The 115,343-nt window shown below is 59.6% G+C and carries 86 protein-coding genes, 2 tRNA genes and 1 pseudogene (2 of these 89 only partly in view); 41 read left to right on the top strand and 48 right to left on the bottom strand.

All coding sequences use genetic code 11. From position 1 onward, the window contains the following. The 3 genes from ACYHH6_RS20915 to ACYHH6_RS20905 form a co-directional block, all read left to right on the top strand. Positions 1-480, top strand: partial view of a carbohydrate kinase family protein gene (locus tag ACYHH6_RS20915; RefSeq protein WP_352586645.1) — the 3' portion only. The gene continues 465 nt to the left of window position 1, outside the view; only the last 480 of its 945 coding nucleotides appear in the window; its start codon lies beyond the left edge, outside the window; its stop codon occupies positions 478-480. Positions 481-550: 70 nt separating this feature from the next. Then, positions 551-1,468, top strand: coding sequence for a pseudouridine-5'-phosphate glycosidase (locus ACYHH6_RS20910; protein ID WP_352586643.1), 918 nt, complete (start codon positions 551-553; stop codon positions 1,466-1,468). 145 nt (positions 1,469-1,613) lie between these two features. Next, the gene (locus ACYHH6_RS20905) at positions 1,614-2,570 is read left to right on the top strand and encodes an IS5 family transposase (RefSeq protein WP_477353343.1); all 957 of its coding nucleotides are present in this window, start codon (positions 1,614-1,616) and stop codon (positions 2,568-2,570) included. Between the two features lie 279 nt (positions 2,571-2,849). On the opposite strand, the gene ACYHH6_RS20900 is transcribed toward ACYHH6_RS20905, so the two are convergent. Continuing rightward, positions 2,850-3,173 (bottom strand): TfoX/Sxy family protein, encoded by a 324-nt coding sequence (locus ACYHH6_RS20900; protein WP_352591701.1) that lies wholly within the window; start codon positions 3,171-3,173, stop codon positions 2,850-2,852. Between the two features lie 89 nt (positions 3,174-3,262). Between ACYHH6_RS20900 and ACYHH6_RS20895 the strand changes: the two genes are divergently transcribed. Next, on the top strand, positions 3,263-3,760 hold the full coding sequence (locus tag ACYHH6_RS20895) for a GFA family protein (RefSeq protein ID WP_352591703.1): 498 nt from the start codon (positions 3,263-3,265) through the stop codon (positions 3,758-3,760). A 159-nt stretch (positions 3,761-3,919) separates the two neighbouring features. Here the strand turns inward: ACYHH6_RS20895 and sufA are convergent, their stop codons facing one another. The 7 genes from sufA to ACYHH6_RS20860 form a co-directional block, all read right to left on the bottom strand. Further along, a complete protein-coding gene (gene sufA, locus ACYHH6_RS20890; protein ID WP_013532156.1) occupies positions 3,920-4,300 on the bottom strand; it encodes a Fe-S cluster assembly scaffold SufA in 381 nt (126 codons plus the stop codon). A 105-nt stretch (positions 4,301-4,405) separates the two neighbouring features. After that, a complete protein-coding gene (locus ACYHH6_RS20885; protein ID WP_192253517.1) occupies positions 4,406-4,798 on the bottom strand; it encodes an SUF system Fe-S cluster assembly protein in 393 nt (130 codons plus the stop codon). Between the two features lie 5 nt (positions 4,799-4,803). Then, positions 4,804-6,045, bottom strand: a complete 1,242-nt coding sequence (locus tag ACYHH6_RS20880; protein WP_352591706.1) for a cysteine desulfurase — start codon at positions 6,043-6,045, stop codon at positions 4,804-4,806. 103 nt (positions 6,046-6,148) lie between these two features. Continuing rightward, on the bottom strand, positions 6,149-7,417 hold the full coding sequence (sufD, locus tag ACYHH6_RS20875; protein ID WP_352591709.1) for a Fe-S cluster assembly protein SufD: 1,269 nt from the start codon (positions 7,415-7,417) through the stop codon (positions 6,149-6,151). Between the two features lie 19 nt (positions 7,418-7,436). Next, positions 7,437-8,192, bottom strand: a complete 756-nt coding sequence (sufC, locus tag ACYHH6_RS20870; protein ID WP_352591712.1) for a Fe-S cluster assembly ATPase SufC — start codon at positions 8,190-8,192, stop codon at positions 7,437-7,439. 27 nt (positions 8,193-8,219) lie between these two features. Beyond that, positions 8,220-9,737 carry a Fe-S cluster assembly protein SufB gene (sufB, locus tag ACYHH6_RS20865; protein WP_352591715.1) on the bottom strand — a complete coding sequence of 506 codons (1,518 nt, stop codon included), beginning with the start codon at positions 9,735-9,737 and terminating at the stop codon, positions 8,220-8,222. A gap of 188 nt (positions 9,738-9,925) precedes the next feature. After that, positions 9,926-11,089 carry a cysteine desulfurase family protein gene (locus ACYHH6_RS20860; protein ID WP_352591718.1) on the bottom strand — a complete coding sequence of 388 codons (1,164 nt, stop codon included), beginning with the start codon at positions 11,087-11,089 and terminating at the stop codon, positions 9,926-9,928. Positions 11,090-11,329: 240 nt separating this feature from the next. Here ACYHH6_RS20860 and ACYHH6_RS20855 point away from each other — a divergent pair, with 240 nt between their 5' ends. Together ACYHH6_RS20855 and ACYHH6_RS20850 are read left to right on the top strand one after the other, a co-directional pair. Further along, positions 11,330-12,004 (top strand): alpha/beta hydrolase, encoded by a 675-nt coding sequence (locus ACYHH6_RS20855; protein ID WP_192253503.1) that lies wholly within the window; start codon positions 11,330-11,332, stop codon positions 12,002-12,004. 157 nt (positions 12,005-12,161) lie between these two features. Beyond that, entirely contained in the window at positions 12,162-12,812 is a 651-nt protein-coding gene (locus tag ACYHH6_RS20850; RefSeq protein ID WP_352591721.1) for an FMN-binding negative transcriptional regulator, read from the top strand. A 42-nt stretch (positions 12,813-12,854) separates the two neighbouring features. Here the strand turns inward: ACYHH6_RS20850 and ACYHH6_RS20845 are convergent, their stop codons facing one another. The 4 genes from ACYHH6_RS20845 to ACYHH6_RS20830 are packed head-to-tail and all read right to left on the bottom strand — an operon-like array spanning position 12,855 to position 16,483. Then, complete coding sequence (locus tag ACYHH6_RS20845) at positions 12,855-13,661, bottom strand: phosphatase PAP2 family protein (protein ID WP_352591724.1); 807 nt, start codon at positions 13,659-13,661, stop codon at positions 12,855-12,857. 59 nt (positions 13,662-13,720) lie between these two features. After that, entirely contained in the window at positions 13,721-15,364 is a 1,644-nt protein-coding gene (locus ACYHH6_RS20840; RefSeq protein WP_352591727.1) for an ArnT family glycosyltransferase, read from the bottom strand. A 56-nt stretch (positions 15,365-15,420) separates the two neighbouring features. Further along, entirely contained in the window at positions 15,421-15,756 is a 336-nt protein-coding gene (locus ACYHH6_RS20835) for a lipid-A-disaccharide synthase N-terminal domain-containing protein (protein WP_112561406.1), read from the bottom strand. After that, complete coding sequence (locus ACYHH6_RS20830; protein ID WP_352591731.1) at positions 15,749-16,483, bottom strand: glycosyltransferase family 2 protein; 735 nt, start codon at positions 16,481-16,483, stop codon at positions 15,749-15,751. Before ACYHH6_RS20830 ends, ACYHH6_RS20835 begins: the two co-directional genes overlap by 8 nt. A 265-nt stretch (positions 16,484-16,748) precedes the next feature. Between ACYHH6_RS20830 and tyrS the strand changes: the two genes are divergently transcribed. Together tyrS and ACYHH6_RS20820 are read left to right on the top strand one after the other, a co-directional pair. Continuing rightward, entirely contained in the window at positions 16,749-18,002 is a 1,254-nt protein-coding gene (tyrS, locus tag ACYHH6_RS20825) for a tyrosine--tRNA ligase (protein ID WP_352591734.1), read from the top strand. A 217-nt stretch (positions 18,003-18,219) separates the two neighbouring features. Next, entirely contained in the window at positions 18,220-18,477 is a 258-nt protein-coding gene (locus ACYHH6_RS20820; RefSeq protein WP_352591737.1) for a hypothetical protein, read from the top strand. 32 nt (positions 18,478-18,509) lie between these two features. Here the strand turns inward: ACYHH6_RS20820 and ACYHH6_RS20815 are convergent, their stop codons facing one another. Next, a complete protein-coding gene (locus ACYHH6_RS20815) occupies positions 18,510-21,893 on the bottom strand; it encodes a YhdP family protein (RefSeq protein ID WP_352591740.1) in 3,384 nt (1,127 codons plus the stop codon). A 95-nt stretch (positions 21,894-21,988) separates the two neighbouring features. Between ACYHH6_RS20815 and ACYHH6_RS20810 the strand changes: the two genes are divergently transcribed. Together ACYHH6_RS20810 and ACYHH6_RS20805 are read left to right on the top strand one after the other, a co-directional pair. Beyond that, positions 21,989-22,456 (top strand): peroxiredoxin, encoded by a 468-nt coding sequence (locus ACYHH6_RS20810; RefSeq protein ID WP_192253484.1) that lies wholly within the window; start codon positions 21,989-21,991, stop codon positions 22,454-22,456. Between the two features lie 143 nt (positions 22,457-22,599). After that, entirely contained in the window at positions 22,600-23,877 is a 1,278-nt protein-coding gene (locus tag ACYHH6_RS20805; RefSeq protein WP_352591743.1) for a M23 family metallopeptidase, read from the top strand. 51 nt (positions 23,878-23,928) lie between these two features. Here the strand turns inward: ACYHH6_RS20805 and ACYHH6_RS20800 are convergent, their stop codons facing one another. Together ACYHH6_RS20800 and ACYHH6_RS20795 are read right to left on the bottom strand one after the other, a co-directional pair. Then, positions 23,929-24,255, bottom strand: a complete 327-nt coding sequence (locus ACYHH6_RS20800) for a type II toxin-antitoxin system RelE/ParE family toxin (protein ID WP_352591746.1) — start codon at positions 24,253-24,255, stop codon at positions 23,929-23,931. Beyond that, positions 24,242-24,532, bottom strand: a complete 291-nt coding sequence (locus tag ACYHH6_RS20795; RefSeq protein ID WP_352591749.1) for a ribbon-helix-helix domain-containing protein — start codon at positions 24,530-24,532, stop codon at positions 24,242-24,244. Before ACYHH6_RS20795 ends, ACYHH6_RS20800 begins: the two co-directional genes overlap by 14 nt. Positions 24,533-24,721: 189 nt before the next feature. Here ACYHH6_RS20795 and ACYHH6_RS20790 point away from each other — a divergent pair, with 189 nt between their 5' ends. From ACYHH6_RS20790 to ACYHH6_RS20765, 6 genes are all read left to right on the top strand, one after another. Beyond that, complete coding sequence (locus ACYHH6_RS20790) at positions 24,722-26,158, top strand: FAD-binding oxidoreductase (protein ID WP_488500469.1); 1,437 nt, start codon at positions 24,722-24,724, stop codon at positions 26,156-26,158. After that, positions 26,155-26,898 carry a FadR/GntR family transcriptional regulator gene (locus ACYHH6_RS20785; protein WP_203279381.1) on the top strand — a complete coding sequence of 248 codons (744 nt, stop codon included), beginning with the start codon at positions 26,155-26,157 and terminating at the stop codon, positions 26,896-26,898. The genes ACYHH6_RS20790 and ACYHH6_RS20785 overlap by 4 nt, the downstream gene beginning before the upstream one ends. A 2-nt stretch (positions 26,899-26,900) precedes the next feature. Beyond that, on the top strand, positions 26,901-27,338 hold the full coding sequence (locus ACYHH6_RS20780) for a VOC family protein (RefSeq protein WP_112561397.1): 438 nt from the start codon (positions 26,901-26,903) through the stop codon (positions 27,336-27,338). A gap of 87 nt (positions 27,339-27,425) precedes the next feature. Continuing rightward, positions 27,426-28,454 carry an ABC transporter substrate-binding protein gene (locus ACYHH6_RS20775; RefSeq protein ID WP_352591863.1) on the top strand — a complete coding sequence of 343 codons (1,029 nt, stop codon included), beginning with the start codon at positions 27,426-27,428 and terminating at the stop codon, positions 28,452-28,454. Then, a complete protein-coding gene (locus ACYHH6_RS20770) occupies positions 28,454-29,227 on the top strand; it encodes an ABC transporter ATP-binding protein (RefSeq protein ID WP_352591755.1) in 774 nt (257 codons plus the stop codon). The genes ACYHH6_RS20775 and ACYHH6_RS20770 overlap by 1 nt, the downstream gene beginning before the upstream one ends. Continuing rightward, positions 29,224-29,979: an ABC transporter permease gene (locus ACYHH6_RS20765; RefSeq protein ID WP_352591758.1), complete on the top strand. Its 756-nt coding sequence runs from the start codon at positions 29,224-29,226 to the stop codon at positions 29,977-29,979. Before ACYHH6_RS20770 ends, ACYHH6_RS20765 begins: the two co-directional genes overlap by 4 nt. A gap of 46 nt (positions 29,980-30,025) precedes the next feature. On the opposite strand, the gene ACYHH6_RS20760 is transcribed toward ACYHH6_RS20765, so the two are convergent. Next, entirely contained in the window at positions 30,026-31,207 is a 1,182-nt protein-coding gene (locus tag ACYHH6_RS20760) for a M24 family metallopeptidase (protein ID WP_352591761.1), read from the bottom strand. 213 nt (positions 31,208-31,420) lie between these two features. On the opposite strand from ACYHH6_RS20760, the gene ACYHH6_RS20755 reads away from it, so the two are divergent. From ACYHH6_RS20755 to ACYHH6_RS20730, 6 genes are all read left to right on the top strand, one after another. Then, entirely contained in the window at positions 31,421-32,587 is a 1,167-nt protein-coding gene (locus ACYHH6_RS20755) for an ROK family transcriptional regulator (RefSeq protein ID WP_352591764.1), read from the top strand. After that, positions 32,584-33,348 (top strand): ATP-binding cassette domain-containing protein, encoded by a 765-nt coding sequence (locus ACYHH6_RS20750; protein WP_352591767.1) that lies wholly within the window; start codon positions 32,584-32,586, stop codon positions 33,346-33,348. Before ACYHH6_RS20755 ends, ACYHH6_RS20750 begins: the two co-directional genes overlap by 4 nt. 40 nt (positions 33,349-33,388) lie before the next feature. Continuing rightward, on the top strand, positions 33,389-34,429 hold the full coding sequence (locus ACYHH6_RS20745; RefSeq protein ID WP_352591770.1) for a sugar ABC transporter substrate-binding protein: 1,041 nt from the start codon (positions 33,389-33,391) through the stop codon (positions 34,427-34,429). Between the two features lie 168 nt (positions 34,430-34,597). After that, positions 34,598-35,593, top strand: a complete 996-nt coding sequence (locus ACYHH6_RS20740) for an ABC transporter permease (protein ID WP_352591773.1) — start codon at positions 34,598-34,600, stop codon at positions 35,591-35,593. Between the two features lie 13 nt (positions 35,594-35,606). Further along, on the top strand, positions 35,607-36,377 hold the full coding sequence (locus tag ACYHH6_RS20735) for an SDR family oxidoreductase (RefSeq protein ID WP_352591776.1): 771 nt from the start codon (positions 35,607-35,609) through the stop codon (positions 36,375-36,377). 172 nt (positions 36,378-36,549) lie between these two features. Beyond that, positions 36,550-36,750: a hypothetical protein gene (locus ACYHH6_RS20730; protein WP_352591778.1), complete on the top strand. Its 201-nt coding sequence runs from the start codon at positions 36,550-36,552 to the stop codon at positions 36,748-36,750. A gap of 97 nt (positions 36,751-36,847) precedes the next feature. Here ACYHH6_RS20730 and ACYHH6_RS20725 read toward each other — a convergent pair whose 3' ends face one another. Continuing rightward, entirely contained in the window at positions 36,848-37,669 is an 822-nt protein-coding gene (locus ACYHH6_RS20725; RefSeq protein WP_352591781.1) for a M15 family metallopeptidase, read from the bottom strand. Between ACYHH6_RS20725 and ACYHH6_RS20720 the strand changes: the two genes are divergently transcribed. The 3 genes from ACYHH6_RS20720 (at position 37,658) to ACYHH6_RS20710 (ending at position 40,078) form a co-directional block, all read left to right on the top strand. Beyond that, positions 37,658-38,404 carry a hypothetical protein gene (locus ACYHH6_RS20720; RefSeq protein WP_352591784.1) on the top strand — a complete coding sequence of 249 codons (747 nt, stop codon included), beginning with the start codon at positions 37,658-37,660 and terminating at the stop codon, positions 38,402-38,404. The two genes, ACYHH6_RS20725 and ACYHH6_RS20720, sit on opposite strands and share 12 nt — an antisense overlap. Positions 38,405-38,710: 306 nt before the next feature. Further along, positions 38,711-39,205: a GIY-YIG nuclease family protein gene (locus ACYHH6_RS20715; RefSeq protein ID WP_352591787.1), complete on the top strand. Its 495-nt coding sequence runs from the start codon at positions 38,711-38,713 to the stop codon at positions 39,203-39,205. 321 nt (positions 39,206-39,526) lie between these two features. Then, the gene (locus ACYHH6_RS20710; RefSeq protein ID WP_352591790.1) at positions 39,527-40,078 is read left to right on the top strand and encodes a hypothetical protein; all 552 of its coding nucleotides are present in this window, start codon (positions 39,527-39,529) and stop codon (positions 40,076-40,078) included. A gap of 174 nt (positions 40,079-40,252) precedes the next feature. Here ACYHH6_RS20710 and ACYHH6_RS20705 read toward each other — a convergent pair whose 3' ends face one another. From ACYHH6_RS20705 to ACYHH6_RS20695, 3 genes are all read right to left on the bottom strand, one after another. Continuing rightward, positions 40,253-40,426, bottom strand: a complete 174-nt coding sequence (locus ACYHH6_RS20705) for a hypothetical protein (RefSeq protein ID WP_352591793.1) — start codon at positions 40,424-40,426, stop codon at positions 40,253-40,255. 73 nt (positions 40,427-40,499) lie between these two features. Continuing rightward, positions 40,500-40,685 carry a hypothetical protein gene (locus ACYHH6_RS20700; RefSeq protein ID WP_352591796.1) on the bottom strand — a complete coding sequence of 62 codons (186 nt, stop codon included), beginning with the start codon at positions 40,683-40,685 and terminating at the stop codon, positions 40,500-40,502. A gap of 48 nt (positions 40,686-40,733) precedes the next feature. Continuing rightward, the gene (locus ACYHH6_RS20695; RefSeq protein ID WP_352591799.1) at positions 40,734-41,459 is read right to left on the bottom strand and encodes a hypothetical protein; all 726 of its coding nucleotides are present in this window, start codon (positions 41,457-41,459) and stop codon (positions 40,734-40,736) included. 22 nt (positions 41,460-41,481) lie between these two features. Between ACYHH6_RS20695 and ACYHH6_RS20690 the strand changes: the two genes are divergently transcribed. Then, positions 41,482-41,709, top strand: coding sequence for a hypothetical protein (locus ACYHH6_RS20690; RefSeq protein WP_352591803.1), 228 nt, complete (start codon positions 41,482-41,484; stop codon positions 41,707-41,709). Here the strand turns inward: ACYHH6_RS20690 and ACYHH6_RS20685 are convergent. Together ACYHH6_RS20685 and ACYHH6_RS20680 are read right to left on the bottom strand one after the other, a co-directional pair. Next, a pseudogene (locus ACYHH6_RS20685) lies at positions 41,706-41,945 on the bottom strand (IS1 family transposase); the annotation flags it as partial. The gene ACYHH6_RS20690 and the pseudogene ACYHH6_RS20685 sit on opposite strands and share 4 nt — an antisense overlap. Before the next feature lie 155 nt (positions 41,946-42,100). Then, entirely contained in the window at positions 42,101-42,394 is a 294-nt protein-coding gene (locus tag ACYHH6_RS20680) for a hypothetical protein (protein WP_352591809.1), read from the bottom strand. Between the two features lie 555 nt (positions 42,395-42,949). Between ACYHH6_RS20680 and ACYHH6_RS20675 the strand changes: the two genes are divergently transcribed. The 4 genes from ACYHH6_RS20675 to ACYHH6_RS20660 all read left to right on the top strand — a co-directional run bounded on the left by ACYHH6_RS20675 (position 42,950) and on the right by ACYHH6_RS20660 (position 52,929). Then, entirely contained in the window at positions 42,950-45,895 is a 2,946-nt protein-coding gene (locus tag ACYHH6_RS20675) for a DUF499 family protein (RefSeq protein WP_352591812.1), read from the top strand. 98 nt (positions 45,896-45,993) lie between these two features. After that, positions 45,994-46,365 (top strand): hypothetical protein, encoded by a 372-nt coding sequence (locus ACYHH6_RS20670; RefSeq protein WP_287359321.1) that lies wholly within the window; start codon positions 45,994-45,996, stop codon positions 46,363-46,365. Positions 46,366-46,402: 37 nt separating this feature from the next. Continuing rightward, entirely contained in the window at positions 46,403-49,372 is a 2,970-nt protein-coding gene (locus ACYHH6_RS20665) for a DUF1156 domain-containing protein (protein ID WP_352591816.1), read from the top strand. Then, complete coding sequence (locus ACYHH6_RS20660) at positions 49,369-52,929, top strand: helicase-related protein (protein ID WP_352591819.1); 3,561 nt, start codon at positions 49,369-49,371, stop codon at positions 52,927-52,929. The genes ACYHH6_RS20665 and ACYHH6_RS20660 overlap by 4 nt, the downstream gene beginning before the upstream one ends. Positions 52,930-53,090: 161 nt before the next feature. On the opposite strand, the gene ACYHH6_RS20655 is transcribed toward ACYHH6_RS20660, so the two are convergent. From ACYHH6_RS20655 to ACYHH6_RS20630, 6 genes are all read right to left on the bottom strand, one after another. Then, positions 53,091-55,139, bottom strand: coding sequence for a DEAD/DEAH box helicase (locus ACYHH6_RS20655; RefSeq protein WP_352591822.1), 2,049 nt, complete (start codon positions 55,137-55,139; stop codon positions 53,091-53,093). Between the two features lie 7 nt (positions 55,140-55,146). Beyond that, on the bottom strand, positions 55,147-56,502 hold the full coding sequence (locus tag ACYHH6_RS20650; protein WP_352591825.1) for a BREX system ATP-binding domain-containing protein: 1,356 nt from the start codon (positions 56,500-56,502) through the stop codon (positions 55,147-55,149). A 104-nt stretch (positions 56,503-56,606) separates the two neighbouring features. After that, the gene (locus tag ACYHH6_RS20645) at positions 56,607-57,902 is read right to left on the bottom strand and encodes a BREX system ATP-binding domain-containing protein (RefSeq protein ID WP_352591828.1); all 1,296 of its coding nucleotides are present in this window, start codon (positions 57,900-57,902) and stop codon (positions 56,607-56,609) included. 28 nt (positions 57,903-57,930) lie between these two features. Continuing rightward, on the bottom strand, positions 57,931-58,842 hold the full coding sequence (locus ACYHH6_RS20640) for a hypothetical protein (protein ID WP_352591830.1): 912 nt from the start codon (positions 58,840-58,842) through the stop codon (positions 57,931-57,933). Positions 58,843-58,865: 23 nt separating this feature from the next. Further along, on the bottom strand, positions 58,866-61,151 hold the full coding sequence (locus ACYHH6_RS20635; RefSeq protein ID WP_488500468.1) for a helicase domain-containing protein: 2,286 nt from the start codon (positions 61,149-61,151) through the stop codon (positions 58,866-58,868). 390 nt (positions 61,152-61,541) lie between these two features. Further along, on the bottom strand, positions 61,542-62,594 hold the full coding sequence (locus ACYHH6_RS20630) for an ADP-ribosylglycohydrolase family protein (protein ID WP_352591836.1): 1,053 nt from the start codon (positions 62,592-62,594) through the stop codon (positions 61,542-61,544). Between the two features lie 235 nt (positions 62,595-62,829). Here ACYHH6_RS20630 and ACYHH6_RS20625 point away from each other — a divergent pair, with 235 nt between their 5' ends. After that, complete coding sequence (locus ACYHH6_RS20625; protein ID WP_352591839.1) at positions 62,830-63,453, top strand: hypothetical protein; 624 nt, start codon at positions 62,830-62,832, stop codon at positions 63,451-63,453. Between the two features lie 689 nt (positions 63,454-64,142). Here the strand turns inward: ACYHH6_RS20625 and ACYHH6_RS20620 are convergent. The 4 genes from ACYHH6_RS20620 to ACYHH6_RS20605 all read right to left on the bottom strand — a co-directional run bounded on the left by ACYHH6_RS20620 (position 64,143) and on the right by ACYHH6_RS20605 (position 70,429). After that, complete coding sequence (locus tag ACYHH6_RS20620; protein ID WP_352591866.1) at positions 64,143-67,637, bottom strand: AAA family ATPase; 3,495 nt, start codon at positions 67,635-67,637, stop codon at positions 64,143-64,145. Continuing rightward, positions 67,637-68,911, bottom strand: coding sequence for a metallophosphoesterase family protein (locus tag ACYHH6_RS20615; protein ID WP_352591872.1), 1,275 nt, complete (start codon positions 68,909-68,911; stop codon positions 67,637-67,639). The genes ACYHH6_RS20620 and ACYHH6_RS20615 overlap by 1 nt, the downstream gene beginning before the upstream one ends. A gap of 124 nt (positions 68,912-69,035) precedes the next feature. Beyond that, positions 69,036-69,329 (bottom strand): hypothetical protein, encoded by a 294-nt coding sequence (locus ACYHH6_RS20610; protein ID WP_352591842.1) that lies wholly within the window; start codon positions 69,327-69,329, stop codon positions 69,036-69,038. A 104-nt stretch (positions 69,330-69,433) separates the two neighbouring features. Then, positions 69,434-70,429 (bottom strand): helix-turn-helix transcriptional regulator, encoded by a 996-nt coding sequence (locus tag ACYHH6_RS20605; RefSeq protein ID WP_352591845.1) that lies wholly within the window; start codon positions 70,427-70,429, stop codon positions 69,434-69,436. Positions 70,430-70,508: 79 nt separating this feature from the next. Between ACYHH6_RS20605 and ACYHH6_RS20600 the strand changes: the two genes are divergently transcribed. Then, positions 70,509-73,889 (top strand): TM0106 family RecB-like putative nuclease, encoded by a 3,381-nt coding sequence (locus ACYHH6_RS20600; RefSeq protein WP_352591848.1) that lies wholly within the window; start codon positions 70,509-70,511, stop codon positions 73,887-73,889. Positions 73,890-74,402: 513 nt separating this feature from the next. Here ACYHH6_RS20600 and ACYHH6_RS20595 read toward each other — a convergent pair. Further along, positions 74,403-78,560, bottom strand: a complete 4,158-nt coding sequence (locus ACYHH6_RS20595; protein ID WP_352591851.1) for a hypothetical protein — start codon at positions 78,558-78,560, stop codon at positions 74,403-74,405. A gap of 588 nt (positions 78,561-79,148) precedes the next feature. Between ACYHH6_RS20595 and ACYHH6_RS20590 the strand changes: the two genes are divergently transcribed. Further along, on the top strand, positions 79,149-79,958 hold the full coding sequence (locus ACYHH6_RS20590; protein WP_352591854.1) for a hypothetical protein: 810 nt from the start codon (positions 79,149-79,151) through the stop codon (positions 79,956-79,958). A 309-nt stretch (positions 79,959-80,267) separates the two neighbouring features. On the opposite strand, the gene ACYHH6_RS20585 is transcribed toward ACYHH6_RS20590, so the two are convergent. The 9 genes from ACYHH6_RS20585 to ACYHH6_RS20545 all read right to left on the bottom strand — a co-directional run bounded on the left by ACYHH6_RS20585 (position 80,268) and on the right by ACYHH6_RS20545 (position 97,888). After that, a complete protein-coding gene (locus ACYHH6_RS20585; protein ID WP_488500467.1) occupies positions 80,268-81,095 on the bottom strand; it encodes a hypothetical protein in 828 nt (275 codons plus the stop codon). Between the two features lie 425 nt (positions 81,096-81,520). After that, positions 81,521-83,011 (bottom strand): hypothetical protein, encoded by a 1,491-nt coding sequence (locus ACYHH6_RS20580; protein WP_488500466.1) that lies wholly within the window; start codon positions 83,009-83,011, stop codon positions 81,521-81,523. Positions 83,012-83,032: 21 nt separating this feature from the next. Beyond that, positions 83,033-84,022: a hypothetical protein gene (locus ACYHH6_RS20575; RefSeq protein ID WP_352591044.1), complete on the bottom strand. Its 990-nt coding sequence runs from the start codon at positions 84,020-84,022 to the stop codon at positions 83,033-83,035. A 30-nt stretch (positions 84,023-84,052) separates the two neighbouring features. Further along, positions 84,053-87,733, bottom strand: a complete 3,681-nt coding sequence (locus ACYHH6_RS20570) for a hypothetical protein (RefSeq protein WP_352591047.1) — start codon at positions 87,731-87,733, stop codon at positions 84,053-84,055. Positions 87,734-87,789: 56 nt separating this feature from the next. After that, entirely contained in the window at positions 87,790-90,033 is a 2,244-nt protein-coding gene (locus ACYHH6_RS20565) for an AAA family ATPase (RefSeq protein ID WP_352591050.1), read from the bottom strand. A gap of 26 nt (positions 90,034-90,059) precedes the next feature. Further along, on the bottom strand, positions 90,060-91,619 hold the full coding sequence (locus ACYHH6_RS20560; RefSeq protein WP_352591053.1) for a hypothetical protein: 1,560 nt from the start codon (positions 91,617-91,619) through the stop codon (positions 90,060-90,062). Then, complete coding sequence (locus tag ACYHH6_RS20555) at positions 91,616-92,890, bottom strand: hypothetical protein (RefSeq protein ID WP_352591056.1); 1,275 nt, start codon at positions 92,888-92,890, stop codon at positions 91,616-91,618. The genes ACYHH6_RS20560 and ACYHH6_RS20555 overlap by 4 nt, the downstream gene beginning before the upstream one ends. After that, the gene (locus ACYHH6_RS20550; RefSeq protein ID WP_352591059.1) at positions 92,890-96,774 is read right to left on the bottom strand and encodes a hypothetical protein; all 3,885 of its coding nucleotides are present in this window, start codon (positions 96,772-96,774) and stop codon (positions 92,890-92,892) included. The genes ACYHH6_RS20555 and ACYHH6_RS20550 overlap by 1 nt, the downstream gene beginning before the upstream one ends. Positions 96,775-96,796: 22 nt before the next feature. Beyond that, complete coding sequence (locus ACYHH6_RS20545) at positions 96,797-97,888, bottom strand: hypothetical protein (RefSeq protein WP_352591061.1); 1,092 nt, start codon at positions 97,886-97,888, stop codon at positions 96,797-96,799. 190 nt (positions 97,889-98,078) lie between these two features. Between ACYHH6_RS20545 and ACYHH6_RS20540 the strand changes: the two genes are divergently transcribed. From ACYHH6_RS20540 to ACYHH6_RS20525, 4 genes are all read left to right on the top strand, one after another. Then, on the top strand, positions 98,079-101,639 hold the full coding sequence (locus ACYHH6_RS20540) for a hypothetical protein (protein ID WP_352591064.1): 3,561 nt from the start codon (positions 98,079-98,081) through the stop codon (positions 101,637-101,639). 260 nt (positions 101,640-101,899) lie between these two features. Further along, entirely contained in the window at positions 101,900-103,024 is a 1,125-nt protein-coding gene (locus tag ACYHH6_RS20535; protein ID WP_352591067.1) for a hypothetical protein, read from the top strand. A 133-nt stretch (positions 103,025-103,157) separates the two neighbouring features. Further along, positions 103,158-103,355: a hypothetical protein gene (locus ACYHH6_RS20530; protein ID WP_352591069.1), complete on the top strand. Its 198-nt coding sequence runs from the start codon at positions 103,158-103,160 to the stop codon at positions 103,353-103,355. 682 nt (positions 103,356-104,037) lie between these two features. Next, on the top strand, positions 104,038-104,598 hold the full coding sequence (locus tag ACYHH6_RS20525; RefSeq protein WP_352591072.1) for a hypothetical protein: 561 nt from the start codon (positions 104,038-104,040) through the stop codon (positions 104,596-104,598). 2,455 nt (positions 104,599-107,053) lie between these two features. Here the strand turns inward: ACYHH6_RS20525 and ACYHH6_RS20520 are convergent. Continuing rightward, positions 107,054-107,923 carry a DUF7946 domain-containing protein gene (locus ACYHH6_RS20520; protein WP_488500465.1) on the bottom strand — a complete coding sequence of 290 codons (870 nt, stop codon included), beginning with the start codon at positions 107,921-107,923 and terminating at the stop codon, positions 107,054-107,056. A gap of 2,472 nt (positions 107,924-110,395) precedes the next feature. Here ACYHH6_RS20520 and ACYHH6_RS20515 point away from each other — a divergent pair. Together ACYHH6_RS20515 and ACYHH6_RS20510 are read left to right on the top strand one after the other, a co-directional pair. Next, positions 110,396-110,704 (top strand): helix-turn-helix domain-containing protein, encoded by a 309-nt coding sequence (locus tag ACYHH6_RS20515; RefSeq protein ID WP_352591078.1) that lies wholly within the window; start codon positions 110,396-110,398, stop codon positions 110,702-110,704. 137 nt (positions 110,705-110,841) lie between these two features. Then, positions 110,842-111,543 carry a tyrosine-type recombinase/integrase gene (locus tag ACYHH6_RS20510; RefSeq protein ID WP_352591081.1) on the top strand — a complete coding sequence of 234 codons (702 nt, stop codon included), beginning with the start codon at positions 110,842-110,844 and terminating at the stop codon, positions 111,541-111,543. A 74-nt stretch (positions 111,544-111,617) separates the two neighbouring features. Here the strand turns inward: ACYHH6_RS20510 and ACYHH6_RS20505 are convergent. After that, a tRNA-Val gene (locus ACYHH6_RS20505) sits at positions 111,618-111,693 on the bottom strand. Positions 111,694-111,911: 218 nt separating this feature from the next. Here ACYHH6_RS20505 and ACYHH6_RS20500 point away from each other — a divergent pair. Further along, positions 111,912-111,988, top strand: a tRNA-Asp gene (locus ACYHH6_RS20500). Between the two features lie 126 nt (positions 111,989-112,114). Here the strand turns inward: ACYHH6_RS20500 and ACYHH6_RS20495 are convergent. Then, complete coding sequence (locus tag ACYHH6_RS20495; protein ID WP_352591084.1) at positions 112,115-112,363, bottom strand: exopolysaccharide production repressor protein; 249 nt, start codon at positions 112,361-112,363, stop codon at positions 112,115-112,117. 281 nt (positions 112,364-112,644) lie between these two features. Between ACYHH6_RS20495 and ACYHH6_RS20490 the strand changes: the two genes are divergently transcribed. Beyond that, positions 112,645-113,028, top strand: a complete 384-nt coding sequence (locus ACYHH6_RS20490) for a hypothetical protein (RefSeq protein WP_352591087.1) — start codon at positions 112,645-112,647, stop codon at positions 113,026-113,028. Between the two features lie 25 nt (positions 113,029-113,053). Here ACYHH6_RS20490 and rbsK read toward each other — a convergent pair whose 3' ends face one another. The 3 genes in view from rbsK to ACYHH6_RS20475 are tightly spaced (at most 41 nt apart) and all read right to left on the bottom strand, a layout consistent with a single transcriptional unit that may run on beyond the window. Next, positions 113,054-113,983: a ribokinase gene (gene rbsK, locus ACYHH6_RS20485; protein ID WP_352591090.1), complete on the bottom strand. Its 930-nt coding sequence runs from the start codon at positions 113,981-113,983 to the stop codon at positions 113,054-113,056. A 4-nt stretch (positions 113,984-113,987) separates the two neighbouring features. Further along, a complete protein-coding gene (locus tag ACYHH6_RS20480; protein ID WP_192253443.1) occupies positions 113,988-114,440 on the bottom strand; it encodes an RbsD/FucU family protein in 453 nt (150 codons plus the stop codon). A 41-nt stretch (positions 114,441-114,481) separates the two neighbouring features. Next, a protein-coding gene (locus tag ACYHH6_RS20475) for an ABC transporter ATP-binding protein (protein ID WP_488500464.1) crosses the window boundary here: on the bottom strand, positions 114,482-115,343 show its 3' portion. It continues 191 nt past the right edge of the window; 862 of the gene's 1,053 nt are visible here — the last part of the coding sequence; its start codon lies off the right edge, out of view; it ends in the stop codon at positions 114,482-114,484.

Genomic DNA, 115,343 nt, shown 5'->3' with positions numbered 1-115,343 from the left:
CTAGCCGCCGGCAAGCCGGTCTATGCCATCGCCATTTCGCCGGCCAAGGTGGTGCGGCTGATCCCGGTGCTGAAGGAGCTCGCGCAGGTCTTCATGAACCGGCGCGAGGCCATGGTGCTGGCCGGTGTCGGCGCGAATGCCACCGAGCGAGAGACCGTCGACGGTTTGCGCTGCAGCGGCCTCAGGAGTGGCGTGGTGACGGCGGGCGATGGCCCGGTGCTGGGTTTCGACGAAGCCGGCGCCTTTTCGATCCTGCCGCCGGCGCCCAGAAAGGTCGCCGACGTCACCGGCGCCGGCGACGCGCTGGCCGGTGCTTCCATCGCTGCCCTGCTGCGCGGCCTGGCATTGCGCCAGGCCCTGCGCGAAGGCGTGGCCGCGGCAACGCTCGCCATCGAAAGCGCTGACGCCGTTCCGGCCTTCACCGCCGCCACCTTCAACGAGGCGCTGGCCCTTGTGCCCGACGCGCAGGAAATGGCATGAAGGCGGCGAATTGCCATTGCCGGAGCGCGCCGTCCACGGGGACGCGCAGCACTTCGGACCGGAGACCGTCATGACCCCGCAAAGCGCCCGCCCCTTCATCGACATCCACCCGCCGGTGGCCGAGGCGCTCGCCGCCGGGCGCCCCGTGGTGGCGCTGGAAAGCACCATCATCACCCATGGCATGCCCTACCCCGACAATGGCGCCATGGCCGCCAATGTCGAAAAGATCATTTTGGACAATGGTGCGGTGCCGGCGACGATCGCCGTGGTCGCCGGCCGCATCAAGATCGGGCTGTCGGACGGCGAGCGCGAATCGCTGGCCATGACCGGCGACGCCATGAAGCTCTCGCGCGCCGATCTCGGCTTTGCGGTTGCTGAGGGACGCACCGGCGGCACCACCGTCGCCGCCACCATGATCGCGGCCAATATGGTCGGCATCAAAGTGTTCGCCACCGGCGGCATTGGCGGCGTCCACAAGGGCGCGGAAAAGAGCTTCGACATCTCGGCCGACCTCGACGAACTGGCGCGCACGCCGGTCATCGTCGTCTCGGCCGGCGCCAAGGCCATCCTCGACATCGAAAAGACGCTCGAAGTGCTGGAGACGCGCGGCGTGCCGGTGATCGGCCATGGCTGCGAAACCATGCCCGCCTTCTGGTCGCGCCAGTCGCGCTTCCGCGCGCCGCTGACCCTGCACAGGCCGGAAGAGATTGCGCATTTCTACAAGACCCGGGCTGCGCTGGGGCTCGGCGGCGGCATGCTGATCGCCAATCCGGTGCCGCCGGATGACGAAATCCCGGCCGACGAGATGGCCGGCTACATCGAGGCCGCGCAGAAGGCGGCGGAGGCGCAGAACGTGACCGGAAAGGCGGTGACGCCGTTCCTGCTGGGAAAAATCCTTGAGCTGACCGGCGGCCGGAGCTTGAAGACGAATATTGCGCTGGTGGAGAACAACGCACGGCTGGCGGCGAGGATTGCGAAGGCGCTGTAGGATAAGCGTCCGCAATGCATCGCTAAGCGCAACTGTCGCGTTCCGTCACACCCCCCTCTGTCCTGCCGGACATCTCCCCCTCAAGGGGCCTGTTGCGTAATTGGCTGGTTGTGATTCTCTGAAGGCGAAAGCCGGGAGAGTCGCAATGGCGGTTAAGCGGACGGGTCAGTTGAGCCTGGTGGAGGCATTTCTGGGCGACAAGCTTGCGGGCGGTTCTTCGCCGCTCGACCGTCTGTCAGGTCTGGTGAAGTGGTACCGGTTCGAGAAGCTGCTCAACCGGCTGCGGGATGGCGGGCCGGGTCGGGCAGCCTGGCCGCCACTGGTGCTGTTCAAGGCGCTTTTGTTGCAATCGCTCTATGGCTTGTCTGATCGCGAGTTGGAGGAAGCACTCGGCGACCGGCTGTCGTTCCGGCGCTTTGCCGGGCTTGGCCTAGACGACACGGTCCCCGATCACACGGTTCTGTCGCGCTTTCGCAATCTGCTTGTCGGCGAAGGGCTGATGGAGAGGCTGTTTGGCGAACTGGACCGGCAGCTGGAGAAGGCCGGTGTGATCCTGAAGCGTGGGACGATGCTGGACGCCACGCTGATCGATGCGGTCTCGGCACCGCCGACACCCGAGCGGCCGTCGAAGGACGCAGACGCCCGCCCCACCATGCGCAAGGGCAAGGATGGCTTTACCTTTGGCTACAAGGCTCATGTCGGGGTGGATGAGGGTTCGGGCCTGATCCGCACGGTGATCACCACACCGGCCAACGTCAACGACACGGTGATGGCCGATGCCTTGATCTGCGGCGACGAGAAGACGGTGTGGGCGGATGCCGCCTATGACACCCATGCCCGCCGTGCCCGATTGAAGGCACAGGGCAAGAAGGTGCGCATTGCGCGCCGTCCCAACAAGCATCATGCGCTGCCGGCACGGCTCAAGCGCTACAATCGCCTGATCGCCAGACGGCGAGCGGCGGTGGAAACCACCTTCGCCACGCTCAAGAACCGCATGAAGCTGACCACGATCCGCTACATCGGACTGGCCAAGGCTACCGCTCAAGTGACGATGGCGGCCATCGCCTTCAACATGCGCCGATGGGCGGCCATCACGGGATAGGTGCGCCCTGCGTCGGCCTGAGGGCCTCCGCCACCATCAAACTCCACCCCAAAAGGCAAAGCCGAGCGAGACATCACGGTCAAACCGCTCCGCACGCCTTTCTCCCGTAACTGTGCAACAGGGCCTCAAGGGGGGAGATCGGATGTCACATCGGCCTTCGCCAACGGTAGACGTTGAAAGAATCTCGGCGCCGATGAAGCTGCTAATCTCCCCCCTTGAGGGGGAGATGGCCGGCAGGCCAGAGGGGGGGTGCTGTCCCGCCAGCGTCCCGAAGATCGTCTACTTCCCCGCCCTTCGTCCCGCCTCATAAGCCCGCTGCGCCCACACCCGCATCTCGTCGGGATCATCAAACGCGCTGTCCGGAATGCTCCAGTAAGGCATGGCAACCAGTTTGCCGTGGCGCGAGCCGGTGTAGGTCCATTGCTTGCAGCCGGCGGCTTCGAAGTCGGGCGCGCTTTGTTCGTCGGCCTTGAGCAGCAATTCGCCGCGCAACACGATGGCGACGATGACGCCGTCGAAATAGATGCCCTTGCCGCCGAACAGTTTTCGGATCGAGACTGGGCCGAGGCCTTCGAACAGTTCGGCGATGCGTTCATTGTCCATGCCGCGATCATGTCATCGCGATCTTGCCTTGTCATTGCCGCAACCAAAACCATGCTGACAAGTTGAGAGCCATCCGTCGGAGTTTTGCCATGCCGCTTCTGCTCAAAGGGTCCTGCCGCTGCGATGCTGTCCATTTCGAGGTGGAAAGCCACACGCCGGTGCCGTTCATGCTGTGCTACTGCTCGATCTGCCGCAAGCAGCAGGGCGGCGGCGGTTTCGCCATCAATCTCGGCGCGAACTACGAGACGCTGAAGATCAGGGGCAAGCGCAGCCTCGGCGTCTTTCGTGCCGAGATCGAGGACGACGAGCATCCAAAGTGCGAAATTTCGTCGGGCGAGCGAAATTTCTGCAAGAAATGCGGATCGGCGCTGTGGCTCTACGATCCGACATGGCCGGATCTGGTGCATCCCTTTGCCTCGGCGATCGACAGCGAGCTGCCGAAGCCGCCGGAAAAGGTGCATTTGATGCTGAAATACAAGGCGAGCTGGGTCGAGCCGGAGATCGGCAGACAAGACAAGGTCTTCGACGTCTATCCCGAGGAATCGATCGCCGACTGGCACAAGCGGACAGGGATGTGGGTGAAGTAGGATTTCTTCTCCCCGTTCTACGGGGAGAAGATGCCGGCAGGCAGATGAGGGGCGGCGCTAGCTATGGAAGGCGTGATGCGACCTCGGATAAGCTGGCGCTGCCCCTCATCCGTCACTTCGTGACACCTTCTCCCCGTGAACGGGGCGAAGGAAGAGGTTTCAGGCCGATGCGCGTGCTTCGGCCAGCGCCTTCAGATCTGCCGGCTTCAGCTCGACGGATTCGCCGCAGCCGCAGGCCGAACTCTGGTTCGGGTTGTGGAAGGTGAAACCGGTGCGCAGCGTCGTCTGCTCGAAATCCATCTCGGTGCCGAACAGGAAAAGGGCTGCTTCAGGCGCGACATAGACATGGGCGCCATCACGCTCGATGTGGTCGTCCTTGGTGTTCGGCTCGGTCACCAGGTCGACCGTGTATTCCATGCCGGCGCAGCCGCCCTTCTTGATGCCAAGGCGAATGCCATGCGCATTGTCACGCGTGGCGACAATCTCGCGCACCCGGTCGGCTGCCTTTTCGGTCATCGTGATGACGGCAAAGCGTCCCATTCTTTTTCCTCTTCCATTCCATGCAGGTTCAAGGCCCGCCGAATGATTCCTCACCTAAAATGGTGAAGTTTTACCAATGGCGCAAGTACGCCAGCCTCCGCCAGCCTAGTACCAACCGACCGCGACCTGCGCCTCTTCCGACATGCGGTCGGGCGACCAGGGCGGGTCGAAGGTCATGTTGACCTCGACGCCGGAGACGCCTTCGACGGCGCCGACGGCGTTTTCGACCCAGCCCGGCATTTCGCCGGCCACCGGGCAGCCGGGCGCGGTGAGCGTCATGTCGATCTTGACCGAGCGGTCGTCCTCGATGTCGATCCTGTAGATCAGGCCGAGCTCGTAGATGTCGGCCGGGATTTCCGGGTCGTAGACCGTCTTCAGCGCCGAGACGATATCGTCGGTCAGCCGCGCCAGTTCATCGGCCGGAATGGTCGAAGCTGAAACCAGCGGATTGATGGCTGCTTCCGGCGCGGTCTCTGTGGTGTGGCTCGCATCATCCATGGTCGTCATCCAAAGAACTTGCGCGCTTTTTCAAGCGCTTCGGCCAAAGCGTCGACTTCGGCCCTTGTATTATACATGCCGAACGATGCCCTGCATGTGGAGGTTACGCCAAAGCGTTTCAACAGCGGCTGGGCGCAATGGGTGCCGGCACGGACCGCCACGCCTTGCCTGTCTATCACCATCGACACGTCATGGGCATGAATGCCCTGCAATTCGAACGAGATGATGGCGCCCTTGCCGGGAGCATCGCCGAAGATGCGCAGCGAATTGATGGCGCGCAGCCGCTCATGCGCATAGGTCTTGAGATCGGCCTCGTGGGCGGCAATGCGCTCGCGGCCGATTTTTTCCATGTACTCCAGTGCTGCACCGAGGCCAATCGCCTGCACGATCGGCGGCGTGCCGGCCTCGAAGCGATGCGGCGGCTCGTTGTAGGTGACGATGTCTTCCGTCACCTCCTCGATCATCTCGCCGCCGCCCATGAAGGGGCGCATGCCCTGCAGAATGTCCTTCTTGCCGTAGAGCACGCCGATGCCGGAGGGACCGTAGACCTTGTGGCCGGTGAAGACGAAGAAATCGCAGTCGAGATCCTGGACGTCGATCGGCATATGCACGGCGCTCTGGCTGCCGTCGACCAGCACCGGAATGCCGCGGGCATGCGCGATGCGCACGATCTCCTTGATCGGCGTCACCGTGCCCAGCGCATTCGACATCTGGGTGATCGCGACAAGCTTGGTGCGGTCGGTCAGGCGCTTTTCGAATTCCTCGATGTGGAAGACGCCGAGATCGTCGACCGGCACCCAGACCAGCTTGGCGCCCTGGCGTTCGCGGATGAAATGCCACGGCACGATGTTGGAGTGGTGTTCCATGATCGACAGCACGATCTCGTCGCCCTCACCGATGTTGGGCATGCCGTAGCCATAGGCGACGGTGTTGATGGCGGCTGTGGTGTTGGAGGTGAAAACGATGTTGTCGGTGCTCGGCGCGTTGAGGAAGCGGCGCACCGTCTCCCGCGCCTTCTCATAGGCATCGGTCGCGGCGTTGGACAGGAAATGCAGGCCACGGTGGACGTTGGCGTATTCCTGGGAATAGGCGTGCTGGATCGTGTCTAGCACCACCTGCGGCTTCTGCGCCGAGGCGCCATTGTCGAGATAGACCAGCGGTTTGGCATAGACTTCGCGCGACAGGATCGGGAAGTCGCGGCGGATCGCCTCGACGTCGTAAGGGGTGGTTTCGATTTTCTGGTCCATTACAAGCTCACTTGAGGCACCGCCTCACTTCGTCACGCACCCCTCATCCGTCTCGGCGCTGCGCGCCGATCCACCTTCTCCCACAAGGGGAGAAGGTCGTGCGCTATCCATGCGCCAAGAACCACTCGTCCAGCCGTGTTTCCAGGGCTTCGACAATTGTTTCGTCGTCCAATTCCTCGATCACCTCTGCAACAAAGGCTTTCACCAGCAGGCCGCGTGCGCTCTTCTCGTCGATGCCGCGTGCCATCAGATAGAACAGATGGTTGTGGTCGATCTCGGTGACGGTCGCGCCGTGGCCGCAGATGACGTCGTCGGCGAAGATTTCCAGCTCCGGCTTGGTCGAGAACTCGCCGTCATCCGACAGAAGCAGCGTGTTGCAGGCCATCTTGGCGTTGGTCTTCTGCGCATATTGATGGACGTTGATGCGGCCCTGGAAGACGCCGCGCGCCTTGCCGGTCACGACATTGCGGATCACTTCCGTCGAGGTCGTGTGCGGCACGGCATGGTCGAGCACCATGGTCACGTCGGTATGGGTATCCCCGGCGAGCAGGTTGATGCCGCGCAGCTTGAAGTCAGCGCCTTCGCCCGTCGTCCTGACCACGATTTCCTGACGCACCAGCTTGCCGCCGGCATTCATGAAGAACACGGTCAGCTTCGAATTCTTGCCGAGATGCGCCTTGAACTGCGCAAGATGCGTGGCCGTTTCCGGCTGTTCCTGGACGATCAGCCAGGTCACCTCGGCACCCTCGCCCAGCACCAACTGGCTGACCGAGCTGCCCAGTGCCGCGCCCTCGCCGGCCTGACGCTCGACGATAGCCGCTTTGGCGCCGGCGCCGACACGCACGGGAAAGCGCACATGCACCTGGCCGCCGGCCTGCAAATTCTGCAATTCGATCGGCTTTTCCAGCGCTACGCCATCGGCGATGTCGACGAAATAGCCGTCTGCGACAAAGGCGGTGTTCAGCGCACCGATGGCGTCATCGCTGCCATAGGGGTCGAGGCCCGGCGCGATCGAGCCGTCGGTCAGCTTTTCCGACAGGCGCTGGACGGTCACGCCTTCGATCGCGGGGAACTTTGCGTTCGAGACGCCGTTCAGGACGGCCAGGATAGCGGAGCCTTCGACGATGGGCGGCAACGCTTTGGTGGCGGCCGTGGAATCGAATGCTGGCACCGACGTCAGCAGGCGGCGCAGATCCGTATAGTGCCAGGATTCGATGCGCCGGGTCGGCAAGCCGTGCTTGATCGCCTCGATGGCGTCGTCGCGCTTCAGCGTCACCGCGCCGTCGCCGGGCAGCAGCGACAGCCGCTCGCCGAAAGCGTCGATCAGTGCCGTCTCGGCCTGGGTACGCTGGGGTGTCGAGTGCATGTTCATCAGCTTCGCCTCTGGCATCTCACGCGGCTTCGCCGATCACGCCGGCATAGCCATTGGCTTCGAGATCGAGCGCCAGCGACTTGTCGCCGGACTTGATCACCTGACCTTTGTAGAGGACGTGCACGCTATCCGGCACGATGTGCTCGAGCAGGCGCTGGTAGTGGGTGATGACGATGATGGCGCGGTCCGGCGAACGCAGCGCGTTGACGCCGTCCGAGACGATCTTCAGCGCATCAATGTCGAGGCCGGAATCGGTCTCGTCGAGCACGCAGAGTCTCGGCTCCAGGAGCTTCATCTGCAGGATTTCGGCGCGCTTCTTCTCGCCGCCGGAGAAGCCGACATTGAGCGGCCGCTTCAGCATCGCCATGTCCATGTTAAGCGAGGCCGCGGCGTCCTTCACCCGCTTCAAAAATTCCGGGATTTTCAGCGGTTCCTCGCCGCGCGCCTTACGCTGCTCGTTCATCGCGACTTTCAGGAATTCCATAGTCGCCACTCCCGGTATCTCCATCGGATACTGGAAGGCGAGGAAGATGCCTGCGGTAGCGCGCTCGGCCGGATCCATTTCGAGGATCGATTGGCCGTTATAGAGGATGTCGCCTTCGGTGACTTCATAGTCCTCGCGGCCGGCAAGGATATAGGACAGCGTCGATTTGCCCGAGCCGTTCGGGCCCATAATGGCGGCAACCTCGCCGGCTTTCACCGTCAGGCTCAGGCCGCGGATGATCTCGGTACCGTCATCGACGATGCGGGCATGCAGGTTCTTGATCTCAAGCATTCTTTTCTTTCCTGAATATCTCTCCGGTCAGCCGACCGAGCCCTCGAGGCTGATGCCGATCAGCTTCTGCGCTTCGACCGCGAACTCCATCGGCAGCTGCTGAATGACATCCTTGACGAAGCCGTTGACGATCAGCGCGATCGCTTCCTCTTCAGGAATGCCGCGCTGCATGACGTAAAACTTCTGGTCTTCGGATATCTTCGACGTCGTCGCCTCATGCTCGAACTGCGCCGTCGAGTTCTTGGCTTCCATGTAAGGCACGGTGTGCGCGCCGCACTGGTTGCCGATCAGGAGACTATCGCAATTGGTGAAGTTGCGGGCGTTGGTCGCCTTGCGATGCGCCGAAACCTGGCCGCGATAGGTGTTCTGCGAGAAACCGGCGGCGATGCCCTTGGAGATGATGCGGCTCGACGTGTTCTTGCCGAGATGGATCATCTTGGTGCCGCTATCGACCTGCTGGTAGCCGTTCGACACGGCGATCGAATAGAACTCGCCCGAGGAATCGTCGCCGCGCAGGATGCAGCTTGGATATTTCCAGGTGATCGCCGAGCCGGTCTCGACCTGCGTCCACGAGATCTTCGAACGGTCGCCGCGGCAGTCGCCGCGCTTGGTGACGAAATTGTAGATGCCGCCCTTGCCCTCGGCGTCGCCGGGGTACCAGTTCTGCACCGTCGAATATTTGATCTCGGCATCGTCGAGCGCCACCAGTTCGACGACGGCGGCATGCAACTGGTTCTCGTCGCGCTGCGGTGCCGTGCAGCCTTCGAGATAGGAGACGTAAGCCCCCTCCTCGGCGATGATCAGCGTGCGCTCGAACTGGCCGGTGTTCTTCTCGTTCATGCGGAAATAGGTCGACAGCTCCATCGGGCAGCGCACGCCCTTGGGCACGAAGACGAAGGAACCGTCGGTGAACACAGCCGAATTCAGCGTGGCGTAGAAATTGTCGGAGGTCGGCACGACCGAGCCCAGATACTTCTGTACCAGTTCCGGATGCTCGCGGATGGCTTCCGAGATCGAGCAGAAGATGACGCCGGCCTGCGCCAGTTCCTTCTTGAATGTGGTGACGACGGAGACGGAATCGAACACCGCGTCAACGGCGACACGGCCCGATTTGTAGACGTTGTCGCTGGGCTCCTCGAGTTCGGACGCGTCGGTCTTCTGCACGCCGGCCAGGATTTCCTGCTCCCGCAGCGGAATGCCGAGCTTTTCGTAGACCTTCAGCAGTTCGGGATCGACGTCGCTGAGCGACGTCGGGCCGGGCGTGCTCTTGGGCGCCGCGTAGTAATAGAGGTCCTGGAAGTCGATCTTCGGATAGTGGACGCGCGCCCAGGTCGGCTCTTCCAGCGTCAGCCAGCGCCGATAGGCTTCCAGACGCCATTCGAGCATCCAGGACGGTTCATCCTTCTTGGCCGAGATGAAGCGAATAATATCTTCGCTCAGGCCCTTGGGGGCCTTGTCCATCGCGATCTCTGTCTGGAATCCGTATTTATATTGGTCGACGTCGATCTTTCGGACCCGATCGATCGTGTCCTGCACAGCAGGCATAAGCGTTCTCCATCCACGCCGGGGTCAAGGCCCGACAGTTTTCAAACTATGGCATCGCCAACGGCTGCCCCTGGAGGCACCGGAAGCGGCGTAAGTTCCATATAGTGCGTTTCGACCCGGAATTCACCCGGCCACTTCTCAACGCACGGCTCTACCAGGCCGCGAGGCCTGAATTTCTTTTCGCCGCCTCAGGCAGCTTGTTCCCTGCCCGCCCGGCGCTGGGCTATTCCCGCCAGCGCAGCCCGGAACAGTTCGATATCGCCGGCACTCGTTGCGTGGCCGATGGACACGCGCAAAGCACCGAGGCTGTCACCGTAACCCATGGCCTTCAGCACATGGCTCGGCCCGACCTTGCCCGACGAACAGGCCGATCCCGCCGACAGCGCAACGCCGGCCAGATCGAAAGCGATCTGCGCCGTCTCGGCCTTGATGCCGGGAATAGCGAAGAATGTCGTGTTGGCAAGCCTTGGCGCACCGGTTCCGAAGATTTCTGTGTCCGGCACCAGTGTTTTGATGATGGTTTCGATCTCGTCGCGGCGAACCCGCACCCCGTCCATGGTCTGCAATCCGGCCAGAGCCTGCCGTGCAGCGGCGCCAAAGCCGGCGATGGCCGCCAGGTTTTCGGTGCCACCGCGATGGCCCTTTTCCTGGCCGCCGCCATTGATCAGCGCCTTCGGCATCATCAGGTCAGCCGCGGCAACCATGGCGCCAACCCCCTTGGGGCCGCCGATCTTGTGCGAAGACAGAATCAAGTAATCTGCATAACCAGCTGACATATCGATGGAAACACGGCCTGCAGCCTGCACCGCATCGACCACCAGAATTCCGCCCGCTGCCTTGACGATTGCAGCGATGGCCTCGATCGGCTGGATAACGCCGGTCTCATTGTTGGCGGCATGGAGGGCAACCAGCGGCAGGCCGTCGGCCTTGTCATGCGTGGCCAGAGCGGCTGTCAGTTGAGCGAGATTGGCGATGCCGTTGGCATCGACACCGATCCGCGTCACCTGCGTCGCCGGGAAACGGCCGCCATTGAGCAGGCAAGGGTGATCGGCTTCGCAGACATAGAGCCGGCTCATGCGCACAGTGCCGCGGCCCATCTGCCAATCCGGCGTCAAAAGCGTCGAGGCAGCCTCGGTCGCGCCGGACGTGAACACGACATGTTCGGGTTTCGCATTGACCAGCACGGCCACGTCGCGCCTGGCATTCTCGATCAGCCGGCGCGCCGCGCGGCCCTCGGCATGCACCGACGACGGATTGGCGACGAGATCGAGCGCCGCAATCATCGCCTCACGCGCCTCGGTGATGAGCGGCGCGCTGGCATTGTAGTCGAGATAGGCGCGTGCTGCGGCCATTTTCGCTCAATCGATCCCGTCAAAACCCATTCCGCAGGGATAGCGCGTTATTTCCTTGAAATTGCAAGGCAAGACGTCCTATTTACGCGGCTTGCGGCGGGGATGGCCGGGCCGTTACGGCTGGCTATCCAGTTTTGAACAATTCTAAACTAGCTTCTAAGAAGACGCTCGCCCTGCGTCAAGGCCAGAGGAAAGAGTTGTTCCGGGCGCCGCGCATTCTTATGCCACGTGGAGTATTTTATGCCTGAGGTCATTTTCACCGGTCCGGCCGGCCGCCTGGAGGGCCGCTACCAGCCTTCCAAGGAAAAGAGCGCGCCGATCGCCATCGTGCTGCATCCGCACCCGCAGTTCGGCGGCACGATGAACAACAAGATCGTCTATGACCTCTTCTACATGTTCCAGAAGCGCGATTTCACCACGCTTCGCTTCAATTTCCGCGGCATCGGCCGCAGCCAGGGCGAATTCGACCACGGCACCGGCGAATTGTCGGATGCGGCCGCAGCGCTCGACTGGGTGCAATCGCTGCATCCGGATTCCAAGAGCTGCTGGGTCGCCGGCTATTCCTTCGGCTCGTGGATCGGGATGCAGCTTCTGATGCGCCGTCCCGAGATCGAAGGCTTCATCTCGATCGCGCCGCAGCCCAACACTTATGATTTCTCGTTCCTGGCGCCCTGCCCGTCATCGGGCCTGATCATCCATGGCGATGCCGACAAGGTGGCGCCGCCCAAGGATGTGCAGGGCCTGGTCGACAAGCTGCACACGCAAAAGGGCATCACCATCACGCAGAAGACCTTGCCCGGCGCCAACCATTTCTTCGCCAACGATTCCGAGCTGCTGCTCGAGGAGTGCGCCGACTATCTCGACCGGCGCCTGGCCGGCGAATTGTCGGATCCGCGGCCGAAGCGGCTGCGCTAAGGTCCCCGGATCCGGCATCGTTCACATTCGTGTCCGTGACGGGCACGGATGCCGTTTTACGCTGATCCATATGGTCTGGCACGCCTGACATGTAGCACGGCCTGCCTGAACGGTGCAGAATGCCAGGTTGTGGAAACCGAAGAGGGCGTGACCGATCATGTACCAACCTCCTCATTTCGTAGAGACGCGCCAAGACGTCCTGCACGGGCTCATCCGTTCGCACCCGCTTGGCCTGCTGATTTCAAATGGACAGGACGGCCCCATCGCCAACGCCATCCCGTTCCTGCTTGATACCGAGGCCGGGCCGAACGGCAAGCTGCGCGCGCACCTTGCCAAGGCCAACCCGCAATGGCGCCTGCTGGCCGACAATCCGGCATCGCCCGTGCTGGTGGTGTTCCAGGGCGCCGACGCCTATGTGACGCCGTCCTGGTATGAGACCAAGCGCGAGACCGGCAAGGTCGTGCCGACCTGGAACTATGCCATCGTCCAGGTGCGCGGGATGGTCAGAGTGATCGACGATGCGCAGTGGATCGCGCAGCAGATTTCCGATCTGACGCTGTCGCAGGAAGGCGCGCGTGAGACACCCTGGGCGGTGACCGATGCGCCGCCAAGCTACATCCAGTCGCAGATCAAGGGCATTATCGGGATGGAGATCGAGATCGCCGAGATCAGCGGCAAGTGGAAGGTCAGCCAGAACCGCCCTGTCGCCGATCGCGTCGGTGTCGCCGAAGGGCTGGAGAAGGAAGCCGCCGGCGCGCCCGACATGGCCCGGCTGGTGCGGAGCTGGGGCGGCATCGACAGCCAATAGCCGCAGCGGCTATATATCGCTGGATGCAAGGGCGCAGGCAATTCAGGGGTTTGCCCGGGTTGCCCCAATGCCGAGATTCGTTTGCCGCGATGCACCGTTGCGGTCTGGTTTGCGAGCCCGCCGGAACAGCCGGAACGTCGTTTTAGGGACCGGCAATCCGTTTGTCGTGTGGCGGAAGATAAACCCCAGCCGTGTAAAGACCAGCGCGCTAGCGATGGCAACGGCACAACCGAGACCGAAGCCGGCGACGGTGTCGCTCGGATAGTGTGCGCCGACAAAAATCCGGGTCGACGCGATGGCCAGGGTCACGGCCAGCAGCATCCATTTGCGCTGTGGTAACATCAGCAACGCCAGTCCGAAAATAACGCCCATCGTCGTGGCATGGCCCGACGGGAAACTGGCAAAGCTCGCCTCCATGGCCAAAGGATGCAGCGACAGATCGCCGAGCTTGCTGAAATTCATCGGCCTGGCGCGTCCGATGCCATATTTCAGCACATTGACGACCAGAGCGGACGCCGCGATCGAACCCACCACTATGAAAGCAAAAGAGGTCCAGTTGTAGAGGGTCATCCGCGCGCGCCTGGAAAGACTGCGCCAATCCGTCAGATTCGCGGCAAGCAGCACCAGTGCCGACGGGATGAGATACCAGCCGCCCAGGCCGAAGACGGTGAAAAATTCTGTGAAGCGTTTGAAGCCGGGCGACCACTGCCTCACCATCGCCCCTGCTGCGTCGTCAAAACGGATCGAGACCGCGATCGTCAGCAAAAGCCAGGCCACAGCCCAGACCGACCACAGGATTTTCGGGTAGCGGGCCGGGCGCGTCGCCAGGCGCAGCCGCACGATGCGCATCGTGTCGAGGAGATTGTCGCGCGACCGACGAAACACCATAGATGGCGCCACGGGGGTTTTCACTTGGCCACCCGGTAGAGGCCAAGCGACAGCCTGTCGCCCGAGGAATAATTGAGGCCGTCGATCTCGGCCAGGCGGTTGGCCGTCTTGCCTTGCGCGGCCAGCATGTCGCTCAGCTTCTTCTCGTCGGCGACAGGCGCCAGCCCGAGCGCGCAAGCCGGATCGCCGAGCAGGTGTCCGGCGACGCCGTCGACATCGGTCAGGATCGTCTTGGTTCCGACCAGGAAGACAAGGCTCGGTTCGTGATATGGTGCCGAGGCAAGCACGGTCGTGTCGCAGGGACGGTTCGCGTCGACCGCGGCCTTGATCGCCGGGCTCAGCCAGATCGGCTTCAGCGACGGGGCAATCATCCCGAACAGCAAGCCAAGGGTGACGCCGGCGCCGGCCGCGATCGCGCCGATGCGGGGGAGGGGCACCTGCAAACGGCGGGGGAAGGCGAGATAGCCGGTGACGAGCGCGGCAAGCGCGGCCGGAATGCTCCACCACGAGAAGGCCTTGGCGAGATAGATCGGCGCGCCAACCGAGACAACGGCCAGGCCGATGCTGACCAGGCCAAGACCGAAGGCGGTCGACCACCAAAGCCATGACTGCCAGCGCTTGAGCGGCGCATTGGCGTCCTCCGGCTGCAGGGTCAGAAGCCAGCCGACCAGCAGCGCCATGCCGGGATAGGCCGGCATCACATAATGCGGCAGCTTGGTCGGGATCAGCTCGAACACCAGCCAGAACGGGATGTACCAGGCAAGGCAAAAGCGCAGGCGCGGATCGTCGCGCAGGCGGTTGAGCGCCTGCAGCCCGGCGCCGACGGCGATCAGCCCGAACGGCCACATGAACAGCGAATAGGTCAGCACATAGAAGCCGGGCGGAATGCCGTGCGATTCCTCGCCTGAGGCAACCTTGCCCAGCATGTCCTTGCCGACCGCTTGCTGCAGGAAGGCGCCATGGCTCTTCCAGGTGATCAGCGCGAGCCAGGGCAGTGCGATTAACAGCACGGTCAAAAGGCCGCGGCCGACTTTCAGGTTTTTCAACCAGCGCCCATCGCGCTCGAAAGCGAACAGCGCGGCAACTGTCAGCGCCGACAACAGAGGCGCAATCGGTCCCTTGATCAGGATCGCAATGCCTTGCGCCACCCAGAATATCCACCAGAGATGGGCGGCCACCGGTTCGTTGCGGCGCGAGGCGGTGTAGATCCGCGCCAGGGCGCCTTGCGCCGCAACGCAGCAGGCCAGAAGCATGGCGTCCGTCTTGGCGTCGCGGCCTTCGAAGGCGGTGGCGAAGATCGCTGCCATGATCAGTCCGGCCGCGAGGCCGGCGTTGGCGCCGAAAAGACTGGCGCCTGTCCAGGCGATCGCCACGACGGCAATGGCGATGCCCAGCGCCGAGACCAGGCGATAGACCCAGATCGGCGCTGCAGCCCCCTCGCCGCTCAGCGCCACGGACGCCGATTGGAGCCAGTAGATGCCGACCGGCTTCTGATAGCGCGACATGTCCTGGAAGCGGATGTCGACATAATCGCCGGTTTCGACCATCTGCTTGGTGGCCTGGACGAAACGCGATTCATCGCGGTCGATCGGCGGCAGCGAAGCCAGCCCACTGGCCGTCAGCAGCAGGCTGAACAGGAAAAGCAGGACGTAGTTCCTGTTCATTGCAACCACCGGATCCTGCCTTGACCAGACTTTCTTCAGTCGACCCCAGACTTTCTTCAATCGACCTTTGTCATCGCCGCCGCCTTGCGCTCATTGGCGATGAGCCAGAGATTTCTGACATAGATGAACATGCCCATCGCCTGGCCGGCGATGAACACCGGGTCCTGGCGCACAATGGCATAGATCAGCAGCAGGCCGCCGCCGAACAGCGAAAAGAACCAGAAAGCGACCGGCACGACGCTGCGCTTGGCCTTTTCCGAAGCGAGCCACTGCACGACGAAACGCATGGTGAAGAAGAACTGGGCGACGAAGCCGAGCAGGATCCAGGCGTCGAACTGCTTGATGAAAACCTGATGCAGCCAGGTCGCCAGTTCCTGAAACACGTTAGCCATGCGTGATTTCCTCTACCTTTGGCATCCTGCGGCGCCGGCGCCGAAGCCACCAGACGCCGGCGAGATCGAGCACGCCCTGCAGGCCGCGGTCGAAGATGCCGTAATTCGAGTTGCCGTGGCGCCGCGAGCGGTCGACGACGTCGCAGTGCACGACGCGGTAGCCTTCCTGGATGACCAGCGCCGGAACAAAACGATGCGTGCCGTCGAAGAATGGCAGTTTGCGCAGGATATCGGTGTGGATCGCCTTCAGGCCGCAGCCGGTGTCGCGGGTGTCGTCATGCAGGATCGCGCCACGCAGCCAGTTGGCGAAACGCGACGCCAATTGCTTGATCTTGCTGTCGCGGCGCTTCAGCCGCTGCCCTTGCGCGGCGCCGAAATCCGGCCCGGCTTGGCGCAGCGCGTCGACCAGCACGGGGATATATTGGGGGTTGTTCTGGCCGTCGCCATCGATGGTGGCGACGATGGCGCCGCGCGCCGCCCAGGCGCCGGAGCGCACCGAAAGCGACTGGCCGGCGGATTTTTCGTGGCGCAGTTGACGAAGCGGAAACGGGCGTTTGGCCGCCTCGGCGGCAAGCACGGAAGCCGTATCGTCGGTCGAACCGTCATTGACGACGATGATTTCGAAGTCGCGCCCGGTCATCGCGGCCTCGATCTCATCGATCAGAAGCGGCAGGTTCGCCGCCTCGTTGCGGCAGGGAATGACGATGGATATCAATGCGTCCGGCATATGTCGCGTCGGGCTCTGTCACAGGATATGGCATTTTGGCGGATGCCGTGCGGTGCCGTTCCAGCGGATCGAAGGTTGCATGAACCCGTTGGCGCGGCGCCTCATTACGCCAGCCGGCACGATGAAGCAAGCGCGCGGCAGCGCAGCATATGCCGTCTCTGCGGACGCAAACCGGAAACCACTTTTGCTTCGGCCGCTTGGATGCTAAACGCCCGCGTTCGTATCACGCCGGGCAGTTGGGGTCCGGCGCTTTCAGGAAGAAACAATGTCTGCCTTCAAATCCGATTTCCTGCGCGTCATGAGCGAGCGCGGTTTCATCCATCAGATCTCGGATGAGACCGGGCTGGATCAACTTTTCGCGAAGGAAACGGTGACCGCCTATATCGGCTTCGACGCAACCGCCAAAAGCCTGCATGCCGGGTCGCTGATCCAGATCATGATGTTGCACTGGCTGCAGCAGACCGGCCACCGGCCGATCGCGCTGATGGGCGGCGGCACTTCGATGATCGGCGATCCGTCCTTCAAGGACGAGGCGCGCAAGCTGCTGACGCCAGCGGATATCGAGGACAATCTGGCCGGCATCCGCCGCAACTTTGCGCCTTACCTCACATTCGGCAGCGGACCCAACGACGCCATCATGGTCAACAACGCCGACTGGCTGATGGAGATCAACTACGTCAACTTCCTGCGCAATGTCGGCCGGCATTTTTCCGTCAACCGCATGCTCGCCTTCGATTCGGTCAAGCTCAGGCTCGACCGCGAGCAGTCGCTGTCGTTCCTCGAATTCAACTACATGATCCTGCAGGCCTACGACTTCGTCGAGCTCTACAAGCGTCAGGGCTGCCGGCTGCAGATGGGCGGCTCCGACCAGTGGGGCAACATCGTCAACGGCATCGATCTTGGCCATCGCATGGAAAATGCGCAGCTTTACGCGCTGACCACGCCGCTGCTCACCACCTCGTCCGGCGCCAAGATGGGCAAATCGGCGTCAGGCGCGGTCTGGCTCGATGCCGAGATGCTGAGCCCCTACGAATTCTGGCAATACTGGCGCAACACCGAGGACGCCGATGTCGGCCGCTTCCTCAAGCTGTACACGACGCTGGCCCTAGATGAGGTCGCGCGCCTGGCAGCGCTGGGTGGTTCCGAGATCAACGAGGCGAAGAAAGTGCTCGCCACCGAGATCACCGCCATGCTGCACGGCCGTGAGGCGGCGGAAAAGGTCAGCGAGACGGCCCGCAAGACTTTTGAGGAAGGCGTGACTGCCGAAACGCTGCCGACCGTCGAGGTCGACGGCGCAGCGCTCGAAGCCGGCATCGGCATCCTGTCGCTGTTGGTCACCGCGGGCCTCGCCGGGTCCAACGGCGAGGCCCGGCGTCACATTCACGGCGGCGCCGTGCGCCTCAACGACCAGCCAATATCGGATGACCGCAGGATGGTGACACCTCGGGATCTCAGTCCGGAAAACGTCGCAAAGCTTTCATTGGGCAAGAAAAAACACGTTCTGGTGCGGCCGGTGTGACCGGACGGCATCAGGAGGAAACACAAGCGCGGCCGTAACGACATTCGGCTGAAACACACCTCTTGCTACTTCCTGCCGCCGAGCGCGACCGGAGCGCGGTACAGGAGGCGAATCCCATGGATCAATTGGCTGTTGTCGTTCGTCGCGCGACGGAGCGGGACCACCAGGCAATTCGCGCATTGGTGCGTTCTGAGCGTCTGAACCCAACGGGCATCAATTGGCCACGGCCGTGCCGAACGCCAACGCCTATTCACGATGGGGCTTCGAGCAAATCCAGGTACGGGCGGCCCCAGCGAAAGTACGGCGCAACCATCTGATGGGAAGCATGGCGCGCATCATCTCCTTCTTCAAGCGGCGACCGATGCAGCAACTGGTGATCCTGGAACGTCGCCCGATAGACGGACGGATGACTGCGCGAAAATCCGCACCAGGCCTTGGGCGTGAACGTGGTCAGGGCGAACGTGCACCCGCCTAGAATCGAATTCGGCCTTTCGGCGACTGTTCGTGCTAGCGGTATTCGAAGATCGACCGGAAAATGCCTGGCGCGATCACCGATAGCGGGTTTATGTCCAGCACCGGTTTGTTGGCGTTGCCCTTGAGCCGGTAGGTGACGCCGATCAGGCCGCGGTCGCGACCGTTGCCGAGCAGCGCGCCGACCAGCGGCAATTCACCGAAGATGCGGTTAAGGCCATAGGCCGGCATGAATGTGCCGGTCATGTCCATATTGTTGTTCTGGTCGTAGAGCGTGCCCTGGAAGGTGGTGCCGATGCGCGGGCCGCGCAGCACGCCATTGGCCAGCTTCAGATAGCCTGAACCCTTGTCGATCTCGGAATAGCCGCGCTCGAACTTTACCCGCGAAGTGTCGATCTTGCCTTTGACCGCTTCGTTCAGGCTGCGGCTGTCGCCCGCCGGCGTGGTCGATACGATCGAAGCGAGCTTCGGTTCATTGACGATGAAGAAATTGCTTGAGTCGACCTGGCCTCGCATCGGCCCGTCGGCCGCGCCGCTGAGCGCCAGCGTGATCGAGCCGCCTTCCATGTGCTCGTAGATGTTGAGGAAGCGCAATATGGCGCCGGCGTCGGCCGACTTCATGTTGAGCGCGCGCGCGCCATTGCCTGCGGTGTTGCTGATGGTGATGGCGGCGCCTGAACTTGCCGTGGCGCTGACCTTAAGCCCGTTCACCTTGGAGCCGGCGGCGCTGTAGTCGAGCTTCAGATTGGACAGGACCTCGTCGTGGAACCCGGTCAGCGAAGTGACATCGGCGCTGACCGAAACCGCATCCGTGCCGGTGGTCTTGGTGGCGGTATCGACGTCGGAGGTGAACTGCTTGATCAGCGAGCGGGCGTCGAGCGCATTGCCGCTGACGTCAACGGCAAAGCCCTTGCCCGACCGCTTCACCGTCACCGCGACGTCGTCACCCCTGTTCAAAGCGACTTTGCTGAAGCGGGCCGAAGACAGCGCGCCCTTGACCAGGACGACATCGCCGTTCACCGAAAAGCTCTTTCCATCAAGGTCGAAATCGGACAGCGTTGTCGTGTCGCTCGACTTCGCCATGGTGAAAGTGGCATTGGCGGGAATGCCCGGCCCCTTGCTCCAGCCTGCCCAGGGAATATCCAGCCTGGCGCTGGTCAGGTCGACCGCGACGTTCTGGCTGCCGTCGCCGCTCTTGTCGATCGCCACCTTGATGGTTCCCGAAATCAGCGGCGACAGGCCAGGCATGGTGGTGGCGCGTGTCTTGTCGTCGAGCACAAGCGCCACCTTGCGGCTGCGCGGCGGTCCGTCATCCCCGAGCGGCTCGATCAGATCGAGTTCAGCCGGAATGCCGTTCAGCTTCGCGTCGGCCGAGATCACCGCCTTGTCGGGCCCGACCTCGATCGAACCATCGGCCTCGGTTATCGTCTGGTCTTCGAACGGCTTGGCGAGCGACAGGTCCTTGTAGTCGAGCGTCACCAGCCAATCGAGCTTCGAGGTGTCGACACCGGACTGCAGCGGAATGTCGGCCTTGACGTGACCGGTCACCGTGCCGGACAGGTCGTCCGGCGCAATACCGACATGTCGCATTGCGTTGATCGGTTCGTAGGAAGCGAGTTCGGCGATGGCCGGCGCCTCTCCGGCGACGTCGATGTCGAGCGCGCCGATCACCGGCGGGTGGTTCGCCGCCTTCACCGACAGCGTGCCATTGCTTGCCGCCACGGCGCGGCCACTCGGCATATAGACGCTGCCCGAAGACAGGGCTATGTCGACATCGTTGCCGTGGAAGGAAACTACGCCAATGGCATCGCGGATCGGCGGGATGCGGCCGGCGGTGTCGAAGCGCGAGCCCTCGACCTGGAACCGGCCGAACACCTCGTCAGCCGAAAGCGGCACGCCGTTGCCGAGCCGCCCCGGCACGACCTGGAACTGCAGGCTGGCGTCGACGACACGGCCGCCAAACAGATTCTGCAGCACCCACAGCCGGGCATTCTTGGCGGAAAACCAGGGCCACAATTGCTTGACGTGCGAGACCGGCATGTCGTGGACGTTGAGCGACAGCGAAATGCCTGGCGGCCCGTTGTCGATGAAGGCAAGTGCGGCTGTGCCCAGCACCTCGCTGCCCGATCCCGACCTGATGCCGATCTGCTCGGCGACGAGCTTGCGGCTTTTGATCTGATAGACGCCGGCAATGCGGGCAAAGAAATTCAGCGCCGGCTCGGGCGATTCCGCCGGCGCCAGCGTCGAGCCATCGCTGGTCAGGTCGTAGCGATAGGAAGGCTCCTCACCGGCCGCGCCGGTCGCCGGCTTGGGCCCGATCGAACCGGCGAAATTGAAAGTCGAACGGCCGGTCTTCAAAACCAGCCTGCCGACATCGATCTTGTTGGATCCGGAGACAAGCGTGGCGTCGACATCGACATCGGCCGGCAACAGCCCGCGTGTGCCGAGGTCGAGCACCGAGCCGGTTAGCGACAGCGAGGCCGTCAGCCGGGAATCGCTTTCGCCCGAGCCTTCGGTCCCCGTCAGCTTCAAAGCGATCGCGCCGGTTTTCCCACCTGCCTCTGGCGTTGTCTGTGGAATGGCCGCCATGTCGATGGCAGCATTCAACGCAGTGACCCGCAGGGAGGTCGTATCGCGGGTGGCGGCAGCGGTGACCGTGAGCGCCCGGCCATCGATATCCGCCTCGGAAGAGAACTCCATGCTGCCCGGGCCCGACTGCAGCACGGTGGCATTGGCGATGTTGACCAGCTTGACCGAGCCGGCCTCGGGCAGTTCGAACTCGACATTCTTGAGATCGATCCGGCGCATCGAATCCTCGCGCACGGCATCGAGCGCATGGTTGACGTGACCGAAGACAGCGGCGGCCAGCTTTTCCGGATCGATGAGGCCGTCTTGATTGCGCAGCTCGGCTGTCCAGTCGCCGCCCGACGGCATTGCCGCGGTGACAATGTGGGCGTCGGAAATCCTGGCGCTGGTCAGCCGCACCTCGCCCGAGAGCAGCGGTATCAGCCGGATGCCGAAACGCACACGCCCGGCGTCGGCCATCGGCTTGCCGTCTGCGGTCTTGACGCTGACGTCCTTGACCTGCAGCGCAATGAAGCTCGATCCGTCCAGTGTCAGCCGGGCCGGGCCGACGGCTACATTGACGTCGAAACCGGCGAGTTTCTCGATCGCCGCTTCGGCTTCCGCCCGCAGCCGCTCGCTGCCGATTCCGGTGGCGCCGATGACATAGACGACGGCGGCGGCCAGCAGCACCAAGGCTGCGACGCCGGCAAACAGGCGGGCAAGGATGCGAAACCCACGGCCGATCCGCGCCTTGCCGAGCGGCGGCACGCTGCAGGCAGACGGGAAAGTCCCCAGGTCGGTGATCTCGTCACGCCTGAACCGGATTTTCTCGGGCTGCGGTTCTTCCTGATCCACGCAATTTTCCGTTGTACGAATTCGATCGTGGACGAATCCCCGCTCGACACTATAACGATGCAGCCTGGCGCGTAACCTCAAACAAGGGCATCGATATGGCTGATCTCGACATTGGCGACGCTGCTCCGCAATTCGACCTGCCGCGCGATGGCGGCGGCTCGCTCAGCCTTGCCGCGTTGCGGGGAAAACCCGTCGTACTTTACTTCTATCCGCAGGACGACACCACAAGTTGCACCAATGAGGCGATCAGCTTTTCCCAGCTGAAGCCGGAGTTCGAAAAGGCCGGCGCCGTCGTGATCGGCCTATCGCCTGACAGCGTAAAGAAGCACGACAAATTCAAAACCAAATACGATCTCACCGTCGACCTGGTTGCCGACGAGGAGCGCAAAGTGATCGAGGCCTACAATCTGTGGGTCGAAAAGACGATGTATGGCCGCAACTATATGGGCGTCGAACGAGCGACGTTCCTGATCGGCAAGGACGGCCGGATCGCCGGCATCTGGCGCAAGGTCCGAGTAAAAGGTCATGCCGAAGCGGTGCTGGAGGCGGTGCGCGCGCTCTGACACGCCGCCGATGTCACCACCCTGCCCGCAACCCGCCACTCGTTTTGCGCGCAATCCTTGCCGGCCGGCACCACAGCAAAGCTTTGTTAACCCTAATAATGTGTAATCAGGCTTCGTTGGTGTCGTAACGAAAGCTTGGTCCCGTGAACCCAACCGGTCAGTCAGCGGTCTTCGGCAGGCGCAAGGAGCCCCATACGGTCATCATTGCGCGGGGCAATGAAATCCGACATTTCACCATTCGGCCGTGGCTCGTCGCCTTTCTTGGCTCGGCACTGGCGGCAATCGCCATCGGCTATCTGCTGGCAACCTCCTATCTGGTGCTGCGCGACGATCTGATCGGCGCCACCACGGCGCGGCAGGCGCGCATGCAGCAGGCTTATGAGGATCGCATCTCGGCATTGCGCGCCCAGGTCGACCGCATCACCAGCCGCCAGCTTCTCGACCAGAAACTGATGGAAACCAAGGTCAGCGAACTGCTCGATCGGCAGAGCCAGCTCAGCCAACGCCATGGTCGCCTCGGGCCGATTCTCGAACGGGCGGAAAATGAAGTCGGAACGCCGCCCGTCGCGGATGCGGCCGCCAAGCCCGACGAGCATGCCGAACTGACCGGCGGCGAGCCCCTGGCCTATTCGGTCGCCAGCCTCGGCTCGGGCGATACCAGGCCGTTCTCTTTGTGGTCGACCCGCTCCGATCCGCTGCCCAGCGAAACGGCGGCGGACCGTGCCGACAAACTGTTCGTCTCGATCAACGAATCGCTCAAGGCCATCGAGAGCCAGCAGCTCACCCGTATCGCCACGCTTGCCGACAATGCCTACAAGAACGCGGATGCCATCACCCAGGCGCTCGAGGCGGCCGGCCTGCCGGTCGACAGCGATTTCGGCAAAAACGAAAGCGATGTCGGCGGACCGTTGATCCCGCTGGACTCCTCGATGATGTTCGACAGCAAGGTCAAGGAACTCGACGAGGCGCTGGATACGCTCGACCAGTTGAAGAAAGAGGCGCGGCGGCTGCCGCTCGCCAACCCCGCGCCCGGCCATTCCGTCACCAGCCCGTTCGGCGTGCGCACCGACCCCATCCTCGGCACCGCGGCCCTGCATTCGGGCATGGATTTCCGCGCACCGATCGGCATGGCGGCCAAGGTCACGGCGGCCGGCGTCGTCACCAAAGCAGGCTGGAACGGCGGCTATGGCCGCATGGTCGAGGTCGACCATGGCAATGGCTTTGCCACCCGCTATGGGCATTTGAGCGAAATCGATGTGGCCGTCGGTCAGAAGCTCGCCGCCGGCGACATTGTCGGCAAGACCGGCAGCAGCGGCCGCTCCACCGGCCCGCATCTGCACTACGAGGTCCGCCACAATGGCGAGGCCATCGACCCGCTCCGCTTCCTGACCGTGGGCAAGAAGGTCGAGCAATATCTTTAAGGGTCAATTCATTCGCGTCAGCGCGACTTGGCACTATACTTATGCGCCAGGCTAATCCTCGGTGCTTTCGTCATGGCGCCGGTATGCTGCCTCATAGTCACGGCCGCCGTAGAACACATTGACGATTTCCACGGTTTTTCCGACTCGATAGACGATTACGGCGCTGCGCTCAAAGGGCACCGTACGCAACCCCGGCTGAAGGTCGTCACGCGGCCGGCCGCCGTGCGGTACATCGCCAATCCTGCGGCACCGGCCGAGAATTCTGCCGATAAAGCCGGAGGCAACAGCATGGCTTTGGCTGGCAAGCGCTATGGAGCGATAGATTGCCTTTAGGTCGGCGAGTGCTTCGGGCCGCAACGTGACCTTAGCGCGTCGCATTAGGGGAGCCAGCGGCCTCGCTTTCCATGAAGCGGGCCATCTCGGCCTCGGCCTCCTCCAAAGTCAGGCTGGGGCGTGGATCATCGATAGAGCGACGGATTCGGGCGCGCATAGCCTCCAGGCGCTCGGCGTCCTCTATGCGTTGCCGCTGCCACACCCGCACGGCATCACGCATAGCCTCGCTGGTGGTGGCAAATTCGCCAGCCTCCACACTCTCTCGGATAGCCTGCATCTGCTCACGAGCCATAGTAACGCTGACTTTTTCGGCGTTGTTCATGATTAGGGGCTCCCTAAATTTCCACTCCACAAGGTAGGATAAATTCCGACCAGACGCCAGAAATTTGTGGCCTAGCGTATGCGCGCTATGGCCACCGCTACACGTTTATACGCCAGGGTGAGAACAAGGAGCGCATTGACTCAAAGTTGTAGGATGATATGTATCACCCCATATCCAGACAGGCACTTCATGACAATGCATGCCCTTTCGCCAGACCTTCTCGGTGCCCTGCGGGACGCTGTCGGGCCGAACGGCATGACCGTCGATGCCGCGGGCATGGCGAAATATCTCGGCGACTGGTCGGGCGATCATCATGGCGAAGCACTTGCCGTGCTGCGGCCGGCTTCGGTGGCCGAGGTCCAGGCGGTGGTGCGGCTCTGCGCCTCGCTCGGGCTCGGCATCATCCCACAAGGCGGCAATACCGGCCTGGTGGCGGGCGCGATCGATATCGAGACCGCCGGCTCGGTGGTCGTCAGCCTGGAGCGGCTGAACGCCATCCGCTGTGTCGATGCCGACAATTTCGTGCTGCAGGCCGATGCCGGCTGCATCCTGCAGACCGTGAAGGACGCTGCCGACGAACAGGACTGCCTGTTTCCGCTGGCGCTTGGCGCCCAGGGCAGTTGCCAGATCGGCGGCAATGCGGCCAGCAACGCTGGCGGCATCAACGTGCTGCGCTACGGCATGGCGCGCGATCTCATCCTCGGCCTTGAAGTGGTGCTGCCGGACGGCGAGTTGTGGAACGGCTCTTCCGGCCTGCGCAAGAACAACACCGGCTATGATCTGAAGCAGCTGTTCATCGGCTCGGAAGGGACGCTCGGCATCATCACCGGCGTCGAACTGAAACTGTTTCCAAAACCGGTCCGGACCGAGACCGCCTATCTCGGCCTTGCCTCGTTCGAAGCGGCAATCGCGCTGTTTCGGCAGGCCCGCCGCGCCTCGGCCGATCTGATGTCGGCGTTCGAGATCATCGGTTCGGAATGCATCGCGCTGGCGCGCCTGATCGACGTCAACATGGTGTCGCCGGTCGAAGCGCCCGTGCATGTGCTGATCGAACTGTCGGCCAGTGCGGCGATCGACCTGCGCACGCTGCTGGTCGATTTCCTGACTGAAGCCATGGATAGTGGCCAGGTCATCGATGCCGTGCTTGCTGAAAGCAGCGCCCAGGCAAAATCCTTCTGGGCAATCCGCGAAGGGCTGGTCGAGGGGCAGGCCAAGCGTGGCTATCATGTGCGCACCGATCTTTCGGTGCGGATCTCGGACATCCCTGCCCTCATCGACCAGGCCCGCCGCTTCGTTGCTGAGGACCATCGCGGCTGGGTACCGCTGGCCTATGGCCATGCCGGCGACGGCAACATCCATTTCAACGTGTTGCCGCCGGAAGGCCTCGACGAGCGCGAGGCCCGCGCCCGAGGCACTGACATCACCGCCGGGCTCTACCGGATCGCCAATTCGCTCGGCGGCTCGATCAGCGCCGAGCATGGCATCGGCCGCACCCGCCACCGCACCTTCATGGCAGGCCTTGCGCCTGCCCATCGCCGGCTCATCGGCACGTTGAAGAACGCCCTCGACCCCCAGGGCCTGATGAATCCCGGCTGCCTTCTGCCGGCAACGGAGACCGCTCCATGAAGCAAAGACTGGCTGCCATCGGCACCGTCGAGACGCTGCCGCATCGCGTCGCGACATTCCTCGGCCGCGAGATCGAATCGGGTGACCTCAGTCCGGGCACACGGCTGCCGACGGAACAGGAGCTTTCGGAGAAATTCGGCGTCAGCCGCAATGTCGTGCGCGAAGCGATCGCGCAGCTCAGGGCCGACGGCATGATCGAGGCGCGGCAAGGCATCGGCGCCTTCGTGTTGGCGCCGGAGCAGCGGGCGTCGATCCGCATCGACGGCGAGGCGCTCAAAGAAGGCCAGAACATGGAGCGGCTGTTCGAGCTGCGTTGCATCCTCGAAGCCGAATCCGCAGCGCTTGCCGCCGAACGGCGTGGCCAGGAGCATCTCGACGCCATCAAGGCGGCGCTCGACCGCATGAGCGGCGAGGAACGCTGGGAAGAAGGCAGCATCGACGCCGATCTTCTATTCCACCGTGAGATCGCGCGCGCCACCGGAAACAACTACATCCACACCTTCATTTCCTTCGTCTGCGAACAGATCCGCCGCTCGATCTACTACGCGCGGCAGACCAACCCGCTGCACGATCTGGTCGAGATCAATGTCGGCGAGCATGTGCGCATCTACGAGGCGCTGGTTGCCGGCGATCCCGCAGCGGCGGAAGCGGCCATGCGCGCCCACATCATCGGCGCGGCTGAGCGCGTCGGCGTCAAGTTGCCGGCCGCACGGCGCCTGCCCGCCAGCAAAGGAATTTAGCCATGCCGCTCGGAGGCGCTTACGCGATTTCGGATGTCTGCCTGCTGGTCGAGGACATCGGCCGGACCGTGGATTTCTATGTCGACAAACTCGGCTTCCGGCTGCGCCGCCGCGCCGAAGGCTTTGCCGATTTTCATGGCGAGGGCGTCACGCTCGCGGCGTGGGAGATCGACCACATCAGCCAGCATACCGGCGTGTCGAAGCTCAGATCGCCACGTCATGCGCACAAGGTTTGCGTGGCGGTCAAGCTCGATACGCCTGCCGATATCGACCGTTTGCACGGCGAGCTCAACGCTAGGGGCGTGCCGTTCCACGGCCCGCCGGAAAACTATGTCTGGAACGCGCGCTGCGCCTATTTCACCGACCCGGACGACACACTCTGGGAACTATACGCCTGGCTCGACGGCGGCCCCGGCGACTACCACGACGAACAGCCGTAGACGACAGCGCGCCGTGGGAGCGGTGCGCAATGAACAGAGCAACGCTTGCAACAGGAGCGAAAAATGAGTGGGAACAAGCGATACAACATGAACCGCCGCAGCTTCGTGACATCCGGCATCGCCGCCGTGGCAGCCGCATCGGCCGGGATGCAGCTGGTGCTGACGCCGGGCGCCAAGGCGGCCGGCAAGGTCGTCATCCAGTATGACTGGCTGGTGTCGAACGGACAGATCGGCGACATCGCCGCCGTCGCCAACGGCTATTTCAAAGACGCCGGCCTGGATGTTGAGTTCAGCCCCGGCGGACCGAACTCCGCGACCGTGCCGCCGGTCGTCTCGGGTTCGGCCCAGCTCGGCCAGTTCTCCGAAACGCCGCAACTCTTTGCCGCGCGCGCCAGCGGTGTGCCGGTCAAGATCATCGCCTGCGGCTTCCGCACCGGCCCCTATGCCTTCACTTCGAAGCCGGCCAAGCCGATCCGTGGCGTCGCCGACCTCAAGGGCAAGAAAATCGGCATCCAGCCGACGGCGCGTTTCGTCATCGACGAGATCCTGGCCAAGAACGGCATCAACCCCGCTGACGTCACGGTCGTCAATGTCGGCTTCGACAAGGCGCCGCTGGTGCGCGGCGATGTCGACGCCATCGGCGGCTGGATCACCAACACGCAGGCGCTGAGCGTCGTCGGCGACGACCGCATCGACCTTCTGGTTCGCGATCTTGGCTTGAGTTCCTACGCCGACGTCTATTTCGCCACCGACGCGGCGATCGAAAAGGATCCCGAGACGCTGGCCAAGTTCATCGGCGCCGTCGGCAAGGGCTGGGGCTGGGTGCATGCCAATCCGCAGGAAGCGGTGAAGAAAATGGTCGCCGCCTATCCGGAAATGGATCTCGGCTGGGAAGAAAAGACCGTCAATCTGGTGCTGAAGCTTTCTTTCGATGGCGCGACGGCCAAGGATGGCTGGGGAACTTTCGACCCGGCCTCGATCGAGGAGCAGCTGGCGCTGCTGGACAAGGTCGGCCAGTACCCCAACGGACGCCCGGCCGCAGCCGATGTCTACACCACAAAAATCCTCGAAATGTCGGTCGCAGAGCGGCCCAAGCTCGACGCGCCCGCCGCCTGATGGCAAACGCGATCGAGGCAGAGAAGCTGGATGTCGGCTATGGCGGCCGGCATTCGGCCGTCAAAGTGCTCTCCGGCCTCGACCTCACGGTTGCGGCCGGCTCATTCCTGTCGATCCTCGGACCATCGGGCTGCGGCAAGTCGACCTTGCTCAGGGTCGTTGCCGATTTGCTCGACCCACTTGGCGGCACGATCAGCGTGCTTGGCGACACGCCGCATGCGGTCCGCTCGCGCCGGGATGTCGGCTTCGTCTTCCAGGATTCGACACTGCTGCCCTGGCGCAGCGTGCGCGACAATGTGCGTTTGCCGCTGGGCGTCGGGCAAGGCAGCCTGACCCGCCAGATCGAAGATCGCTCAGAGGAGTTGCTGGAGCTGATGGGGCTTGGCGGTTTTGGCGAGCGCCTGCCGCACCAGCTTTCCGGCGGCCAGCGGCAGCGTGTCGCGATCGCCCGCGCCCTGCTCGGACAGCCGAAACTGCTGTTGATGGATGAGCCGTTCGGCGCGCTCGACGAAATCACCCGCGACCGCCTCAATGACGAGCTGCTGGCGCTGTGGCGGCGCAGCGGCACGACCATCCTGTTCGTCACCCATTCGATTGCCGAGGCCGCCTATCTCGGCGAGCGGGTGATCGTGCTGGCCGCCAATCCCGGACGTCTGGTCAAGGATCTCGACATGCGGCCGTTCAAGCAAGACGGCAACCGCTGCTCGCGCGAGGATCCGGCAATCGTCGCCGCCATGGCGGACCTGCGCAAAGCCCTGGAACTGGCCTCATGAGACAGGAGCCTTTGCCACCCGCGCTGGCGATTGCGCTGCCCGTCCTGGGCGCCGCCTCCATTCTGTTCACATGGCAGTTCCTGCTGCCCTGGCTCGGCGTTCCGGCCTATATCGTACCGACGCCGACAGCCATACTCGGCGTCTTCCAGAAGAGCTTTTCCCTGCTGCTCGGCAATCTCTGGCCGACGCTGATCGAGGCGCTGGCCGGATTTGCCATCGGCAATCTCGCCGGCGTGCTGCTGGCGGTGCTGTTCGTACACAACCGCGTGCTGCAGGCCGCCTATTTTCCGATCGTGCTGTTCTTCAACACCATTCCGATCCTGGCGCTGTCGCCGATCATCATGCTGATCTTCGGGCTGGGCATGACGCCGAAGATCGTCATTGCGGCGGTGATCTGCTTCTTCCCGACGCTGGTCAACATGATCCGCGGCCTAGATTCAGCAAGCAGCAGCGAGCACGAGCTGTTCCGCGTGCTGTCGGCGACACGCTGGGAAGTCTTCTGGAGCCTGCGCCTGCCGCGCGCGCTGCCGATGCTGTTCTCATCGCTCAGGATAGCCTCGGCCACCGCCGTGATCGGCGCCATTGTCGGCGAATGGATCGGCTCCGACAAAGGGCTCGGCGCACTGATCATCCAGGCATCCTTCAATTACCAGTCGGACCGCCTCTATGCGGCGATCGTGCTGTCCTCGGGCCTGTCGATCGTGCTGTTCTGCCTCGTGGTGCTGATCGAGCGCCGGGCGATCAAATACTGATCGCCCGTCAGGCGGGATCGCGGTGCCGCCCATCACAGCCGGCTGGTCAGGATTTGACATGGATGTCCCGCGGGAATTTCGTCAGCGTTTCGTTGCCGGTCTCGGTCACCAGAATGGTCTCGCTGACCTCGATGCCCCAGCCATCCATCCACATGCCGAGAATGGAATGCACGACATTGCCTGATAGCAGCACCGTCTTGTCGCCGGGCCGAAGGCTGATCGTGTGCTCGCCCCAATCCGGCGGATAGGCGACGCCGATAGAGTAGCCGATGCGCGATTCCTTCTTCAGCCCGTAGCGCTGGATGACCTTGCGCCATGCGGATTCGACCGCTTCGGCCGATGTGCCTGGCTTCACAGCATCGAGCACCGCATCCATACCTTCGATCACCGCCTTTGCGGTGTCGGCGACACGCGTCGGCGTCTTGCCGAGCTGCATCGTCCTGGCGAGCCCGGCGGCGTAACGGCGGCAGACGCCGGCGAGTTCCAGCGCGATCGTCTCGTTCTTCCCGAACCGCCTGTCGCTCCACATGATGTGCGGCGCCGAAGCATTTTCGCCGCCGAGGATCGTCGGCGGCAGTGCCGTGATGTCGCCGGCAAAGTCAGGACTGCCGGCAATCTGCGCTGCCTGGATGGCGGCGATCGCATCGCATTCGCGCACGCCTGGCACGATCACTTCGAAGGCTCGTGCGACCGCTGCTTCGGCCAGCGTCGACGCCTTGCGCAGATAAGCGATCTCGGGCGCCGATTTGACCGCACGGATCCAGTTCACCAGGAGATCGGCGTCCTGCCATTTCGCGTTTGGCAATCCGGCGACGAGCCGGGCATGGGCCTTCGGCGAGAAATAGTAAGCTTCGAGCTCGATGCCGATGTGTCTGCCACCCCAGCCCTTGGCGACAATCCAGGCAGCGATCCAGTCCATCGGATGACGATCGGCTCGCTGGACATGGTCTTCGGGAAAGCCAACCACATTCTCAGGCTTCATCCAGACCGTCAGCAGGCCGCCGGCCGCATCCATGGCGCGGCCGATCCAGACCGGCTCGGCCTCCTCATCGATCGGAACCAGAACCACTTGCGGCGTGTAGAACGACCAGCCGTCATAGGCGGTGATGTAATGCTGGTTGGCGACGTCGTTGACGATAAGCAGTTCGATCCTGCGCTTGGCCATCTCGGCGCGGATTTTTTTGAGCCGCTGCTGGTACTCGTCGCGCGCAAAAGGCAATTCAATCATCGGTTTTCCCTGCTGGGTCATCGGCCGGGCGAAGCCCTGCGCCCGCCTGACGTCATTCACCATTGCGGTGGTTTTAACCCGGCTGCAATCGGCCAGCGCAGCGCCTGGGACAGGTCCTGCACCGCGTCCGGAACCGTCACAAATTATTTTTGAATTCCATTTGACTGAATAAATTACCTGTGCAAGTCTTGACCTTCTTGAGGAGCGCGGGACATGGCACTGCGGGGGACCAACCAGGAGTTCGGACGGCCCTACAACCGGCGCATCGTGCTGGAGTCCATCCGTCTGCACGGCCCCATTGCCCGCGGCGACATTGCCAGCCGCGTCGGCCTCACCGTCCAGACCGTATCGACCATCGTTCGCGAGCTCGAAGAGCACGGCTATGTGCTGTCGCTGCGCGAAGAGCCGCGCGGGCGCGGACTGCCGCCGGCTACGCTCCGTATCAACCCCGAGGGCGGCTATGCCGTCGGCATCCACCTCACCCCGCTCGGCATCGACGCTGCGCTGATCAATCTCAGCGGCGATGTCATCGAAAGCACGCATCGCGAGGCGCCGCATGCAACGCCCGACCATGCCTTCGACCTGATCGGCGCCATGGTGCCCGAACTGACCGCATTGCGGCCCGGCGGCCGCGTGCTTGGCATCGGCATGGCGCTGCCCGGGCCTTTCGGCGTGGAATCGATGAGCTTCGTCGGCCCCACGACCATGGCCGGCTGGAAGGATGTCGCGCTGCCGGAGCGGCTGGCGGCATCGACCGGGCTGCCGGCCTTCTTCGAGACCGACATGGCGGCAGCTGCCATGGGCGAGCGCCTCTACGGCCTCGGCGCCGGCTATTCCGAATATTACTACCTCTATTTCGGCGTCGGCCTTGGCGGCGTCATCGTCCATGACGGCGCGGTGATGCGCGGCGCCTGGGGCAATGCGGGCGAAATCGGACACATCCCCGCCGTTCCCGGCGGCGAACTCTGCCCCTGCGGCAACCATGGCTGCCTCGAACGTTACCTCTCGCTCGAAGCGCTGCGCCGCCGCAACATCGGCGAAGCCGCCTGGGTGGCCGAAGTCGCGCCCATCTTCCGCAACGCCATCGCCACCATCGAAAACCTGTTCGACCCCGAGACAGTCATCCTCGGCGGGCTCGCCCACACCGACCTCTTGGAAAAACTGGTCGGTGCGGCAGCGCAGCTTCCCAACTCGGTCTCGGCGCGGCGCGACCGCAAGACGCCGCGCGTCATGGTCGCCACCGGCGGCCAGCATTCGGTGCTGCGGGGCGCTGCCGCATTGGCGGTCTCCGGTGTGTTGTCGCCGCGGTTTGGCCAGATGTTCATCGCCGAGCGCGAGCGCCGGTCAGACCTGTTGCACAGCAAGGGAGTTGCGGCATGACCGAACCGCTGCTGGTACTCGAAAACGTCACCAAGAATTACGGCGCCATCCAGGCGCTGAGAGGCATCAGCTTCTCGATCGGCAAGGGCGAGGTCGTGGCACTGCTCGGCGACAATGGTGCCGGCAAGTCGACGCTGGTCAAGATCATCGCCGGCGGCCTCGAGCCGAGCTCCGGCCGCATGCTGTTCGAGGGCAAGGAATTTCTGGCGAAAACGCCGGCCGAGGCCAAGGCTGCCGGCATCGAGACCGTCTACCAGGACCTTTCGCTCTGCACCAATGTCGATGTCGTCGCCAATTTCTTCATGGGCCGCGAGATCACGCGCAAGGTGCTCGGCATTCCGATCCTCGACGAGCGCGCCATGGAAGCCGTCGTCGGCAAGGCACTTGCCAGTGCGGGCACCCGCATTCCGTCGCTACGCACCAATGTCGAGCACCTCTCGGGCGGCCAGCGCCAGGCGATCGAGCTCAACCGCTTCGTGCATTGGGGCGGCAAGCTCGTGCTGCTAGACGAGCCGTTCGCGGCCCTCGGCGTAGAACAGACCAGGCGCGGCCTCGAGATGATCCGCCAGGTGGCCAAGCAGGGCATCGGCGTCGTCATCATCACCCATATCATGCAGCAGGCCTTCCAGGTCGCCGACCGGATCGTGGTGATCCGGCAAGGCGTCGTGGCCGGCGATGTCGCACGCAACAAAACAAGTCCCGATGCGGTGATCAACATGATCACCGGTGAGACGCTTGCCGGTGCCGGACCGGCAAGTTGAGGGACAAAGAGGGGTCCGGTATAAAAGAGGAGCGAACGACATGAAGCGAATATTGGTTCTTGTCTTCGGTATCCTGGTACTGGCTCTTGCCTCGCTCACGCCGGCAATGTCCCAGACCAAGGGCACCGTCTACTATATGGTTCCGACCCTGCTCGATGAATTCCAGACCGGCTCGGTGAGCGCCCTGGAGCTGTTCCTCAAGCAGGTCGGCTATGAGGTGAAAACACTCAACGCCGACAACAAGACCGACGCGCAGCAATCCCAGATGAACGACGTCATTGCGCTGAAGCCTGCGGCGATCATCCTGGCCGCCGTCGATTTCAATGCGCTGAAGCCGTCCATCGAAGCAGCCCGTGCCGCCGGCATCCCGGTGGTCGAGTTCGACCGCCAGATCACCTCGACCCCGTCCGACTTCACCTCGGTGGCTGGCACCGTGGAGATCGGCTACGTCGCAGCCGAGCAGGCTGAAAAGCTTCTGAAAGCCAAGAACGGTTCGGTGAAGGGCAAGGTGTTGCAGGTGCTCGGCGATCCCGGTGACCCCTACACGCTCGACATCCAGAAAGGCTTTGAGGAGAAGATGAAGGCGTTCCCGGACGTCAAGATCATCTCGCTGCCCGCTATGCAGTGGGAAGCCAGCAACGCCGGCACCATCGTTGCCGACCAGATGCTGGCCAACCCCGACATCGACCTGATCTTCAGCCATGCCGCGCATCTCTCGGTGGCTGCCGTCGCCTCGCTCGAGGCCGCCGGCAAGAAGCCGGGCGATGTCATGCTGATGAGCTCCAACGGCGCTCCGGTCGGCCTCGACCTGATCCGCAAGGGCTGGCTCAATGTCGAAGTCGAGCAACCGCTCTACGCGCAGGCTGCTGCCGTCGCCATGTTCATGGACAAGATCGCCGGCAAGCAGGAAATCAAGCCCGGCGAGTATGACGTGCTCGGCTTGAAGTCGACCGTGACCAAGGAAGCCTGGGGCCCGAACATCAAGATCCCGGGCGCCGCCATCACCAAGGAAAACGTCGACAATCCGGCCTTCTGGGGCAACCAGAAGCCGCCTACGGAAACCATCAAGCCGGTCGAATAGTCGCTTGCCAAGCGCTCCGGGCCGCTCAGGCCGCCCGGAGCCTGCCCTTTCACAACGCCGCGTCTGACAAGGACGCTGTGGCGAATTTGAAGCCGCGCCCTAGCCCGACAAAATCAATTTGATTTCCCAACTTGATTTTCTTGGGGGAGGCGCCAACCGGATCAGCCCATGAACCCGCGCAGCCGCAAAGCCCTGGAGTTCGTCCTCGACAACCTCGTCTGGTTCATGCTGGTCTTTGTGTTGATCGTCTTTTCCATCTTCGTCCCGAACTATTTCCAGCTCGGCATCTTCGCCAACATCATCGAGGCTTCGAGCGTGCTCGGCGTGATGTCGATCGGCCTGTCGCTTGTCATCATTGCGGGCCACATGGACCTGTCGGTGGAATCGGTGGCGGCGCTCAGCGCCATGACTGTCGGCATCCTGTTCTGCTCGTCGGGCATCGGCATGGGCATACAGCTCAGTCCGCAATGGCTGATGGTTCCGGTTTCGCTGCTCATTGCACTGGTCGTCGGCGGCATCATCGGCGCCTTCAACGGCTATCTCGTGGTCAAGGTGAAGATGAGCGCCTTCATCATCACGCTGGCATCCTACATTTGGGTGCGCGGCCTTGTGCTGGTCATCTCCGGCGGCCGCTCGGCACAGGATCTGGCGCCGGCCATACGCTGGTTCGCCATCCAGCGCCTCGCTGGCCTGCCGCTGACGGCCTGGATCGCCGTCGCCTGTTTCGTTCTCTTCTCACTGATCATGGCCAAGACGCCGTTCGGCCGCCACCTGATCATGATTGGCGGCAATGAGACCGCAACCTTCCGTGCCGGAATCCGCGTCAACCGCAATTTGGTCATCGCCTTCGTGCTTGCCGGCGCCATTGCCGGCCTCGCCGGCTGGCTGCTCGCCATCCGCACTTCCGGCGCCACCGCCAATCTCGGCACCGGGCTGTTGTTCAACGCCTTTGCCGCCGTCGTCATTGGCGGCGTCAGCCTGAAAGGCGGCGTCGGCACTCTGCCCGGTGTCTATGCCGGCGTGCTTTTGCTGTCCTCGATCAACACAGCGATCAACCTGATGGGCCTGCCGGCCAATTTTACCCAGGTGATCCACGGCTTGCTGGTGCTCGCCGCCGTGCTGCTCGACGCCTTCAAGCAAACCATTCGCCAAAGACTCGCATGAAAGGACGGCTCGCATGAGCGGACGGTTGCAAGACAAGGTCGCGCTGATCATCGGCAGCGCGCGCGGCATCGGCAAAGGCATTGCGCAGCGCTTTGCAGAGGAAGGCGCAAGGCTGATCCTGGCCGACAGCGAGGCCGAGGCAGGCCAGGCGACCGCCGACGAGCTCGGCGCTGCCTTCATTCGCACCGACATCTCGCTGATGGCCGATGCCGAAGCCGCGGTAGCGCTGGCGCTGAGCCATCACGATCGCCTCGACATCGTCGTGCAGAATGCCGGCATCTATCCCTGGCAGCTCATCGAAAACACCAGCCCGGACGATTGGGACCGGGTGATGGCGGTCAATCTGCGCGGCACCTTCAACGCCACGCTGGCGGCGCTGGCGCCGATGAAAGCGCAAGGCTTTGGACGCATGCTCTACACCTCGTCGATCACCGGCCCGCATGTCACCAGCCCCGGCCACGGCCATTACGCCGCCAGCAAGGCCGGCATCAACGGCTTCATCCGCTCGGCGGCGCTGGAATTTTCCGGCTACGGCATCACGGTCAACGGCGTCGAGCCCGGTAACATCCTGACCGAGGCGATCGAGCTGCATCGGGGTGCTGCCTACATCAAGAACATGGAAGACTCGATCCCGCTCGGCCGCCTCGGCAGCCCGCGCGACGTGGCCAACGCCTTCCTGTTCCTCGCCTCCGACGATGCCAGCTACATCACCGGAACGACCATCGTCGTCGACGGCGGCCAGTTGCTGCCCGAGGGCAAGGATTTCCGGCTGCTGCCGCCTTGATCTTTGCATTGACGCACAACGGACCGGGCAGCGCTCCTGACGACAAGAGGTCATTTCAACGAAAGATACGCGTTCCCTGCGTCGGCGATCCAACTTCCCTTCTAAGTTGCATGGAACCCGAATACTTCTCGAAAGTTGTTCATCAAGTGCCGATCAAAGGAGGTACTTGTGAATGGCAGACAAGACCAGAACCAGCCATATCTACCAGCGGGCGCATGCTTTGGCTGAGGATGGTTTCCACCAGTCGCCGGCCGAGATTGTTGCCACGTTGCTGGCCGAGGGCTTTCCGGATGCCGCCGAGTTGCTGAACTCCGAAAACATCCGTGCCGATCTTCGCCGGGTTTGCAGTGCCGCGACCGCCAACGGCCGGTAAGTCGCCACGAACCTGGGACTTCGTTATTGACGCGCATAAAGGCGACATCGGCGGGTTTCGGCCCGGCGCATGCTCTTACGGCTGACTGCCAGCGCGATCAGCCGGGTTTCTTGTACAGCAGCAATTCGGGCCGGTACTCGAAATGCATGGTGTCATAGTGATACCAGCGCCCACCCCAGATGAAGCCGTTTTTCTCAAACAGTTCCACGATTTGCAGCGGAATCCGGTTCTTGAACGGAATGTGCGCCTTCGGGTCGGCTTTGCTTCTGTTGTTGTACCAGTAGTCGGAGAAACCGACATTGATGTCGAAGGCTGCACCGAAGGAGTGGACGCTCAACCGGTCGGTGCCGGCGATGGGCCGCCAGACAAAGCCGCCGCCGGGCTTGAGCCCGTAACGTCTCAGTTCAGCGGGCGTCGCCTCCAGGGCATCGGAGACCTTGCCCAGCCGGTCGTTGATGCCGAAAATCCTGGTGACCTGCACGGTTTTCTTGCCGAGTTTCGGCAGCCATTTGACGTTGGCGATGTGCTTGCCAACCTCCGCGGCACTTGCCCCGTAAAGCTTCTCGAAGAAGGCTTCGTTGCGGATACGACCGGGATCGAAATCCTCCGCCGGGACCAGCGCGCCCTCAGCTGCCGTCGGATAGACGTAGCGAAACATGTCTTCGATGTCAGGGCTCTCCAGCAGCGCTTCGGCGTCGCGCGCCTTGCCGTCGTCCCACACCATCGCGGTGCCGTCGGTCCAGGTCAGGACATTGCCCGAGATGGTGAAAAGTCCGGGATAGGCCTTGAGCAAGGCCGCTTTGGCCGCGGGCTGGTCCACACCGTCGCCGGCCTCTGTCGCATATGCGAGGCGCCCGGTGCCACAAATTGCCAACACGATCATCAGCTGAAGCAGCAGGCGCCCGGGATGGTCGATCATTGTCCTGCCTCTCCGAACAGCCAATCGATTGCTGACCAGGACCCTTATCAAATCCGGAATGATGGCGGCAGCTCCCTGCCCAGAAAACGGGAAATCAGCTCATGCTGGCTGTTGGCAATGGCTTTCGTTCATCTTGCGTTTGGCAAGGCTGCTGTAAGATGGCGCGTGAATCAAAAAGGGAGACAAATCGTGTCAAAAACCTCCAGCGCCCTGATCCGGATGGCGTTCACATTCATTTGCCTGGTTGGCCTTGTCTCGGCCGCCTCTATTCTTTTCCCGGCCACCGCATCGGCCCAGCGCATGCAGCGATGCGCTGACGAGGGTGGCATCTGCCGCCTACCCTATCCAGCCGAAGTGGTCTATGGCGCGCGCGGCCAGACCACCTCCCGCTTTTTCGACCGCCCTGCCGTGCCCTGTTCAAACCGCGTCTTTGGCGATCCCGCGCCCGGCCGCGACAAGGCCTGCTACATCGTGAGGCGCGGCGGCGGTAACGATTATGGCGACAATGACGACGACAATTACGGCGGCGACGACTACGGCCAGGGCCGCGGCAGATGGGTGGCCTGCGCCAGGGAGAATCAGTACTGCGATTTCCGTGGCCGCAAACTGGTCCGCTACGGCGCGCGCGGTCAGTTCACGCAAGGCGTTTTCAGGAACGGCGTGCGCTGCAGCAATGACGCCTTTGACGAGGATCCCGCTCCCCGGGCGAAGAAGACCTGCTACATCAGGCAGTAGACTGGTGCGGACATGAAAGGCGGGTGCGGCCGGTCATGGCCGCCCCCTCGTTACCGATCATACGCGGCTGACTTGCGAGCATGAAGGCAATGGACGTCGAGGCATGGACCGGCGTGCGGGATATGGTGGGCGATGACGGGCTCGAACCGCCGACATCTTCGGTGTAAACAGCCGGCTCCCCACTGAAGCCCTTGGAAATCCGGGAAAAGAGCACTTCGCAATATGCCGTTTTAGGCACGTTGTTCTGCCTGTGTTCGACTTTTCAGGTTCATTGAACCGAAGAGCACTTCGTAAATGGGGTTAGATATGAGCCGATATTTTAAACAGCGAATGACTGAAATTAGGTCAACGCCCAAGGTAATCAAATCGACCAAATCAGCAGTTTTCGATCCGAAGGCTAAGGAGTGGCGGCCAGCCTCGCCGGAGCCGGTTGCTGGCACTCGGCGCGGGTATATCTACTTTGCAATGTGCGGCAAACTCGTGAAGGTCGGCTTCGCCACAAATGTCTATGACCGGATCGCCGCGCTCAACAGCGGGAACGTCAACAAGCTGTCCGTTCAAGAGGTGTTCCGCTCCTATTTCGAAGCCAAAAAAATGGTCCACGACCGCTTTGCCAAGGACCGGGTTCGGGGCGAATGGTTCAGGCTGACGTGGGAGCTTGAGGAACTTTGGCATGACATTTGGGATTTCCAGGGCGGCCGGTCACGGGGCAGCACGGGCAGAGAGCATCTCGACAACATGCAAGATGTATTCTTCGAGCTTGACGATGTAGCTCATCTGCTATCGAACATCAGCTCGTGACCCGTCTCCCGCATTTTGTCGATTTCCGCCCTTCGCAAGCAAGTCACCCAGATCATTCAGACTGCGAGACAGCGGACATGGCGTCCGATTCGGCCGCATCATTGGGTAATCGAGGCTCGGGAATTCGGATCAACAAAGACGGAAGATATTCCCTGAATGTTGCGGCGACGACGTCTCGACGAAATCGTGCGGGCCCGGCACGCGAAAGAAGCTACACGGTAAATCCGCCGTACGAACTTTTGCCCTCAGAAGGACCGTATCGGGATTAAGATCGAAACGCGTGACCTCATTCGCAAGGTGAACGAGCCGGTGCCCCGCAGGATGAAGCACCCACCTGAAGAGGAACATACGCATCTCGCCATCAAAGTGGAGCACTGCGAGGCGAGCGTCGAAACTCGTATCGAACCTGGTATATATCAGCCTCAATATGCTTGGGATTTGGATGATGACGCCCCTTTTTATCGGATTACAACCCAACTGACATTCGCCGGCGTGGCGACGTATCCGGAAGGACGGGCGGGCGAAGTCTATGAGTTGACGATCTATGGATCGCATTCGGATTCGCGGCGCATCAAGGCAACCGTCAAGGATGTGCAGGCGCGCGACGAACGTGGCTCGCTAAAGTTTCGTTCATTCCGCCGCAGGCAGATCCCTATCTACAATCCCCCTTCGGGCATGGGACTCATAGAGAAGATACGGGGCGAGCTACGCTGGACAGCGTGGCTTCGGGTGTCACCGCTTTTTGCAAGCGACGCGCTCGCCTTGGTGAGCAGCGGACGATCGCTGTTCTTGGCGATACATGAACGCCGGAGTAAACGCGCACGCTGGATCCAGGGAGTAAGCTTACAAACGACCGACCCCGCCGAAGAATAGCGCTAGGGGAAATGGGACGCTTTTTCCACCACTAGTCATTGATCCTATTGGAAAATTGCTTTTTCTGGATATCTACGCACAAAAAAGCACACATCAGTCTCAGAGCCGATTTCGGACTACCTAAGTGCCTCTGACATTGTAACGTCTGTGCTCCCTGCCCCAACCTCGCACGGGCTAGAAGCTTTCTGTCTTCTCTTCCAGGGCGAAATGAAAATGCCTTGGCCGTCGCGCTTCTTCGCGCGGAAGCATGTCTGAAAATTGCGGTCTGGTCACTTCAAGAGAGAGGCTGATCGAAGGCAAGTAGCTGTCATGGAAAAGTGCGCCCGCATTTGGGAATTCTGTTTTCATTGGCGCCGGCGCCGTGATCATAGCGACGCCCGGCCATATGAATGCGGCGTTCGGGTAGTGTCTCAGTATGAAATTAGAAAATGAAGCCGGCGACGGCGGTCGCTATTGCCGCATAAAGCACGCCAACCAAAAGCGAGCCCACAAACGCGCCGCCCAAGTCCTTGTGATAATCCGCTCGCTCGCCGTATCGCGCGATGTTTCTATCGTTCATTGCACCGCGATGGAACTGGCTCATCAGCGTGAAAACGACTACCGCCAAAGCGAATAGCCACCAATGCCACGTCCAATTCATTGACAGACCCCCGCTCTAAAAAACTGCCTTTGGTGGTGGAGGCAAATTATCCCATCGCTCTGCAATGCCGGCGCATTCGGCTTCCATATTCTTGAACTTTGAAACGCTGTCTGTCGGCGCAGGAAAGCAAGTGCCAGAATATGCGTCGATTGTAATACAGAGCTTGTGCTCAGGATCTGCCGCTTCTTCGTTATCGGTGAGGGCCAGATATCCAAATAAGAAAGCAGATTGCCATGCGCCAGTGTCGGGCTTTAGGGGCTTGCCCTTGGCGTAGCGCAAGGTTGCCGCGCCGATCTTCACCTTGTTCGTTTTTGTCAGACGGCGGAATCGCAGTTGGATATCGGGCTTCACCTTCACGTTGCCCAGCATGATTGCCAGGCTCTTTCCGGGTATCAACTTTTCCGCGTCGGGCAGGTCAATTTCTTCGGTGACTTTAGCAAAGCGGTCTATGTAGTCGGCATTGTGGTCATAAAGATCGCGGTCAAACTCATCGTCGGCCATGCGCGCGCGGAGCTTGGCAGCCGCATCTTTAAGTACAAGAATTTGGGGATTCTCGGAGCGGAGAAATTTCGATACATTCTGCTTTGCCTCGTCGTGCTGTACAACGCGGGCAAGTGATTGGTATTTGCATCCGATCAGGATGGACCGTCGCTTGAGCGCCGACCCTGACATGTAGTCCGCGAGAAAGCGGGCTGAGATTTGTGGCTTCGGCACAAGGCGATGAGTCTTCTGTTCCGGCATGAGTGTCCCCCGGGGGTCTATGATGGATGAATTATACTTTAGCGTTGACCTCGATGGCGAAAGAACGCTGTGCTTGGCACCCCTAACGGACCGCCGCTTATCCATGTCAGGACAAGAAATAAATGACCCAAGCGGCTATTTCTTATATGAACAACGGGGTTCTGGCGAGTTCGCTACTGTAGAAATAATTGCGCAGATAATTTCGGATGACGCGGTGCTTCGCATCCGCGATGCCTTCAACATGCGTTAGGCGTACCGTTTCTTGTAGGACCCACGCTTGCCCGGCTTAGGCGCAACAGCGTCCATCTTCTCGCAAAGATCGTCGATCGACCAAAGCGTCTGCGAAACGCCACCGGCCATTGCCAGCGTCATTTTCAGCGTCTTGTGCATTTTGATGAAATTGTACCAAACCGTGTAGATCGCGACCGTGTGGACGTGGTTTTCGAACTTCTTTGACAACGCATTGGTCAGCCGCGTTTCGGCGCGCTTCTTTCCGCCCTTCGCACCCAGAGCCTTCGCGGCAGGGTCTTTGCCGTCGTCAATAACGTCTCTGCTGCTTCTCCGGTAGCAATGCGCATGACGCGGACGGCATTGCCGATCACGTCAGCGGGGCGCTTCTGGCCTTTAGGTCGGGTCGGCATCTATTCGTTCCAATGTATTGTGATGGTTACACCATTATGGGCGTCGACATCCTCGATAAGACGCTTGTCCCACTGCTGATCAAGACCGCCGGCCGCAATGTTTATCATGAAACCGAGATTAACGAGGACTGTGCCCCTTTTTTTACCCCATTCGGTCTCGGCTAGGTGGCCGTCTCCGTAGGCCCATGTCTGCTTGCCGACCGGCATGCGATCATAATTGTGATACTTGTATTTCACGATCCGCTTAGCCCATTGCAAGAACTCTGCGCTCGTATTGAATGTCAGTGTTTCCACGCGAATGCCCCCATGCTTTCCGCTAACCATAGGCGGTTTCGCCTAGGGCTTCAAACGCGACCGACGATTTTCTGAATTTCAAATTGAGACACTACCCCCCAACTTCAGAACTCGAAGCGGACAGATTCGCAGGAGCCACCATCCGAGCAGCCGGTTACCCTTTGAGCGATGTTTTGCTGTGGTTCCAATTTCTAGATAAGCGTCCAAGTTTCTCGCATCCTGCGCGCGCTGCCAGAATAAAAGCACTGACAGGTGGATGGGACGATCCGCAAAGCGCGAAGAAATGCCATAAGCGATAACACTGAGGAGGTTAACCACTGTGAGGTAGCGGGCTTTGGGTGCCGGTGTAATGTTCAGTGACGCCTGGCCAGGGAATTCGACGAAACTGTCAGCAAACTTGGCAACCGACTTTGATGCCTAAGTGCAGCCCCGCACCCCGGCCAGGACCCAAGACCCGTAACTTCGTTTCGAAGGCTCACGAGTTCGCAATCGGATTGCGCGAACGCCGTGAAGGCTCTAAGCAGTCGCGACAAGCGAAGGTGGGATTTACGAGATATGGGCGTAAAGTCGGGCAGTAGGCCTCGTTCTGATGTTCTGCATGGGGAACTTGATGACGCGATTTTTGCCGCCAGCTTCGGGAAACTGATCCGCGACGAAGGTCCTGACATTTATCGGAAGCCCGATCGATTCTTCCAGAATACCCATCCAACTGCAGCGCTGTCGCGGCTTTGCCGTGACGTTTTCGATCGCCACGCGTCTCCGACCGAGGCAGGCGCCGTTCTGCGACTCTCCACTGGTTTCGGCGGCGGCAAAACTCACGCCCTGATGACCTTATGGCACCTTGCCCAGAACATCGGCGACCCCACGATGGGCATCGATCTCTTGGCTCCCGCAGGTCGGCCGAAGAGCGTGCGCGTCGTTGGCATAGATGCCGAAGGCGCCGGCTACCCTATCTTCGCCCGCCACGGGGATCAGGAAGCACGCAGCCTCGCGGCCGAACTGGCCTTTCAGTTTGGCGGTGCCAGTGCTCTGAACGCATTTGGCCCGGCAAATTCAGCAGCAGCGTCGCCTGATGCAGCAACCGTCGAGGCAATGCTACCGAATGAGCCGATTCTGATCCTGCTGGATGAGCTCGTCCTCTATATGGCCAAACTCACGACGCAGGAGGTCGGCAATCTTGTCGGATTTTTGCGCACGCTAATGACTGCGATCGCAACGCGGAAGCAGGCCGTTCTCGTTATTACCGATCCCAAGGATCAGCCCGCTGACTCAGAGAATGCGGCAAAGCTCGAACATCTGGCTCGGGTCATCGAGCAGCAGACGGGCCGGCAGGCGACTGTTATCGAACCGATTGGAGACGAAACGGCGCAAGTGATCATTCGCCGCCTGTTCGACTCCGTGGACCCGGCTGCAGCTGCTAAGACCTCGGCGGACTATCACGCGCTATACCAGCGAGTGGCCGAGGAACACTCTGACCTAATACCCGAGGAGGCGCTTACTCCGAAATATGCGGCGCGCATTCGCACATGTTATCCTCTTCATCCACGTTTGCTGAAGACTGCGGAGGAGCGGCTTCGCGTTCTGCCAGACTACAATCTTTCTCGCGGAACACTGCGTCTTTTCGCCCGAGTGATCCGAAGTATCTGGGACGACCCCGGACGCGATCCCGAAATCATCACAGCGGGCGAGATTGATTGGTCCAGCCAGCCTATCCAGGCAGACCTTCTCGAACGGCTAGATCGCGAAAAGTTCCGCGCGGCCGTCGCGGCGGATGTCTTGGGCCATGCCGGGGAACTCGACAATGCCGAGTGGGGTTCCCATCGCCGCGTAGCCTCAGCACTCCTGTTGGAAAGCCTGCCGCTGGAAGGCAACAGCGGGCTGGGTCCCGCTGACCTGACACTGGCCGTGCTCCGCACCGATGAAGCTGGCATCGAGCCGGCCGAAGCGCTCGATCGGCTCTCAGGCTCGTGCTGGCATCTCTACCCAATGAGTGGCTCGGCCAATGCCTGGCAGTTCCGCTATGAGCCGAACATACTCAAGCAAATCGAAGAGCGCATGGGCCAAGTTGCCCGTGCAGATGCACTTGATCGCCTCAAAACTGATGTTCAGAAGTCATTTCAGGGAGCGTTTGCTCGCCTGCTGCCTTGGCCGCCGAACGCAAAGGCGGTGCCCGAGCGCGCGGAGTTGCAACTGGCCCTCTGCGAGAGCGAAGAGACAGCGAAATCAGTTGTATCCTACAGCGACGATACGCCGGGGGCGCAGAACGTTCGGACCTACCGCAATGCGATCGTCGCTATTGCGCCGGACGTGGCGGGGCTTGAGAAGGCGATCCAGCGCATCCAGCGCCTGAAGGCAGCCGAAGACATCGAGGCCGAGACGCCGGCGACTGAGGCCGGCAAACTGGCGCGCGAGCTACTCAAGAAGCAGAAGCCCGAACTGATCAAAGCTGCGCGGCTTGAAGCGGCACGAGCTTTCAACCGTCTTGCTATTGCAGACGGCAGCATTTTGACGATCGATGAGCGGTTCATCGCGCCGCCGGACACCTCGCCCCTACAGCTGCCATCTGGGCAGGATGCCGTGCGGGCCTTCCTCGATGACCGTAAGCTGATTTACGGCGCCCAGGATAGCCTGCATCAGGACTATTTCATTGAGCGTGTGTTCAGCGGTGCCGTGCCAGTCGGCAACTCTCCAGATGCCAGAACCACCGCGAGTTTGCAGAAGCGCTTTCTCGGCGCGCAGGGTCTTAAGCTGGTAGGCGACCCAAGTGTAATTCGAGCTTCGATCCTACGAGCAGTGACTGAAGGTAAGCTCGTAGTTCACCAGGAGGATGGATCGGCCTTTGACAACGAAGGTGCCGTCTACACTAGCAACAATGTCCGTCAGCGCGATAAGGGGCGGAAGCTGACCACCCTGCCCATGGACGAGGCTACTCTGGTGGCTGAAGCGGGAAGCGCAATTGCGGCGGGCTGGCTGAAGACATCAGAAAGCGGCTTTGGCGAGCCAAAGTCCGACTACCAACTGCCTATGCCCCCGCCACCCCCAAAGGGCTCAGGTCCAGCAACAACGACCGACATTGTGGTTGCGGGACAGTTCGCCGACAAGCGAAGGCTGCTTTCCCTGAGGATTAGTTGCCTGTCAGCTGCCGACGCCCAAAAGGCGCTGGGCGCTGCCGCGCCACTTGGCGCCTCCACCACAATTATCGAAGCCGAGCTGGCGGGAGAATTGAAAGACGGTGGCAAGCTATCATTCAGCGTGGCGGACGCGAAAGTCTCGGCCGCCATCAAACCACTGACCATGGCGCAAACACTGGGCAACGCACTCGCACCGGGCAGCAGCATCCGTGTAACGGTCGTTCTGGGCTTCGGTCCGGAAGGCAAATCGGACCTCGGTGCACTGCTCCGCACCTTGGCGATGCAGTTTCCTGAGGGTGCAACAATGGAGGCTCGCTTCGCTCCGCTCTCCGATGTCGCTGCTGGTAGCTCCGCACTAGCGGGGGGCTGAGGCACACGATGTCGAGTATAAAAGCAATGTCGAGTGCCAAGAAGCAGGCGACTCGGGCTGCACCATTTGCCTTACGAGTCGTGCAGCGGGGTGATGGGGTGGCGGCGATCATCTATCGCCGCCGCGTCAACGACCGCATGGAGGAGCGCTTCGACAGGGTTGCGGCACTTTCCCCGCTTGCACTGACCGCGGCGAGCGGTTTGCTGCGCGCGGCGGTGCGCGCTGGTGGTGGACCGGCCAAGCTTGAGCCCGGCCCCTTTCTGCCGTTGGACTCGGATTGGGGTGCACGGGTTGCAGGTTTCGCCCTGGTGGCACGTGGCCTCCGGAACCCCCGGCGCCTGTCGAGATCGGCCGAGCATTTCCGCGCCGCCGATGCCGTAGAGGCTGCGTCATGGTTCGGTCGGATGCAGGACGGGCGCGGGCTGCGTTGGGTGCGCGCACTCAGGATTATTACAGAAGCGGTGGGGTAAGAAAATGCCAGAAATGACGGGGGCGAGAAGGCCGCGTTTGCTGATCGAAGACTGGCTGCCGGCGGCTGCAATTGGCGTAGAGTGCATTCGGGAACGGAGTACCGGTCAACAGCCGCCTGATAAGCGTTTTCACGTATGGTGGGCACGGCGTCCATTGGTTGCGAGCCGAGCGGCAGTGTTGGCGAGCCTGCTGCCGGCAGATTTCCCACGCGAGACCTTCGAGCGGTTGTTGGGTTTCGGCCGTTCCAGCCAGGAACTCGTCGCAATCCGCGAACTTATGAACACGGGAGTGCGGGTCGATGGCGGTTTCGGAGCGCTGCGTGCGTTCAAGGCTCCCCTTCGCGAAAAGGATATTGGAGCGGCGCATACCGCGGCGTCGCGCTTGTGGGGGCACCTGCCAACTGTGATGGACCCGATGTCGGGCGGGGGCTCAATCCCGCTCGAAAGCGCGCGGCTTGGCTTCCCCACACTCGCGAATGAGTACAACCCCGTCGCCTGCAGTGTCTTGGAAGCGACACTCGACTACCCATTCCGCTTTGGCCCTCGTCTAGCCGACAGGGCGAGACATTGGGGGCGGGCTTGGGAGAAGCGGGTGGCGGAGCGGCTCAGCCGCTTTTTTCCAAAAGAGATGGGGGCGAACGTTCATGCTTACATCTTCGCTCGTACTGTCCCTTGCCCAACGACCGAGCACCCGACACCGCTCGTCCCCGATTGGCATCTCTCAAAGCCCAAAGGGGGCGTGGCAGTCGTGGCGGTACCAGTGGTGGATAAGGTTGCAGGTACCTGGACGACCGAAATTCGCAAAATCGGAGACGACGCGGGCGACGTGTCGGCCGCGCCGCCCCGCACCTACAGCAGGGGCAAGGGCATCAGCCTTTACACCCGGGAGAGCATTCCCGGTGACTGGATTAAGGCACAAGCGCAGCTGGGAAACATGGGCAGCGCACTCTATGCTGTTGCAATCAAAACGCCCCAAGGACTGAAGTTTCGCCCGCCACTCCCGGGGGACTTCGAGGCGCTGGAAGCGGCGAAAGCGCAATTGGCACAATGGCGCGGGGACTGGGAGGCTCGGAACCTAATCCCGACTGAAAATCGGGTCAAAGGGGCATGCGACCGTAGTTTCGTTTACGGATTGACCACTTGGGCCGACATGTTCAGCTCGCGGCAATTACTCGGCTTCGGCGTTCTCATGGAGGAACTCCACGCGCTGCGCCCCACCATCATCGCCGAGGAGGGTGAAGAGACCGGGGACGCGATTGCACATCTGTTAGCCTTTGTGATCGACAAGTTCGCCAACTGGAACTGCATCCTTTCGTCCTGGAACGTTGGTGCTCAGACAGTTCGATCTTTGTTCGATCGCCACGATTTTTCATTCAAGTTTACCTTCTCAGAGATGGCGCCAGTCGCCGCTAGTGGCGGTCTTGCCTGGGCGTTGGACAGCGCCTGTTCTGCCTTCGAGGAGGTAGCGAAGCTCCCAAGGGCTGAGATGCCACCGTCTGTTCAGCTGTCTCAGGGCTCGGCTGCATCGCTGATCCAACTGGCCGACCATTCCCTAGACGCAATCGTGGTCGATCCGCCGTATTCCGACAATGTGCAATACAGTGAGCTAGCGGATTTCTTCTATGTCTGGCTGAAGCGCAGCCAGGGCCACCGCCGACCCGAATGGTTCTCTTCCCTGCTCTGCGAGAATGCAGAGGAGGCGGTGAAGAACGATACCCGCTTCCGCGCAGGTCTCAAGACTGCGAAGGCAGCGGCCACGGCTGCCCAAGCCCACTACCAGCACCTGATGACGCAGGTCTTCGCGGAAGCACACCGTGTGTTACGGTCCGAAGGCGTGTTGACCGTGATGTTCACCCATAAGAAGCAGGAGGCATGGGAAGCGCTGTTTGCATCGCTGATCGATGCCGGCTTCACAATCACCGCCACATGGCCTGTCATGACGGAGGGTGCTCACAGCCTCCATCAGGCGAAGAAGAACGCAGCCCAATCCACCGTCATCCTTGTCGCGCGAGTGAGGACCGCGAAGGCAGGTATCGGATACTTCGACGCTGCAATGAAGGCGCGCATCCGCGCGGTTGCTGAGGCAACTGCAGAGCGACTCTCGGCCGAGGGCTTGAACCCCGTGGACCAACTCGTTGGCAGCTTCGGCCCTGCCATGGAGGTGTTCAGTGCCTACGATAAGGTACGGACCGACACAGGTGACCCCGTCAGCGTCGGTGCCGCAATCGACATCGCCGCAGATGCGGTCGCAAGTTGGCGCATCAGGCAGTTAGCCAAGGGCGGGCTGCAAGGTGTAGAGGCCGAGGCACAGTTCGCGCTGCTCTGTTGGGCCACCCTCCGCGCAGCCCAGTTTCGCTTCAACGAGGCGAAGCTCCTGGGCCACGCCGTCGGGATGGACGTTTCGTCTCTGCAGCAGGCAGGATTGATCGCCGTTAAGGCGGACAACGTCAATATCCTCTCCGCTTCGGAACGTCGGCGGGATGCGCCGCTGAGTGAAGATGAAGCGCAGCAGCTGTTGTTTGGCTGGACCCACGGTGATGGCAAACGCCTGAAGAAGACCGACGCACTGAAAATCCATCCTCGCGATCCGGCGTTCCGCACCATCCTCGACAAGGCGCAGGCGCTCGCGCTCGCCTATTCGGATGCGGGCGGCGGGGCTGCTGGCATCGGCGCTGCGAAGTCCTTCGCCCTCAAGCATGGCATCAAGGCGGGCGATCCCACCGTTCGATTGATCGAAGCTTTGCTTGGGGCCGTGCCTCCGGCCGTCAGGCGCGAGAAGACAGCGGTGGCGACCCAGTTCGCGGAGTTCCGCGCCTGGCACACGATGCTGCTGCCTTTGTTCGGCATCACGCCACCCGATTGGTCTGAGAAGGGACCAGACCAATTCATGCTGGACCTCCTCTCACGTCCGGCCGTATCGGCCGACGATGAGAAAGAGACGGAGGTCGAGGAGGTCGAGGAGGTCGACGAAGATGACGTTGCGGAGGACGAAGAGGAGGAGAGATGAGCGCCTCACTTCGTCAGGTTGAATGGCCCCGTTGGCTCCGTGCTCCTGACGGGCAGTTGGTTGCCAGCCTGTACGAGCCTGGCCTTCGTCGGGCTATCCGATACGACAGGTGTTGCGCTTACTTCTCTTCCTCGGTCCTGTCCGCGGCGGCCTCGGGCTTCGGCGCATTCATCCAGCGAGTGCTGGATGGCGAGGTCACCATCAAGCCAGCCATCCGGCTTCTTGTGAACGAAGAACTGTCCGAACACGATGTGAAGGCGCTGCTGGATGGGGGAGAGGAAGAACCCTTGATCAAGGTGCTCCTGGCTCAACTCGGCAGTCCAGAAACAGCATTGCAGAAGCGACGGTTGGCGATGCTGGCGTGGCTGGCGCGTGAGCACTGGCTCGAGATGAAAGTCGGCGTTATGCGCCAGTCCGATGGCATCCTTCACGCGAAGTTCGGGCTGTTTGTAGACGCACAAGAAGACGCCGTCGTTTTCGCCGGCAGCGGTAATGAGAGCGCCAACGGCATTCGGGGAAATTACGAGAAGCTCGAAATTAGCTGGAGTTGGGGCGATGTCGAGCGACACGTCCATTTCCGCGAAGAGTTCGAGGCATTGTGGTCCGGTACGGATCCGGCAGTCGCCACTGTTTCGTTGCCGAATGCGGTCCGCGATGCGCTGATCAAATTTGCACCCGAAGAGGCTCCGGACACGGAGGATAATCTGGACAACCTGCGGCGCCAGCGCGCCGCGATGCTTTGGGGCTATGCCCTTTCCGCGCCTTACATGCTGGAAGGCGGGCCGGCCACTTGCGACGCGATGGCGCCGGTCACGTTGTGGCCACACCAACGCTGGGTGGTTGCCGAGACGGCTTCTGCGTGGCCGGCGGGGCGGCTCCTCTGCGATGAGGTAGGCATGGGCAAGACCGTGGAGGCGATCCTGGCCCTCCGCCGCCTGTTGGCCGGGCGCGGGGCAAAGCGAGCCCTTCTTTTGCCGCCCGCCAACCTCCTACCGCAGTGGCAAGGTGAATTGCGCGAGAAGGGCGGCCTCCGCGTGCCGCGATTGGAAGGCCCACGCACCTTGGTCTGGCCCGACGGCACAAAGCAGACCGTCTCGGGGCTTACTGAGGCGCTGGAGCAGGACCTGCTGCTGGTCAGCCGTGAGACGGCACGCACCGAAGGGAACCTCCCGATCCTACTGGCTGCGCGGCCCTGGGACCTCGTATTGCTTGACGAAGGCCATGCCGCAAGGCGCGCCAGCCAGATTGAGGGCGAGTTCAATACGCCCACCTTGCTTCTAGGACTCCTTCGGCAATTGCAGGCGACCGGCCAGGCTCGCAGCCTCATGATTCTGTCGGCTACGCCGATGCAGACACACCCTTGGGAACCCTGGGACTTGCTTCAGGTTCTGGGCGAAGGCGGGCTGTGGCTGTCCGGTTTTTACATCGTCTCACACTTCTACGAGGCATTAGCAAATCTGGAACGCGGGCAGTTACTCCAGCGAGACGCGGTCGCTTTAGCCCGGACACTCACTGCCACTCCAAGCCTTCCGCCGCTGCCTGATGATCTACAGGTTCCGCCTTTGGATGACCCGGAGGCTTTCGCCAAGTCGCTCAGGTTCCTTCCCGGAGACGCACGCGAACGCGCGGTGCGATGGCTACGAAAGTGTTCGCCGCTAACGCAGCGGATGCACCGCAACACGCGGCAGACGCTCCAGAAATATTATGAGATGGGCATGCTGGAGCGTGCACCCCCGAAGCGTGAGGTGCGCGAGGAGTCGTTTGATTTCGAGACGGAAGAAGAGCGCGAAGTCTACGAGGCCGTCACACGCTACATCGACCGCCGTTTCGAAGAACTTGAAGGCCAAAAGCCCGGCAAGGGCTTCGTGATGACCATTTACCGGCGCCGGGCAGCGAGTTCCCCGGTGGCATTGCGAAAGAGTCTGGAGCGCCGCGCCATGGGCCTGAAAGCGGTCATTGCCCAGCGCGCTTACGACGATACGGTCTTGGACCTAGAGGACGCGCAGGAACTTGAAGACTTGCTCAGTGTGAAGCTGACGTCCGCTCTGCCAGAGACACCACAGGAAGCATATCTGGAGTTAGGCGAGGTAGAGGAGCTTCTGTCACGCATTGACGCTTTGGGCGCGCTCGACACCAAGCGCGACCGATTGGTTGCCCGGGCGAAGAAGCTGACCGAGGACGGCCGCGGCATACTCGTCTTCACGGGATACTCCGATACAATGGGTTATCTTCGCGATGCTCTGATCAGTGCCTTTGGAGCCACAGTTGCATCCTACTCTGGTGAAGGGGGAGCGCTGCGTTCGGGCCAAGGTTGGATGAAAGCTTCGAAGGAAGCCGTGACGGCCGCTCTACGCGCAGGCACGATAAAGGTTCTGGTTTGCACTGATGCCGCAAGTGAGGGTCTCAACCTGCAGGCAGCCGGCGCACTCGTGAACTTTGACTTGCCGTGGAACCCGTCGAAAGTAGAGCAGCGAATCGGGCGCGTGGATCGCATTGGTCAAGACCTATCCGTAATTCCCATCGTGAATCTCTACCTTCAAGACAGCGTGGACGAGCGCGTATATCGGGCGCTAGCTCTGCGTTGTGGCTTGTTCGAGACGTTCGTTGGTCCTATGCAGCCTGTGCTTTCGCGCGCACTTCGCATGCTAATAGGAAGAGAAACTGTAGATGAGGATGCGCTCGCCAGGGTAGCTGATGAAATCAACGCGAATCCTGCTCTCACGCAGGCATTTGCAGAAGAAGAACCGATAGTCCTCGAAACAGACGCCCTGCTGATTGGTCCGGATCAGGTGGAGACGCTGCTTGCGGCACTGGACGGCACGGGCATAGAGGTAAAAGCAGAGTCGGATGCCCTCCGCCTGATCGGCTCCGGACCTTTGCGCATCGCGACACGTCTGTCAGCAATTGTTGAGCATCCCGAAGCCAGCTGTGTGGATGGATTGGACGTCCGGCAGTGGCAAATGCTTCGGAAATTGCAGGAACCGGGGGAGCGCCTGCCTCTTATCCTCGCATCAGCGGAGGATGGCGCATTCCGTGTGGTCGTTTGTGGTTGGGCCTCAGCCGACGGCGTTCGCGAAATCCATTCCTTTGCGGACCTACGGATTCTCGTGGAAGAGTGGGACGGTCGAGAAACGCCGAATGGCGCTTGGCAGACGGCGCGCATACAATTGACGGGCGCTGCTCGGCAGAAGGTGACTGAACTCGCTAAGCGGTGCGCCGCCGTTGTGGATACAAGCAGGGCGGCACAGGTCGAGGCGGCTCGGCTCCGCTTGGTCGAAGAACTCGGACGAACATTGGTTTGTTTCGAGCCGAATATCGAAGACCTTAATGGCAAATTCCATCGCCTGGCAAGCGAGCCCACAGCAACGGCTGAGCGGCTTCAGAGCGTGTTTCGCCGACTCGGTGGCTATCCTGAATGGCACGACACCCATGTTGCAGAACTGCGGGATTTCCGGGCCACACTTACTGCGAACCAGATCAAAACCAGACTGACCGGACGCGAGCTAGACGCAGCTATGTCCGATCCCCGCTGGGCTATGGCACCATTATCTTCTTGAGTTTGCTCTACCCCGTGCGGGGGGCTGCAAAATGCCTACGAATCTGAACGCAGGAGTTTCATCTTGTCGGAGCACGCCACTGTTCCCGGAAGGATTGTGATATGTTTCGCGCTTGCGCATCAGAGGCCGTCAATCGCGCGGCGGCCGCAAAATAGCGCGATCTAAAATCGGCACGCGGTCAGCCAGCGGACAAAAGCGGGCAGCGGTATCGACGCTTTCGCCTCGACAGACTGCAACCCAGGCGAAAGCCGGCTGCGATAGCGTGAGGGTTGAACAGACTTTTTCGCCACCACTGTCAGCGCGTTCTTATCTGCCGCAGCAGCGTGAGTCGCTTCCAGCATCTCGGCCAAGGTGAGCGGCGGCGGGCGCAAAGCACCCGGATCTGGACCGTCGACCCCGAAATCGTCCGCCCGCCAAATGTCGGGAGCGAATCGGTGCGCCAATACAGCGGCCAACAACGAATTAAAGGCGCCGCCGCCATAGGTGCTCCAGCGCCCGCCGCGCCATGTCCAAGACTGGGGATCCAAGCCGCGCTGACGGGCCAGCGCCCAGACCACCGGTCGACTGAGGCCCCGCGCACCACGCGTTTTGGGCAGAAGCGCTAGCCGCGCATTTCTATCTGCGGAGTGGCTCTCCAGGTGCATCGGCCCTTCTCGGGCGTCGTTCAATTTGCGAAAACCACCGCCGACGAACATTCGTCCTCCGGCCTGTCCACGATCGGATACCTGTGTCATTGCTTCTCCGGTGCGCGCGTCCAGAACGGGCAAACCACTGCCACCCATGATCACGCTATGGATGCGACGCTCGTCTCCTTCCTCTATCAATGCGTCGTTCGGGAAGACGATTCCACGTCGGCGATTCAACGCGCCCGTTGAAACCATGTCTGCAACGATATCTGCATGATCATGCCCACCAGTGCGGCGAACAAGCTCTTTCGGTTCCAACCCGTCCTCGTTGCGGGTGGCGTGCCATGCATGGCTCAGCACTTGCTGGAAGCGCACTGAGGGACGATCATACTCGTGGACGTCGTCGAGATCCCCACGTTGCGCGCAATCCAGCAATGCATTTTGCATGGCAGCGCCTTCCGCACCAGCGTGCAGCGCCAACACGTGACAAGTCCCGCTCCGCCGATTGCCGCGCCCGATTCGCTGTAAATAGCTCCCCACATCTCGAGGCGGTGTCGCCAGCACGATCGCGTCCACGTCACCAATGTCGATGCCAATCTCCAGCGTCGACGTCGCCACACAGACCCCCTTGCGCTCGGTCTTCATTGCGGTCTCGACGCGCTCGCGCTCGGTAGCTGAAAGAACGCCCATGTGCAGATGTAGAGGCGGCGGTTCAGCAGCGCCGAACGCCGCACGGAGTTCCCCATCCAAAGCTGCCGCGAGCGCATGGGCACCATTGCGGGTATTGTCGAAAACAAGGACTTTGGGCGTTCCGCTGCGCTTGAGCCATCTCGCGAGCGCACGGGCGCTTTTTGCCGCGATATCGTCGCCAGGCTCGGCAACAAGGTCTATATCCAGCAGCTCAAGGGCGATTTCGCGCGCGGCGCCATGCCGAACCAGTGTCCCCTCCGACCCCAACCATATGTCGCGTACTTCCTCCAAGCGATCGATAGTCGCTGTCATCCCAACGATATGAAAAGTGTCGTCAGGGTGGCGGGGCCGAATAGCCGCAGCGCGAACGCGATCAAGGACAAAACGCAGTTGCTGTCCCCGGGGTGCGCCGTGCAGCAGGTGAATCTCATCGATCACGACAGCCCGCACACTGGCCAATTCCGCCGGCCGCGTCAGCTGCAGCGAATCGAGCGCCTCCGGCGTGACGATGAGGCAGAACAGCCCCTCTGCGTTTTGGAACTCGTGACGGTCGCCGGTGTAGCGCGTAACGCATCCCGGCGAGCGGACGCCCAGGTAGTTGTCCAGCCGTTCGAAAATGTCATTGGCCAAAGCCTTGGTGGGCGCGATGTACAAGGTCGAAAGATGAGGACGTCGAAATGATATATGCCGCTGATAGAGTGGGGCGATGGCGGCCTCGGTCTTTCCTGACGCCGTCGGCGCCGCCAACAGTGTCGATCGGCCTTTCACCACTGGCGGCATCACCAAACGCTGCGCTGGCCAAGGCATACGCCCGGCGAAGAACAACGGATACGCATCCGGCATCATGCCACGGAGTACCTCGTCTGAAGGAAGCTCCTGCTCGGGCTGGATCATCGCGTCCTCAACTATCCCAAGGAAAGTGAAGTCCGGTCGCAGCGTCGCAAGCTGCCTTCAGCTCGGCCACTAGAACATCGACGGCGACCACCCGGCCACACATCAAAATCGCAGGTGCAAGCGTGGCCAATTTGATCCAGATTCGTAACACTCTTTCGGCCGGCGCCAGTTCAGAAAATGCATCGCCCAACACCGCGACGATCCGCGCGCGCTCATCGGGCTCACCCAGTACTGGCAAAGGTCCCAAATGACGCGCGCACTGCTGGAAAAACTCGTCGCACCAACCTCGATAGGCGGCTGGCTGTGGCGGCTTCAACATTATGCGATCATTGTCGTCGTGGAGAAACACACAGGCGTCCCGCAACGGCAGGTCTGGGTCAACGAATGTGTCGCCCTCTGTCAAACCGACAAATAGGGCGAAATGCGGCCCCGTTTTCCAGAACTCAGGTATTCTGAGCTCATGATCATTACGTGCCGGTGGGGCGTCGCGTGGAACCGGAGCGTGGGCAGCTCGAGCAAGCAGATCGAAAAGATTATTGGCCCGCTCCTTCCGCCGAACGTTGTAGCCGCGCACATGCTCCGCCTCATCCAGGATTAGCGCCAGACCTTTGTAGCCCAAGGATCGGCATACCTCATTCAAGACGACCAGGTGAAAAACATAAATCTCCGCCGTCTCCTTGGAGATTGGCATTTTCGGCAAGACTTTTGGACTGATGCCGGAGCTTCTCGCAAACCGTTTGAGTGCCGAAGCGTCCCTGCTGAATGCAGGCAACCAACCCATGGCCTGGCGGTATTCATCATCCTCGCTATGAGCGAAGTTCTGCAGGATGCGGAAAGTTTCCGAGAACCACGGCGAGCTCTTGAGGAGCTTTCCCGAACGGACTTCAGCCCAGTGATCGCGTACCTCCTTAACCAGCCCGAAGAAATCACGAACCTGAGAACCGTCCACGCGTGTGGGAAACTCCAGACCGAGCATCAATTCGCGATAGACCAGCTGAGGCTTGGCGGGGTCCGCTGCTTTCGGATCGAACTCCACGAAGGCGGTGACCCACCCGTCGCGAAGGGCCGTCGCCTTCACCAGCTGCAGATGATGGCTCTTTCCCGTGCCGTAGCCGCCGAAAAACACCTTGCAAAGGCCTTCGGTGGGCGCGCGCTCCAGCCAGCGCACGATTCTCCGCTCTTCCTTGGCTCCATCGATTGTCAGCCCGATCAACTGCTCAGGCGCTGACGGAGTCACGCCGAGATTAACAGCCTCAAACGCCTTGCGAAACGCTAGTGCGCTGTCGCTCATTGCCTCCGCCTTGACAACCGCCTTGGGCTTGGATGTGGCGATCGGAGTCAGTTCGGCCGTCTTGACCGCCATGACTTCCCCGAAAAAGTCGACTTCGGCCTCCGCACCGAGCACGGAAACGACCGCTCCCCTCCCAAAATCGGCGTGTTCGACCTGAGCCCCCCGCGCCAGCATTGTCAGACGGTCCCATCCAACGTGATATCGCGATCCGGATCGTTGTCGTTGACGAACGCCTCGGCCTCGGCCACACCTATCAGCCGCTGATCGGCAGCCTGCCGGGGCAGAAACCTGACGATCAGAGCCACAAAGGTACGCGGCGACAGTCGGAGGTCCAGGGTATAGGCAGCTTTCAGCGTATCGAAATTCTGGCGCTGAACGTCTCGGTCCAACGAAATGCCTTTGGCCGTATCAAAGATATCCATCAGCCGCTCGCCAAGCTGCTGGAGTACTTCGGGGGTGTTTGCCGCATCTAGGTCGATAAATGGCACCATCGGACTGCCTGCCGACATCGAGACACTGCCAATTCGATTCTCCAGCGCCTCGTATTTGGAGATTAGGTCAGCACGGAACTCATCATTAGCGGCATAGAGAAACATTACGCCCCCAAACTGCTGGTCGCCCGTCTTGTTGATGAAATCTAGCAGGTTTTCTACAAGTTGCTTTTGTTTGATCGATCCGCGCCGGAACGACATCGCTCTTGAGCCTTCATCAAAGGCAATCAAGAACCCACGATAGCCCAAGCGCGTACGCAAGAACTTGAGAGCAGTGTTCAGGCGGTTGAAGGCGTTCTCGTCCTTGGCTGGCTCAGATAGTCCGAGGCTCTTCAAGTTTGTCGAGGTCACTTTGTCACCGCGAACCCAACTAATCAGGTTGTCATCCTCGGTCGTTGGCGTGGCACCGCAGGCGTGCTCCAGCAAACGTTGTCCGAGCTTTCGGAGAGCCGCACCCATCTGGTGGTCTGCCGCGCCGTTCATCAAAGGCGTGAAGGTGCGGCTCAGTTCCGCGCGAACCGCGTCTGGTACCTCGTCACCCCTGTCCACCCCGTACTCTTTGAGCCTCCGTTCGATCCATTTCTCGATCAGAACCACAATTCCGCGGTCATCATCGTCAATGACGAGTGCATCTCCCAGCGGCAGGAATGAGCCCAGTACGGATTTGAAAATCGCTAACTTGGAGTTAAACGGACAATCCGTGCCGACGTCCACCCGACATGTGACAACTTGGTTGCGTTGAGCCCGCTCCGCCAAACTCAGAATGAACTGCGTCTTGCCGCCGCCATAGCCGGCCTGCAGATATTTGAAGGTGCCCAGCCCTCTGTTCAGCTGATCACGAAAATATCGCTGTTCAAGAATGTCGAGCAGCGGGTCGGTTCCGACATTGATAAAATGCGCATATCCGCCCGGCGCCGTCGGCGCATTGCTAAGTTTCTCCAAGATCACGATAGCTTCAGGCGCGGAAAACTCGGTGCTCATTGGCGGACGATTCCTTATGAATTTGGCTTCAGGCTCTTGGGGCGCGGGTTGTCTCCCGACGTAGGTAGATAACGGGCCTAGTCATGGTGCCCTCTGGATTCATAGGCAAGTAGAACGCCTTGGCGTTCGCTCCCATGGACTGGTTCAGGGTTGCGGCCACGAAGTTGAAGCCACTATCAGGCCGGCTGCGGCGCCAAGCGCTAATGTTGGCGACAAGCGCGCCGTCAGGCATATCCTCGAAGTGCTTCTTGGCAGGGTTGTTCAGGAATTTTTCGCTTTGGCCGGCGATCTTGTACATCCGTGCCACGTCCTGGATAAGCACGTCCTCGCCGGCGCTGAACACTCTCGCCATTGCATGACTGAGCGCCAGCCGTTGCTCAAACACGTCCGGCGCCAGCACTAACGCCAGTGCAGCTGCCTCGGCTGCGGCATGGGCCCGAACGAGATAGTCAGCATCAGGCGGTATCCTAGAGATTATCGGATAGTGCTTGGTTAGGCGCCATGACCAGTTAGCGCCAGCCTTGTCAGAGACCAGTACGAAACGTCCGGCAAAGTATTGCCCGTCCTTCTGCCCTGCTGCATCGGTGCCAAGCGTCACTTGCAGTTGCCTGATGACGCTGACTGCGAGCCGTTTGCTCGCGTCGGGCCTCTTCATCTCCTCCAGTTCGCGATCGACGTCACGTTTGGCCGCGCGGATTTCGGCCTCCACTTCGGGCGGCAAGCTATATACAGCCGGAAGGTCTAGCCCAGCCAAGGTTTGGCGTCGCTCGATCGGCGCGGGCGGAAGATCGAGGCCCTCGGCTCGCGTGCGCCCCTGCCCGAGAATGCGCGGCAGCTTTGCAGACAATGCCCCAGATACCTTACCGCGGAGGTTGTGTTCCGCGTATGCCTCGAACGCGGGAAACATTGGAGCCGTCGCCGGCAAGGTTTCGTCTGTCATTGGACCGCCCGTATCTTGGCGCATTATAGCGCCGCTACGTCGTACAGCCCGCCGTCCATTCTCTGCAAGAGCGAGGGTGTGTGTTCGCAAACCATGGCAAGTCTTCGCGCGGGTCGCGACAGAGCGACATAGGCGCGATTCAGAGTGAAGTTTAAAGTGGCACGCTCGGCTTCCTCCAAGCCAAGCACGATGCAAGCATCGAACTCCAGCCCCTTGATACGTTCGACGCTAGTGGTGATAACGCCTTTTTGCCCCACTGCTTCGAATGGTGGCGCAAGCGCGATTCCGAACTCCTCTAGCGCTGCGCGTAGGCGCATTAGCACCTCCTCCTGTTCGTTGATCTGGAGGATGGCGATGGATTTCATGTCCGCCGAGCGGCCCAGCACATTTAATAGCTGCGCGATGCGGCGAGGTTGCTCGACCGGAGGAGCAAGGATCAAGCGAGGCTTGGCGCCATTCAAGTTGGGGTTCACATCGAATGAAGGCAATTCGCCGAATGCGGCTTCGTGGAACTCTTGGAGGAACCTGCCGATCTGTTTGCTTTGGCGCATGTTGCGGCCAAAGCGGAAAGTCGTCTTGGCTTGTTTGTCGCGCAACGGCGAACCAACGCTCAGCGCTCCAGCGTCCTCCATTCCTTTTGTAGGTGTAACTGCCTGCCGAAAATCAGCCGAGACCGTAACTGCTCCTTCTGGATGCACGAAAGAAGTCAGCAACGATGCTTCAACCACACTCAAATCCTGAGCTTCGTCCAGGGCGATATGCGTCCAGCGTTCCTGCTGACCACCGACGGCATCCAATGCGCCAGGCATGAGCCGGAAACGGCCATGCCCTTGCGGATCTTCGACCTCCGATAGTGCAAATCGCAGCAGCCATGCCAGCCAGGGTTCCTCTTCCGGCCCGTATCGGCGTTCGACCCAATCGGCGGCCAGGGCATCTAGCACCTCTGGCTCACGAGCCTGGTGCCCAGTTCCGCGAGCGATGCGCCCGCCGCCTTCCATTCGCCCAGTAGCGAAAGCCGCGGCAAGAGCATCGAGAGGGTCATAGATGTGGAAAAGTGCCCGCTGGAACGCCTCGTCGAACACGTCACGGGCTGCTGGCGTGAGTTCCTGTCGGAAAGTCTCATACGGACGGGCGACCTGGCTGAAGACCCCGTCAAGTCGGACGGCGGAAGAAAGCGGAGCACTGTTGTCGCCCGCGCGACGTGCGCAGGCGGCAAGCGAGCGAGCCAAGGTTGCGCTCAAGGGGCGTGAGGCAGCATCCATCTTGACATCAGCCCAAAGGGCTTCTGAGACCTGCGCCAATCGCTCGCCGATCTGACGTTCATATGTGAGCCAAAGCTTACCCAACATGTCCGCGCGACACAGCCCGAAATAGGCCCGCCTTGCACGCTCCTCAAGTGCTGTAAGATGGCGCTGACGCGGCCGCGCCCCATGGGTGAAAGCCCAGTAGCCATCGAGGAGATCGCTAATGAACGGATCAACCAGTTCGACTACCTGCGAAGGTATTTCGAGCTGTTCGACCAGCATCTTGCGTGAGTAGGCAACCAGGTTCGGGTTTGCCAAAAAGATACGGGTGCGATCGACGGTGAATGGAACAGTTCGCGCTGAATTCAACCGTTCGGATTGCTGGTCGAAGAGAAAACGAATCCGCTGGAAGGCGACAGTGGTCTTGCCGCTCCCCGGAGCGCCCGTGACCACCATCAACCCTGTCATTCTGCTGACGAATGCAGCCACCTGATCCGCCGTCATAGCCAACTTGACAGCCTTTAGGCCAACCTTGGGGACCGTCTTCGTAGCAGCCCGCACCGGCCCTCCCGGCTCGTATAAACCCGATATTTCGGGTAAGACGGCATCAAATCGAGCCCGTGCGGTGGTCTCCAGGCCCGATAGACGGTAGCCATTGGCCTTGATGTCATAATACTCGTTAAGCTCGCCGCTAAGGGCCAACTGTAATCCGGGATGACTCCACGAAAGAACGCTTATACGGGACTCGCCTGCGCCAAATACTTCGTTAGTTGCGCTGCTTTCGCTTGCGTACCAGAGCTGTGATTTCTCTTCGTACTCACCATTCCTTCCGCGAACTTCAGTCACCACTTCAACCATCGCGTGAAACGCGTGGACCGCAATGGTCTCGACGCTTCCCCGATGGTCTTTGTCCCAAGCTTGACGTTTAAGTTGCGCATCGGTCGGTCTATCCCTGGTATCGAATGGCTCTATCGAGCCTCTGCGTTCGTCAAGCGCCTGATCTGCCGAAACCGAAACGGTTCTCGCCGCCGCTTCATCGCGGCGGACACGTTCATCCAAGTTCATCACCCTCTAATCCCCGTTTCTGAGGCGCCCTGTACACAAACTAACCACAGACGCCATGTTTTACTATTACGTGCCTGCCGCTCGCGAATCCGTTCCAACCAGCGATTCTGGGAAACTGTATTGCTGGATTAGGGTTCACGTGGCGCGCAGTAACTCTCCCTAACGATTGGTGTGACACAGATTGGTGACAGAACCTGTCATAGCTGACGATTGTGCAGTCGTGTATCGAGTTCGTACCTGTACCTCATAGTCTCGTAGAGCGGTATAATCTAAGCCACAGCAGCAATGATAGCGCGGCGATCCGCACTGCCGAGCGCCGTTTGCGCGACGCCGGATATCAGCCAAAGTAACGGCGGCGGGACCGCATCAATATCGCTTCCTATGCTGGGGCTACCAGCCTGGATATCGCTCCCAGAGCATGTCTGAATCAAACTCCCCTTCCAAAACGGTCGCAAGATCTCGCCCCAAGATTTCTATTACATCGCGCAGTTCCACCTGATCGACCCACTCATTCGGCAGTGCCGCCGGCCCATACCAGGCACCCACGAGATTGCCCGTGATGGAGCCCGTAGAGTCGGAGTCGCCGCTGTGGTTGACGGCCGAGATGATCGCTTCGCGAGAATTGTCGGTTGCCAACGCGCAAAGTACGGATATAGCGAGTGCTTCTTCCGCCACCCAGCCCCCACCGAGATCATGCAGACGTTCGCGCCAATCAGCTGCCTCACTCAATCGGAGTGCAAGCCGCAGCGCATTCTCAACTTCGTGGGCGCCCGGGCTGGTCTTGAGCAACGACAAAGTTTGCTCAACGGCTTCCAGCAGTGCCCTGCCTTGCGCCAGGAACGCGATAATAGTGGCCAATGCGCCCGACGATAATGAAGCCGAGGGATGCCCGTGGGTAGTTCTTGCTGTCTCGGCCGCGAGGGTGAAGACGCGCCAGGGATTATGAAGGTCGACGAAACCGAAGGGGGCGTCCCGCATCACTGTTCCGCAGCCCTTGCTGTTATTTGCGGCTGTCTCGCGAAACGGGCCGCCCGCGCGAAGCGCGGACAAGCAGGTATTGCCCGGGGCCCTGCGGGCCCACAGGCGTTTCTCATGGATCAGCCAGCCGTCAAGATCGCCGTGCGATTTGAGATACTCGAAAGGCTGGTCCTGGGTCATCAGCCAACGCCGGTAGGCATGATGAACGACTCCAGGAGGATGACAGATGCCTCTCTCGGCAAAACGCACCGCCGCCCTGATCAGCCCTTCCACCGTGAAGAGCGTCATCTGCGTGTCGTCCGTGATTGCGCCGAGTGTTCCATAAGCGGCGTCAAAGCCGGTGATGCCTTCAGGGCCATAGCGGGAGGTGATTTCCTCGAGCTTGAGGAATTCTACTGGAGCACCAAGGGCATCGCCACACGCGCCGCCCAAGAGACAGCCATAAATCCGGTCGTAAAGCGTCATCGGGGGCTCATTTGGTTCGAGGCGGGCGACTGAGTTAGCTCGTCGTTCGGATGCATGAACATGAAAGAGAGCTTGATAGACTTGGCTTGGCTGCCTTACAATTCAAGCGACGGGATCGGGATAGTCTGTGTCATTCGAAAAGTCTGAGACGGAAGCAAGTGATCGTTGCTTTCTATTTTTTTTGCGAATGGCGTGTCGGTCGGACACAGAGGACAATTCTAGCTGGGAGGGCTGATTGAAGAACCTGAAAGATTTTGAACAAGGATTGGAAGACTGTGTCGGACGATCGACCGACATGCGACCGTTCGTGTGCGATGGTTCCCCGCTTAAATGTCACGTCTTCATCGTTGGGTTCAATCCCGCCACCACGATGACGGCAAGCTTCTGGGATTTCTGGCAGTCAGGATGTGGTTTTGACAAAAAAGCGTGGTTTGAAGAATACAAAAAAGACAGGGCGGCGCGCCCGCTCAAGCCTGGCAAAACACGGCGCAATTCAGTGAGCAACACGCGCCGTGTGCTCGATTGGATTACGGAAGCTGCATCACCATACGACTGCCTCGAAACGAATATTTACTCCCTGCCCTCTGACGATAAGAACGGGCTGCGTCAGGAGGCACGTGATACTACGTCGTTTACCTTTCTTCTGGAATGCATCAAGCCTTCGGTCATTGTCGCGCACGGTGAAGACGCTATCCGTGAAATATTGAGCCTTGCACCCCCCGCACATGTTATTCCCGTCAAACATCTCTCCCGAGGATGGTCACAGAAGGCCGCGCGTGCATTGGGCGAGGAGATTAAGAGCCGCATGCGCGAAGCCGGGCAACAGCCCCTCTCATCCGGTTTCCAGCTAATCGTCTAGTACGGGACTTCGATCTCTCCAGGAGGGGTCGGCACAGTTCGGTTCAGACCCAATCACCTAGAGGAGGACTGCAATGGATTGGGATGCAGCAGCAGCGGATGCTCGAACGCGTATCGGGGAGCGAAAACGGACCTTCCCAGAGCAGATGATGCTAGAAATTATCGATTATCTTTGCCTCGAGAGGCGGGCATCGCAACAGGATCTGTTAGGGATCGCGCCCTCGCCAGATGCGCTTGGTACAATATTGGGCCATGTGACAGTTGCGGTTCACGGCAAAGGACATGTGCCAGTAGACGGTTGGTATTCTCGGTCTGGAGGCGAATACATCGTTCACCCTGGCTTCGCTAATGCATGGATAAAGCGCCGGAGACTTCAAACTCAATGACAAGAAAGTTACCCAATACAGTTTTAACATTTGTCAGGATCGCGGCAATAACGAAAGCAATTGCATATGTCAGCCGCCTAGACTACCATCGACCACGGTCCCTCAAAATTCTCGCCCTTTAAGAGGGTCCATGCTTAATCTGGTGCGCAGATCAGCTCGCGCCTCGTCACTATGTCGATTGGCCCATTGAACGGTATCCAGACCTTTCCCTGACCGACTGCAACAAGGAGGGAACGGATGAAATAATGCACCTGCCCGCAATAGGCTCGATACTGTGCGAATTCCCTCCTCGCGCTTCTAACACTTACGCCGCAACGCTTTCGAGCGCGATCGGCGCCGCCAACTCGTGTATCCGAGCATTCGGACAAACCCGCCGGGCGATTTCGCAAAGGTGCTTATGGTGCGTCAGGTAGATTACCTGACCCACCTTTGCCATGTCGGCGAATAGCCGGAACGCTTCCTCGGCACGAAAGTCGTCGAACGTTTCCATGATGTCGTCGGCTATAAATGGAACGGGCGTGTGAGATTGAGCGAACTCGTGATAACCGGCCACTCTAAGTGCAAGATAGAGTTGGAAGCGCGTTCCCTTTGACATTTCCTGCGCAACCTTCGAACTTCCATCAGCTCCAATGCCGATAAGAACTTCGGCATCCTTGTCGGGCTGAGTCGCGAGGCCACGATAAGCGCCTCGGCTGATTACCTGAAAAGCTTTCGAGGCGCGAACCATCATCGAGCTGCGATGCTTGTCGCGATAGAGACGCAGGGCCTGTTCGGCGGCGACGATGCCCGCCCTCAATCGGAAATAGTTAAACGCCTTGTCTTCTATTTCCAGCAGAACCGTGCGTCGTTGCTCTTCGAGATCAGCTACCGCGCTATCGCCGTCGACAGCTTCTACCTGGTCGGACGCCTTGCTGTATACGGTATGCAACTCTCGCACGCGCCGATCCTGATCATCAAATCGGGCCTTGAGTTCAATGTGCTCTGCGTCAAGAGCTTGTCGATCCATGGCGTCGAGGGTGAGTTCGGCGTCAGCAATTTCTCGAACGGACAGCGCCTCTTTAACTTCGCGTTCGATGGTATCTGCCCGGCGTCGCAGATCCTTTCGCTGCTCCAACAACTGTAGCTGTTGGCCGACCTCCTGCAAGGAAGAGACATTGAATAGCTGTGTCATTTCAGATTTGCGTCGCTCACAAATGGCGATTTCGGCCGCCAGGTCTCGGTTCTTCAGGATTTGATCCTCAAGAGCCTGGTTCTTAGATTGCCTTTCTGCCTTGCTGGACCTGGCCTCTTCCACTCTGGCAGACAACAGCGCCCACAGGTCCAACGCACTCTCTGATGATTGATTCACTCCGAGTTCCGTGGCCATGACCGTGAGCTCGCAAGAGAAGGCAGTTTGATCTTCCTCCATCTTTGCGATCCGATCAGCCAGGCCAGCTCGCCGCTGGCCGGCCGGGCCAAGTTCGGCAAGTCTGTCCATGACCTCCTTGACGGTGGTGAGGCTGGGGATAGTTCCCCCTATGCCAAGCCAACAGCTCTTGCAGATTTCAGCCCATGATGCGTTCCATCGATCGTCGTCGCCAGATGCCGTTTCGAGGGCTGCCCTTCGGGAACGCTCCTCGCTTCCGCAGCGTTCAAGTTGCTCCCTCAGGTTCCTGTGTTCGACTTCTAGATCAATGGCGGATTGGGCGGCTGCCGCAAGGCCTTCAAAAGAGTCAGAACAATCTTGGGGTACGAGTGCCGCCGACAACGCCGCGGAGAGACGGTTGCGCGCAGCCGAGGCGTCCGATTCGGCCTGGCGTAAGTCTCCCTCTGCCTTTCTGAGCGACTCTACCGTCGCAACGACTGTTTCGCGACACTGCAGCCATGTCTCAAGCCCGGTTAACGTGAGGTCGTCAGAGACAGTCAAACCCATTTTGCGTACGAAACGCAGAATATCGGCTTTGACGGCTTCCCGCTTCGTTTTCGCAGCGCTCAACAGCTCCGCTGCGCGTTCCAAATCCGCTTCCACGATGGCGAGCGCCTGATATGCATGATTAAGCTTCGCAAGGTCGCTCATGTGCCCAAGCCTTGCGCCGGTGATCAGGTCATCCTTTCGCAGTTCGATCTCAAACGCCACAGCGGTCGATTCATCGAGTGCGTCGCGATGTACGGCCCAAGCCGCTTCACGCGCCGAGCGGGACGACGCTGCGTCGTGATCTCCCGCAAGACCGGTGAGGTCCTTCAGTGCGCCTAGTTCGGCCCGTAAACGCCGCTGCTCGCTGGTTAGGCGCTCGCTTTCGCTGCTGTGACGGTCGATGTCGGCCTCCGCCCTAGACAGCGCTGATTTCCACACTTGAAGTTCCGAAGGAGCCGGCACTCGCATTTGCACTAGCTCGTCAACGCTTTCAGCCCATGGGCGGAACTCCGACATCTGCCGTGCCAGTGTTTCTTCGTAATCGGTGCGGGAGCGCTCCGCGAGACGGCGGCGGGCTGCATGGTCGTTCTCTCGAAGAGCCGATAGCTCTCTCGCCAGCGCCGCAATGGCTGCACTGTTTTTCGAGGCGGCGGTCTCGCTCGATAATTTGCCTTGCAACTCGATGAGGCGGCGTGTCGCCTCTTCGGATTCACGCTTCGCGCTTGTAAGCGTTGCATCAATGCCTGATCGGCGTTCCATAAGATCTCTGATGGCCCCGGAAACTCGGCTTCCAAGCAATAGGCTGCTCAGGTCGTCGTCTTCAGGGCGTTCGAGAAGCCGCAGAATAGTTGCGATCTCCCGGCCAACCTCTTTCAATTGCAAACGACGGTCTGGCAAATCCCTCGCGGCCGTCACATAGCGAGCATGCAACTCGCCGAGCGCGTCCATTCTCTGCCCCAGCGCAAGAGCGGATTCATCTACAGCCATTACCTCCAGCTGGTTCTCAAGCTCCGCTGTCACCCTCTTCGAAGTCTCGCTCTTCACGGCAAGCTGGATATGCTCTTGATGAAGTAATGGGAGTTCGTCGGCCCACGAGGGCGGCGCCTCGGGAAGATCCTGCAACCCAGCGAGATTGGACCGAACCTCGCGCAATTCCGTCAATCGTGGCAGAGCGGCTAGCAGGTTCTTGATCTCATCCAGCCGTACTTGAGTACCTGTTCGTTCAGCCATGGCCCGGTCGTAAAGCTCAAGGGAGCGATCCCTCGTATCTACCAGCTGGCCGTATTGGGTAGCGAGCGTGTCAATCTGCTCTTTACGCCCCTTCAAGTCGGAAAGACGAGTTTTCAGATCACTGATCTCACTGCCGCGGGAACGCAGTTTGAAAAGGCCGTCAGCCTGTGAGCGCAAATCAACAAGTGTCCGACTTAGTGCGGCCAATCCTGTGCTCGCCGAAAACAGCAGCTGACCCAGATCACCTTTGCTGGCCAGGATGCTCTCGCCGCCTTCCTCAAGGGTATCATCGTCGAGCGAAAACATTGCGCAATAGACGTCCCGGCTAACTCCACCGAGCTCACCATGTATCAAATGTTCGCCGATCGGCTGATCACCCGGTCCGAGCAAACTGTTCTGTGGCTTTTTGATCCGGACAAGCTCCCGGGCAACGCCGCCGATGTCCAACGCCGCCCCGATGCGCATCGTTGAATATGGGTGGAGGAAATCATAGCGGCTGCGAGATTCGATGCCAAAGAGCAGGTCGAGGAACGCACATAAGGCGGTCGATTTTCCCGCTTCGTTCGGACCGTAAATGATATGCAAATCTGGTCGACCCGGCTCCGTTAAGCCGAAGTCAATTAGCTTGTCAGTGAATTTTCCGTAGCGGGTAAGATCGAGCCGGTTGATGCGCATCACGCTACCTCATCCTGTTTTCGGCGATGGAGCCACGCAAGCACGTCTTCCACGCCCTCGCGCGCGAGCAGGCGCAACGTGGCCCGAAACTCTTCCTGGTCAGCCCCTAAAATACTTCTGCTTTCAGGTGGCAGGTGACCCCGAAGCTCCTCGCCAATTTCGATGAGCGCAGTGTCATAAAATTCGGAATCTATTATCTCGCTGCCGACGAGCGCCCGAAGTTCGACCAGGGGATCACCAGCGACGCTATCCCCGGAAACGAGGTTGGTGCACTGCATCTCGATCTTTTCTATCCAGGTGCGACCAATAACGGATGCCCTGTCTTCGGCCTGGGTCTTGACGAGATCAGCGTCGTGCCGGAGTTGCCAAGCAAGTGCTGTTGGGCCGGTGAAGGAAAGCCGGATGACAAGATGTTCGGAACTGGCAGCTTCCCGCGCAGCCTCCAATTTCCGTGTCGCTGCGGTCGCCATGTCCCGCCAATTCTCGATGCCACTGAGGTCAACTACGACACGCTCGAACTGAGCGATGCCGGTGAACTTCTCCTCCACATGAACTGTACGATCGTCAGCTATCGTGACCAGACTCACGGATTTCGGACCGGATTCGTTGATGTCGCGGCCCTGGGGCATGCCGGGCATTACAATGGTGCAGCGTCCTGTACTGACGAAACGTTTGTGAATGTGCCCAAGCGCCCAGTAGTCGAATTCTGCCGCCTCCAAGTCCGACACGTTGCAGGGCGCATAAGAATCGTGCCCAGGCGTCCCCGCCAGACTGGTGTGGAGCAGCGCTATATTTACAGCGCCATCGACCCGTGTCTTGAACTTTCCGACCAGGCTTTCGGGGCACTGTGCCTGTGCAAAGCTCAGTCCGTGAATGACCACGGGGGTCGCCCGATCTCCCAAATCAATTGAGATCGCCTCGGCGCGCCCACCGTAGACCTTCACAGTTTCAGGGTATGTCAGTTCTCTGGTGATCTTCGATAACGCATCGTGGTTGCCCCGAATGATGAATACCCGAATTCCGGCTTGGTCTAGTCGACGGATTTGCTCGGCGAGAAACCGAGCAGTTTTCATTGATGTTTGGTCGCCGTCGTAGAGATCGCCTGCGAGAAGCAGGGCATCAACTTGCTCGGACAAGCAGAGATCGACAACATTGACGAACGCACGCCTAGTGGCGTTACCAATTAGTTCGCCTAGTTCTGGGTTGCGCAGCGCCAGGGATCGGAGAGGTGAATCTAGATGGATGTCAGCCGTATGAACGAATCGAAAAGCCATGCCCTCACCCTTCGCCTTCAGACAGAAGGCTTTTGTTCCCAGATAAACAGCGGCCTGTCCTGCGGCTGCTGCCTGGATAGATATCCACAGGCCGATGTCAGAAGCTGTCACCCACAAACCCCAATCAATCGCGGGCATGCTCTTGGTTGCCCCAGCCCCGCACAGAAGCAGCGCTAATAAGGCTGGGTACGATAACTCCCGCAGAAGGATTTGACATTCGTAGTGCAAAGCCTTTGTGCAGCCACGCAGGTAAATCGCCCAGCCGCGGGACCCGGATGTAGTCTTTTTGAAAACGAGTCGCGCTCACGACAAAGGAACCGTCGGCGTGCTTGTGGGGGAAGAGCTTCACGCCTGAATTCGCTCCCCGAGCTACTATGGCGAAAAGACCATGACCGTCATTTTCCTGCAGCCTGTTCATCCATCGACTCCTGTTTGCAACGAATATCCAATAGGGCGGTGACAGAAGCTGTCATCCCCTCACCGATCGGCCGGTGCATGATTCGGGAGTTTAGGAACAACTGGCTACGGAAGCGAAGGAAAGTCCGCGCGTTGGTGCCTCTTGACCATTTGGCGAAGCACATCGGGCGCAACTACCTCGACCTTGTCTCCCCACATATAGAGATGCCAGCACATCTCCATGTGTCCCGACGCCCAAAAACGTACGATCAGAGACCCATCAGGTTCGTCCTCAAGGCTCTGACCCGGATGGAACAGGAAACTTCGCGCGTGCGGTGCTGCGTCAGGTTTGAACCTCCAGACAACTTCCCCAAATTCACTGTCGTTCTGGAAAGCCCCGAACGCCTTCTTTGCATGCGCGTGGATGTCGAAGCCGGGGTCGCGTTCAAAGACCTCCCCTGTCAGTTCCGCACTTTCGATCTTCTCAGCCACATAATGCCGGAGCGTTCCCGCGGGATCGGTCGTTGGCTTCGCCACTAGGTACCGCCGAATTCCGATCAGGACTCCGTAAGGCTCAACCACTCGCTTGCTTGACGCGGCCGACCCGCGGGATTGGTAGACGATCTTTAGCCGCTGCGATCCTTTTAGCGCCGTAGCTATGGTGGACCCTACTCCCGGCGCCAGTCTTGTCGTAGGTCCCGGGCGCGCTGCGAGACCTTGGGCCTCAAGCAACGCTTCATAGTCAGTTTCCAAGCGGGCGATCCGGTTGTCCGGCACCAGCGCCAATATTTTCTCTCGCAGAGAACGAAGGTGGTCTGCCTCCAGCCCTTGAGCATTCCGTTCCAGGGTCTCGATCGATAGGTCCATCGCCGCCAGTTCATCGGGAGTTAGCGTAAGCAGGTCGCGCAACGCCCCTGTCTGCAATCGCCAGCGTTTACGCCCATTTTCATCTACGCTGGGTCGAGTGTCAGGAAACTGAAATTCCAGGGTGTGCAGCATCCGCTGCGCGGTCCGCTTGGAGACGCGGAACCGCTCGCCGACATCATCAAGTGTCACGCCCATTCTGCGAGCCGCAACAAACGTTGCGAGCTCAATCAACTGCTGTGCCTTTTCAAATGACATCGATCTTCACCGATCCAGGTGACAGCTATTGTCACGATCAGTGCTTACGGTTTTATTAGGATTGGGCGGGAGGTAGAAAATGAAACCGGAAGGCTCGGAGGTTTTGCTTTCCGCATCGGACCTGATGCGGTTCATGGGTTGTAACCATGCGACGGCGATGGACCTGCGCTACTTGCGGGGCGAGCCGTTCGCGCCGGCAGAGGACACCGAAGACGCAAAGATACTCCAGCGCTACGGTGATGCACACGAAGCGGATTATCTTTCGAAGCTCCGTGGCGAAGGCCTACGCATTATCGAATTCAGTCGCGACATGGACTTATCATTTGCGGCGAAGGCGACGCAGGCGGCCCTCTACGAGGGTGCTGATGTCCTGTTCCAAGGCGCATTCTTCTCTCCCCCGTGGGGTGGTTGGTCTGACTTCCTTATAAAAATCGACAAGCCGTCGCTGCTCGGTCCGTTCTCGTATGAAGTCGTGGACACCAAGCTGAAGCGGAAGCCCGACTCGAAGCACATCCTCCAGCTTGTTCTGTATTCGGACCTTCTGTCAGAAGCCCAAGGCATCGAGCCTGAATTCGCGCATATCCAGTTGGGCAATGGTGATCGCTTCTCCTTCAGGCTCAAGGACTACGCCGCCTATGCCCGCCATGCGCGGGACCGGCTGGAACGATTTGTCGCCGACCCGCACGAAACATCTCCCGATCCAGTGAAGATGTGTGGCCTGTGCCGCTGGCGCGAGGTTTGCCAATCGTACTGGGAGGAGGCTGACAGCCTTGCTCTTGTAGCCGGTATTTCCAGGAGTCAGCGGAGCAAGCTGATTGATGCGGGTGTTCTCACTATGGCGGCGCTTGGGCAGCGTGAAGAACGGGTGCCGAAGCTGGCGGAAACCACACTAAGCAGGCTGACAACCCAGGCGAGACTGCAGACGGCGCGGCGGGCTGGAGGTCCACCCTCCTTTGAGCTCAAGCAGTTGGACCCGAGTCGGGGTCTAGCTCTGCTTCCAAAGCCGGATCCTGGCGATCTGTTCTATGACATCGAAGGCGACCCCTTCTACGAGGGCGGATTGGAATATCTCCACGGCATCTGGCTCGACAACGAAGGCATAGCGGAGTTCAGAGATTTTTGGGCGCACGATCGAACCGAAGAGAAAGTGGCCCTGCGGCAGTTGATGGCGTTCTTCGAGCACCGTCTAAAGCATTTTCCAAACGCCCACATCTATCACTACGCCGCGTACGAGGTTTCTGCCCTGCGTCAGCTCACGAGCAGTCACGGCGTAGGGGAAGCGCTGCTGGATCAGATGCTTAGGGAGAGCAGGTTCGTTGATCTCTACAGCGTGGTGTCTGGCGGATTGATTGCGTCGGAACCGCGCTACTCGCTCAAGAACCTGGAAGTGTTCTACATGGAAGCACGCACCGGCGAGGTGAAGACCGCCGGCGGCAGCGTGGTTGCCTATGAAGCATGGCGGGAAACCAACGACCCGAAGATCCTTGAAGAAATCCGAGACTACAACCGGATCGACTGTATCTCCACGCAGATGTTGCGCGACTGGCTGGTCTCGACCGTGCGACCATCAGACATGCCCTGGCGACCGCTCGGGACCGCAGATGCAAGCTCCGGTTTCAATCTCGAGGGTGTCGCTGCAGAACAAACCCAAGCTGATGAACTCCACCGAAGGTTGGATGCGGGGCGCGACCGATGCGGTGACAGGCTCGCCGACCTGCTCTTCGATTTGAGCTACTTCCACCCGCGAGAGAAAAAACCTGCCTGGTGGTCGATCTTTGACAAGATGGGCAAGGACCCCGAGGAACTTATTGAGGACCTCGAATGCATCGGGGCGCTCACAGCAGTTTCGGCCACAATCGACGATGGAAACCATTGGCAGCGCACCTATTCGTTCCCAGAACAAGAGACGAAGCTGGACCTGGGTGGCTGTCACGTCGAAGTGGAGGGATATCCGGTATCCGTTTCGCTGGTTGATCTGGATCGGGCTGCGAGAACGGCACAGGTAAAATTCTCGAAGACCAAGTTTGACGTTGCTCCCGCGACAACTTCGCTGTTGCCGTCCGGGCCACTGGACACGCGCGTGATCGAGGGGGCTATCCGCCGTGTCGTCGACTCCGTTATTTCCAATAATAGGCGCTATCCCGCGATTTCAGATTTTCTCAACCGCTCGAAGCCCCATTTCCTGGGTAACGGCAGGCAGGCCAGCATAATTGATCCCACCCTTGAGGTGGTATCCGAAGTCGTGTCCGCGATACGTGACTTGGATCGTACTAGTTTGGCCATTCAAGGCCCGCCGGGTACCGGCAAGACCTATGTCAGCTCATGCGCAATCCTCGATCTTGTGATCCGTGGGAAGCGTGTTGCTGTGGCCTCCAATAGCCATAAAGCGGTTGACAATCTTCTTTGCGCCGTTCTGGACCGAGCGAAGGAAGCCGGCAGGTCAGTAAGCGTGGCCAAGAAGGGCGGGGAGGGCTTCAGCGCAGAGTATCAATCTGCAATTCACCACACATCCAAGAACGATGACGCCGAGCTATTTTCGGCGTCGGTCGTCGGCGGTACCGCTTGGCTGTTTGCCCGCACCGACTTCGAGCAGAGTTTCGAGTACCTCTTCGTTGACGAAGCGGGCCAGGTTTCAATTGCGAACGTTGTAGCGATGGGAACCTGCGCGAAGAACATAGTCCTGGTCGGCGATCCCATGCAATTGCCGCAGCCGATACAAGGCGCACATCCTGGTGAAAGTGGTCTGTCGGCGCTCGAATATCTTCTCGCAGGCTACAACACCGTTCCACCTGACAGGGGCATCTTTCTTCCGGTGTCGCGCAGAATGCACCCCGAGGTTTGCCGGTTCATCTCGGACTATGTCTATGAAAGCCGCCTGACGTCAGATGAAGGCGCAGCTCGGCAGCGACTCCTTCTAGCTGACTCGGCACGTGCGTCAGGTGTGCATCTGGTCAAAGTTACTCACGCGGGAAACCGCCAATCCTCGCGCGAGGAAATCATTGCCATTCACAACGAGATGACGCGCCTGCTAGGTGAGAAGTTCGCCGATCGGGACGGTAACGAACGATCTCTGACCCTTCAGGACATCCTGATCGTGGCGCCTTACAACGCCCAGGTGAACGCGCTCAAGGCTGCGCTTCCAAACGGAGCGCGAATTGGGACGGTAGACAAGTTTCAGGGCCAGGAAGCGCCGGTATGCATGGTGTCGATGACAACCTCTTCTGCCGACGACATTCCGCGCGGAGTCGACTTTCTGTTCAGCCTGAACCGGATCAACGTCGCTGTCTCGCGAGCTCAAATTCTTGCGCTGGTCTTCGCCAGCCCCAAGCTTCTGGAAGTGCCATGCACAAGTGTGAGCGACATGCGTTTAGTTAACACCCTCTGCGCGCTTGATGCATTTGGACCGTCGGCTGGAGGCACACTCAACGCATTGCTCGCGCCTGGTGAGGCTGCTGCATGACAGGTTCTGTCGCCTCCCCCTCTTATCCTTCAGATATCGCTGAATGAGGAGGACCAAATGTACACCCGTCATGCCGAAGCTCGATGCCAACAGAGAGGTATAAGACCTGAAGTAGTGGACGCGATCCTGGCTTACGGCCGGCGCTGTCGTCGGCATGGGGCAGATGTTTATTTTATGGACAGCCGGTCTCGCGCTCGCGCTCAGGATGATCTTGGAAGACAATACGCGCAGCTTGCTGATCGGTTGAACACCTATCTTGTAATGAGCGACGACGGCCAGATGGTCACAGTGGCCAAGAGGTTGGGTAGGCTGAAGTTTTAGGCAGATATAATGCGCAATGCTCAATCTGCGCATCTCGCAAAAACGCGACAGTCGAAAGGCACCGAAAGGCTGTCGCCCTTGACCGTTCCGATCAACTGTAAGAACGAGCGCGTTGCGCCAGAACCGGACGTTCTGCAGATCCATTTGAGGGACAGAGTGCAGCCAGCGCATTGGTCTAACGCTCACCAAGCTTCAAGCATTTTCGAGCCAGTATTTGCGGTGCCAATCAGTGAAATATAGGGACAAAGATGAGTTTGTCGCCGCCAGATTCATGCTGATAACCACGCCATTTACGGTCGCAACATCCTTGCCAGATCCGAATTTGATTTGCCTAGGTTCTCCTCCCGCCTTCAAGGCATCCGTGATTTTCTGACGACTGAGATGGCGCCCGTATCGATGGTGAGTCATATGGGACAGAACAATGATGTTTCCCGCGTGCCTAACCCCGCCGGCTTCGACCAGATCTGGATGGTGCGCATCGATCAAGCGTTTCCGGTTTTCCTGATACTCCACGTAGCTTCCGGCGGGTGCGAGAGCAGCCGGCGTCTTAGTTGCCAGCGCCGCCTGGCAGTGCCACGCATACTGTTCCTTAAGCTGCTGGATCTGCTCCGCCTCATTAGGAACCGGCGCCCTCTTGGACCTCCGCCCCAAAGAGGGATTCGTGCTGGCTTGTGGTTTTCCGGGATTTTTGGAAATTGGTCCTGGTTTGGGAATATTCTTGGATGGGTCAGGTCTCCAGTCGTAGTGAGCCGAGGGGGCCTCGCCCACCTCTTCGTCATCTTGCTCTACGGGGTCGCCATCGTCTTCTCCTGCTGACGAAGGCCTTTGCAGACGTTCGGCTTGCCGTATTCTTGCGCGAAGAGCACGCTCCAATGTGGTAGCGCAGTAACCTGGTGCGTTCGGGACGAATATTCGCTCCGCAAGGGCATCGAAGAAAGCGTCCTCCATTTCGATCTCGTCGCGCTCAGCGAGCCAAAGCGTACCTGAATCCGGGTCGAATGCATGTCGGACTGGGGCAAAGGCGTTGATCCTGCCAAACTTGTATGTGGCGATGACTTCCGTGGCGCCGAGTACCTGCTTCACTGATCCTATATGGCCGTACCAGCGAGTGTTGATGAGACTAGAGGATACGCCCAGCCCGACCAACGCCTTCTGTAGATCTTCGGCTACACGACGCGACTGGTACTCCCTCAAGATGTCCATTGCCCAATCAGGAGCAGCTCTCGACTCGGAACCCCTGACCGATTTCGGCTGACCTACTGCGGCTCTCAGAGATTTTACACCCGCTTGGAGGAGGTGCTCGGCAATCGACATGCGAACTCCCTCGCTCTGTGTCACGACCAAGTCGACCGCAGTCTTTCCTAGCTGAAGCGCCTCCCCCAGCTCAGGGAAGTCGTCGACGAAACACAGCGAGTTCTTTTTTGTGGCCTCCCCGTAGCCGACCAGCCGATACCCGCTAGGACCGGAAACCGGCAGGCACGGTACTCCATCATTGATCTCCCACCATGCTCGAGGCCCACTCTCGCTGCCAAAATGTCTGATGATTTGAGGCAGGTGCGGAGCCGCCCGGGACGGATCCATTGCCAACCAACGAAAAAACGCCAAGGAGGTATCTGGAGTCGGCTCCGATGAAATCACTCCAGCGCGTCTATAGAGACGCTGGTCGACATCGGACAGACCGGTGCCGCCAATCTGATCTCGCCAATCGCCCCAGAAGTTTCCCTTGTTGCCCTTGAACGCCAACTCATTCGGTCGCCGGAATTCACCATGGACTGGGATACACTGCAGATGGCTGACACAGAGGTCAGGCTGCCCGCCTTCACCCAGAATCCGAAGCCGTGGGATGAGCGCGGTGGAATTATGTGGGTCGTTATCGAGTGCGAGCCTAACCATCTCCGAATTGGGCCCGTCCAAAGGCGGGAGGTACTTGTCCAAGCCGACCTGCTTGCGATCTATAAGGTGGCAAGCCTGCAGCTTCAGAGATGTGACGCTGCCATGATCGCGGACAAGTTCAGAGCATCGAGCCAGATTCCCGTCCATGTTCAAAGCGGGAACCAGATCGGCCACTCGACGGAAGCTGTCAGCGATGTTGGCGCTGCTCAGAAGGTGGACCAGGTCGTCCTCAAAGTTGCGGAACTTGGTTCGCTCGGCTGGATTGAGAGGACGATCCCTGGGCAGATCTTGAATCTTTTCGTCAATCCAAACCCCGACCTCCTCAGGTGTAGGGTGCTGTCGGAACGAGAAACCGAGTTTCCGTTTCTTTACGGCCGAGGCGAAACTTAGAAGGCTCTTGGAAGGCCTCCGGATTGCACCGCCTAGGACGCTGTCCACAGCCCTGTCGACAGGTAGACAGAGATCTTCGAGCCTGAGAGGTGTTTCATTAGCGTCGGGCCAGATTGCTAGCTTTCGAATGGCCGGCCATGTGCTTGACTGTAATTTCTTCAGGTTCTGACAAACCCACACAAACATCGCTAAACGTGTGGCAGCGGGACGGTCCGCACCCGAGAACCTAAGCAGGAATTCATCAAACGTGAACGTTGGCTGGTTCCAACCGTTTCGTCCAAGTAAAGGGTGTGCAGCCAGGGCCGGATCGACGAGTCGAGGTACCAAGTTTCCCGGGAGGCGAGTGGGAACATCGGAGCCAATGAACATCGAATTGGCCGGGTAGATATTTCCGTCCGCACCCGGCAACGCTAGCGTGTCGGGAAGCTTCGGTACCTGCACCTTGGTCTTCGTGGCTTTTCGTTTCGCCGCCACAGGCTTCCATATGACGTCCAAGTGTATCTTAGCAACGGTCGGGTTCCCAATTGCCTTCTCATACGCGGCTTTGTCCGCCCAGGGGAATCGCGGATTCGCATCCAATTGGGTTCGCAGGCGCAGCAAGGCGTCCATCTCATCAAAAACGATGTGTGTCTCGCCATATCCGCTCATGGTGCGCGAAGTGAGAAGGCCTACAATGTCCGGATGTACCCCTGGTGAGAGCTGTTCGAATTCCCGAGGAACGATGCTCGCCAAATCCTTGTCGATGACAAGGACGTCGCTGGTGACAATCGGCACCACGAGCTGAAGAGGCGTCGGCTTCCGATGTCGCGGGCCGGCCCTTCCCAAGGTCGGGAACGCTTTTTCCTCGAGCGCCAGGGCGACCAGGATAGAAGTCCGCTCCAATGAGAGATGAGCGGGGTCGATCAACAGGTCAAGGGATCGAGGTCCTGCCTTCGGAAGAGTTTCACGGATCGCGCGGATTAACAGCCGGTCACAGGCATCGACGAGATCGCCATTTCGCTTGGCCGCGCCTTCAGCGAGGCCGTGCCGCTCCGTGTCGGAAACAAAGGGCGCCGAATAGTGCGCACCGATCCCAGTAAACGCAGAAGCGCCAGTATCGGCATAGGCTATCGGATATCGGAAATGCCCTTGCGCGGGAACCGGCCTCCCTGCGGAACCTTCTTGCCAAGCAACCTCTATTCGAATTCGTTTTCCTTCCCGATAAAAGTCCGGAAAGTCGCCGCCGGACTTTGGAACCGGCAACTCAGTCGAGACTACCCTTTCGTGGAATGATCTGCTCGCCACCATCGGCGCGTCAGATTTTATATTGCATGTACGTTTATAGATCTTCAGCCCACGCCTAGCGGTCGGCCGTCCGGCCTGGAAAGTGAACTGCACTCTCCCAAACGCGTGGTGAACGAGGTCGAGCGTATATTTGGGACGTAACCCAGGGACGGTCGTTCCCATGAAACGAGCTGGGATATCTGAGGCCGCCGCCACGAAAATATTCGCTAACAATTCAGGACTGCAGATATCCAGTATGATTGGCTCACCCTGCTGAACTTCTATCTTACGCAGTCGATAGCGGACTTCGATCACGGCACCACGGCCCGCAGGTGCTGTCGGATCCGCCATATAGTTTTGGCTAGCAGCCGGTATCGCTGGTTTATCGTGCCCGTTTTTGTAGAGCGTTTGATGAGCATAGCGACCATTCGATCGGATAAAAATGTCATCCCCGATCTTGAAACAGGCCTTCAAGCCATGGTTCTTGACGCCAATCATGCTGCGCTTACGAGGCACGAGATCGCCAGCACCGCGGAGATATTTCAGCCGCTCCCACCCATCTTCGTCAACGGGATTCCCGTTTCCGCTACAGAGGAAGCGATCCTCCTCGAATGTGAGGACCGTGTGAGTGGATCCCGCATCGATTTCATTCTGGATCAGTTCCGCGACAAGATCATCAGACCGAAGCCCGTTAATGAACTGCCACAGCTCAGGAACAACGTCCGTGCGAGTTTCAAACTCGGGCTGCGTCGTGAGGTGCGCTCCCGCAGAAATGGCATTCGAAGGGGATGAAGGGATATTCATGTGTCTTTACCAAATGGCCCAGAGCCTCTTCGCTGTCACGCAATTCGACAGCGACCGCGTGAGTGAAATGTTTCACAGTTCAGAGTGGATAGGCAACTCCGTTACGCGGCCAACGAAACCAATAGCGACTAATGCCGCCCGAGCACAAAGCACGCCTTTCGCAGTTCAAGTTGCCTAATCGCGGCGGCAAGAACCGTAGGCCGCGCTCCCTACTGCCTCTAGTTGATCGCAGCCGGATTCTTGTGGCTTGCAACCGAGCCCCAGCGACACGGTAAGACCCACGAGAATCTGCCGGGTGTCATCGACTATTTGACGGACCCGGAGGTTTCAAGGCCTAAGGTTAAGTAGCCGCTGGTTCAGCCGAAATGTGTAACCTGCCCGATCAGTGTGGGCAGTCTGGCACCGGGTTGTTTGACCTGTAGGCGGAACACAACAAGGGTTTCGGCTCCAAGAACGTGTCTTGAAGTCAGCAAGCGCACACCGACGCAGTCTGGTGAAGCTAGCTCGGACACCAATACCTTGTGCATGAAGGTGAAAACGGCTCACACTGTGTTTTCTTGGCTAGCCAGTTATTCAAAAGGCAACAGAATGTCTGACAACGATTTTTTTTCCGATCTAGTCGAACTGGCACGTCGTGACGAACTACCGGCTGTCGTCGGGAGAATTGAGGAATCCCTGCACCTCTACATATCGTTGCAGGGGTCAGAGGATTTTCTAAGGAATCCGCTCGTCGTCGGCCCAGACAGGTCTGGAAAGATGTCTGTGGTCTATCAGATGATAAAGAATTTTTTCGAGCCCGAGCGATTTGGACGAGCGATACTCATAAACACCGACAAAATCCAATCGATGGATAATTTTGAATCAGTAGTAGATGGCTTTGACGCGACCACGATGTTCATTCTTCCCCATTTGTGTTCATTGATCGACAGGACACAGGGGCAGTTGGCGTACTACCTCAGAAGTTCGGCCAAGAGAACGCATCACTCCTTTCTCGGCACATGTAACGAAGGATGCCACGCCTCCTTGGAAAAAAATCATAGGACCCTTATTGATCAAGTGTTTTTTCGCAGAATTTTTTTAAAAGAAATGGATACTGAGTCTGTAGTAAATTTACTGTTCCAACAGTCGGTTAACAATGAACACGACGTCTACGTAAACGCTGATCTCATTGTGGAAATAGGACACCTATCCAGTTCGATAGAGATTGGCATCTGGAACCCCGAGAAGGCGTTCAAGATTGTTGCCGGAGCCACGCAGCTCTGCGTTCTTGAAGGCAAAACGGAAATGGAGCGATCTCACGTGTACCAATTCGCTTCGAACATTTCAGGCATCTCAAGCGAAGAACTGCAACTAAGAGTGGTTTCGGCACGTCATGGACATCCGCTATGGGATCGCTAAGGGCATCGGCGCGGTCTTGCACAGTCAACCTGCCGAGCTGAAATGGCTTTGACATCCCCCATAGAGAGATTGATCGTGTCCGCATTATTGCCACGGGGAGAATGAGGGCAGCACTCGTCGCCCGACATGATCGTCATAACCCGCGACGGATCGCGCGCTAGGGTTCCACAGTGATGCAGCCGAACCTTGGAGGTCTTCCCGACCACAACGGCCTTAACCTCCACACAGCACTCGGTTATCGTTCACCCTGCAAGTTCATCGCGGTCATAATCTGTCAACCTTAGGGGAAGAGCTCATCCCTGCCGGCGATTATCCGAAGCCATCGCTCTGTCCGAACGCCTTCTTGATTCGATTGAATTTATCAAGAGGAGTCAGCGGCGGATCTCTCCATCTTTCGAAAGCGGGCTTCGGATTCTCAGCATCGGCCCTCCTGCGCTCGGCGAGGGCACGCTGACCATCAAATGTTAAGTGAGGAGCGTGAGAAAATTCCTTCACCCATCGTCCTACCTTTTCGTCGCTCGTTAGAGGCGCACAAAGCGAGTCCATGAGAGCCATGAGGTCATCGAAAGTGCTCATATTCTGATTTATTAATTGAAGATTATAATGCAAACGAGACCCATCAACTTCTTGGCGGAGTCCCTCAATGCGACCCCTTCTTTCGGCGATCTGCTGCGCATGATTTTCCAGTGTAAGGCTTGCTTGACGAACAAGATTTACTAAACCGTCCATGCCCAAGGGGGGATCAAGATCTCGGTTCAGCCTACGCCGCTTCTGGACCAAATTCTCGACCTCTAAATTCGCGCGGCTTACGGCCGTCGCAAGCGCACGGCTCAAATGCTCGCCGCGCTCTCGAACATCCTTTAAGTGATCCAAAAAGACCTGAGCTGGGTCAGATAACGTCTGGGTTAATTCATGGATTTGCCTTTCAAACTCATGAAGGGCTGCCGAACTCGAATGAAGCTCTTGCCTCAACCCCTCTGCTTCCTTCCGCCGGGACCTCGCTTCTTCGCGTAACTCTTCTTCTCGCTGGCCACTCTCCGCCTTTATCTTTTTTTGTCGCTTCAAATCGAAGTACGCAGAAAAAATACCAACTACCCCGGTTGCCAGAAGAAATGAGAGGATAATTGAGGTATCCATGGATCAATAGCTCTTGCTAATAATGGAATGCCGTCATTCAGTCCGGTTCGCTTTGTCCGCGCGGGCATAGTGCGCCAGCTCGGCCATGCCGCCTCCCCGAGGATGTTGTCGCGCCTTCTTGCATCCTAGACGATCTGCCGGTCTAGAATAAAGCCACGCGACATGAGTTCCAACCTAACCTTTGGCCCGGCAAATGTCGATGTTGCCTTGCGGGCGGTAACGCAGGAGTCTCTGTGTAATGAACGGAAGGAGTACTTCCCTGTGGTCGACCAAGACCGAGCCACGGAGCATCCCATGCCACAAAGCGCTGCGAGGATTTGAGAGATTAACGATGGCGTCTCACAGGTGCGAGCGCCTCATGCGCGAACGCTCGACCCTGAGAGGAACAATGGAGCCAAATGCCTCTGATCCAATCAAGCGACAAACTATTTGCTGACGTCCAGCGTACCTTTGATTGTTGTGGTCGCTTGTGCGTCGATCGAGCCGCTGGTGACTGACAATGTTCGATCGAAGATCTTCAAGGTTTCACCTGAGATGATCGCGTCGGGCCCAGCGAGATGTATGCGGGGGCTTTGCTCGGGCGAGACGCCGGAGCCTCCTGTCATGATGGCAACGGAGTTCGCACCCAGCCCGAGGTCGATTTTGGCCGCCTCCATCTGCTCGATGCGGACCTGACGACCTCCGAGGCTGCGCGGCGCCTTTCTGTCCGCGACAACGGCGATGAGTTGATCGCCGGCGAGGTGGCGCACATAGAGCCCGGCATGCCCCCGCTCCTGCGAGAAGCCGCTGATGGAATGAGCGGCGCACCAAAACGGTGGTGGATCGCCGTCACCATCAAGTCTGACCATTTTCCAGTCGGCGCCTTCGGCGGGCTCCAATGCGAGCCACTGATGATTTTCTGACCAACCGCTGACTTCGCCTTCGAAAAGGCAGACGGCCGATTGCGGTGCAGGTGGTTGGCGCCGCTCTGTCAGAGTCACCGTTGCGGTGACATGGTCACCTTGCGGCCCTCCAGAAACCCGCTGGAAGTTCGCCGGCATGTCAGCCAAACTGAAGTCGAAACATATTCGTGGGCAAATCCACTCGCGCTCGCCAAATTTGAAGACGCCGGGCGCCAGCGGGACCTGCTCAGGCTCACTAACGCCGCGAAGCTGCCCGGAGAGACTCTGATTTCCCAGGGTCAGCAGGTCCTCAAGAAAATCCGCCGGCGCGGTCACGCCGAAGTCCCGCTGCAGGACGATTGGGCGAACCGACATGATGTCGGGATCGTAACCGCCGATACTTTCCGACCAACCGCGGCCCGGCCATCCTCCATCGAGCGGTAGAGCCGGTGCAGCCCCGGCAAACACGAAGCGCAGAGCCTTTTGCTCCTCTGCGGTGGCCCACCAGCCGAGCAATGCCGAGGTATCGCCACGGACCTCCTGGCATACGCGGTCGAGATGTGCGCGATTGTCGATCGCCGCGCTGCGTACGATACAGCCTAGGGCCTCCGGCGCGCGGTCGAGCAGCACAAAATCGCCCACGTCGGTGTTGAGCCGGTTATCGAAGACCGCCTCGAAAAACTTGGCCGCCGACTGTTGCTCGCCGCGCTGGTAGACAAGCTTCGTGGTCGATGGGTCCCGCGAGATCTCGGACAGCCGGCCCAACCAGTCCCGCATTGGACCGGTCAGGCATCGTCCTATCGCAAAGACTGCCCCATCAGCACTCCTGGTGAAACCCAGCAGCTCGAAGGGTCGGCTAAAGCCGTTCCATTTGAACTCTGCGGCCAGGAGAGTGCGAAGTGCCGCCGGGCGATCAAACTTGCGTGGCAGTTTGATCGCCGCCGCCAGAACAGGGCCATCACCCAAGCCAAGCCAAGCGGTGAGGCCGACTACAGTGTAGGTTGTTCCTCCGATCGTGAGTGCGGGTCGCGGCATCGCCACTACTCCGTTCGCCCGTTAGCCCAGTTGGATCTCGTTGGCGATCCGGCCGTTTCCCGCCGCTTCGATGTACAGGACCTCGCGCACGTTCTCGATGTGCCTGAGATATTGGCTATCGCTGCGCGACGTGTCACCGACATTATGCAGCTTGCGAACGAGGCGATCTGGCCCCGCGGGGTCATCTGGCCCTGGCCCCGCGACATTTCCGGGCGCAAACAGCACTCGCGAAAGCTTGTCCAGCAATACGTCTGGATTATTCGTGTTCCAGTCGCTCAGCAGGATATCGGCATCGATGTGGGCGAACGCACCAACTGCCCCCATAGCGTAGCCAGTGCTCGTGCGGATCTTCGCACCGATCACCTCGGTAAGATTGGCGTTGACGGGGATGATTGAGAAATTCGGGAACGTCGCGCCAGCCAGCGCCGCCGCAGTCACCTGCGCCAGCAGCGGCTTGCCCAGCATATCGACGACGACGGCGAGGCGCTTCAGCCCGGCATTGCTCGTGTCCATGGCCAACTCGTGAACAAAGCGGTTTGCGATGCCGCCGTTTTCGGCGTCGCCTAAGGTGATACGCAGGGGAAGGAACTGACTGTTATCTTCGTTTTCTTGTGGATCGTCGATGTCAGGACCCCAGTTTTCCGTTTCCAGCCAGGACACTGCCCCACCCGGGTCTGCGATCTTGAAGAAGAGCAACTCGCCAACTTCGTTGCTGCGGCGGATAGTGATCTTCCTCACGAGGCTCGCGCGGGTGATACCGAGAGTGGTGGTGGGCTGGTCCCCAATGATATCGAGCCGAACCATAGGTGCGGCATTACCGGGAAACGGCACGTGTCCGTGCCTTTTTTTTAGCTCCGGTTCGGAAAAGTCGTAGGTCAGATAGACCGCAACGTGCGCGGCATCCAGCCTTACCGGGGCGTTTCGGTTCTGGATCGTGAAGTGCAGATGCACCCAAAAACTCGACACTCGTTCTGAAATAGTGTCCTGATTCTCACTGACCAAGCTGTACATCGTTGCCTCCCACCAGAATTGATATCAGGCTCACAGCGCGTTGAAGCTGTTAAGCCAATCCAATCGCGCGGCGCCCAGATTGATGCGTCGGCCAAACTCAGAAATGTCGGCGCAAAGCCAAGTCCCCTGCTTGTTCGCCAGCTGCAGGGTAGCCATTGCCTCGGTGAGCGCCATGTCCGTCGTATTAGCGCTCATCACCAACAGGTTCTTTAGCGTCAGCGATTTGAACAATGGCAGGCTGAAGGCCGCGGCCAGTGCGGGCGAGGTTCCATCTGTCATGTCGCCGAGTACGTCCAGGAAAAGGCCGAAGTCCTTGCGGTTTCCGCCGCCCCGCGCGGTTCGCTCGAGGATTGCGAGATTGATCAGACGCACGGCGACCAGCGTGTCGAGCAGCCGAGATGCGGGGCCATCCGTGCCACCGGTGCCCGGCTTGTCGTTCGGCTTTCGCTGGTTCAGCCAAATGCGTCGCAGAAATGCGACGAGCGGCTCGCCCTTGTCGAACTCCACATCGTAGGTTTTCGCTACCCAGCTGACGAACTCGTCGCCGCTTTTTCCCTTGGCGATGTCTCCGAGCACGCGCTCGTCGTCCGCCGTCGCACCGATGAGCAACGCCATCATGGGCGACACCGAGCCTCGGCCTTTGTACGTAGTCCAGATCAGGGATGGAGCGTTCTTCCATTCGCTTGCTTCCGTGCCGGCAGTGTGGCGTGCCTCGAACATCTCCGGATTGCCGGGCGACGAGGTCTCCGGATCGCCTGGCCACAAGGCCGGCAGCTGCAATCCGTCGCCGGCAAGCTTTGTCGCGCTGATGATGATCGGGATGAGTGCTCCGGTCTCCGGTCTGCGGGTCCCATCGACTGCGCTTCCGCTATAGCGCTGGGAAAGCTTTTGAACTTCCGCCTGGTTGGCTTGTGCTGCGGTTGGCAGATAGATGAAGCCCGGAGACTCTTCCTCGAAGTGCTGAAGGCTGTCGTTGGCGAGAGCGACGTTGAACTCGGCAAGCGTCATGTTGATTACCGACAGGCGGGCCCCGTTCGGCAGCGCCGCGACCAGCCTGCGGAGATCAAGCACGTCACGAAGATAGTCTGCGATGGCGATGACGCCCTGCGCAAGGTTCAAATGGAACCTAATTACATTTGCGATCTGTTGTGGACCTGCCTTTGCGTCGTTGGGCACTGGATAGTATTGATCGAAGGGGATGCGGTTGAGGCCGGCCGCCGATCCGTCGTCAGGATTGTTGGCAATCAGCGTCCCCGGCAGGCTCGTGGTGCCGATCTCACGCACGGCATCCATCGCAAACGCGCTGCCCTGACTGAGATCAGCCTTGCCGAGCGGAGACTGGTCCTCCGGCGCAGCCGCCAGGTACTCGCCGAGCACGAACGAGCGGACTTCGTTTCTCAGCCGCTCGTGCAACTCACCGCTCATCGTCCCCTTGTTGGCATAGGCGTCGGCGACCTGATCCATGAAGGCAGACAACTCTCCGTACTTTTCGAGGTCTTCTTTGTTCGGCTTCGATGCCTCCCGCCTCACCGCGTCCTGCATCGCACTGCTCAGCAGTTTGTCAGCGTCGATATCGCTGGGATTGAGAGGTAGTGTGTCGGTGCCGGGCAATCGCGAGATTTCGCCCTGCATCTCTTCAACGGGTGTCGCCAGAATGCCCGGGTCTGCGACCGACATCTGGAAAATCTTCTTCTCCCGGTCGATCGTGAACTCGCTCACCTCCTTGTTCTTCACCTTGACCTTGCCGGTCAGCACGTTCGGAACGGGATCGGTTGAATTGCTGCTCCAGGCCTGGATCTTGGAGGCAACATCAGCGGGTAATGGCGCCGTAATCGGTCGTCCGCTCGCCATTTCCGCGTACGCCTCATTGACGGCTTTCTTCTGGGCCGCAGCAGCCTCCTCGCCCAAGTGGGAGAGGCCGATGTCGTCGACCAGCTGCTTGAGTTCGTGATCGGTCACCATGCGGATGACCAACGCCGTCTTGGTCTGGGATGGCGTCACGTCCATCATCCGGCGCAGCGCGAGCAGGCCACGCATGGTGTGCGCCTGCATGCCCAGCTGCTCCTCGACCGCTTTCAGCCGGCCGCGAAGGAAGGATTGCGCGGCCGTCGCGTAGCTCTTGACGGTGACATCGAGTGCCTTGCGTACCGCGCGCTCGGCATCGCCGAGCTTGGCCTTTTTGAGGCCTGCAAGCACGTCGGCGCGAAGCTTGGCGACATCCACGTGATCACTTGGCCTGGCGGCCATCGCGGCAATCACATTCTCGAATTTAGCCTTTTCAGTTTCGCCCTCGCCGGCGGCCCGCAATACCTCATGATAAACTTCGGCTATTCGGTTGGCATACTCCTGAGCGGAAGCGAGAGCTTCAGATGCCGGGCCGCCGATCCGGAACGCAAGCGAAATGAACAGCGCATCGATGTTCTCGTTGAGCTTGTCGCGAGTGAACGCTGTCTTGTTGGAGATCGGCGCGATGAGGACATCGCTGAAACTCTCGAGGATGCCTTTTAGCGCCCCCTTGAGCGACTTGTCCTGGAACGCGTTCAGGTAGTCGGTGAGGCCCTCGTTCCCCGCCTTGCCGATGATTTCGACGTTCCTTTGAAAATCCGCTGGCCCGACGCCGAAGCGCACGCCTGCCTTCCCCTTCATTGTTTTGTTGAAGACCTTGAGGCCGACTTTCTGCAGCGTAGCATCGGCGCTGTTGTAGCTCTCATACTTGCTCATCAGCCAAGCGAAGAAGAATGACTGGTGCGGCAACGACCGCGCGAAAGCATGGACTGCGTCCGATCGCTGGCGGAAGGCCAGGTAGATTTCGATGAAGCGGCCGTTCCCGACGATATCGTCGACGCCCAGATTGAAACGGGGATCGAGGGCGTTGTTGTCAAGCCAGTCGCTCGTAAACGGATCGCGCGTCTTCATCTCCTCCCAGACAGCGTCAGGTGCCTTGCGCTCCAGGACTACCTCGCGGAGATGCTGCATGGCTCCCACGATCGAGTTCACGGCATCCCTCTGAAGGCCGGCGTCGTTGAAGAAGGCAAACTCGGAGTAGGCCGCAGTAAGCTGCTTGAGGGCCCTTAGCGCATCTGCGGGCGCCGCCAGCAGATACTTCAGCACTGCGGCGGCGACGATTGGATTCTGGAAATGCGCCTCGGAAATCCTGCCCGGACTAAAGTCCACGTTCTCCCGCACTTTGAGAAAGATTTGCACCGCTTTTGCAGAGGCGTACCCGTCTGCCATCGTCAACATTGCCTTGGTAAACCGGCCACCCATGAAGCGCGCCAGTACATCGAGGTTTGCAATCAGACGCTTGAAGAGCTTGCCGCCGATCTCCTGCGCGCGCAGCACGTCATTTGAACGGGGTTTGCTTTCCGAGATGGCGTCGAACAACGCATCGTCCGGAAGCAACGGCGTAGGGATGGTCTTGGCACCCCCGGTGTCGGCGTAAGGCGCCACCAATCTGTAGCTCTCGTAGTCGGTGTCGCCGATCCGCAGCGCCATCCCCTCGAGGCGGAGGATTTGTGGATTCACATGCTTAAAGACCTCGTCGACGCTGGGCACCGCGACTGGCTTAAGGTCGGGATAGGTTGGGCTCGCGGTGTCGAAGATGGAGCGCTTTTCCTCATCCTCCTTCGCCAGGCTGTTAAATTTGCCGATCACCATGATGGTTCGGTTGTAGTCCTTGAGCCGATTAATCTGTTGTTTCTTAAGAACCATCGCACCCTCCATTTCGTCGTGATGTCGGCAAGCACGTCAAACTATTGTGGCGGTAACTACGCGTCTAGCCGCCATTTCTTGATCAACCGATCGATCATCCGGATGGACCCGCCAGCGGCGACCTCCGTCACAATCGCGTGCTGCACCGGTGCAGGACAATCTGACCATCCCATCGCCTCGAGCTTCAAGCGGACGACACGGGCCAAATCGGCGGGATCGTCGATCGGAAAGAACGGAACGACGAAATCGATGCGGTCAAGGAAGGCCCGATCAAGACCGGCATGCCGGCGAACGAGCTCGAGCGCCCGCCGTCGATCCTTTAGAGTGAGATAGCGCTCCAGTAGTACCTCGCCACCACCGGGAGTGCCGCGGATCGCGTCAATCTCGAGATCGATCTGCCGCATCATATCAAGTTCGAATTGATCGACCGCACCAGCTAGGATTAGGTTGCGCAACTGCTCGTCATCCAGTTTGCTGGCAATCTCGGGCCGGCTGGATTCTTGGCCGCGCATGTCGCGATAGGCAGCTTCCACTTGCTCCTGCCCAAGATTGGTGGTCAGGATGAAGATCGTCTGCGAGAACTGAACCTCCTCGCCGCTGGCATTGTTGCCACGTCCCTCCAGAACCGACAGCAATATGTCCTGTATCGTTGGGTGGGCTCGGTCGATTTCGTCGAGAAGGATCACGCTGCTGGGGCGGCTGCGGACCACTTCGTAGATGGTATGCGATGTGTTGTAGCCGATGTAGCCTGGGTCGGCGCCGATGAAGCGGGTTCGCGAGCCATCGGTGGAATACTCGCCCATGTTCAGCGCAAAGAACGAGTCCTGGTCATATCCGAGGCCCTGCGCCAGCGAACGCGCGAGGTACGTCTTGCCGACACCGGGCGGGCCGAGGAATAGGAAGCGTCCGCGCGGAACACTGGCCGACCCGACACGCCGCTCCACCGCCAGAACCTTCGTCACCAGTTGCACCGCATGATCCTGGCCGATGACCTTCGCGGCGAGCTTGTTTCCGAGCTCAGCGTAGAACGCCTCTGGATCTTTGCCGAGAATTTCCGGTGCGATCCCGAGTTCCTCACTGACCAGCATCCTGAGGTCGTCGAGAGTAATGCGATCGACTGGGGCCCGCCTGAAATAGGTCACGCGGCCCTCCGCTCGCTCAACGGTGCCTGCGGCGAGATGCAGTGCGACCTCAGGAAAGTACCGTCCCGAATAGTGCTCGCGCGCAGTCGCGACGATCTCGGCGGCAAGCGCCTCGGCGCTCGGATCGAAGGCCAAGGGCGTCGACATCTCGCGACGTAGCGCCTCGAGGTGCCTCGTGGTGAGCAACGCCGTCGAATCCACGTCGAGCGCCGGCAAGGGGTGTGTCTGGAGGTTTCGAAGCATATCATGCTTCCGCGCCGCGACGACACTGCTCACAAGGACAAAGCTCCGTTGCGGCTGCATCAAATAGTAGCCGATTGCGTCCCGGAAGGCCGTCGAACCAGGCAGCGCCGGCTCAAGGCAAGTATTGACATCATCGAACGCAACCACGATCGATGGATCGCGCCTGAGCAGATCAAAGAGCGTCTGCATGCGACGCTCTATACGAGCTCCGTCCGACATCAGATCAACCGCGCGAATGAGGAGAAACCGTCGCTGACTAAGGCGCCCATCGGCCTCGGCAGAAAAACGGCTCAGAGCTCGCTGCAGCAAAGCCATCAGGAATACCGTCTTGCCAACACCATGCTCCCCGGTGATCAGGTAGTGTCGGTCACGCAGCAAGGCCATCCGCAGCAAACTAAGGTGGCGCTCGATATCCAACTCGCGGCCTACCAGCGCTTCGGCTGGAGCACCGCCCTGCTCAATGAAATGGCCGAACCCTAGCTCGGCCGAGACAACCGGCACGCCGTCCGCGCCAACAAAAATCGAAGGTGTGAGGCGGTTCGCGAGGCAAAGTCGACGACAGGCTTTGAACCAGCCGAACCTATCGTCGAAATCGTCGTCAAGCAGCCACCAAAGCAGACAGTCGTGATCGCTGAGCAGCGGTTTGTCGGCGAGGAAAGCGAGACAGCTGGCGACGGCGGTCTCAGGTTCGAACGTCGCCACCGTTTCCTGATTCTGCGGATCTTTCTTGTCGACGAAGCGAAGAAGATGAGTGGTGATCGCGTCGCGCGCCGCATCGAGAGCAGGGGCAGGCTGGCGCGTTCGACGCTGATCGATGCAATGGATGAAGAGTTGCTGCGGTCCAAGAACCTGCCCGGACTTCGTGGCATGGACGCCGAGATCGATGATAGTCTTTTCGAGAGCTTCCCTCTGCATGACTTAAGCCCATCTCTCCGCCAACATCACGCCGGGACCAATGGCGCTCTCGGCTTCCACCGGCCATCCGACTCGCCAAGCGCCTCGTCACTGAGCTTCGCGCGGCCAAGCAGGAAGTTCGTCTTGCCGGGAACTAGCTGCGGCGGTGAAGCAGCGTCACTGAGGAAGAGCTGCCTGAGGTAGTTGTACCACCAGCCGGAACCATAGGGTATTGGTTGTGGGGGCTGGGCTCTGTGAGCGCGGGACAGCATGTCGAGCAACTGCCGATCGTCCTCGAAGGTCCTCACAAGGTCGAGGACGTATGGCAGCTCAAACTTTCTATGTGCGGCAAGTGTCGCCTCATCGACGTTCGCGGGTCCGAACTTGGCGAGGTCCGGCAGTGATGCCCGAACCGGGGATCTCGGCTGAACAAATTCCTGGACGAAGCTTGCCAGCGCGAAGTCGACGTCGAACTGCTGGTTGGCCTCATCGTTGAGAAACCTGTGGCTCGATTTCCCGAAACAGGCGCGGAGGCGGGCCAAGGTCTCTGTCGCGAAGTCTAGATCGCGATGGCGCTCCTGCGATTGGTCCCGGCAGTCCACCAATGCGGCAAATGTGGTCTGGCCCTCATTGACGGAGATCACTAGCCCTCCGCCGGCAAGCGGTGGCTGGGTCGGGATCACCAAATCCCATTGCGCCACCGCATCCGTAAGGATTTCGATCCCCAGTCGGTCAAGCGTTCTTGCGGCGTGGATACCTGCAACGTTGTCTTTGTCGAAATCATCAGGCGGGATCCATTTCCATTTCCGGCTATCGGCCGGAAACACAAAGGTCCCGCGCATTGAATCGAGCGCCGCGAAATCGAAAGCTGCCGGCACTGTGCCGCCATCGGCGGCCTGGCCACAGGTCAACAGGCCGTACGCTGAGCGGGGCGCCGCACCCAGCCGCTGATTAAGGATGGAGAGCGTCGACGCACGGCATGCTTCGGCAGCATCGAGCAGGGGCACCAGGAGCCACGTATCGGCGGAGTCTCGGAGAGCCCGCAGGACAGCGGAATCCCGGCCCCTACCCGGATTCTTGATGAGCGGCCAACTTGCGTCGTCCGCCAGTTCGACGATCAGTGGGTTGAGGTGCGCCGTGTACCGTGTACCCCCCTCCGCCGGAACATTGGCGACCAGGTGCATGTCGGGGAACTTGTCCATCTCTACGACATCGGGCCGAGGTATCTGCTGATAGCCGCTCAGGCCATAGACCGAACCATCCGCCAACGACGCGATTTGCGTCGAGGCCTTGAAGTAGGCTTCGATGCCGTCCGGGCTTCTCAGGCAGAAGCTGGCAAGACCGGGCACTCCCTCGACGATGATCGTGTTGCGACCGGCGCCATCGCTGAACAGACGCGCGACGCTGGCGACAGTCTTGCCGCGGAGGTCGACGGACCATTCGGCGCTGTGAATGGCAGGCTTGCATAGAGTAAGACTGCAAGCACCCCTTGGTGTAGCCCGATTGAGCTCGTCTGTGCTGAAGTAGCGATAGATGACGGCGACCCACGTCTCGAATTCCCTCTCCAGAGACTCGATCCAGCCGAGGAATAGGAACCGCTTGCTCATCGGTCACCCTGTGGCGTTGGCGCCGATTTGGGCTCACACTCAGGAGAGAAAACGAAGTCGCGCGATCCAATGGCGTCCAGCCGTTCCTCGAGGCAATCGATCCGGGTGGTGAGTGTCGAAACATTCGTCTGCAGCGATTCGAGTTTGCCCAGACGCGTCTCGATGCCCGTCAACTGATCGAGCAAGGCCCGAATAGAAACGCCCTGCGGCGCGCCGAGAGTTAGGCCGCTAACACGTGCGCCAAGCGCATCAAGGTCCACGCGGACGTTGCCCATCGTAGCCAAGCTATTGTTTAGGGATTGGAGCTGGCCCGCCACGTCGGACGCGTCTGCTGTAAGCGATGCGAGTGTGATGTCCGGAGCCCCTTTGGTCAACGCATCGAGCCTTTTCGCGAGCGGCCCGCTGATGAGAAAGTATTGACCCGCTGCCAGCAGAAGCATGATCGCAAATGCTCCCCCGAGCAGCCACTCGGCAAGCCCCACGCTCGAGGATGTCTGCAGAACCGTCCGAGACTGAGGCGTTGCTTGAGCCGGGCGGCTCGTCTCAAGGATCGCCACCCGACTTTCGAGGTCTTCAGCCCGCTCAGCGAGTGCCGGATTCTCAGTTGGCGAAGGTGGAGGCACGGCCCTCTCGGCCAACGCATCGAACCTTACTTCAACGTCGCGCCGAAAGGTCGCCAAGTCGGCAGAAAGCGAGCCGATCGCTTCGTGCTGGCGCTGCATCGGACGGACGAGGGCGGCAACCCGAGCACGGTCCAGCACCGCACCGTCCCTGAGCTCGAACCGCGAGAACACGGATAGTGTCGCGACGCCGCGCACCGGTAAAGCCGAGACGTAGTCCCGCATGCGGTCGGACTCGCTGAGCCCGAGAAATAGCCGCTGGGCAAGGTCGAGATACGAGTCGTCCGCCGCAGCGAGGCGCTCGTCAAGGGCACCCGCCCAACGCAGCGCGGGAGCGGGCACCGCCTCATAAGGTAGCTTCGGCCCGCATGGGGCGCCAAGAGCCGCCGAAAATGGAGAAAACTCAAGGCCTCGGTAGCTCGCCAGGTCAATGAGTAGGCAGTGGATCGACCTTGTGCCCGCGGGCTTGGCTATGATGTACCACAGATCGTCGGCAAAACGCTGGTGCCCGACGATCGCCGCTGACTCCGGTACAGCATTGTACGGCAGCCACTCCGCGAACAGCTTCTCTGCGCCACGCCGTGCCGCGTCGGCGGCACCCACCACACGGTAGCCCTTGTCGGCACTATGCTTGTAGACGAACCAACTCATTAGTCATTGGCCGACGGGGGCTGGCGGCCGCCTTCGCTCATCATGTTGCACAGCAAACGCAGGTCCGCAGTAATAAGATCGACCTCTTTGTCACTCACCGTCTGCTTGGCGGGGTCGCCGAAGATCTTTCCCGAGACGCTCTTTTGCAGATCGCCAGCACTGGTACTGGTGGCCTTAAGATTTGCATCAGGCAATCTGGCGCTGGCTGCGCCCTCGATCCAGGCGCTCTCGACGACATATTGGGCCGCGTAGGCAAGCGTCAAGTATCGGCGCCGGCGGCGCAGTTCCTCGATGTCGGCGGCAAACTGCTCGGTACGAACAACGCCACCCAAGCCAGCTCCGAACTCGGACCGGAACCGCGCAAGTTGCTCGGCGAGCTGATCATTCTTGCCGATGCGCTCGAACGCCTCAAATGCGGCTTCCACGAGAAGGTGCGAACTCTGCGTCTCTTCTTGGACGTCGTCGATGGCCTTCACTATGTCGGGCAGCTTGTTTCTCTCGGCTTGAAGTCTGTCCTGGGTCCAAGGAGAATTGGAGAGTTGCTCCCGGGCTGTCGTCAGCACCTCATTGGTCATCGGCGTAGCAGACAGTATCGTCTGAAACTCGTTGAGTGATTTGACCAGTCGGGCATTCGAGCCACCCAATTCAAACAGGTTATCCAACCAGCCGTCCGAACGACGGTTTCCCGATTTGAGAGTCTGGTCGTGGACGCTGTCGAAAGCCGAGATTGCCGTCGCCAGTTTACTGAGCTGCTCACGAATGGTGTTGAGCGGAGACTGCTGGATTGTCTGCTTCGAGTCCTCGCTCTCGGGGCTGGCGAAAGCGGCGATCAATGCGGACAGGTCGCCTGTGCTCGCAGAAAGATAGGTGATGATCGCGCTGACCATCTTTACGTCGACGAAACGGCCGAAATCGAACTTGGAAAGGGTTTCGCGCGTCTCGAGAAGCTGGCCGAGAATCTCCAGGACCTTGTTGCGATAGGCAGTCCGCGCCGATCGCTGGGTGCCAGTGAGGACTTTGAACTGGTAGATGTCCTTGGACCCCTGCCGCAACCATTGCTCTGGATATCGGACATCCGTTCCGAGGCTTACGCCGTAGAGCGCGTTGACCAGATCACGCCGACGGTCGGGCGGTGTTTCAAGGTCGGCGCCATCCTCCGACCGCCACCCGAGGAACTCCTTGATCGTCGACCCTTCGGCAGCCGCGCCTATTGCCGCTTCGGCGAAAGGGCGAACTCGCTTCTCCCAAACGAGTGACTCGGTGCCAGCTTCGACGCCTGTGGTCACTGAATAGCGCCGAACGAAGGGCTGCTGATCCGGAAGGGTCTGCTCGATCGGCGCGGCGGCGGCCACTCCTATAGGCTTTGCGAGGACATGCCTCATGATCCGTTTGAGTTCGGCCTCGATCTCGGGGAACTTGTCGACGCGCAGTTTTGGATGGGGGCCCTCCGCCAGTCGCTTTAGGCCATCCATCACGTCCTTCACGTGCTCGTCGGCCACCGTTTGCTCCACTCTCTCGAATTTCGGCAACGCATTCACGATTTCGCCCATGTGGGCGTTCAGATCGATTCCGGCCTCGCCGACGAGTTCCAGGGTCGCCGTTCTAAGTGGCTTGCGGAAACGCCGAGCGTTACGCACTGCGTGACTGATCCCGTCCCACATCCCGGCCATGTAGTGGGTCTCGTTGATCTGTTTGACCTTGCTCACGACGGAGGCCCACGTGTTTTCGGGCGGGGTGACCTCGGGGTCCTCTCCATTGAGTTCTTTGGTCGTGTCGAGGTCTAGTCTCCTGCTGTCCTGCGACAGCTGCCGAAGCTGGTCGAAAGTGGCGTCCGTTTTTTTAAGATTCTTTTCGATCCTGCCGTCCAGAAGTTCCTTGAGGCCGCTGTTGCGGCTAGCCGCCGTTCCCGCAACGAGACGTCGAGTCAGATCCATCCAAAGTGCCCGGACAGGATGCAGGTGATCGCTTCCCCTGCTCTTTGAGAGCGAGCATGCATAGACCAGCGAGATGTCCTCGTGGTCCGTTGTGAGGAACGCATTGATCACGCCCTCTAGCCGTCGCAAATCCAACGCCAGGCGGTGCCGGAACAAGGGGCGCCTAGCAATTCCGCGATATTGATGCAGACTAGCGACAATGCCGTCGGTTGTCTTGGCAATGGGACCCGCCTGACCACCCGATGCGAAATCGAAACTCCGCATGCTGAAGAAGGGAAGGCTGCCGGTTCCCGTCGCACGTCGAACGTCCTGCAGGTCAGCGGCGTCGCAGTTCAGTGCTTCGTAGAGAAGATCCCGCTGTGCCTCTGGGTAGAGGTCTAGAATAGCGTCGCTCTTGTTGACGATTATGTAGACCGGAGGCCGCGGCCCTGCCCCCTCGTTCTCGACAAAAACGGCCTGAATGATCTTCTCGTATTTCGCACCGAGATCGTCGCTGTCGTTGGCGTCAAAAAAGATGATCGCTCGGGGGTGACGATCCTGGACGTGTCCAACCAATTCCGGCTTGGGCGCCTGGTCCTTCGGCTCCCAGAGCAACTCTCCGGCAACGTCGAAGAACTGGAGCCTGCAAAAGGACGGCGTGTCGATGGTTCCCACGACGTTGTTCGCGGAGTGAGTGGGCTCGATTTTCTTGTTCGCGGTCCACTTCCTCTGATTGTCCATGATGACGTCGCGCAGGGTGTCGACCGCCGCCATCTCGATCTCGAACGGGTTGATCGTCGCGACTAGGCCCGCGGTATCAGGCGAGGGTTCATTGAGTGCAGCTCGAGTTGCGTACATGAACGACGTCTTGCCGACTTGCCGTGGACCCAGCACCGTGACCCAGAGGTCGCAGATGGACGGGGAAGGGAAGTCGGGCTGGGGGCCCTCTTCCTTTTGTGGCTTCCAGAACGCATGACCAAACAGATCGGTCAGTGCGTGCCCGAAAATGGGGTGACACGCGGCCCAGTAGGCCAGCAAGTTGTCGACGCTCTCTCGCGTCCCGGAATCCTCGGCCTGAACGAGCCTGGCGACGAGCCCGTCCATCGTCGAAATGCCGTATTCTCCACTGATCGATGCCGCATGGCCCGAGAGGAAAAGGAGTATCGAATAGGCTTCCGATGAAAGCGCTGGGCCGTCCTGCCCGACCTCGATGCCAGCGAGCACCGCCGAATAGTCCGGCGGCGCAAAGTGTTCACCAAGGCTTGCCTCGAATGCCTTGAGATTTGCCGCGGCGTCGAGGATCGCCTTGGCCCCCTTGCCCTGAGCCTCGGGTCGGAAGCCCTGGCGCTCAAGCCTCAGCAGTGCATAGAGGACGGCTCGGAGATCGAATGCACTTGCTTGGTAGACCCTCTGTCCCGAAGTGAGTTTTGCAATCTCCAGTGCAGCCTTTTCCACCGTCGCGATTGGAAATCCTTGGGTGTCACCCAGGAGGTCGGCGAAAACCGAACCAGCCGTACCAAGGAGGTCACGAATGACCGAGGGACGGATGATCTCCGGCGCGCCCTGGTCCTGGCCTCCGTCCTCGGCCAGGTCCTCTCCGACTGCGCCGGCTACCCAGATGTCCCAAAGATCGAGCACCAAGCCACGCCCAAGTGCCTCATTCATGCCGGTTTGCACCGGTCTAGACAAAAGCTCCGCCCAAAGGTGGTAGTGAGTTTCGATCGGCAGGTCGCCCTGCGCCTGAAGTTGGTTGTTGGAGGAAAGGTTGGGCAAGCGCGCAACCAATTTCCGAAATTCGGTCTTGATCGCGGTCTCAACTTGCGAGCGCGCTCCGTACTCGGTCTTGGCATCGATACTTGCCAGCGAGCTCAGCAAATCGCGAAACGGCTTGATCTCCTGGCCAACCGCGGCCAAGCGCGCAGCGTAGTTCTCACGAGCGCCGGAAGCATCTGATTGTACATCTGCAAGCATTTCGCCCCCCACTAACGCGCCCCTATGTGTCGATTACCGTCGCCCGCACACCCTCCGGACCGAAGATCTGTAGCTCGCGAGCCCTTTTCTTTTCTTTGGGATCGGTGAGATCAATACGATACTTCCACTCCCCGGGGGCCCCCGCCACCCGGTTCCCGCCCGGAAGGACCCGGAGACGCGGTTCCTCGGTCCCTATAACGACGCCATAATGCGCGGCGTCCGGCCGGGCTCCGAAATTGACTAAAACCGAGGTTGCCTCTGTACCGCTCAAATCAACTATCGTCGTTACCTGCCCACGCGGCCCGCGCCGGCTGGCATCCACCCGGGTAGGCAAGGCGCGCTTTGGCGACAGAAGCCTGCCCATGAGCCCTGTCAGCTCGAAAGCGTCCGTCCACAATTTGAGCCAATCGACGGCCTCCGCAACAAATGGACCGGGCGCTCGCATCAGCGGGGCAAGCGCGCCAGCGTCGGCACCGAGCGCCTGATCGGCTACTGTCGCAAGCGTCGCCAGGCGAGTTAGTGCCGCCGCGCACCCGATGACGCAAGCGTCCGGCGCGAAGGCGACATCAATGGACATCACCACGATAGCGGCCGCTTGGCCCTCGGTTCGATCGGAAATGCGCGTGGGATCGAGCAGACGCTTCCTCCAATCATTGGCGGCCGAAGCAGCGGCGTCGAACGCTTCCTGGACGGCGGGTACCGCCGAAAGAGCGGAAAGGCGCGCCTCGAGCTGCCAGGTATTCCCCCGTCGGCGTGCTACCGGAAAACCGTCGTCCATCTCTACGGAGAGGGTCGGCGTCTCACCGTCGAAGCGCACTGCGATCCCCATGGTGCCTCTCTTCGGCTTCAAGCCACCCTCGGCGAGAAAGAAGAAACGGCCGCGTTCGTCGACCCCGCAAAGATTTTGAACGGTCAACTCCCCAGTTGTGGGGCGCAGATCTAATTTATTGAATCCGGCGGCTGCAGGTTGAAACAAGCCCGCAGAACCCGCACGCAGGCCAAAAAACTCAGAATAGGCGCGCGACGCCGCAAAGGCATCATTGAGTTGCTTGGCATACAGAACTTCTCTGTCCTTGAAGACTGGCACAGCCGATAGTTCGGGATAGCGAGTCACAGGAGAGACCTCACACGGCGTAGGACATCAGGGTCTCAGTGCAGCATAACAGGTCGCTTCCGCTTGACTAGTGTGATTCACCTCAAGAAGATGCCTGTCGTTTGCCTCGGTGGCGTCTTGGTGGCTCACCTCCAAGGCCTGGGTCAAGTCCCGATCGCAGATTCCGCTTTTGATTGTGAGCCGCAAGCCTATGCCCAAGATCGCCGTATCGGGCGCCATCGTCGAGGTTAAGCCACTCGGTTCGAACTGGAGTTGGGGTCCCAGCTGGAGCAGCAAACCGGGCCAAATTCCGATCGAGGGTACGGCAAGCGGGCTCAGCGCCGGCGGCGTAGCTGGCGTGACCACGACAGACCTGCTCGACTCCATAAGCAAGGAACTAAACGGCAAGCCCTACGTGGCGCCGGGATTTACTGGCGAGGGCGCCATCGGCAGTCTTGAGGCTCGTATCGACGGTGGGCTGGCTGGTCCGATCTCATTCTCCGGCACGACGCTTACGGCAATCGGCACGAAGGGCACACTCCTCGCAACGGCCGGCTCACCAGCCTACAATACGGAATCGGGCGCCCCTCACTCCGGTCCCCTCATTGCGAGCTGGGAGGTGATCGATGCGGCGCAAGAGGTCACGACCCACACGGAGTCGGCGCTCGGAGGGGGGCGCTTCAAGCCTCAACCGACGGGAACATCCGGTTCCGCCGCCGTCTCGCAAGGCGGCACCCAGACTAGCGGCGAATCCTTCGATGTTCGGCTGCAAGTCACCGTCCCAAGTGACATACTGACCCCTCAGATGCTACTCGAACTGTTCCCAAGGGGCGTAACGATCGGCCTGCGGTTTGCGCAGATGGTCAATGGCCGTCCAGTGCTGACTGAAAGCTTGGCGATCCACACGTTCGGTCCCGTGCCTGTTCCATATGAGCCGCTACCTAACGATACCATTGTCCCCGACATTCCCGATCTCGGTCGTGGCCAGATCGTCAAAGTCCCGATCGGCGAACTAGAGTGGGGAACTCCGACCGAGTTTGTCGCCGGGACCTTCGAGAGCGTCGGACACGAGACCCATATACACTGCGTCCAAGTCGGTCTACCGTTTCTCGCAAGATCACCGAAACCGCAGGAGTTTGAGGAGGCGCCGAAAGGCGCCCCGAGCGAGCTGCGCTGGGCCGGAACTTACGGTCAGATTCTCGAGGTAGGTGGTCGCGGGGGAGCAGACTGGAGGCTTGCCGCCATTCTCAACTGTCAGCCCGATGACGATCGCAAACTCGCAGAATGGAGCTCAGTCTATGTGCCCCAGCCGGTCGAACTCACCCGCGATGCTGAGATCGAGCTGAAGCTGGAGCTGAGCTTTCCGAGGGTGCTTGCTCTTGCCTACCGGACCCAGCGTCTGGAAGAGGTGCTGAAGAGTTTTGACGACGCCATCAACGTCCGCGCCAGTCGTCTCGTGCTGGCTTCTTTGCTGCACGGCCAACGGATCGAACAGCTCATGGATCGCGCTGAGGATCTGAAGCGACGGTCCATCGGTAGACTGATGCAAGCGCCGGCTAGAGCGCCGGATTCGTATGGAGCGACGGATCCGGATGAAGCGCGGGATCCGCATAAATTGCAAGATGCGGAGATCCCCGAAGGCGAGTTGGTCCCGGCGGACGAAGTCTTTTTGCGGGCGCATGAGTTGGACATGATCGATCGGGTCGCCGGGATCATGGTGGAGGCAGACAGGGTTCGAGATATGCTCACCACCGGCTCCCCGGACAGCTTCATAGCAAAGTTCGAGGAGGAACATTGGCGGCTGCTGCAGACACGCAGGTTCGGCGTCCACCGGCCGAGCCTTGCCTGGCTCGGGCAGAAGGCCGGTTCCGCGGAACCCATTCCCGCGCTAGTGCCTGAAACTGTGCTCGCATGGATCGAGGCGCTCCTCCAACGACCCGCCGACACGGCCCCGCTGCGTGCCATCATCGCGGCCATCCGCGCCCACGAGACGCTTGTTGGCCTCGACACTTCGGTAAATCTCGAGGTCGAGGCCTACCTGAACCGATTTCCGAGAGCGAGAAATGATCTCGCCGAGTGGGGGGCGTGGCTCGATGGCATCGAGAAGACCTTTCGCGAAGGCCTCGGCGGAGCCTCCACAAGCGCGCACCTTTTTGCGGAGATCAAGACCCTGGTTCAGGTCCATCCCCTGACATGGACCGAGAAAGTCGAAGGGGCACTGAAATTCAAGTCGCATACCGACAAGATCAGCAAGCTCGTCACGGATACGTGCGACATTTTCGGCCGCAGCCTTTGTCGCACAGGGAATGTGGATTTCGAGTGGCTCGCGCACTTCAAGAAGGATCTGTTCTACCTCAAGCCAAAAACCCCACAGGGCGCGCTGAACCTGCAAAAGATGCCGGCCCTGGAGCAGTTCGTTGAGGACTACAAGACTTACAGAACCAAACGCAGCAAAACTTTCAAAGAGCTTGTCGAAAAGCATGAGCGCCTAGCGGAGTTCAAGGCGCTCAAGTCTATGGATTCTCTACTTTTGCCCCTTAGGTGCTTCGCGATGGCTGAACATTTCGGCAAGGCCGGCTTGACGCCCGACACCATGGCTGAGTTGGATGAGCTGGGGAAAGGCATCTCGGAAAGCCTGTCACTTCTCGCGACCCTTCTCGATAGCCCGGAGCAGCTTTTGGCAGCCCTGAAGAAAATGGGCGTGAAGCACACAAAGTTTGAGAGACTCTTGAAGGGGAACATCACCCGGCTGCGCTCCGCGCAGCGTATCGCTGGCCAGCTGCAGGGGATCGCAGCGGTGTTCGGTGTGCTCACGATGTATCGCCAGATTGAGCAGCGCCGATACGTTGATGCCACCATCACCGGCGGCGAAACCGCGGTGTCCATGCTGGAACTTGTCGCCCTTCTGATTGGGGTCGAGGTCGGCGGCATCGCGCTGCTCCTTGTCTCGGCTTTCCTTCTTGTCGCGGGTGCAGTGTCGTCGATTCTGGTCCTTAACAAGAGTAGGAGCGAGGAAGTGCTCCAAGCGGCAATCGGGGATTCGGAATTCGGTGAAAAGGGGGTCGCGCGGTTGTTTTTGGCGGCAGGTCATCCAATGCAGCACCCATACTTCGCACTGAGTGGGGGGCGATGGCAGACGGAGGCGGGCCTGAAATGGGCGCGGGCCTATCTTGCTCTGAATGAGGGGAGTAGGGCCACCAACTCGGTTAAGGCCTTGGAAGAGGCTACGTTACTCGCCTGCTGGTCGTTCGCACAAGATGACGACGGCAAGGCTGTCGACAACGCAATCATTGTACGACCACGCCTAGCCTTTACCTCCTCATACCACGCTCACTATTTGCCCAGCTGGTCTGGCACGAAATTGGAACTCAAACTCACTGCCCTGCGGAAGCGCGACGGAAAGTCGCCTTTCCCCGAAAAACCGGAGAAGTTGGCGTCCAAAGAGGAATGCACGGGCATGGTGCACCTTTCCGTTCAATCGCCGACCGGCCGCGGCCTACTTTGGGTGAGTGCTGCTCGAATAGGAGAACGGGCGACATTCACCATCAAGCTGACAGAGGGGGATGCTGGTCCTTTAGCAGGGACACTGACGGCATTAGCTGACTCCGATTTTGAGACCGAAGACATCAAGATTGTGTTCACAACCGACGGTTCCATATCTGCATCGGGTAGCCCTAGGCCGCCTGAAGCCCGCGCAAAACTCACGCTCTATGGCGGAGCCTTTCTGGCTTCGGGCGTAAAGATTTCCGTCTCGCCCACGGATAAGCCCTGATCCGGCCGTAACTGGTTGTGCGGGGCACGCGAGCCCCGCCGACGATCTGCATCGACCTTGGCAAGGAGGTCTTTCATAATGGGAGATGGCGAAGCGGGCTGCGTGAAAGCGAAGTAAACCTAGAGTCGGAAAGCGAAAAACTCGCGATTTGCTTGAAGACCTAGATCCGTGTTTTGTTATTGCATCCAGGTTGTTCGGAGACTAGCGCGAAACGGCACAAGCGGACTGTCTATGCGAACGCGCTCTTGAGGGAGAATGATATGGAAGTCTCAGTTCCTTTGCACGACCTAGTTGTTGACTACGGACAGACGGTTCGCACTGATTACCTGGACAAACCTTGGCCGCTCGTTCTGAGCTACCGGGAGAAGCTCGATTCGATCACGACGTTCGGTGCAGATACGTCAGTTGCGTTCGTAGGCGGGCGCGGCTCTGGTCGGCGATGCATACTTGAGCGTTTCGTATTGGAGAACAGAAATGCATCGTTCTACAATGTCGGTTCGAGTGCTTTTCTGAGTTCTCAGACGATCAAGCAAGCTTATCATCTCGCGGTGGAGCGCGTCCGAGCGGCGATTTATGAACAAGATAAGCCAGCATTCCTGATTGTAGACAACGTGGGTGGCTTCGTGTTTGAGTTCGACTATCCTCCAGTCAGGCCTGTCGAAGTGACGCTCAACGCAATCGAATATGGGCTTCCGATCCCTGTGATATTCATCGGTGAGGACAAAGAAATCCAGGAGATGGTTCGGCAAGATGGCTGGACGCAAAATATCGAACTTATCAAAATGGTAGCCCCCACGCACGAATCACTAGTCGCTGGGCTCGCCCAATGGAAATATGGGCTTGAAGTGCATCCAGAAGCTTTTGAGGCGGCTGCTAACGCTGCAGAAAGTGTCAGGCCAGAAAGACCTTGGGATTTCGCCACAATGATCCTGAGGGAGGCCGCCAGATTAGTATTGAATGACAAGCCGTTTGGCTCAGACCCAGCCGCGCGGGCGCGATCAGCTAAATACGTACAGCAACTTAGGATAAATAGCTTGGTACAGGATCTTGCGTACTATCAAGAACACAAAAGCCCAGAGGAAGACGACGTAATAAAAGAAATTGATGATACCAATAAACACCTTGATCGGATCGAAGTTGAATTGCGAGATACTATAGATCCAATTTACGATGCAAAATTTAGACTGCAGGAACTGCGGGCTGAGTTACTGTATATTGAAGAAAGAAAATCATATAGCAGTAGTCGAACTGCCGAGGACATACGACGTGATATTTCGGAAACCGCTGCAAAGATACCAGGCTTTAACGAACCAAAAATACTTCGCGCAGAGCACGTTCGTGATCAGGCCTCTCGCTTCGCGAGGTCGATTTCGGATAATTATTGAGGTTTGGCGCATCGCACGCAAGATCCAACGATGCTCGCATCCGCCTTAGTCACGTCCTACTCGGCGACTATATCTTACAAATCCGTAATTGTGATATTGATCTCTCCTGAACAAGCGAGGAGAAAACCGTGCCATGGCAGACATGGATCGCGTGCAAGAGGCGGCTCAACGAGCGATTTTGAGCCTGTTAAGTTTTAGGAACATCGGTAATGCCCGCGACGAGATCGTGCAGATTAATGCCATCATGGACACCGCTGCGGAACTGGTACGGATTCGCTTTGAGATGACGGCGATCCGTCAGGCTCTGGAAAAGATCGCCACCAAGGCATAGCCCCCCTTCCCCCCCCGCGCTGCTTTGCAGAGCGTGAAAGGCAAGCGCGTCGGCCTCAGAAACCTCAACGGCGCACCGCCGCGCCTTTTCCGCCGAGAAGATACTCGTCCAATGGCGTGCGCTTCGCGTTAGCTTCAGCCTTCAACACTCGCGTCCGCTTCGGCCTACCTCTGTGAATTTCTCCTCCCCTTTTCTTCTACGGACGGGCGAAGCTATAGGCGAGCTGCCACAGGGAACCCCACCCCTGACGGGGACTCGATCCATTATTAAGATAATCAATACCACCGCAACTAGAGAACCATTATGGTAAAACCCTCGCACCATTTTTTAGCCAGATTATATGCAAAATTATTGTATAGATTATCTGCTCATTATCTTGGTACCAATATAGGGTATTATCTCCACCATTAACTCTGGTTCCAGATGTGAATAATTATCAGCCCGATTACGGATATAATATTATATTAATGCTCATGCTTACTCTGATTCCTACGGTCGCCAGCAGTCCCTTCCGCGTTACTGTCGAGCCGGTGGATTGACGTCCCCTCCACCAACGCTGCTGCCGTTACGCAGCGTCGCAGGAAAGCGCTCCCAGGAGCCGTATTTCCCGGTTGCTTGTGGGTCATCACCACGATAGCGGTTCGCCAGTCGTGCCAAGCCGACTCAAGCAAGGAACCCAACCGTGACCGACTCTGCATTTTCGAAAGCCCTCATCACCATCGATTGGGAAGATGCCGACCCCCGTGCCATCCGGTGCCCCGTTACCGGCGCCATCGTCGCCGCCGGATACGATCCTGCCACCGGAGAGTTCACCTACGACGAAGAGCCGAAATGGGGCGAGATTCCAACGGTCCTCTTCCACCACACTGACGAGGGCGGCTTTGAGTTCGTGCGACCCGACCTTCAGGCCAAGATCGACCAAGCTCGGCACGATCTCCTCGCAGCCGGCGAGGATGAGGACGAACTGGACGACTTCAATATCCTGGCGGAGCACCTAGATCCTATCGGGAAGGTGCCGCTCGTATTCGAGATCGTTACCCAAGGCATGGCTTATGGCGGCGGGCCTCTGACCTCGACCGTCTATGTCGGACTCGACCTCGCCGTGGCCTCGTCGGAATTGCCAACCTCGCGACTGATTTTCGACGGCGCCGAAGACGCGTCGGAATTGGCAACAGCGCGATTGATTTTCGACGACGCCGAAGACACGTCCAAATCGCCACCCTCGCGACTGATTTTCGACTAGGCCGGGAGCCCATTCATTTTCAAAGGGCATTTCAGGATAATCACTGGCTCATTATCCTGATAATGCGAGCCCGCCCCTCACCGCATCCTCTGCTCCCTGCGTTACACTCCGGATACTTCCGGCTCACCTGGCCAGCATGGACTCTGAGGTTGCGGAGTTCGTTCCATTGGTTCCAGATGGGAGGGCCTTCTTAGACAGGTTTGGACGTCAGAGCACCAGTACACTACCTCGCCTCGCCGTGTAGACTGCAGCGAGCTCGTCACTCTCCCCCTGACGATGATGATGTACAAGGACGGCAACCCGACCGAGCTTGAGATCGGTGCGGTGACCCTCTGGCCGGCGACAGGCATCTCGGCTGGGTACGAGATCGACGTGGCGGAAGGATCCTGGGTTTGTCCTCTGCTGCATTAAAAAATGATAGACATCACTCGAAAAAGCGAGGGAGGGGCTTTACAGACGCCCCTTCCCTTTGTTAAAGAGCCTTTGCTCTTTACGGCACGCCACAAGCCTACCTCTGCATTTCTCCACCGCTTTTCTTTCTAAGAAAGAAAAAGAAAGAGAGAGATACGGACGGGCGAAGCTATATGTGGGTGACCCCACAGTGGACCTGAGGACTCTGGTTCATTAAAGAGATAATCATACCACGATATCTTGAAAACCCTATATCAAAATCCTCGTGCTATTTTATAGCAAGACTTAATAGATAATCATTAATTGCTTTATCTGGTTCATTATCTTGGTTCCATTATCCTTAATAATGCTCACCAGGACTCGCCTCACAGCATTACCCTCGTCGCTGCGCTCCTCGGGATGCTTCCGGCTCACCTGGCTCGCTTGAGCCCTTTCCCCTGGTTCGGGCGGGGAAGGCTTTCGCCGCATTATTAAGATAACGATAGACACGATTATGTCGTGCATTATCTAGATAATCATTATGTGGAAAATATTATCTGATTATTTTGCAATAACCGATTTAACTACTCGGAAAATCATAATGGGAAGATCCCCACAATATTTTTTACTGCGATTATTTTCAAAATCGTTACGCTGATTATTGGGCTATTTTCCTTGGTTCCATTTTAAGGTGTTATCCCGGCATTTCAAAGAATATATTATGTGCATTTTCTCTGGCTTAATATCTTCAATATGCTCGCCAGGATGAGCCTTACGCATCTTCCTGCGGTGCTCGCTGCGCTGCGCTCCTCGGGATGCTCCCAGCTCATCTGGCTCGCTTGGGACTCTTCCCACTGACTCCGGAGGAAGAGGCTTCGCTGGACGAAGCTGGATCGAAGGCTCGACATGAAAGCACTCAATCGCAGCGAACAACGTCGCTTTGACAGCCAATTCGACGAAAGCGACCACCACCTGCCCACGAGTGTCCAAGTTGCCTGCTTCTCGGCTCGAGCCGCAGTTCACAGTGCGCTCCTTGAAAACGCTTAGCCAACCGAGCTCCGCTCGGTTGGCCAAGCGAGCGCGGCACCCAGGATTCTTCTTTCCATGGCTCCGAGAGGGGGAGGCTTCCCCCCACATAAATCGCAATACGAGATTATTGATAGCTAGGTTCGCCCCCATATCACACCAGGGTTCCATCCCCTGGTTCAAAACTACCCCCCCGGGTGTGCCTCGTCACACCATCACACCTCCCCCCGTCTTCTTTCTGGTTCCAGGGTATCGGGTTCTTCTCCAGGGTTCAGGCGCTCCGCGCCTTTCGGGATCTTGGATCAAGCTGACATAAACCGATGGAGGCACGATCATGGCTGCAACCAATCTGCTGTTAGCGGTCGCTTCGAGTCAGCCTCGGCGAGACCAGGAACCATCGAGACAAGCCAACACGGACAATGCCAGCACAACGGCGGCGATCCCTGCCGCCGCTTTGGTGACGCACGGAATGGGTCGATAGTCCCTCCCTCGCCTTCAAATGCCTAGATAGTCTGTCGACAGAGCGCTCGACCACGCATGAAGGCGCCAGGATTGCAGGGGTCGTCCGGCCCTGCCGCAGTAAACCTCTTGTAGACCTGTACACTTGGTGGTCGGCTGAGAAGACGACAAGACCCCTACCAATGCCGCACACCCTCAAGAGATCCATCTTCCTGGCCCAAGACGAAGGTACTCGCCCAACCTCGCTCTCACGCCCGGGCGTCAATGGCCAAGCAAGTCGGTTGACGCCTTCAAGCACCTTGGGGTGGGGATGGAAATCATCCTTCGAGCGGGTATATCCCTAGCGACCCCGGCTCGCTCTATCTGGCTCGGCAACGCGCTGAACCTGCAATCAGAACCACCGGGGAATACGCCGGATTCTGACAGCTCGTTCAAATAGCCGAAGCACGGTCAACGACTCGCGATTAAATCAAAGCCGTAACGCCGCTTGTCAGGCCTCGCAGGCACCGCAGAGGCAATCCAAGCCTCAGCCGCCGAGAAGGGAGCTATAGCTCCGCATACGGCACCGATTTCATTTGGTTCAATCGTTGCGAGCATCGCTGACGAACAGTTTATGGATCTCGCCATCCTCTTTGATGGTGGGTTTAGCCGTTATCGTTATCGGCAACTTGGTGTCTAACGCGTGCGAGTAGACGTTCTGCGGGACCATTAGCGAAGGGTCGGTGATCCTTCCGCGATACTCTCGTCCAGTTTTCTGCTCTTCAAACTTGAGCGTGCCGGTTCGGGTGTCCAACGCCACCACAACGCCCCTAAATTGCTGCAAATCCCCCACGGTGACCTCTTCTGGCGAACGAAGCGATTCCGCTGTCGGCGCATCAATCAAGATCGGATCCGATTTCGGGGGAATTTGGCGAATCTCATTTACGGTCTTTCCGACTGGTGCTGCCATATCCGACATCGGGCCACGGTTCTGCGAGACCAAATGTTGAATAACTTCGACGAGCTGCTCCTGGGTTCTCATACCGTTATCCTGGCCCACGCGAACCATCTCGTGGTAGCGCTCATTCTGCCGATCGATAACGTCTAAAGCCTTGCCCAGCATTTCAGGTTGCCCGGTCTTTTTGGCGATCATGGCTTTGATAAATTCTGGCACCGCAAGTTCAGCCAGTTCGAAAAGCAATTCCGGGTACACAGCAAGCTTGCCGTAAATCAGCAGCATGTAGATGAGGTAGAAAATGCTGCCCGGCTTTGGAGGCCCTACCTGCACTCTTATGTCGGTATGCTCGGATGTGCGAAACTGGCCGTGGAAATAGAAATGTCCGACCGAATTGTAGATGCGAGCTATCCCGGAAAGTGACTGTCCGAGAAGCAGCGCATCCATTCGATGTTCGTCTGCATCTCGACCATCGAAATAGAGCTTGACGGGCTCGATCAACATTCTTTCTGCCACAGTGCCCTCTCCGCGTTTCCCGAGGGCATAGAAGCATCGCGCATTTAAAATGTTGAGTTTGAATCATAATCATACTGCTAGAGTTTTAAGGGTCCCCACTACTTTATGCGCCACGCGCCCCACTGAGAGAGTTCAGTGCCTGGTCCGTTCAAGCCATTGCTGGATATCTTCAACTTTCCAGCCGAACCGTAACCCAGCCGGAATATCCACCCACCTAAACCCCTTCTAAAGGCTCTGGGATCCGCCCTGGCGTCTCTTGTATGTGAGCCAGGTCGACTTTTTCTTAGACGCTCCATCCGAAGAACGGCCGTTGCCTGTTGCAATCCTGGTCGAAGGCTTCTTCCACGCGATCGAGAACCGACACGATGCTCCCGCTGGAAGGCTGCGGCCTGGTGAGCTGTTGAAAATCCCATTGCTTTCTTTGGCTTGGGATTCACTCAGGCGCAGAGCAAAATCAGCAACAATAAACCATCGGAGTCTACGCTGTGAGAATCGTCGCACGTTCCCAATTCATCGAACCTGGTTCCAGGGTCAGTTGGCCGCGGATCACGTTGTGGTACTTGCTTCTCAGCAGGCAACCGGCCGAACGCTTGGCGGTCGACAACGAGGGCGTCGAGAGTTCCCAAAACCCATCGGTCTGGCCACCCTTTGACCCGATAAATCGCCCAAAGAGTGGGCGGTCGGCTCTCCGACCTAGCAACGGTGAAGCAAGCGCTCGAAGGGTCGGATGCCGCATGAGGATCTCGATCCGAGACTTCAGCCGCTCTCGGAAGCGGACCAAAACTCTGCGGCGCAAGCTTGCGCCACGTCACCCAACAGCAGGGTCTCAACGGATACGCTTAGGCTTCGTAACAATGCTCACCGGAAGGCACCGCGTTGCCTCTTCTGTATCCGAAGAAGTGACCGCATCGGATTCCTAGCCATTCCGAAGGCTAAGATCCAGAAGAGGTACAACCTCCTGCTCACCCTTTTCTGCTAGCACGATGGAATACGCCGAGCAGCCGCCAAAAGTTGAACTCAATTCAACCTCGGTTCCAACTTTCTAAATTGTGTTGCGAACTTTTCCGACGGAGCCGGCGTGAGGGAGCCTAAAAAGTAACGAGCTGCGTCCACGTGGCGGCACGGGTACTTAGCCCCGATGATCGAAGGCATCTGACCGACCCTTGCGGTCATGCCATCGTCGGTTGGCAACGTATCCGCGCAACAGCCTCTCCTTGTGAACTAGGCAGTCTCTTGCCGAGCTTTTGGTTCGCGGAAGTGAGTACCCCAATTAGAGCAGCCATCTTGCAACCGGCTTACCGTCGACATCCGTCTGAAGGGTCGTGCGGACCAGAGTACCTCTGGCAACGACCTCCACGGCAGCCTTCGTTCGAACCTCACCTGCCCGATCTTGAAGGCTTCCATCATCGCCCCTCGAGACCAGGGACGGTCCCAATCGCATGGCAACAAGCAGAACCTTGGTGCCGCTGAACTATCCAATCCAAAATGTGAGAGCCTCCATGCTGATTAATCTTGAGCATCTGACCGTCCGTAAGAATTCCGACGGGACCCTTCGCTACTATTTCCGGCGCCGCGGCCAACCCTTGAAGCGTATCTATGGCGAGCCGCTGTCCGACCACTTCATGGATCAGTACCGCGCTTGCTTGGAGTGGGTGGCGCCAGACGCAAACTCAGAAGATAGTTGCAATTAGGTCTGCCTGGATGGAGCCGTCGGCACCAACTCCACGACCATAGCTCGCGGACGGCACTAGCGGCGCCAATTGCGTCGTTACCGAGCTGGCAGCTCTACCGGCAACCGCGTCCCTCTTCCATTAAAGTCCGATGGAGCCGGCATATATCTTCCACAGCGCTACGCCGAAGCGTGAGCTGGAGGTGAAGGCGGGCGAGGACCCTTACCTCGCCCGCCTTCGAATCGAGCATAGGAACTGGCCTTCGCAACCCGTCCGTTACGGTCGATTGGACGTTGGAAAAGTTGAGCCCCACCGCGACATCGGGCTTGAACCCTCTAAATGCTATTTTCGACTTCCCACCTCAAAAGACGATAGAGCGTCTAAAGGGTAACGGCCAACTTTCGCCACCGGCAGGCGGCAGACGGCCGCGCCCAGCCAATGTTGGCGTTTAGCGCAGAGAGGCCTTCCCAATTAATCGATAATATATTTTGCGATTTTCCAATGATTATCTCTTAATAATACCAAAGTTAATAGCGCTAAGATCCCACAATATATTGTGTTAGACGGAAATCAAAAGCATCTTGCCTGCCAAATGTTACAGGACTAGATTTTACATAAGAAAACCCGACGGAGCTGCAGGACAGAATAGATCGGAGGCAAGGGCGACTTGGTTCTAGCGTCTATCAAAAGCTTACTGCAGCTCGAAGGATTGACCGGTCCTCGAAAGCACTATCTGCGAGCGATCAAGGGCTCGCTGATGCCGTCATTGACCGGATAGAGATGAATGAAAGCGGGGGAACCCATGAACTTTCCCAAGGTCTATACGCCAGCGATGCTCGCCGATCGGTGGGCATGTTCGGAGCGCCATGTTCGCAATATGATTGCGTCGGGCGAACTGCCCGCCTTTAGATTGGCCGGCAAGCTATTGCGCATCAGAGGGGAGGACGTGGAGAACTTCGAATGTCAAACGAACCCGAATGGACAATCACAAAGCTCAGAGGAGAGCTTTGCATCTCTTGGTACGAAGGCGACATCCGCCGACGTTATCGACTTGGAACCAACGATCCGAAGGAGGCGGCCCGCCGCGCCCCGGCTCGATATGCGGAACTGACACGTCCGAAAGGCTCCACGGTCAAGGATCTCTGGGCAGCCTACTGCCTAGACAAGGCAGGCCGATCAGTCGTCACGACCATGCGCTACACTTGGAAGGCCCTGGCTCCGTTCTTTGCCGAGAAGGAAGGCGAAGCGGTGACGCTCGCCGACTGCCGCGCCTATACCGCGGCACGTCGTAAGGACAACAAGAAAGACGGCTCGATCCATACGGAGCTGGGCCACCTTCGCTCGGTCCTGGTCTGGGCGCGCAAGCAGCGGCTTATCATGTTTGCGCCCGATATCGAGCGTCCGGCCAAGCCCGATCCAAAGGAGGGCTATCTCACCCGGCCCGAGGTCGCTCAGCTCCTGGCCGCTGCAAACGCTGTGCACGTCAAGCTTGCCATCCAGCTGATGATCGCCACCGGAGCCAGAGTGGGTGCTGCCCTACAGCTGACCTGGGATCGCGTCGACTTCGACCGACGCATGATCCAGCTGCGCAATCCATTCGACAAGGCACACCGCAAGGGGCGCGCCACCGTGCCGATCAATGATGGCTTGCTCGCTGCCTTGAAAGAGGCACAGGAAGGCGCCTTGACCCCATACGTTCTGGAGTGGGCCGGCGACAAGATCCTTTCGATCAAGAAGGGCATCAAGACGGCCGGAACCAAGATCGGAAGGCCCGATGCTTCGCCCCACATGCTGAGGCATTCGGCTGCCGTCTGGCTCGTCGAAGATGGCCATTCAATGGAGGCTGTTGCCCAGTTCCTGGGCCACTCCAACACCGCAATGACGTACCGGGTTTATGCCCGCTACAGCCCAGAATACCTGCGAAAATTGACTGCTTCGCTGGAGCTCTAGGTTCAGTGAACCAACAGAGCACTTCGTAAAACAAGGTATACCGATCAAAAAGTATAATAAAATTAACAGGTTAGTGGTGGGCGATGACGGGCTCGAACCGCCGACATCTTCGGTGTAAACGAAGCGCTCTACCAACTGAGCTAATCGCCCGCTCCGGGCCGGACCTTTAAGCGGTCAGACCCGGCTTCGCAAGGCCAAATGAGCAGGCGTGAGCTTAGCTGCATAGCGGTTTTCCCGGGCAAAGTGCCGCCTGTAAAAAAACCTTCTCCTGTTTTCTGTTATGCTGTCCAGGTGCGCTTGACACCCGGTGGCGAACCCCTTATCCACCGCCCCAACGACGAACACGGCTGACACGTGCTCGTCCATGCGCGGGTGTAGCTCAGTTGGTTAGAGTGCCGGCCTGTCACGCCGGAGGTCGCGGGTTCGAGCCCCGTCACTCGCGCCATTTCTCTTCAAGGGTCACGATCCTTGGTGCCGGAGAAATGTCGACGTTGATGTCAAAAATGTCTCCTTGGATGCATTAATTCAGATCGATCGCCTTGCAGCGATCAATGGCAGCGCCCGGTGCAACTCAGAGTGCCGGCCTGTCACGCTGGAGGTCGCGGGCACGGGCCCCGCTCGCACCATTTCCCTCGACGACTTCCGATTCCCGCCTGTAGATCCGGCGGACGACGAGACCGATGTATCCAAGCTGAAGAATAACCATTGCAAGAACAGCCCAGCCGAGCGCCTTCCAGACGGAGCCAGTTGCCATGTCGGCCCAGATCGCAACGACGAACGACGTTGCGAACATGCCCACCAGAAATTGCGGAAAATACATAATGGCCCAGCACCCAATGTTTCGGCGATCCAGGGTTTCGGCGATTTAGGCGGCTTTTTAAATCGGCACCTAAGAGCCCGCCGCTTCATTTTGAGAAGCAGCGGGCCCCAATCGCCCCCCGGCTTGCCAGGAGCGATGGATGCCCCCGGCGTTGCTGACAGTGCAATTGCGGTGCCAGACACGGTGACCCATTACCGGACATCTATGCCAATGGCGCAAGACCGGATTGCCGATTAACATTATCTGTGGCTAATATGCCACCCTGACCCGAAGGGACCAAGGTGGCGCGGTTTCTGGCAGGCTTGTTGGCAGCGACGCTGGTGGCGTCGGCAGGCCGATGCTGGTCCAACGACACCTCCAGGCAAATCTCCGAAGACGCATTGAGAACGATCAGCGCCCAGATGTATTCCGGCATCCTGAGCCAGGAATGCATGCAGGGACGGCGCTACCCGCAAAGCCGCATCAACAATGGTTTCAAAAGGCACTTCGAGGAAATGAGGCTGCGGTTGATCGCGGATGGGTACACAATCGTGCCCGATGTGACAGAGAGCAATTCACAGTGGACTCGTTCGGAGATGGCTTTTGACGCCAAACGGCGTCTTGGCATGCCGCGCCAATTCGGCTGTCTTGATGCCTATTGGCTCGACGACGATCCAGACTGGTAAGGCCCTATATGGGACGTGGTCGAGATCAAACCTTCCCCAGCAGCGCCTCGACCTCCTGCAACGTCGGCATGGATGGCGCCGTGCCTGGCCGCGTCACCGAAATGCCGGCGACGGCGCAGGCAAAGCGGACCGCTTGCAGCGGTTCCACGCCTTTGGCAAGCGCCGCGGCCAGTCCGCCATTGAAGGCATCGCCCGCACCCGTGGTTTCGACCACAGGGCCGGCGCTGACCACGGGGACGTGGTCGGAACGGTTCGCTGTGTGCAGCAGCGCGCCTTTTTCGCCGAGCGTGATTATGACCGAGCCGACGCCCTTTTGGAGCAGGCTGTCGGCGGCGCGGCGCGCGTCGTCGATGGAGGCGACCCTGATGCCGGTCAGTTCCTCGGCCTCGGTCTCGTTGGGGGTGACGTAGTCGCACAGCGTGTAGATGCGATCCGGCAGTTTTGCCGCCGGCGCCGGGTTCAGGATGGTGGTCACCCCTGCCCCGCGCGCGATTTCGAGGGCGCGCAGTGCAGCGTCGATCGGTTGCTCGAGCTGGGTGACGAAGACACCGGCCCCGCCAATTAGGCCGGCATTGGCCTCGATGTCTTCAGGCGAGATCAGCATCGCCGCACCGGGACTGACGATGATGGCGTTGTTGCCGGTGGTTTCCTCGATGAAGATATAGGCGGCACCGGTATAGTTTTGCGGCGTGTCGATGACGGCGGATTTCACGCCGGCATCTTTCCAGGTCGCCTTGGCCATGTCGGCGAAAGCATCAACGCCGAGCCGGGTCAGGAAGGTGATGTCGGCGCCGAGCTTGCCGGCTGCCACCGCCTGGTTCGAGCCCTTGCCGCCAGGCCCCAGCTTGAAGGAATTGCCAAGAATGGTCTCGCCCATGCGCGGCTGGCGATCGGCGCGGTAGGCGGTATCGGCGACGAAGACGCCCAGTATGACGACAGGCTTGCCGGACGCCATTGTGCTACTCCGCATCCGGCGGCACGACGCCCTTGCGGAAGGCAAAGCAGCCATAGAAGCGGCGCTCGCCGGTCTGGATGACGCAATAAGCCTTCTTGGCGCGTTCATAGAAGGCGTAGCGCTCGACCGAAATCATCGGCCAGGCTTTGCCCTCGGCCTTGTCGATCTCTTTTTGCACCTCTTTTTGCACCGGAGGGATCTCGTTGGGGTTGCCGACGATCTCCATGCGGGCGGCCGCGTCGTCGACGAAAGTGTCCAGCGGATAGAGCGACAGCACCGCCTTGACCACATCGGCCGCCGCCGCATCGATGTGCAGCAGCTTGCCGAGCACGGTCTGGCGCGCCACCGAATCGGCGGGGAAATTGGTGTCGGCGATGATCAGATCGTCGCCGTGCCCCATTGCCCGCAGCGCCTGAAGCACATCGGCATTGAGCAATGGGTTGATCCCTTTGAGCATGGCAGTCCTCGTCAACAGGTTGGTCAAAAGTTGATTGGAAATCAGAGCCGGTTGCCGGTCTCTGCGTCGAAGAGATGGACCTGGTCGAGGCGTGGCTTGAGATTGAGCATGTCGCCGGGCTTGAAGTCGTGGCGTTCGCGAAACAGCGCCACCATCTCGCCGTCGCCGAAGCGCAGGAAGACCAGCGTTTCGGAGCCGGTCGGCTCGACCACCGAGATCTTCGCCGGCACGCCGTCGGCATGGATTTCGAGATGTTCGGGCCGCACGCCATAGACCACGGACTGGCCCTCCTTGGCGGCGCTGCCGGCTGCGATCGGGAACAGCGTGCCCGCTATCTCGACCTTGTCGCCCTTCCTCACCACACCCTTGAGCAGGTTCATCGACGGCGAGCCGATGAAGCCGGCGACAAACAGATTGGCCGGCCGGTCGAACAATTCCAATGGCGCCCCAACCTGCTCGATGCGGCCATCGCGCATCACCACGATCTTGTCGGCCATGGTCATGGCCTCGATCTGGTCGTGGGTGACGTAGATGGTGGTGGTCTTCAGCCGCTGGTGCAGTTCCTTGATCTCGGTGCGCATCTGCACGCGCAATTTGGCGTCGAGATTGGAGAGCGGCTCATCGAAAAGGAACACTTGCGGGTTGCGCACGATGGCGCGGCCCATGGCGACGCGCTGGCGCTGGCCGCCGGAGAGCTGGCGCGGATAGCGCTTCAGGTAGGGATTGAGGTCGAGGATGTCGGCGGCGCGCTTGACCCGCTCGGCGACCACGGCCGGGTCGGTGCCGCGCAGCTTCAGCGCAAACGCCATGTTCTGCTCCACCGTCTTGTGCGGATAGAGCGCGTAGTTCTGGAACACCATGGCGATGTCGCGCTTGGCCGGCGGCAGATTGTTGACGATGCGC

The organism is Mesorhizobium sp. P171375 (genome assembly GCF_057786075.1).
This window is presented reverse-complemented; position numbering and strand designations above follow the sequence as displayed.

What these genes read in the sequence shown, in the direction of transcription:
- ACYHH6_RS20910 (WP_352586643.1), top strand. Translation starts at nt 551, where the DNA reads ATGACCCCGCAAAGCGCCCGCCCCTTCATCGACATCCACCCGCCGGTG.
- ACYHH6_RS20905 (WP_477353343.1), top strand. Translation starts at nt 1,614, where the DNA reads ATGGCGGTTAAGCGGACGGGTCAGTTGAGCCTGGTGGAGGCATTTCTG.
- ACYHH6_RS20900 (WP_352591701.1), bottom strand. Translation starts at nt 3,173, where the DNA reads ATGGACAATGAACGCATCGCCGAACTGTTCGAAGGCCTCGGCCCAGTC.
- ACYHH6_RS20895 (WP_352591703.1), top strand. Translation starts at nt 3,263, where the DNA reads ATGCCGCTTCTGCTCAAAGGGTCCTGCCGCTGCGATGCTGTCCATTTC.
- sufA (WP_013532156.1), bottom strand. Translation starts at nt 4,300, where the DNA reads ATGGGACGCTTTGCCGTCATCACGATGACCGAAAAGGCAGCCGACCGG.
- ACYHH6_RS20885 (WP_192253517.1), bottom strand. Translation starts at nt 4,798, where the DNA reads ATGGATGATGCGAGCCACACCACAGAGACCGCGCCGGAAGCAGCCATC.
- ACYHH6_RS20880 (WP_352591706.1), bottom strand. Translation starts at nt 6,045, where the DNA reads ATGGACCAGAAAATCGAAACCACCCCTTACGACGTCGAGGCGATCCGC.
- sufD (WP_352591709.1), bottom strand. Translation starts at nt 7,417, where the DNA reads ATGAACATGCACTCGACACCCCAGCGTACCCAGGCCGAGACGGCACTG.
- sufC (WP_352591712.1), bottom strand. Translation starts at nt 8,192, where the DNA reads ATGCTTGAGATCAAGAACCTGCATGCCCGCATCGTCGATGACGGTACC.
- sufB (WP_352591715.1), bottom strand. Translation starts at nt 9,737, where the DNA reads ATGCCTGCTGTGCAGGACACGATCGATCGGGTCCGAAAGATCGACGTC.
- ACYHH6_RS20860 (WP_352591718.1), bottom strand. Translation starts at nt 11,089, where the DNA reads ATGGCCGCAGCACGCGCCTATCTCGACTACAATGCCAGCGCGCCGCTC.
- ACYHH6_RS20855 (WP_192253503.1), top strand. Translation starts at nt 11,330, where the DNA reads ATGCCTGAGGTCATTTTCACCGGTCCGGCCGGCCGCCTGGAGGGCCGC.
- ACYHH6_RS20850 (WP_352591721.1), top strand. Translation starts at nt 12,162, where the DNA reads ATGTACCAACCTCCTCATTTCGTAGAGACGCGCCAAGACGTCCTGCAC.
- ACYHH6_RS20845 (WP_352591724.1), bottom strand. Translation starts at nt 13,661, where the DNA reads ATGCGCATCGTGCGGCTGCGCCTGGCGACGCGCCCGGCCCGCTACCCG.
- ACYHH6_RS20840 (WP_352591727.1), bottom strand. Translation starts at nt 15,364, where the DNA reads ATGAACAGGAACTACGTCCTGCTTTTCCTGTTCAGCCTGCTGCTGACG.
- ACYHH6_RS20835 (WP_112561406.1), bottom strand. Translation starts at nt 15,756, where the DNA reads ATGGCTAACGTGTTTCAGGAACTGGCGACCTGGCTGCATCAGGTTTTC.
- ACYHH6_RS20830 (WP_352591731.1), bottom strand. Translation starts at nt 16,483, where the DNA reads ATGCCGGACGCATTGATATCCATCGTCATTCCCTGCCGCAACGAGGCG.
- tyrS (WP_352591734.1), top strand. Translation starts at nt 16,749, where the DNA reads ATGTCTGCCTTCAAATCCGATTTCCTGCGCGTCATGAGCGAGCGCGGT.
- ACYHH6_RS20810 (WP_192253484.1), top strand. Translation starts at nt 21,989, where the DNA reads ATGGCTGATCTCGACATTGGCGACGCTGCTCCGCAATTCGACCTGCCG.
- ACYHH6_RS20800 (WP_352591746.1), bottom strand. Translation starts at nt 24,255, where the DNA reads ATGCGACGCGCTAAGGTCACGTTGCGGCCCGAAGCACTCGCCGACCTA.
- ACYHH6_RS20795 (WP_352591749.1), bottom strand. Translation starts at nt 24,532, where the DNA reads ATGAACAACGCCGAAAAAGTCAGCGTTACTATGGCTCGTGAGCAGATG.
- ACYHH6_RS20790 (WP_488500469.1), top strand. Translation starts at nt 24,722, where the DNA reads ATGACAATGCATGCCCTTTCGCCAGACCTTCTCGGTGCCCTGCGGGAC.
- ACYHH6_RS20785 (WP_203279381.1), top strand. Translation starts at nt 26,155, where the DNA reads ATGAAGCAAAGACTGGCTGCCATCGGCACCGTCGAGACGCTGCCGCAT.
- ACYHH6_RS20780 (WP_112561397.1), top strand. Translation starts at nt 26,901, where the DNA reads ATGCCGCTCGGAGGCGCTTACGCGATTTCGGATGTCTGCCTGCTGGTC.
- ACYHH6_RS20775 (WP_352591863.1), top strand. Translation starts at nt 27,426, where the DNA reads ATGAACCGCCGCAGCTTCGTGACATCCGGCATCGCCGCCGTGGCAGCC.
- ACYHH6_RS20770 (WP_352591755.1), top strand. Translation starts at nt 28,454, where the DNA reads ATGGCAAACGCGATCGAGGCAGAGAAGCTGGATGTCGGCTATGGCGGC.
- ACYHH6_RS20765 (WP_352591758.1), top strand. Translation starts at nt 29,224, where the DNA reads ATGAGACAGGAGCCTTTGCCACCCGCGCTGGCGATTGCGCTGCCCGTC.
- ACYHH6_RS20760 (WP_352591761.1), bottom strand. Translation starts at nt 31,207, where the DNA reads ATGATTGAATTGCCTTTTGCGCGCGACGAGTACCAGCAGCGGCTCAAA.
- ACYHH6_RS20755 (WP_352591764.1), top strand. Translation starts at nt 31,421, where the DNA reads ATGGCACTGCGGGGGACCAACCAGGAGTTCGGACGGCCCTACAACCGG.
- ACYHH6_RS20750 (WP_352591767.1), top strand. Translation starts at nt 32,584, where the DNA reads ATGACCGAACCGCTGCTGGTACTCGAAAACGTCACCAAGAATTACGGC.
- ACYHH6_RS20745 (WP_352591770.1), top strand. Translation starts at nt 33,389, where the DNA reads ATGAAGCGAATATTGGTTCTTGTCTTCGGTATCCTGGTACTGGCTCTT.
- ACYHH6_RS20740 (WP_352591773.1), top strand. Translation starts at nt 34,598, where the DNA reads ATGAACCCGCGCAGCCGCAAAGCCCTGGAGTTCGTCCTCGACAACCTC.
- ACYHH6_RS20735 (WP_352591776.1), top strand. Translation starts at nt 35,607, where the DNA reads ATGAGCGGACGGTTGCAAGACAAGGTCGCGCTGATCATCGGCAGCGCG.
- ACYHH6_RS20730 (WP_352591778.1), top strand. Translation starts at nt 36,550, where the DNA reads ATGGCAGACAAGACCAGAACCAGCCATATCTACCAGCGGGCGCATGCT.
- ACYHH6_RS20720 (WP_352591784.1), top strand. Translation starts at nt 37,658, where the DNA reads ATGGTCGATCATTGTCCTGCCTCTCCGAACAGCCAATCGATTGCTGAC.
- ACYHH6_RS20725 (WP_352591781.1), bottom strand. Translation starts at nt 37,669, where the DNA reads ATGATCGACCATCCCGGGCGCCTGCTGCTTCAGCTGATGATCGTGTTG.
- ACYHH6_RS20715 (WP_352591787.1), top strand. Translation starts at nt 38,711, where the DNA reads ATGAGCCGATATTTTAAACAGCGAATGACTGAAATTAGGTCAACGCCC.
- ACYHH6_RS20710 (WP_352591790.1), top strand. Translation starts at nt 39,527, where the DNA reads ATGAAGCACCCACCTGAAGAGGAACATACGCATCTCGCCATCAAAGTG.
- ACYHH6_RS20705 (WP_352591793.1), bottom strand. Translation starts at nt 40,426, where the DNA reads ATGAAAACAGAATTCCCAAATGCGGGCGCACTTTTCCATGACAGCTAC.
- ACYHH6_RS20695 (WP_352591799.1), bottom strand. Translation starts at nt 41,459, where the DNA reads ATGCCGGAACAGAAGACTCATCGCCTTGTGCCGAAGCCACAAATCTCA.
- ACYHH6_RS20690 (WP_352591803.1), top strand. Translation starts at nt 41,482, where the DNA reads ATGGATGAATTATACTTTAGCGTTGACCTCGATGGCGAAAGAACGCTG.
- ACYHH6_RS20675 (WP_352591812.1), top strand. Translation starts at nt 42,950, where the DNA reads ATGGGCGTAAAGTCGGGCAGTAGGCCTCGTTCTGATGTTCTGCATGGG.
- ACYHH6_RS20660 (WP_352591819.1), top strand. Translation starts at nt 49,369, where the DNA reads ATGAGCGCCTCACTTCGTCAGGTTGAATGGCCCCGTTGGCTCCGTGCT.
- ACYHH6_RS20655 (WP_352591822.1), bottom strand. Translation starts at nt 55,139, where the DNA reads ATGATCCAGCCCGAGCAGGAGCTTCCTTCAGACGAGGTACTCCGTGGC.
- ACYHH6_RS20650 (WP_352591825.1), bottom strand. Translation starts at nt 56,502, where the DNA reads ATGGCGGTCAAGACGGCCGAACTGACTCCGATCGCCACATCCAAGCCC.
- ACYHH6_RS20645 (WP_352591828.1), bottom strand. Translation starts at nt 57,902, where the DNA reads ATGAGCACCGAGTTTTCCGCGCCTGAAGCTATCGTGATCTTGGAGAAA.
- ACYHH6_RS20640 (WP_352591830.1), bottom strand. Translation starts at nt 58,842, where the DNA reads ATGACAGACGAAACCTTGCCGGCGACGGCTCCAATGTTTCCCGCGTTC.
- ACYHH6_RS20635 (WP_488500468.1), bottom strand. Translation starts at nt 61,151, where the DNA reads ATGAACTTGGATGAACGTGTCCGCCGCGATGAAGCGGCGGCGAGAACC.
- ACYHH6_RS20630 (WP_352591836.1), bottom strand. Translation starts at nt 62,594, where the DNA reads ATGACGCTTTACGACCGGATTTATGGCTGTCTCTTGGGCGGCGCGTGT.
- ACYHH6_RS20620 (WP_352591866.1), bottom strand. Translation starts at nt 67,637, where the DNA reads ATGCGCATCAACCGGCTCGATCTTACCCGCTACGGAAAATTCACTGAC.
- ACYHH6_RS20615 (WP_352591872.1), bottom strand. Translation starts at nt 68,911, where the DNA reads ATGGCTTTTCGATTCGTTCATACGGCTGACATCCATCTAGATTCACCT.
- ACYHH6_RS20610 (WP_352591842.1), bottom strand. Translation starts at nt 69,329, where the DNA reads ATGAACAGGCTGCAGGAAAATGACGGTCATGGTCTTTTCGCCATAGTA.
- ACYHH6_RS20605 (WP_352591845.1), bottom strand. Translation starts at nt 70,429, where the DNA reads ATGTCATTTGAAAAGGCACAGCAGTTGATTGAGCTCGCAACGTTTGTT.
- ACYHH6_RS20600 (WP_352591848.1), top strand. Translation starts at nt 70,509, where the DNA reads ATGAAACCGGAAGGCTCGGAGGTTTTGCTTTCCGCATCGGACCTGATG.
- ACYHH6_RS20595 (WP_352591851.1), bottom strand. Translation starts at nt 78,560, where the DNA reads ATGAATATCCCTTCATCCCCTTCGAATGCCATTTCTGCGGGAGCGCAC.
- ACYHH6_RS20590 (WP_352591854.1), top strand. Translation starts at nt 79,149, where the DNA reads ATGTCTGACAACGATTTTTTTTCCGATCTAGTCGAACTGGCACGTCGT.
- ACYHH6_RS20585 (WP_488500467.1), bottom strand. Translation starts at nt 81,095, where the DNA reads ATGGATACCTCAATTATCCTCTCATTTCTTCTGGCAACCGGGGTAGTT.
- ACYHH6_RS20580 (WP_488500466.1), bottom strand. Translation starts at nt 83,011, where the DNA reads ATGCCGCGACCCGCACTCACGATCGGAGGAACAACCTACACTGTAGTC.
- ACYHH6_RS20575 (WP_352591044.1), bottom strand. Translation starts at nt 84,022, where the DNA reads ATGTACAGCTTGGTCAGTGAGAATCAGGACACTATTTCAGAACGAGTG.
- ACYHH6_RS20570 (WP_352591047.1), bottom strand. Translation starts at nt 87,733, where the DNA reads ATGGTTCTTAAGAAACAACAGATTAATCGGCTCAAGGACTACAACCGA.
- ACYHH6_RS20565 (WP_352591050.1), bottom strand. Translation starts at nt 90,033, where the DNA reads ATGCAGAGGGAAGCTCTCGAAAAGACTATCATCGATCTCGGCGTCCAT.
- ACYHH6_RS20560 (WP_352591053.1), bottom strand. Translation starts at nt 91,619, where the DNA reads ATGAGCAAGCGGTTCCTATTCCTCGGCTGGATCGAGTCTCTGGAGAGG.
- ACYHH6_RS20555 (WP_352591056.1), bottom strand. Translation starts at nt 92,890, where the DNA reads ATGAGTTGGTTCGTCTACAAGCATAGTGCCGACAAGGGCTACCGTGTG.
- ACYHH6_RS20550 (WP_352591059.1), bottom strand. Translation starts at nt 96,774, where the DNA reads ATGCTTGCAGATGTACAATCAGATGCTTCCGGCGCTCGTGAGAACTAC.
- ACYHH6_RS20540 (WP_352591064.1), top strand. Translation starts at nt 98,079, where the DNA reads ATGCCCAAGATCGCCGTATCGGGCGCCATCGTCGAGGTTAAGCCACTC.
- ACYHH6_RS20535 (WP_352591067.1), top strand. Translation starts at nt 101,900, where the DNA reads ATGGAAGTCTCAGTTCCTTTGCACGACCTAGTTGTTGACTACGGACAG.
- ACYHH6_RS20530 (WP_352591069.1), top strand. Translation starts at nt 103,158, where the DNA reads ATGGCAGACATGGATCGCGTGCAAGAGGCGGCTCAACGAGCGATTTTG.
- ACYHH6_RS20515 (WP_352591078.1), top strand. Translation starts at nt 110,396, where the DNA reads ATGAACTTTCCCAAGGTCTATACGCCAGCGATGCTCGCCGATCGGTGG.
- ACYHH6_RS20495 (WP_352591084.1), bottom strand. Translation starts at nt 112,363, where the DNA reads ATGTATTTTCCGCAATTTCTGGTGGGCATGTTCGCAACGTCGTTCGTC.
- rbsK (WP_352591090.1), bottom strand. Translation starts at nt 113,983, where the DNA reads ATGGCGTCCGGCAAGCCTGTCGTCATACTGGGCGTCTTCGTCGCCGAT.
- ACYHH6_RS20480 (WP_192253443.1), bottom strand. Translation starts at nt 114,440, where the DNA reads ATGCTCAAAGGGATCAACCCATTGCTCAATGCCGATGTGCTTCAGGCG.